The sequence below is a fragment of the Dyadobacter sp. CY347 genome, from assembly GCF_021502655.1.
Lineage (GTDB): Bacteria > Bacteroidota > Bacteroidia > Cytophagales > Spirosomataceae > Dyadobacter.
In genome coordinates, this window is record NZ_JAKFFT010000002.1 from 461,371 (window position 1) to 576,713 (window position 115,343).

General features: G+C 45.0%; 101 protein-coding genes and 1 riboswitch (2 of these 102 only partly in view). Of the genes, 32 read left to right on the forward strand and 69 right to left on the reverse strand.

Annotated elements, in window-relative coordinates:
* Positions 1–33, forward strand: the final stretch of a protein-coding gene (locus tag L0659_RS02725) for a phosphoglycerate kinase (RefSeq protein ID WP_235124065.1). It extends 1,158 nt beyond the left edge of the window; 33 of the gene's 1,191 nt are visible here — the last part of the coding sequence; its start codon lies beyond the left edge, outside the window; the stop codon is at positions 31–33.
* 131 nt (positions 34–164) lie between these two features.
* On the opposite strand, the gene L0659_RS02730 is transcribed toward L0659_RS02725, so the two are convergent.
* On the reverse strand, positions 165–2,621 hold the full coding sequence (locus L0659_RS02730; RefSeq protein ID WP_235124066.1) for a TonB-dependent receptor domain-containing protein: 2,457 nt from the start codon (positions 2,619–2,621) through the stop codon (positions 165–167).
* A gap of 288 nt (positions 2,622–2,909) precedes the next feature.
* Positions 2,910–3,101: a cold-shock protein gene (locus tag L0659_RS02735; protein ID WP_026628253.1), complete on the reverse strand. Its 192-nt coding sequence runs from the start codon at positions 3,099–3,101 to the stop codon at positions 2,910–2,912.
* 179 nt (positions 3,102–3,280) lie between these two features.
* On the opposite strand from L0659_RS02735, the gene guaA reads away from it, so the two are divergent.
* Positions 3,281–4,810 carry a glutamine-hydrolyzing GMP synthase gene (guaA, locus tag L0659_RS02740; protein ID WP_235124068.1) on the forward strand — a complete coding sequence of 510 codons (1,530 nt, stop codon included), beginning with the start codon at positions 3,281–3,283 and terminating at the stop codon, positions 4,808–4,810.
* Between the two features lie 55 nt (positions 4,811–4,865).
* Here guaA and L0659_RS02745 read toward each other — a convergent pair whose 3' ends face one another.
* On the reverse strand, positions 4,866–5,030 hold the full coding sequence (locus L0659_RS02745; RefSeq protein WP_026628251.1) for a DUF1328 family protein: 165 nt from the start codon (positions 5,028–5,030) through the stop codon (positions 4,866–4,868).
* Positions 5,031–5,300: 270 nt separating this feature from the next.
* Here L0659_RS02745 and L0659_RS02750 point away from each other — a divergent pair, with 270 nt between their 5' ends.
* Positions 5,301–7,160, forward strand: coding sequence for a M1 family metallopeptidase (locus L0659_RS02750; RefSeq protein WP_235124070.1), 1,860 nt, complete (start codon positions 5,301–5,303; stop codon positions 7,158–7,160).
* A gap of 3 nt (positions 7,161–7,163) precedes the next feature.
* Here L0659_RS02750 and L0659_RS02755 read toward each other — a convergent pair whose 3' ends face one another.
* The 3 genes from L0659_RS02755 to L0659_RS02765 all read right to left on the reverse strand — a co-directional run bounded on the left by L0659_RS02755 (position 7,164) and on the right by L0659_RS02765 (position 11,237).
* Positions 7,164–9,728 carry a DUF5686 and carboxypeptidase regulatory-like domain-containing protein gene (locus L0659_RS02755; RefSeq protein WP_235124072.1) on the reverse strand — a complete coding sequence of 855 codons (2,565 nt, stop codon included), beginning with the start codon at positions 9,726–9,728 and terminating at the stop codon, positions 7,164–7,166.
* A gap of 103 nt (positions 9,729–9,831) precedes the next feature.
* On the reverse strand, positions 9,832–10,539 hold the full coding sequence (locus L0659_RS02760) for a DsbA family protein (protein WP_235124074.1): 708 nt from the start codon (positions 10,537–10,539) through the stop codon (positions 9,832–9,834).
* Positions 10,540–10,604: 65 nt separating this feature from the next.
* Positions 10,605–11,237 (reverse strand): NAD(P)H-dependent oxidoreductase, encoded by a 633-nt coding sequence (locus L0659_RS02765; protein ID WP_235124075.1) that lies wholly within the window; start codon positions 11,235–11,237, stop codon positions 10,605–10,607.
* Between the two features lie 94 nt (positions 11,238–11,331).
* Here L0659_RS02765 and L0659_RS02770 point away from each other — a divergent pair, with 94 nt between their 5' ends.
* Positions 11,332–11,709: a helix-turn-helix domain-containing protein gene (locus L0659_RS02770; RefSeq protein WP_235124077.1), complete on the forward strand. Its 378-nt coding sequence runs from the start codon at positions 11,332–11,334 to the stop codon at positions 11,707–11,709.
* A 38-nt stretch (positions 11,710–11,747) separates the two neighbouring features.
* Here the strand turns inward: L0659_RS02770 and L0659_RS02775 are convergent, their stop codons facing one another.
* The 3 genes from L0659_RS02775 to fbaA form a co-directional block, all read right to left on the reverse strand.
* Positions 11,748–12,185, reverse strand: coding sequence for a hypothetical protein (locus tag L0659_RS02775; protein ID WP_235124079.1), 438 nt, complete (start codon positions 12,183–12,185; stop codon positions 11,748–11,750).
* Positions 12,186–12,191: 6 nt separating this feature from the next.
* Positions 12,192–12,974 carry a DUF6973 domain-containing protein gene (locus L0659_RS02780; RefSeq protein WP_235124081.1) on the reverse strand — a complete coding sequence of 261 codons (783 nt, stop codon included), beginning with the start codon at positions 12,972–12,974 and terminating at the stop codon, positions 12,192–12,194.
* 552 nt (positions 12,975–13,526) lie between these two features.
* Positions 13,527–14,606, reverse strand: coding sequence for a class II fructose-bisphosphate aldolase (fbaA, locus tag L0659_RS02785; protein WP_235124083.1), 1,080 nt, complete (start codon positions 14,604–14,606; stop codon positions 13,527–13,529).
* Positions 14,607–14,844: 238 nt separating this feature from the next.
* Here fbaA and L0659_RS02790 point away from each other — a divergent pair, with 238 nt between their 5' ends.
* From L0659_RS02790 to L0659_RS02820, 7 genes are all read left to right on the forward strand, one after another.
* Complete coding sequence (locus L0659_RS02790) at positions 14,845–15,084, forward strand: hypothetical protein (RefSeq protein ID WP_235124085.1); 240 nt, start codon at positions 14,845–14,847, stop codon at positions 15,082–15,084.
* Positions 15,081–16,286, forward strand: coding sequence for a hemolysin family protein (locus L0659_RS02795; protein WP_235124087.1), 1,206 nt, complete (start codon positions 15,081–15,083; stop codon positions 16,284–16,286). Before L0659_RS02790 ends, L0659_RS02795 begins: the two co-directional genes overlap by 4 nt.
* 29 nt (positions 16,287–16,315) lie before the next feature.
* A complete protein-coding gene (bla, locus tag L0659_RS02800; RefSeq protein ID WP_235124089.1) occupies positions 16,316–17,215 on the forward strand; it encodes a class A beta-lactamase, subclass A2 in 900 nt (299 codons plus the stop codon).
* Between the two features lie 42 nt (positions 17,216–17,257).
* The gene (locus L0659_RS02805; RefSeq protein WP_235124090.1) at positions 17,258–17,878 is read left to right on the forward strand and encodes an ATP-binding cassette domain-containing protein; all 621 of its coding nucleotides are present in this window, start codon (positions 17,258–17,260) and stop codon (positions 17,876–17,878) included.
* A gap of 19 nt (positions 17,879–17,897) precedes the next feature.
* The gene (locus L0659_RS02810) at positions 17,898–21,350 is read left to right on the forward strand and encodes a gliding motility-associated C-terminal domain-containing protein (RefSeq protein ID WP_235124091.1); all 3,453 of its coding nucleotides are present in this window, start codon (positions 17,898–17,900) and stop codon (positions 21,348–21,350) included.
* 28 nt (positions 21,351–21,378) lie between these two features.
* On the forward strand, positions 21,379–21,828 hold the full coding sequence (locus tag L0659_RS02815) for a DUF4920 domain-containing protein (protein ID WP_235124092.1): 450 nt from the start codon (positions 21,379–21,381) through the stop codon (positions 21,826–21,828).
* A gap of 73 nt (positions 21,829–21,901) precedes the next feature.
* Positions 21,902–23,683 (forward strand): SGNH/GDSL hydrolase family protein, encoded by a 1,782-nt coding sequence (locus L0659_RS02820; RefSeq protein ID WP_235124093.1) that lies wholly within the window; start codon positions 21,902–21,904, stop codon positions 23,681–23,683.
* Between the two features lie 6 nt (positions 23,684–23,689).
* Here the strand turns inward: L0659_RS02820 and L0659_RS02825 are convergent, their stop codons facing one another.
* The 4 genes from L0659_RS02825 to argS form a co-directional block, all read right to left on the reverse strand.
* Positions 23,690–24,583, reverse strand: a complete 894-nt coding sequence (locus L0659_RS02825; RefSeq protein WP_235124094.1) for a 1,4-dihydroxy-2-naphthoate polyprenyltransferase — start codon at positions 24,581–24,583, stop codon at positions 23,690–23,692.
* Positions 24,584–24,607: 24 nt separating this feature from the next.
* A complete protein-coding gene (locus L0659_RS02830; RefSeq protein WP_235124095.1) occupies positions 24,608–24,985 on the reverse strand; it encodes a DUF5618 family protein in 378 nt (125 codons plus the stop codon).
* 72 nt (positions 24,986–25,057) lie between these two features.
* Positions 25,058–25,642, reverse strand: a complete 585-nt coding sequence (locus L0659_RS02835; protein WP_235124096.1) for a glutathione peroxidase — start codon at positions 25,640–25,642, stop codon at positions 25,058–25,060.
* Between the two features lie 108 nt (positions 25,643–25,750).
* The gene (gene argS / locus L0659_RS02840; RefSeq protein ID WP_235124098.1) at positions 25,751–27,529 is read right to left on the reverse strand and encodes an arginine--tRNA ligase; all 1,779 of its coding nucleotides are present in this window, start codon (positions 27,527–27,529) and stop codon (positions 25,751–25,753) included.
* 161 nt (positions 27,530–27,690) lie between these two features.
* On the opposite strand from argS, the gene L0659_RS02845 reads away from it, so the two are divergent.
* Positions 27,691–29,241 (forward strand): hypothetical protein, encoded by a 1,551-nt coding sequence (locus tag L0659_RS02845; RefSeq protein ID WP_235124099.1) that lies wholly within the window; start codon positions 27,691–27,693, stop codon positions 29,239–29,241.
* 9 nt (positions 29,242–29,250) lie between these two features.
* Here L0659_RS02845 and pyrR read toward each other — a convergent pair whose 3' ends face one another.
* Positions 29,251–29,790 (reverse strand): bifunctional pyr operon transcriptional regulator/uracil phosphoribosyltransferase PyrR, encoded by a 540-nt coding sequence (gene pyrR / locus L0659_RS02850; protein ID WP_235124100.1) that lies wholly within the window; start codon positions 29,788–29,790, stop codon positions 29,251–29,253.
* A 66-nt stretch (positions 29,791–29,856) separates the two neighbouring features.
* On the opposite strand from pyrR, the gene pth reads away from it, so the two are divergent.
* Entirely contained in the window at positions 29,857–30,417 is a 561-nt protein-coding gene (gene pth, locus L0659_RS02855) for an aminoacyl-tRNA hydrolase (RefSeq protein WP_235124101.1), read from the forward strand.
* Positions 30,418–31,021: 604 nt separating this feature from the next.
* Here pth and L0659_RS02860 read toward each other — a convergent pair.
* Positions 31,022–32,416: an OmpA family protein gene (locus L0659_RS02860; protein WP_235124102.1), complete on the reverse strand. Its 1,395-nt coding sequence runs from the start codon at positions 32,414–32,416 to the stop codon at positions 31,022–31,024.
* A gap of 73 nt (positions 32,417–32,489) precedes the next feature.
* Here L0659_RS02860 and L0659_RS02865 point away from each other — a divergent pair, with 73 nt between their 5' ends.
* Positions 32,490–33,362 (forward strand): DMT family transporter, encoded by an 873-nt coding sequence (locus L0659_RS02865; RefSeq protein ID WP_235124103.1) that lies wholly within the window; start codon positions 32,490–32,492, stop codon positions 33,360–33,362.
* Here L0659_RS02865 and L0659_RS02870 read toward each other — a convergent pair.
* The 3 genes from L0659_RS02870 to L0659_RS02880 form a co-directional block, all read right to left on the reverse strand.
* A complete protein-coding gene (locus L0659_RS02870; protein ID WP_235124104.1) occupies positions 33,359–34,150 on the reverse strand; it encodes a PhzF family phenazine biosynthesis protein in 792 nt (263 codons plus the stop codon). The genes L0659_RS02865 and L0659_RS02870 overlap by 4 nt on opposite strands.
* A 127-nt stretch (positions 34,151–34,277) precedes the next feature.
* Positions 34,278–35,825 (reverse strand): alpha,alpha-trehalase TreA, encoded by a 1,548-nt coding sequence (gene treA / locus L0659_RS02875; protein WP_235124105.1) that lies wholly within the window; start codon positions 35,823–35,825, stop codon positions 34,278–34,280.
* An 11-nt stretch (positions 35,826–35,836) separates the two neighbouring features.
* Complete coding sequence (locus tag L0659_RS02880) at positions 35,837–36,766, reverse strand: M20/M25/M40 family metallo-hydrolase (protein ID WP_235124106.1); 930 nt, start codon at positions 36,764–36,766, stop codon at positions 35,837–35,839.
* Positions 36,767–36,905: 139 nt separating this feature from the next.
* Positions 36,906–37,013, forward strand: a riboswitch (SAM riboswitch).
* A gap of 124 nt (positions 37,014–37,137) precedes the next feature.
* Between L0659_RS02880 and metX the strand changes: the two genes are divergently transcribed.
* A complete protein-coding gene (metX, locus tag L0659_RS02885) occupies positions 37,138–38,187 on the forward strand; it encodes a homoserine O-acetyltransferase (protein ID WP_235124107.1) in 1,050 nt (349 codons plus the stop codon).
* Between the two features lie 120 nt (positions 38,188–38,307).
* On the opposite strand, the gene L0659_RS02890 is transcribed toward metX, so the two are convergent.
* The 5 genes from L0659_RS02890 to L0659_RS02910 all read right to left on the reverse strand — a co-directional run bounded on the left by L0659_RS02890 (position 38,308) and on the right by L0659_RS02910 (position 43,308).
* Complete coding sequence (locus L0659_RS02890; RefSeq protein ID WP_235124108.1) at positions 38,308–39,078, reverse strand: glycerophosphodiester phosphodiesterase family protein; 771 nt, start codon at positions 39,076–39,078, stop codon at positions 38,308–38,310.
* A gap of 67 nt (positions 39,079–39,145) precedes the next feature.
* Positions 39,146–41,476, reverse strand: coding sequence for an FdhF/YdeP family oxidoreductase (locus L0659_RS02895; RefSeq protein ID WP_235124109.1), 2,331 nt, complete (start codon positions 41,474–41,476; stop codon positions 39,146–39,148).
* Between the two features lie 2 nt (positions 41,477–41,478).
* On the reverse strand, positions 41,479–41,847 hold the full coding sequence (locus tag L0659_RS02900; protein ID WP_235124110.1) for a DUF7009 family protein: 369 nt from the start codon (positions 41,845–41,847) through the stop codon (positions 41,479–41,481).
* A complete protein-coding gene (gene fdhD, locus L0659_RS02905) occupies positions 41,844–42,677 on the reverse strand; it encodes a formate dehydrogenase accessory sulfurtransferase FdhD (protein ID WP_235124111.1) in 834 nt (277 codons plus the stop codon). The genes L0659_RS02900 and fdhD overlap by 4 nt, the downstream gene beginning before the upstream one ends.
* A gap of 4 nt (positions 42,678–42,681) precedes the next feature.
* Complete coding sequence (locus L0659_RS02910) at positions 42,682–43,308, reverse strand: molybdenum cofactor guanylyltransferase (protein WP_235124112.1); 627 nt, start codon at positions 43,306–43,308, stop codon at positions 42,682–42,684.
* Between the two features lie 93 nt (positions 43,309–43,401).
* Here L0659_RS02910 and fdhA point away from each other — a divergent pair, with 93 nt between their 5' ends.
* From fdhA to L0659_RS02940, 6 genes are all read left to right on the forward strand, one after another.
* Entirely contained in the window at positions 43,402–44,592 is a 1,191-nt protein-coding gene (gene fdhA / locus L0659_RS02915; RefSeq protein ID WP_235124113.1) for a formaldehyde dehydrogenase, glutathione-independent, read from the forward strand.
* 78 nt (positions 44,593–44,670) lie between these two features.
* The gene (locus L0659_RS02920) at positions 44,671–45,714 is read left to right on the forward strand and encodes a hypothetical protein (protein WP_235124114.1); all 1,044 of its coding nucleotides are present in this window, start codon (positions 44,671–44,673) and stop codon (positions 45,712–45,714) included.
* Between the two features lie 147 nt (positions 45,715–45,861).
* Entirely contained in the window at positions 45,862–48,579 is a 2,718-nt protein-coding gene (locus L0659_RS02925; protein WP_235124115.1) for a T9SS type A sorting domain-containing protein, read from the forward strand.
* Positions 48,580–48,636: 57 nt separating this feature from the next.
* Entirely contained in the window at positions 48,637–50,235 is a 1,599-nt protein-coding gene (locus L0659_RS02930) for a T9SS type A sorting domain-containing protein (RefSeq protein ID WP_235124116.1), read from the forward strand.
* A gap of 104 nt (positions 50,236–50,339) precedes the next feature.
* Positions 50,340–51,443: a tRNA 2-thiouridine(34) synthase MnmA gene (gene mnmA, locus L0659_RS02935; protein ID WP_235124117.1), complete on the forward strand. Its 1,104-nt coding sequence runs from the start codon at positions 50,340–50,342 to the stop codon at positions 51,441–51,443.
* Positions 51,444–51,557: 114 nt separating this feature from the next.
* Positions 51,558–51,944, forward strand: a complete 387-nt coding sequence (locus L0659_RS02940; RefSeq protein ID WP_235124118.1) for a hypothetical protein — start codon at positions 51,558–51,560, stop codon at positions 51,942–51,944.
* A 94-nt stretch (positions 51,945–52,038) separates the two neighbouring features.
* On the opposite strand, the gene rlmB is transcribed toward L0659_RS02940, so the two are convergent.
* The 4 genes from rlmB to L0659_RS02960 all read right to left on the reverse strand — a co-directional run bounded on the left by rlmB (position 52,039) and on the right by L0659_RS02960 (position 56,076).
* Positions 52,039–52,812, reverse strand: coding sequence for a 23S rRNA (guanosine(2251)-2'-O)-methyltransferase RlmB (gene rlmB / locus L0659_RS02945; RefSeq protein WP_234615647.1), 774 nt, complete (start codon positions 52,810–52,812; stop codon positions 52,039–52,041).
* Entirely contained in the window at positions 52,788–53,993 is a 1,206-nt protein-coding gene (locus tag L0659_RS02950; RefSeq protein ID WP_310590683.1) for a GWxTD domain-containing protein, read from the reverse strand. Before L0659_RS02950 ends, rlmB begins: the two co-directional genes overlap by 25 nt.
* Before the next feature lie 150 nt (positions 53,994–54,143).
* Complete coding sequence (locus L0659_RS02955) at positions 54,144–55,034, reverse strand: SDR family oxidoreductase (protein ID WP_235124121.1); 891 nt, start codon at positions 55,032–55,034, stop codon at positions 54,144–54,146.
* 121 nt (positions 55,035–55,155) lie between these two features.
* A complete protein-coding gene (locus tag L0659_RS02960) occupies positions 55,156–56,076 on the reverse strand; it encodes an aspartate carbamoyltransferase catalytic subunit (protein ID WP_235124122.1) in 921 nt (306 codons plus the stop codon).
* 161 nt (positions 56,077–56,237) lie between these two features.
* Here L0659_RS02960 and L0659_RS02965 point away from each other — a divergent pair, with 161 nt between their 5' ends.
* Complete coding sequence (locus L0659_RS02965) at positions 56,238–56,684, forward strand: transcription elongation factor (RefSeq protein WP_235124123.1); 447 nt, start codon at positions 56,238–56,240, stop codon at positions 56,682–56,684.
* Between the two features lie 3 nt (positions 56,685–56,687).
* Here the strand turns inward: L0659_RS02965 and L0659_RS02970 are convergent, their stop codons facing one another.
* A complete protein-coding gene (locus L0659_RS02970; protein ID WP_235124124.1) occupies positions 56,688–57,404 on the reverse strand; it encodes a YebC/PmpR family DNA-binding transcriptional regulator in 717 nt (238 codons plus the stop codon).
* Between the two features lie 100 nt (positions 57,405–57,504).
* Here L0659_RS02970 and L0659_RS02975 point away from each other — a divergent pair, with 100 nt between their 5' ends.
* A complete protein-coding gene (locus L0659_RS02975) occupies positions 57,505–57,960 on the forward strand; it encodes a GNAT family N-acetyltransferase (RefSeq protein WP_235124125.1) in 456 nt (151 codons plus the stop codon).
* 353 nt (positions 57,961–58,313) lie between these two features.
* On the opposite strand, the gene L0659_RS02980 is transcribed toward L0659_RS02975, so the two are convergent.
* Positions 58,314–58,634, reverse strand: coding sequence for a heavy metal-binding domain-containing protein (locus L0659_RS02980; protein ID WP_235124126.1), 321 nt, complete (start codon positions 58,632–58,634; stop codon positions 58,314–58,316).
* Positions 58,635–58,804: 170 nt separating this feature from the next.
* Between L0659_RS02980 and L0659_RS02985 the strand changes: the two genes are divergently transcribed.
* Positions 58,805–59,377 (forward strand): nitroreductase, encoded by a 573-nt coding sequence (locus L0659_RS02985; RefSeq protein ID WP_235124127.1) that lies wholly within the window; start codon positions 58,805–58,807, stop codon positions 59,375–59,377.
* On the forward strand, positions 59,377–60,357 hold the full coding sequence (locus L0659_RS02990; protein ID WP_235124128.1) for an ABC transporter ATP-binding protein: 981 nt from the start codon (positions 59,377–59,379) through the stop codon (positions 60,355–60,357). The genes L0659_RS02985 and L0659_RS02990 overlap by 1 nt, the downstream gene beginning before the upstream one ends.
* 6 nt (positions 60,358–60,363) lie before the next feature.
* Here L0659_RS02990 and L0659_RS02995 read toward each other — a convergent pair whose 3' ends face one another.
* The 7 genes from L0659_RS02995 to L0659_RS03025 form a co-directional block, all read right to left on the reverse strand.
* Entirely contained in the window at positions 60,364–62,934 is a 2,571-nt protein-coding gene (locus L0659_RS02995) for a DUF5686 and carboxypeptidase-like regulatory domain-containing protein (protein ID WP_235124130.1), read from the reverse strand.
* Positions 62,931–63,524 (reverse strand): ElyC/SanA/YdcF family protein, encoded by a 594-nt coding sequence (locus tag L0659_RS03000; RefSeq protein WP_310590677.1) that lies wholly within the window; start codon positions 63,522–63,524, stop codon positions 62,931–62,933. The genes L0659_RS02995 and L0659_RS03000 overlap by 4 nt, the downstream gene beginning before the upstream one ends.
* A 187-nt stretch (positions 63,525–63,711) precedes the next feature.
* A complete protein-coding gene (locus L0659_RS03005; RefSeq protein WP_235124132.1) occupies positions 63,712–66,480 on the reverse strand; it encodes a DNA gyrase/topoisomerase IV subunit A in 2,769 nt (922 codons plus the stop codon).
* 169 nt (positions 66,481–66,649) lie between these two features.
* On the reverse strand, positions 66,650–67,303 hold the full coding sequence (locus L0659_RS03010; protein WP_235124133.1) for a CoA pyrophosphatase: 654 nt from the start codon (positions 67,301–67,303) through the stop codon (positions 66,650–66,652).
* Positions 67,304–67,331: 28 nt separating this feature from the next.
* On the reverse strand, positions 67,332–67,571 hold the full coding sequence (locus L0659_RS03015) for a DUF2442 domain-containing protein (protein ID WP_235124134.1): 240 nt from the start codon (positions 67,569–67,571) through the stop codon (positions 67,332–67,334).
* 29 nt (positions 67,572–67,600) lie between these two features.
* A complete protein-coding gene (locus tag L0659_RS03020; protein ID WP_026628202.1) occupies positions 67,601–67,834 on the reverse strand; it encodes a DUF4160 domain-containing protein in 234 nt (77 codons plus the stop codon).
* Between the two features lie 76 nt (positions 67,835–67,910).
* Positions 67,911–69,497, reverse strand: coding sequence for an NAD(P)/FAD-dependent oxidoreductase (locus L0659_RS03025; RefSeq protein WP_235124135.1), 1,587 nt, complete (start codon positions 69,495–69,497; stop codon positions 67,911–67,913).
* Positions 69,498–69,605: 108 nt separating this feature from the next.
* On the opposite strand from L0659_RS03025, the gene L0659_RS03030 reads away from it, so the two are divergent.
* The gene (locus tag L0659_RS03030) at positions 69,606–70,529 is read left to right on the forward strand and encodes a sugar phosphate isomerase/epimerase (RefSeq protein WP_235124136.1); all 924 of its coding nucleotides are present in this window, start codon (positions 69,606–69,608) and stop codon (positions 70,527–70,529) included.
* A 5-nt stretch (positions 70,530–70,534) separates the two neighbouring features.
* On the opposite strand, the gene L0659_RS03035 is transcribed toward L0659_RS03030, so the two are convergent.
* Positions 70,535–70,954, reverse strand: a complete 420-nt coding sequence (locus L0659_RS03035) for a hypothetical protein (RefSeq protein ID WP_235124137.1) — start codon at positions 70,952–70,954, stop codon at positions 70,535–70,537.
* A 149-nt stretch (positions 70,955–71,103) separates the two neighbouring features.
* On the opposite strand from L0659_RS03035, the gene L0659_RS03040 reads away from it, so the two are divergent.
* From L0659_RS03040 to L0659_RS03050, 3 genes are read left to right on the forward strand one after another with little or no spacing between them, the layout of a single operon-like run.
* Entirely contained in the window at positions 71,104–71,361 is a 258-nt protein-coding gene (locus L0659_RS03040) for a type II toxin-antitoxin system HicA family toxin (RefSeq protein WP_235124138.1), read from the forward strand.
* Positions 71,354–71,566: a type II toxin-antitoxin system HicB family antitoxin gene (locus L0659_RS03045; RefSeq protein ID WP_235124139.1), complete on the forward strand. Its 213-nt coding sequence runs from the start codon at positions 71,354–71,356 to the stop codon at positions 71,564–71,566. Before L0659_RS03040 ends, L0659_RS03045 begins: the two co-directional genes overlap by 8 nt.
* A 14-nt stretch (positions 71,567–71,580) precedes the next feature.
* On the forward strand, positions 71,581–72,744 hold the full coding sequence (locus L0659_RS03050) for an acyl-CoA dehydrogenase family protein (protein WP_235124140.1): 1,164 nt from the start codon (positions 71,581–71,583) through the stop codon (positions 72,742–72,744).
* Between the two features lie 4 nt (positions 72,745–72,748).
* Here the strand turns inward: L0659_RS03050 and L0659_RS03055 are convergent, their stop codons facing one another.
* The 3 genes from L0659_RS03055 to L0659_RS03065 all read right to left on the reverse strand — a co-directional run bounded on the left by L0659_RS03055 (position 72,749) and on the right by L0659_RS03065 (position 76,181).
* Positions 72,749–73,699: a sterol desaturase family protein gene (locus L0659_RS03055; RefSeq protein ID WP_235124141.1), complete on the reverse strand. Its 951-nt coding sequence runs from the start codon at positions 73,697–73,699 to the stop codon at positions 72,749–72,751.
* 160 nt (positions 73,700–73,859) lie between these two features.
* Positions 73,860–75,350, reverse strand: coding sequence for a helix-turn-helix domain-containing protein (locus L0659_RS03060; RefSeq protein WP_235124142.1), 1,491 nt, complete (start codon positions 75,348–75,350; stop codon positions 73,860–73,862).
* Positions 75,351–75,512: 162 nt separating this feature from the next.
* Positions 75,513–76,181 carry a porin family protein gene (locus tag L0659_RS03065; protein ID WP_235124143.1) on the reverse strand — a complete coding sequence of 223 codons (669 nt, stop codon included), beginning with the start codon at positions 76,179–76,181 and terminating at the stop codon, positions 75,513–75,515.
* A gap of 251 nt (positions 76,182–76,432) precedes the next feature.
* On the opposite strand from L0659_RS03065, the gene leuS reads away from it, so the two are divergent.
* Positions 76,433–79,240, forward strand: a complete 2,808-nt coding sequence (gene leuS, locus L0659_RS03070) for a leucine--tRNA ligase (protein WP_235124144.1) — start codon at positions 76,433–76,435, stop codon at positions 79,238–79,240.
* Between the two features lie 86 nt (positions 79,241–79,326).
* Here leuS and L0659_RS03075 read toward each other — a convergent pair whose 3' ends face one another.
* From L0659_RS03075 to L0659_RS03085, 3 genes are all read right to left on the reverse strand, one after another.
* Positions 79,327–79,707 carry a hypothetical protein gene (locus tag L0659_RS03075; protein ID WP_235124146.1) on the reverse strand — a complete coding sequence of 127 codons (381 nt, stop codon included), beginning with the start codon at positions 79,705–79,707 and terminating at the stop codon, positions 79,327–79,329.
* A gap of 155 nt (positions 79,708–79,862) precedes the next feature.
* Positions 79,863–80,129, reverse strand: coding sequence for a type II toxin-antitoxin system RelE/ParE family toxin (locus L0659_RS03080; RefSeq protein ID WP_235124147.1), 267 nt, complete (start codon positions 80,127–80,129; stop codon positions 79,863–79,865).
* The gene (locus tag L0659_RS03085; protein ID WP_235124149.1) at positions 80,126–80,326 is read right to left on the reverse strand and encodes a hypothetical protein; all 201 of its coding nucleotides are present in this window, start codon (positions 80,324–80,326) and stop codon (positions 80,126–80,128) included. The genes L0659_RS03080 and L0659_RS03085 overlap by 4 nt, the downstream gene beginning before the upstream one ends.
* A 131-nt stretch (positions 80,327–80,457) precedes the next feature.
* On the opposite strand from L0659_RS03085, the gene L0659_RS03090 reads away from it, so the two are divergent.
* Positions 80,458–81,267 (forward strand): glycoside hydrolase family 25 protein, encoded by an 810-nt coding sequence (locus L0659_RS03090; RefSeq protein WP_235124151.1) that lies wholly within the window; start codon positions 80,458–80,460, stop codon positions 81,265–81,267.
* Between the two features lie 133 nt (positions 81,268–81,400).
* Here the strand turns inward: L0659_RS03090 and L0659_RS03095 are convergent, their stop codons facing one another.
* The 11 genes from L0659_RS03095 to L0659_RS03145 form a co-directional block, all read right to left on the reverse strand.
* Entirely contained in the window at positions 81,401–82,459 is a 1,059-nt protein-coding gene (locus L0659_RS03095) for an agmatine/peptidylarginine deiminase (protein WP_235124152.1), read from the reverse strand.
* Between the two features lie 133 nt (positions 82,460–82,592).
* Positions 82,593–83,180, reverse strand: a complete 588-nt coding sequence (locus L0659_RS03100; RefSeq protein WP_235124153.1) for a hypothetical protein — start codon at positions 83,178–83,180, stop codon at positions 82,593–82,595.
* A gap of 22 nt (positions 83,181–83,202) precedes the next feature.
* Positions 83,203–84,297, reverse strand: coding sequence for a hypothetical protein (locus L0659_RS03105; RefSeq protein WP_235124154.1), 1,095 nt, complete (start codon positions 84,295–84,297; stop codon positions 83,203–83,205).
* Positions 84,298–84,479: 182 nt separating this feature from the next.
* Positions 84,480–85,670 carry a histidinol-phosphate transaminase gene (locus L0659_RS03110; RefSeq protein WP_235124155.1) on the reverse strand — a complete coding sequence of 397 codons (1,191 nt, stop codon included), beginning with the start codon at positions 85,668–85,670 and terminating at the stop codon, positions 84,480–84,482.
* Positions 85,671–85,776: 106 nt separating this feature from the next.
* On the reverse strand, positions 85,777–86,259 hold the full coding sequence (locus tag L0659_RS03115) for a hypothetical protein (RefSeq protein WP_235124156.1): 483 nt from the start codon (positions 86,257–86,259) through the stop codon (positions 85,777–85,779).
* Positions 86,260–86,299: 40 nt separating this feature from the next.
* Complete coding sequence (locus L0659_RS03120) at positions 86,300–87,781, reverse strand: SusD/RagB family nutrient-binding outer membrane lipoprotein (protein WP_235124157.1); 1,482 nt, start codon at positions 87,779–87,781, stop codon at positions 86,300–86,302.
* 30 nt (positions 87,782–87,811) lie between these two features.
* Complete coding sequence (locus L0659_RS03125) at positions 87,812–90,970, reverse strand: SusC/RagA family TonB-linked outer membrane protein (protein ID WP_235124159.1); 3,159 nt, start codon at positions 90,968–90,970, stop codon at positions 87,812–87,814.
* A 780-nt stretch (positions 90,971–91,750) separates the two neighbouring features.
* Positions 91,751–92,659, reverse strand: a complete 909-nt coding sequence (locus L0659_RS03130; RefSeq protein ID WP_255726920.1) for a carbon-nitrogen hydrolase — start codon at positions 92,657–92,659, stop codon at positions 91,751–91,753.
* Between the two features lie 45 nt (positions 92,660–92,704).
* Positions 92,705–93,688 (reverse strand): glycosyltransferase family 9 protein, encoded by a 984-nt coding sequence (locus L0659_RS03135; RefSeq protein WP_235124160.1) that lies wholly within the window; start codon positions 93,686–93,688, stop codon positions 92,705–92,707.
* Positions 93,685–93,906 (reverse strand): hypothetical protein, encoded by a 222-nt coding sequence (locus tag L0659_RS03140; protein ID WP_235124162.1) that lies wholly within the window; start codon positions 93,904–93,906, stop codon positions 93,685–93,687. The genes L0659_RS03135 and L0659_RS03140 overlap by 4 nt, the downstream gene beginning before the upstream one ends.
* Positions 93,907–93,941: 35 nt before the next feature.
* Positions 93,942–94,841, reverse strand: a complete 900-nt coding sequence (locus L0659_RS03145; RefSeq protein WP_235124163.1) for a lysophospholipid acyltransferase family protein — start codon at positions 94,839–94,841, stop codon at positions 93,942–93,944.
* Positions 94,842–94,946: 105 nt separating this feature from the next.
* Here L0659_RS03145 and L0659_RS03150 point away from each other — a divergent pair, with 105 nt between their 5' ends.
* Positions 94,947–95,288 carry a hypothetical protein gene (locus tag L0659_RS03150; protein WP_235125236.1) on the forward strand — a complete coding sequence of 114 codons (342 nt, stop codon included), beginning with the start codon at positions 94,947–94,949 and terminating at the stop codon, positions 95,286–95,288.
* Here L0659_RS03150 and cobA read toward each other — a convergent pair.
* From cobA to L0659_RS03225, 15 genes are all read right to left on the reverse strand, one after another.
* On the reverse strand, positions 95,285–96,058 hold the full coding sequence (gene cobA / locus L0659_RS03155) for a uroporphyrinogen-III C-methyltransferase (RefSeq protein ID WP_235124164.1): 774 nt from the start codon (positions 96,056–96,058) through the stop codon (positions 95,285–95,287). The genes L0659_RS03150 and cobA overlap by 4 nt on opposite strands.
* Positions 96,059–96,138: 80 nt before the next feature.
* The gene (locus tag L0659_RS03160; protein ID WP_235124165.1) at positions 96,139–98,367 is read right to left on the reverse strand and encodes a HEPN domain-containing protein; all 2,229 of its coding nucleotides are present in this window, start codon (positions 98,365–98,367) and stop codon (positions 96,139–96,141) included.
* Positions 98,368–98,381: 14 nt separating this feature from the next.
* Entirely contained in the window at positions 98,382–99,626 is a 1,245-nt protein-coding gene (locus tag L0659_RS03165) for a sulfate adenylyltransferase subunit 1 (RefSeq protein ID WP_235124166.1), read from the reverse strand.
* 104 nt (positions 99,627–99,730) lie between these two features.
* On the reverse strand, positions 99,731–100,684 hold the full coding sequence (cysD, locus tag L0659_RS03170) for a sulfate adenylyltransferase subunit CysD (RefSeq protein ID WP_235124167.1): 954 nt from the start codon (positions 100,682–100,684) through the stop codon (positions 99,731–99,733).
* 114 nt (positions 100,685–100,798) lie between these two features.
* On the reverse strand, positions 100,799–101,503 hold the full coding sequence (locus tag L0659_RS03175; protein WP_235124168.1) for a phosphoadenylyl-sulfate reductase: 705 nt from the start codon (positions 101,501–101,503) through the stop codon (positions 100,799–100,801).
* Between the two features lie 8 nt (positions 101,504–101,511).
* Positions 101,512–101,958 carry a type II toxin-antitoxin system VapC family toxin gene (locus tag L0659_RS03180; RefSeq protein ID WP_235124169.1) on the reverse strand — a complete coding sequence of 149 codons (447 nt, stop codon included), beginning with the start codon at positions 101,956–101,958 and terminating at the stop codon, positions 101,512–101,514.
* Positions 101,955–102,299 carry a hypothetical protein gene (locus L0659_RS03185; protein WP_235124170.1) on the reverse strand — a complete coding sequence of 115 codons (345 nt, stop codon included), beginning with the start codon at positions 102,297–102,299 and terminating at the stop codon, positions 101,955–101,957. The genes L0659_RS03180 and L0659_RS03185 overlap by 4 nt, the downstream gene beginning before the upstream one ends.
* Before the next feature lie 24 nt (positions 102,300–102,323).
* Entirely contained in the window at positions 102,324–103,511 is a 1,188-nt protein-coding gene (locus L0659_RS03190; protein ID WP_235124171.1) for a PLP-dependent aspartate aminotransferase family protein, read from the reverse strand.
* Positions 103,512–103,590: 79 nt separating this feature from the next.
* Positions 103,591–104,760: a TSUP family transporter gene (locus L0659_RS03195; protein ID WP_235124172.1), complete on the reverse strand. Its 1,170-nt coding sequence runs from the start codon at positions 104,758–104,760 to the stop codon at positions 103,591–103,593.
* A 129-nt stretch (positions 104,761–104,889) separates the two neighbouring features.
* On the reverse strand, positions 104,890–107,166 hold the full coding sequence (locus L0659_RS03200) for an FAD-dependent oxidoreductase (protein WP_235124173.1): 2,277 nt from the start codon (positions 107,164–107,166) through the stop codon (positions 104,890–104,892).
* A 57-nt stretch (positions 107,167–107,223) separates the two neighbouring features.
* On the reverse strand, positions 107,224–109,251 hold the full coding sequence (locus L0659_RS03205) for a glycoside hydrolase family 2 protein (RefSeq protein ID WP_235124174.1): 2,028 nt from the start codon (positions 109,249–109,251) through the stop codon (positions 107,224–107,226).
* A gap of 38 nt (positions 109,252–109,289) precedes the next feature.
* Positions 109,290–110,975: a sodium:solute symporter family protein gene (locus L0659_RS03210; protein WP_235124175.1), complete on the reverse strand. Its 1,686-nt coding sequence runs from the start codon at positions 110,973–110,975 to the stop codon at positions 109,290–109,292.
* Between the two features lie 49 nt (positions 110,976–111,024).
* Positions 111,025–113,595, reverse strand: coding sequence for a glycerophosphoryl diester phosphodiesterase (locus L0659_RS03215; protein ID WP_235124176.1), 2,571 nt, complete (start codon positions 113,593–113,595; stop codon positions 111,025–111,027).
* A complete protein-coding gene (locus tag L0659_RS03220; protein WP_235124178.1) occupies positions 113,592–114,620 on the reverse strand; it encodes an FAD:protein FMN transferase in 1,029 nt (342 codons plus the stop codon). Before L0659_RS03220 ends, L0659_RS03215 begins: the two co-directional genes overlap by 4 nt.
* Positions 114,620–115,343, reverse strand: the 3' end of a protein-coding gene (locus tag L0659_RS03225; protein ID WP_235125237.1) for an FAD-dependent oxidoreductase. 1,067 nt of this gene lie beyond the right edge of the window; the window shows 724 of its 1,791 coding nt (coding positions 1,068–1,791); the start codon falls outside the window, past its right edge; the stop codon is at positions 114,620–114,622. The genes L0659_RS03220 and L0659_RS03225 overlap by 1 nt, the downstream gene beginning before the upstream one ends.

Here is a 115,343-nt window from a genome sequence, read left to right on the forward strand (position 1 = left end):
GTGCTTCCTGGCGTTGCTGCATTGGAAGCCTAGTCTTTCAATGATTCTTTAAGAAGCAGTTTGGTTAAAAAATAAGAAAACCATCTCGCATAGCGCGGGATGGTTTTTCTGCATAACAAACCTAACTAATTATGAACACTGGCCACAAGGGCCGGAATTCCTGATTAACCTCCGCCGTTTGCACGTTTCTGAAGATCATCAGAACCCGTGTTGCGCTGGCGTGCGCCTTTTACATTTTGATTACCAAAATTGTAAGTAAATGTGAGCCTGAACTGGCGGCTTGGCCATTCGGACTTCACCTTGAAATCGATGTCTTTGTAAATCGCAGTTCCGTTGAACCGGTTGGTCCAGAAAATGTCGTTTACATTCAGACGGATCGTTCCCTTTTTATTCAGGATGTTCTTTTGCAAACCTGCATTGAGCATGCCCATCGGGTTTGCGGCATATAATCCGTAGAACGCCCGACTATTATACCATCCGGAGACCTCAGCGGACCATCCTTTGCCCAAAGTAAAATTGTTGCTGGCATACATATTCCATGACGCCTGCTTGATTTCGAGCTTTTGATCGAGATAAATGGAGTTGTAAGCGTTGTAAACTCCTGTGAAATTCGCTTGCAGGTTCCACCATTTTGCGATCGGGACCGGAAATGAAACGGTTAAGCTTGCATTGTCCTGATTATCAAGGTTATCCGATGTTACAAATGTTTTGTTTTCGGAAGCGATCTGTTGTGGAAGCTCATCAGCGATCATATCCTTGATGCGGCTGTAAGCAAGCGTTGTATTCAGGAAGTTTTTGTAAACGTGTACGAGTTGAAATGAATTCGTGTATTGCGGTTTCAGGTTCGGATTTCCTTTTTGGAATGTATAAGGATCCAGGTAAAACTCAAATGGGTTAAGCGATTGATAATTAGGACGGTCAATGCGGCGGCTGTAAGAAATGTTCAGCACGTTGTTCGTATCCAGTTGCTGCGAAAGGAAAACACTAGGGAACAGATTTACATAATTCCGGTCGCGTTTCTCATTCAGTGTCACAGAGTTACCAATTGAATGTGTGTGTTCACCGCGGAGGCCTAACTGGTAACTGAGTTTCTTAGTGATTTTCCCATTATAGTTCACATAAGCTGCATTCACATTTTCAGTGTATTTGAAGCGGTTGGAACGCTTTGGGTCGAGCACCCATTCATCGACTTTTGTTTCAAAAACCATATCATTGTCAGAAGCCACGAAGCTTGTTTTTAACCCGGTTTCGAACTTTCCTTTGCCCAATGGCTGCGCGTAATCCAGCTTGGCAACGCCAATGTTAATGTCCGAAGGCATGTTATTACGAACTGTTTCGCGGCTGCTGTTTTGCTCCTGTCCCTGCGGATTGAAATAACGCGTATCCAGGTTGCTTTCCTTAGAACCACTATAATTCACATAGTCGACATCAAATGTCAGTTCCTTGCCTTTGTCGTTGAATTGATGTTTCAAATTGGCATTGGCACTTACATTATTCAATTTACCACCATTGTAAACATCGGTTCTGAACGTGCGCTGCAAACTCAGATCTTCATTTAAAATTCTGGTGTTTGTTTGGCCGAACGGGTTACTGAAATTGTTGTAAAATCCTGAAACCAAAACGCCGACCGTTGTCTTTTCCGTAGCAAAGTAATCCACGCCGGCACGGACATTATAATATTGGGATTTGTTTGTGCGCTCCGTTTTTTGGTCAAAAATAGTAACCTTGTCTTCAAATGGGATTCTTCTGTAAATGTCGTTGTTATTGAAGCCTTTGTTAAAGAATGCTCCTCCGCTGATGAATGTGCTGATTTTTCCAGCGCGGTGATTAATGGTTGCCGTGGCATTGGATCTGCCATATTTTGCATAGGCAGCGCCGAGGTTAATGTTTCCGTTCGTGCCGTAATTCTTGTTGCGCTTCATCTTAATGTTGATGATCCCGGAATTTCCGGCTGCGTCGTATTTGGCAGAAGGATTGGTGATCAGTTCAATTTTTTCAATGTTGTCGCTGGGCGTGTTGCGCAAGAGCGTGATAAGTTCTTGTTGGGATAAAAAAGTCTGTTTTCCATCAATCTGAACGATTACGCCTTCTTTTCCGCGTAATTTAAGTTGTTCATTTTGCTGGTCAACCGTAACGCCCGGTGCGCGTTCCAGAACTTCCAGCGCTGTTGCGCCAGCGGAAACAATGCTGTTTTCCACATTCACAACCGTGCGGTCGATCTGTTGTTCGATGAAAGGTTTTTTTGCAACAACCGTCACCTCATTTAGTGCCTGGGTGTCGGTTTTCAGAGAGATTGTGGGAAGTGCAACATCATTGTCATTCACTGTAAATGATGCGCTGTAACTTTTTTGGTAACCAACCATGGAGACCAGCGTAAGAAATTTGCCCGCCGGGATTTGGTCGAATACAAATTTGCCACCGTCATCAGCAGCAAGTCCTTTTACCAGCGTGGAATCGCTTGCTTTTAATAGCAGAACATTGACAAACGGAAAGGGTTGAGACTTTTCGTCCAGGATTGCTCCGTAGACTTTTCCTTTGCCGATGGGGCTGGAAGCAGTTTGTGCCTGCACAAAACTTCCAGCCAGTAGCAGCGCTACAGTTAGGTTCATTAAAAATTTCATGGCTAATAGATTATGTTCAATGTCCGGCTTCGGTGTGTTGATTTCCTTTCCGGTACAGTGTAAAAGTAGGTACTTTGTATAACATAGAACCTCCGATTACATGAAAGGTTTTTACGTTATATGAGCGGGTGTGTGTGCCTGACTTGCGTTTGATAGATACAAAGGGAATAAAGAAAGTTGCACGGGGCCTCAAAAAAAGTTTAAATGGTAAAATGCCGGGGTGAATGACCAGGGCACAAAAAAAACCGCTTCGAGAAGCGGTTTTTTGCATTTTATATTAAGTCCCTATCAGGCAAGCTTAACATTGATCGCGTTAAGCCCTTTACGTCCTTCCTGAAGATCAAAAGTAACGTCGTCATTTTCGCGAACTTCGTCCACAAGACCGGAGATGTGTACAAAATAGTCCTGTCCTGTTTCTGTGTCTTTAATAAACCCGTAACCTTTTGAGTCATTAAAGAATTTTACTGTTCCTTGATTCATATTAATTATATATTGAAAATTTACGTAAAGGTAGACAGAACGCAGCGTTTGTACAAATTTACATTGAAAAAATTAAAATTCTGCCGGTTATACGCCCTTCATTCACTCGCAGAATGATTGAATCCGGTTTTTTGATTTGGGTCAATCTCCCTACATTTGCGTTTTAGATAGCATTTTATATGACTGAACAAATTCTGATTTTAGATTTTGGTTCGCAATACACGCAGTTAATAGCACGTCGCGTTCGTGAGCTTAATGTTTATTGTGAAATCCATCCTTACAATAATTTCCCCGATCTCACTCCCAACATTAAAGGTGTAATTCTCTCCGGAAGCCCATGCTCCGTTCGGGACACGGACGCCCCGAGAATAGATTTGGATCAGTTTCGCAAAGTAGTGCCTGTGCTGGGCGTTTGCTATGGTGCACAATTGATGGCACAGGAACTGGGAGGCGATGTGAAACCTTCGCAGCACCGTGAATACGGCCGCGCCCGTCTGGTTATTGATGATACGGATTCATCATTACTTGCCGGATTATCGGAATCTTCTCAGGTTTGGATGTCACACGGCGACACAATCGTCCGCGCCCCGAACAGCTTTCATGTAATCGCTTCAACGGAATCGGTGAAAGTGGCTGCATTTAAAATTGAAAATGAACTTACATACGGCATTCAGTTTCACCCGGAAGTGACGCATACAACCGAGGGTAAGAAGCTGATGTACAATTTTGTAGCGAAAATTTGTGGTTGCAAACAGGATTGGACGGCTGAGTCTTTTGTAGAACAAACCATTGCCAACCTGCGCAAAAAGCTGGGTAACGATAAAGTGGTTATGGCGCTTTCGGGCGGTGTGGACTCGACGGTTGCTGCAACGCTTGTTCACCAGGCAATTGGCTCAAATTTGTATTGCATATTTGTCGACAATGGCTTGTTGCGTAAGGATGAATTTGCAGAAGTGCTTCACTCTTACCAGGATATGGGCCTGAATATCAAAGGTGTTGATTCAAAATCACACTTTTACCAGTCCCTGAACGGATTGTCGGAACCGGAAGCGAAACGCAAAGCGATCGGAAAATCGTTTATTGATATTTTCGATCAGGAAGCGCATTTAATTGAAGAAGTGAAATGGTTGGGTCAGGGAACAATTTATCCTGACGTGATCGAGTCGGTTTCTATCAATGGGCCCTCTGCAACGATCAAATCGCATCATAATGTGGGTGGTTTGCCTGATTTTATGAAGCTGAAAATCGTTGAGCCGCTAAATACATTATTTAAAGATGAAGTGAGGGCAGTGGGCCGGACATTGGGTATCGACGAAAAAATACTGGGACGGCATCCTTTCCCGGGCCCAGGACTTGCGATCCGTATTTTGGGAGAAATCACGCCCGAAAAAGTGGCAATCTTACAGGAAGTTGACGCGATTTTTATCGGCGGACTGCGTAAATGGGATTTATATAAAGACGTTTGGCAGGCGGGAGCCATGTTGCTGCCGGTTCAAAGCGTAGGTGTAATGGGGGATGAGCGGACGTATGAAAGTGTTGTCGCCCTACGTGCTGTAACTTCGGTGGATGGAATGACCGCCGACTGGGCACATTTGCCTTATGACTTTATGGCAGAGGTTTCCAATGACATTATAAACCGTGTCAAAGGTGTGAACCGCGTTGTTTATGACATTTCGTCTAAACCACCCGCAACCATTGAATGGGAATAGCATAAAACGAAAAAAGCGGACATTTGTCCGCTTTTTTCGTTTTAGTCCGTTAACGTCAGGATCGCCCGACTCCACGGCTGATTAGGCTTAACACAAATAGTACAAGGAATACGAAGAAAAGAATTTTAGCGATTCCAGCTGCTCCGGCAGCGATTCCACCAAAGCCCAGTACACCGGCGATAATGGCAACTATCAGAAAAATTACGGTCCATCTTAACATAATTGACAAATGGTTTTAGTTCTTAATGAAATATGAAAACTGTTTTACCAATTATGTGCCAAATGCCGCTTCTGCTTTAAAACCCTAGTTTGTCAGTATATCTTCACTAAAATCGAAGAATAATTATCGTTTTTATGGGGAGAATGATGCCCATTTTTACGCTTTTTTCATAGTCGCAACAGAATATTGTAGTTCCTCCGGCATTTTTGATCCTGATAAACCCGAACAAAACACTTATTTTGCATCATAACAAACCAAAAAAGAGTACGAATGAAGTTGAATTTTATCGTGTTGGTAATGACTGCGATCAGTTTGCAGGTTTCCGCACAAAGTGATCGTTGGCAGCAGCGCGTGAAGTATCAGATGGAAGTTGATTTCGACGCCACGAAGCATCAATATAAAGGAAAGCAAAAGCTGATTTACAGCAACAATTCCCCCGATACGCTCCACAAGGTTTTTTACCACTTGTATTTGAACGCATTTCAGCCGGGCAGCCAGATGGACGTTCGCTCCCGGACGATCAGCGACCCGGACCCGCGCGTGAAAGATCGCATTTCAAAATTAACCCCCTCGGAAATTGGCTACGAAAAAGTACTTTCATTGAAGCATAATGGTAAGGCCGTTAAATATGAAGTGGTAGGGACGATTCTCGAAGTGACATTAAACGAAAAGCTTCTTCCCAAAACGCAGCATACTTTCGAAATGGAATTTGAAGCGCAAGTTCCGCTCCAGATCCGCCGCACAGGACGCGATAATGCGGAGGGCATCGACTATTCAATGGCGCAATGGTATCCCAAAATGAGCGAGTATGACTATGAAGGCTGGCATGCGAATCCTTATATAGCGCGGGAGTTTTACGGCGTCTGGGGTGATTTCGATGTGAAACTAACCATTGACGCTTCTTATGTTGTGGCTGCGAGCGGTTACCTGCAAAATCCGGATAAAATCGGCCACGGTTACACGCAAAAAGAAGTGAAGCACAAGCCCGGTGATAAACTTACCTGGCATTTCATCGCCCCTGAGGTCCACGATTTTATGTGGGCAGCTGATCGCGATTACAAGCATGATGTATTGAAAGTGGACGACAATCTGGACATGCACTTTTTCTATCAGACAGACACATTAGCGAATGTTTGGAAGGAAATGGAGCCGCTCGCTGTGCGTTGTTTCCAAATCATGAATGAGAAATTCGGGCGCTATCCTTATAAGCAATATTCAGTGATCCAGGGCGGTGACGGTGGCATGGAATACGCGATGGCAACATTAATTACGGGCCGTCAGAACCTGGGAGGATTAGTGAGTGTGACAGTTCACGAATCCATTCACAGTTGGTTCCAGCAGATTTTAGGAACGAATGAATCCAAATATGCCTGGATGGATGAGGGTTTTACAACCTACGCCCAGAACATTGTTATGGCTGAATTATTCCCATCACGGCTCGATGCCCAGCGGGGAAGCACAACCAGTTACCGCAATCTGGTAAAATCCGGTCTGGAAGAACCCTTAACAACCCATGCCGATCATTATAATACCAACCGCGCTTACAGCATTGCAAGCTATTCCAAAGGAGCAGTTTTCCTTAATCAGCTTGGCTACATTATGGGCAGGCAAAAGTTGGAAACTGGCATGAAGCGCTATTTTAACGAATGGAAATTCAAACACCCAAATCCTAATGACCTGAAACGGATCATGGAAAAGGAATCGGGATTGGAATTGGATTGGTATTTCGAAGATTTTGCCGGAACGACCAAAACCATCGATTATGGCATCAGGGAAGTTGTGGCAGACGCGGCAAAAACGACTGTTGTTTTGGAAAAAATAGGCCAGATGCCCATGCCGTTGGACGTTGTGATTAGCTATAAAGACGGCAGTCAGGAAAATTTTTATATTCCCCTGGAAATGATGCGCGGTGAAAAAGCTGAAACATTGTACTCCAAAACAACACTTTTAGCCGACTGGGGCTGGACTTATCCGGAATATTCGTTCAGCATAGACCGCAGTCTGGCTGATATCGAACGCATTGTGATTGATCCGAGCCAGCGGATGGCCGATATTAATCCTGATAATAATACATACCCGTCGATTTCTAAGGAGTTGCCCAGGTTTAAGGCCGATAAGGTTGTAAAGTAAAACTTACCTGCCAAACTTAATAGATGTTCCCACGCGCCAGCCCATGCCTTTGAAGTGGCTGCCGTGAAATTGGGCGACGGCTTCCAGGCGGATGATGCGCAGAATGTCGTCGATGCCATAGACTGCTTCAGTATAATTGCGGATTGTTGGTACTCTCAGATAATGCAGTTGAAGCGTTTCTGAGATGCCGGTAATCCGCAATGCTTCTATGCGGGTAAGCGCAAATCGTTGTGAAGTCCAGGTGGCATGTGCCTGGAAAAACCAAGATGACGTGCTGTAACGATAATATTGCAGCATCCGGAACTGGTCCGGCGGATAGGCATATTGGAAAAAGAATTCATTGCCCATGAAATGGCGGTAATCCGGGAAATACATTTGTTTTGTACTCAGGAAGCCGCCACCATTCACAAAGTATTCCAAATTGCTTCTCGGCCCCAAACTGAGATTCTGCCTGATATTTCCTTGCAACATAGAATAATCAACGTCCCCGGCGAAGCCCAAACCGCTTTTGTAATTTACGCTAAACGAAGGCCCTTTACTTCTCAAATATCGCTTCTCGCCATTTCGAATTAGATATCGACGCCAAGGGCGCAAGGTGGCGGTAAGATCTAAAATTGTTGCATTATGTATGGGGAACCCGGTGTTCTGCAATTCACGGTTGACCGGCCGGTTTGGCGTGTAATAGTATTGGCTCCAAAAGAAAATAGGCCGTGCACTTTCCTGATTGAAAAGCTCCTTTCTATGCTCGAATTCGAGACCTGCATTGAAGCTGAGGACGTCGGCAATGTTGCGCAGTGAAAACTCAGCCCGGCCAAACTGCTTTTGATAAAGCTTCATGAAGTTCCGGTCAAAAAATCGGGCTGCGATACTATTTGGTAATGGAGGGATTGGAATGTTGTTGTTGATCTGGCTGGCCATTTCGCCACCGGATAACATCAGATTCCATTTATCCTTGCCAATATTACTGGTAAGGCTTCCGTAAACCCTTTTGCGCCCAAATGAATAGCGGACAAGCGGACTAATGCTGAACCGATATGATTTGCCCCATTTTTTTTCCCATTCGGTAAGAATATTGATTGCATTTCCCTCAACGGTGTTGTAGCTGATAGATAAGAGCGGACTTTTGAAATAAAACGTCTTCCTGTCGCCCAATGCATAAGTATTGCCCGTAACCAAATGCAACGGCCTGAATGCCAGCGAATCGGGCTTTCGCTTCTCCCGGATTGAATCTTTTACGACTTTAATGCTGTCTTGCAGCACATAACTCGTCACTTCGGATTTGGTGAGCGGAATAGGGCGTAACGCTTGCCAGTAAGCAGTGTCCCGTTTATTGGCCATGGAATCGATGATGATGGAATCCTGTCGCACCAGCCGATCACTGCTGCCTTCCATTTTTCGTTCTTTTTTCTGCTCCTTTTCGTATTCTTTAGTAAGCTTCCGGAAATCTTTTGTAGAAAATTGCTTTTGCTCCTGGATCAGTTTTTCGAGATTTCCTTTCCGGCTTCCATCTTTTACGTTTTCCTTTTTATGGTCGGCAATCACAATGTCCTCTTTCAAGCCGGGATCGATGTCCAGTTTTTGGTAAGTCAGAGAAACGAGATATTTAAATTCTCCGGCAAATCCGAGATAGCTTCCATTGATACGAAACTGCTGATTAACAGGGATCCATACATTCTGAACAGGACTGAAAATTTGCTTTGCCGAAATGTTCAGACCACTTGTCGTTGTTTGCAAATCGTAGCTGTGAATGGCCCAGCGATCTTCCAATATGAAAAGACTTCCTTTAAAAACACCTTCGCCATAAGCGCGCGGAATGACCTTTATTTTGTTGACCAATTGACCCTGATCTTCAAAATAACCCTCATATTCAAAACGATAATAGGCAAATGCCCTGGGTGAAAGCGGTGAAATGGTGCCGGCGATCTCGGGACTGTAAAGACTCGCCAGAATGTATTCATTAGGAGAAGGAATGCTGTTATCCAGGCTGTTACGTGTAGAAAGGATCTTTTGCGTGTAACTAGCAGGCCGGCGGTATTTAATTTCTGCAACACTTTCATTCAGAATGGCTTTACCTTCCTGAACACCTTCTTTTTTTAATCTTTTTTCAACCAGATAGGGAATTTTCGTCGGTAATGCGGTGCTTCTTGAATAGACTTTTGCCGTATATCCGCGGAGTTGAAGCTGGTGAAAACGCGCCTTGGCGATGGCCCGCCGCATAATGCTATATGCAGGGTCTTCTTTACCCTTGCCAATAGTCGCTTCGCGGAGGTTAAGCGCCTGTTCTTCGAGGACCACATTCAGCTCAGTGAAATCACTGCCGACCGTTACGTTTTTCGAAATGCTTTTAAATCCCAGGAATTGGAAAATAATTTCGTAAGACCCTGGTGCTAAGGCGAATTCGTATTGACCCTCTTCATTTGCCATCGTCCCGTTACTCGTCCCTTTAACAGCAATGCCAGCATAAGAAAGCGCTTCGCCTTTCGCCGTAGTGATCCGGCCTTTTATCCCGCCCGCGAATAACTGTGACTGTAAGCCAATAAAGATGATAAGAAGCAACGCGACGCGCATAGAGGTAGATTGTCATTTTTTGCAATTAGCACAAATTAGATGAAATTTCTGATTTGCGCTCTTGCTGACTCTCCTCTATAACCGTACCAAGGGCTTGAAAAGCTCAATTACACTCGCCGTCAACCGTACAATTCGCGCCGTCGGCCAGTGAAACCAATGGTTCCGGATTTGCTTTCTCCCATTCAGAAAACGATTTTTCCAACGCGCCCAGGAAAGTTTCTGGTTGCTGGGCACCGGAAACGGCATATTTTCTATCTAATACAAAGAAAGGAACTCCGCGTGCGCCAACCTGCTGCGCTTCATAAATGTCTTTTCGAACCTCATCACTGAATTTTGATCCATCCAGAACAGATTTTAATTCTTGTGTATCTAGCCCAATCTGAGTTCCCAAATCAAGCAATGTTGCATGATCTGCAGTGTTTTTCCCATCAGTGAAATAGGCCTTAAATAACTGTTCTTCGGCATCATCACCTTTGCCTTTTGTCTTTGCATATTGAACAAAACGATGCGCATCAAATGAATTTGCAACAACAGCCTTGTCCATATTATACTCCAATCCGACCTCAGCTGCAATCGAGCTCACGTGGTCATTCATTTGCGCAGCGTAGTCCGGTGACCAGCCTTTCACTTCCGCCAGGTAATCATTAATGCTTTTTCCAGGCTCCGTTTTCATGGCCGGGTTAAGTTGAAAGCTTTTCCATTCCACTTGAATCTTGTCCTTTTCAGGAAATTGTTCCAGTGCTTTTTCAAATTTCCTTTTGCCGATGTAGCAGAAAGGGCACATAACGTCGCTCCATATTTCAACTTTCATTGTTCAGTCAATTAGTTTGATTATCAATCCGTTCACGCGAGGTGTTGCGTTAAACCCATCTCAAATTAAAGCGAAATAAAAAGCTCTTCGCTCGGTCTTCTTACCTTTTTTGCTTTGGCTAAACCATCATTTTCAGCATCACGGTAACCCAACGTCATGATAACAACGCTCTTCAATCCTTTTTCGGCCAGACCCAAAACCTCATCCAGCTTAGCATTGTTGAAACCTTCCATGGGTGTTGCGTCCACATGCTCTGTCGCGGCTGCCACCAGCGCATGTCCCAACGCAATGTATGCTTGTCGTGCTGCCCAGTTAAAGTTCCCTTCGTCTGAACGGGCCTCGATGCTGTTCGTAACATTCTCCTGAAATTTCGACAATGATTCCACTTCAATATTGCGCGTTGTAGCAATCAGGTTCATATATTCAGTCACTTGCGCGGCAGTGATTTTATCCCATGCTGCGAAAACGAGTAAATGTGATGCATCCGGGATCTGGGGCTGCTGGGCAGCTTCCTTGAAGATCTTATCTTTCGTTTCCTGATCACTGATCACAATGATATTATATGGTTGCAAGCCGGCAGAAGAGGGCGATAACTTGATGGCTTCCAGTATCGTATTCAATTTTTCCTGTGGAACTGTTTGGCCATTCATTCTCTTGGTAGCGTATCTCCAGTTCAGATCTTCTATTAGGTTACTCATGTTAAATATTTTAGTAATTTCGATATGCAAACTTAAATAAATAAGCTATACATTTGTAAGTACTATACCAAAAGATAGTTAAAAAAGTTCAGTCATGGAAACATTAGAATTGGAAGTTGCAGTAAAAAAAATCACTCACACATACGGAGAATGCACAAAAAGCATTCTTCCGGTCCGCGACGCACTGGAAGTTTTGAGCGGAAAGTGGAAGTTGCCAATCATCATCTCCCTGATCTTCGGAAACAAACGCTTCTCCCAAATCGCCAAAGAAATCCCCGGCATCACCGATAAAATGTTGTCCAAAGAACTAAGGGACCTGGAAGCCAATTGCCTTGTTAAGAGAACGGTATACGACTCGATCCCAGTGGTTGTAGAATACACGCTAACAGAATACGGACACACATTAAAGCCGGTGATTGAGGTGTTGCGGAATTGGGGAATGGCGCACCGGGAGCGGATTATGAGTTTGTAGATAATTTTGGCCCGAGCAATTCAGTCGGGCCAAATGACTCAAGGATTGCCATTTGTTTTTACTTCAATAAATGGCTTATTGATCACCAATATGCTATCATAGTTGTTTTCTGTGAGTCCAACCAAGTCATCAAAAGTAACATTGTAGCTGATCAGTTTTTTGATCAAGCTTATGTCTGCCTTATATTGATTCGACCAACCACTGCCAGGATCCGCACATAATGTTAATAGCTGGCCTTGGGGATAAAAATTCAGGAAAAATCGATCTTCTTTCCTTGCAATTACTTCATAACATTCTTTGTCCTTTTTGCTGTTGTTATAGTGCGCATACAATTTGGAAAGAGCGTCCTTCCTCCAAGATTTCCAATCTTCACCTTTCAAATATAAAGAATCAACTGCCGGATCTACTTTGTTCAGGCATGAGATGGGGAGAAAAAGGAAAAGGAAAATGATTGGTAGTAATGCTACTTTATTCATCAGCAATTAATTTTTTACGTAAACAAGGTGTTGATGCGCGCCATAAAGATTGTTATATAAATTATTCCAGGTATTCGCGTTGTCGCCACCGTGGGCATTCAGGATTGTTGTTTGATTTGAATGAAATAATCCCGAATTGGCACGACTATGCATTGTTTCAATAATTTTTGATTCGTCAGGCATTTTTCTAAATGGCCCGATGCCCCATTTCACTTCTTTCTCCATCCAGACTCTTGCGGACATATTATTGTGCAGATCCATCGCTGATAACTTGTCCTTGTTCTGCCCTCCCTGATTGTTTTTTTCGTGCGCTGATGTTCCATCCTGAGTAAAATCAATTGCCTGATTTTCGCTAGCAGGAGATCCTTTCAGTATATATCGAATTGCCAAGGCATTCCATACTGCATGCTTAAATGCGTTCTCTCTTTTTTCTCCATCATCGGATCCAAAAATGTTTTTAACGAGCACTTTTGCCGAATTTGCAGCATTTATATAATGCTGGGCGTAGCCAGGATTGCTTAATAATACGTTTTTCTCGGGATCTGTTAAATTATCAGGAGATATGTCCAAAGTTCTTCCAGACTTACGACTTAATTCAAATTCAATAATATCATTTATTACATCATTCTTGCACAAGGTGTTATAATAATCATAAATGACTTCAATTTTTACTTCCACTTGTTTTCTCGTTCTGATCTCAGGGAAATCTTGATAGATCCTTTGGAGTTCCTGATCTGGAATTTCTATCCCGTAATTAACTTGCGGGTATTTTCTGATATTCCGTAACAAAATTTCCAAAAGGTCGTCATATCCTACTTGACAGCCATCTCCGGCTACTTTTAATGCCGCAATGTATTTGGTATCGTAATAAACTTCGAAATCTTCTAGTGACTGGTTGAAAAGCGCTATCGGGAAGTTTTTGGGAATGCATACAACCTCGCCTCTAAATTTGATCGTTTCTCGGGTTGGATTCGGGTTTCTGTCTGGTGCGTTACTTTTACATCCTGACAACGCAAGAATAAGCGTGTATAAAGTGAAAACAGATTTTAGAGCTTGTGTCACAGATTGAAAACGTGCTTGAATGATAATTGAAAACCATATTTGTACAGTCTCGTCTCAATGCGGGACGGAATACATTCGCAATCTATACGAATTAAATTTTACGCCTTGTAGAAGCCCGCGCCGCAATGAGCCGCCGGTTATTTTGGTTGATTTTTCGGTTCAATTGTTAGTTTTTCCGGCAAAAAATAAGTTGAGGCGAAGTGGACGGGAAACAGTAGCCCACAAAAAAAGCAACCCCTACAGGTTGCTTTTCCATCTCATCAAAACTCAGCTAAAAAATTATCCCAGCTGGTTAATACAATTCAAATCCTCAAACGCCAGTTTCAGACGTTGGATCATGCTTTCTTCGCCTTTGCGTAGCCATACGCGTGGGTCGTAATATTTTTTGTTTGGCGAATCCGGGCCATTTGGATTGCCCAATTGCGTTTGCAGGAAGCCTTCGTTTTCTTTGTAATATTTAAGAAGTCCTTCCCAGGTTGACCATTGCATATCGGTGTCGATGTTCATTTTGATCGCGCCGTATTCGATGGCTTCGCGGATTTCTTCGCGGGAAGAGCCTGATCCTCCGTGGAACACGAAGTTAACGGGCAATTCAGCCGTTCCGAATTTCTCCTGGATGAATTGCTGTGAATTGCGAAGGATTTTCGGCTCCAATTTCACGTTTCCTGGCTTGTAAACGCCGTGAACATTGCCGAATGCTGCTGCAATGGTGAAGTTTGGAGAGATTTTAGAAAGCTCTTCATATGCATAAGCGACTTCCTCCGGCTGTGTGTACAATTTGGAGCTGTCTACGTCGCTGTTGTCAACGCCATCTTCTTCGCCACCTGTTACACCCAGTTCGATTTCAAGTGTCATGCCGATTTTGGCCATGCGCTCGAAATATTTCGCCGAGATTTCAATGTTTTCCTCGATCGGCTCTTCCGAAAGGTCCAGCATGTGTGAGCTGTACAATGGAATACCGTGCTGATCGAAATGACGCTCGCCTGCATCCAGAAGACCGTCGATCCATGGAAGCAATTTTTTTGCGCAATGGTCTGTATGCAAAATCACTGGAATGCCGTAAAGCCCAGCCATTTGGTGCACGTGCATAGCACCTGAAATGCCGCCCGCAATGGCAGCCTGCTGATTGGTGTTGGAAAGACTTTTTCCAGCATAAAATATCGCTCCGCCATTTGAAAACTGAATGATAACGGGGCTGTTAACCGCTTTGGCAGTTTCAAGAACTGCATTTACCGAGTTGGTTCCTACCACGTTAACCGCCGGTAGGGCATAGTTATTTTCGTTGGCGTGGCGGAAAATTTCGCTAACTCCGTCACCGGTTACAACACCGGGCGCAAAGCGTTTTGTGGTTTCGCTCATAGTAATTAAGGATATTTTTTCAAGAATTAATTTTACAATTCAGATATATAAAATGAACTGCGCGGGAATCCCTGCAAGTTAGGTATTTTACAGAAAATGGAGGAAATATCAAGGGTATATTATGCTTTACGACGAAGATTAATCTAGCTGTAATCGTTTTGGCGCAATCTGCGTATCTTTGAAAATGATTGAATTTGCAGGCATCGCCCTGTAAGATTGTATTACGAACGAATTATTAATGAATTCCAAACTGACCAGGACGATCCTGATTGCCCTCTCACTGGGCTTTTTTGTAATGTGGGTCCTCGAATTCCGGCGGACAACCATGTTTGAAAGTTACTGGCTGCTTTTGCTTGCCATCATGTGCTTGTTAATGTTCCAGTTCAGCAGGTTAAAAGCTTCATTACTAGCCAAAAAAGAGGCTGAAATGAAGATTGATATAAAAAAGAACAAGCCGGTTAAAACATCGAAAAAATGAGCATGCTATTTCTGGGTTTGACGATCATTTTTTTCATCCTCGCGGGTTATTATGGGGCTGTGCGCTCTGTTTTACTCGATGTTTCCATCGATCGATATTCGCTGCGCCACGAAAAATCCGAGGAAGTTTATCAAACATTATACTGGCGGCGGATCCTGCGCATGATCCGGTTGCTAACGGTTGCATTAGGCTGTTTTTGGGCAATTGCAGCATTTTATCCGGTCCTTTTGATCGATCTCGGCATTCATGAAGGGGCATTAGTAGCGGGAATGTTTGCCGTTTTGATCGTGGTTTGGATGGCGAGCTATTCCAGTTGGGTCAAAATAGGGCGTGCTTTTCCGAAGACATTGGATCTTTCTGCATTCCCCGTTCGCTTTGCCGAATGGGTGATTACGCCGCTGTATTGGGTTGTAGAGCCATTCGTAAAGGAAAATATATTGTCTCCGTCACTGCGTGACGATGCGGCTTCTGCCGACGATCCGGATTTTGATGACCATAGCATTGAGGAAAGAATGTTTATTAATGCATTGGATTTTAAGGATTTGCGGATCCGGGATTGTATGATCCCAAGGACTGAAATTTCTGCGGTGAATGTAAATGCAAGCATTGAAGACTTGCGGACGGCATTCCTGACCAGCGGCCATTCAAAGATCATTGTACACCGCGAATCCGTGGATGAGGTTTTAGGTTATTGCCACGCATTATCCCTTTTCAAAAAACCCAAAGAGATCAGCAACATTATCACGCCGATCCTGATTGTGCCGGAAGCGATGCCTGCGAGTGACTTAATGTTACGGTTTTTAGAGGAAAGAAGAAGTTTGGCTTTGGTTGTGGATGAGTTTGGTGGAACTTCGGGATTGGTGAGCGTGGAAGATGTGGTGGAGCAGATCTTCGGTGAAATCCAGGACGAATACGACTCCACGGAAGACTGGACAGAGCGCAAGCTGGACGACAACAGCTACATTCTAAGCGCCCGCCACGAGCTCGACTATTTAAATGAAAAATACGGCTGGGAACTTCCTGAGGGTGATTACGATACATTAGCCGGAATGCTCATCGATACTTTCGGTGACTTGCCAGAAGTGAACGAAACCGTAAGTATTCCGCCTTACGCATTTCAGGTCGTTTCCATGCAGGACACGCGCATTGAACTCGTGAGATTGACCATTGAAGAAAGAGAAAAGAAAAGCGAAAAAAGTTAACAGGACCATAAGAAAAATTAGTCATTCCAATGAAAGCCAGGGTATTACGCAGCATTCTGTTAACAACAATATTCTTTTTACCCAATTTATTATTAGCTCCAAAGTCAGATCTTAAAAGCCAGTTAGAGAACATTACCAAACAAATTGATGGCATTACAGGCGTTGCGATCAAGGATCTTCAAGGCAAGGAAACAATTATCCTGAACGCAGATCACAAGTTTCCGATGCTCAGTTCTTTCAAATTTCCGATTGCGATGGCGGTTTTGGATCAGGTTGATAAAGAAAAACTTTCGCTGGATCAGAAATATCACCTCACCAAAGAAGACGTTCAGCTAAAAACTTACAGCCCGCTGCGTGATAAATATCCGGATGGAAATGTAGACTTAACCATTGCAGACCTGTTGGCAAGCATGGTTTCATTGAGTGATAACATTGCCTGCGACATTCTTTTTAAACTTGCCGGCGGAACAAAGCCGGTTCAGGATTATGTGCATGGTTTGGGCGTAAAAGACATTGCTATCGTTGCGAATGAAGCGCAAATGGGGCAGGATTGGAATGTTCAGTATACCAATTGGTGCAAGCCGGCGGCTATGCTGCAACTGCTTGAAATTTTTTTTAAAGGGAAAAGTCTCTCCAAAACGAGCCAGGATTTTTTATCTAAAATCATGATAGATGGCCCGACCGGTCTGAACCGGATTAAAGGTCAGTTACCCAAAGATGCCGTAGTTGCTCATAAAACGGGCACTTCCGGCACTAACGATAAAGGCGTCATGGCTGCTGTGAACGACGTCGGCATAGTGAAGTTGCCTGAGGGCAAAAGTTTCGCCATTGTGTTATTTATGTCCAATTCAACGGCTGATCTGAAAGCGATCGAATCGGTTATGGCGCAGGTTTCCAAAGCAGCATATGACCACTATGCAGCGAAATAGAAGGCTTTGCGACCGCCTTCATCATTCTAAGTTTTTTAAAAAGTGCAGATATCAGTTGAAAAAATAGGGAAAAAATTTGTCAAGGAATGGATTGTCCGCAATGCCACATTTGAGCTCGCGGCCGGACAGCAATACACATTCGTAGGGCCGAACGGAAGCGGGAAATCGACATTATTACAGTTGCTGACCGGCATTATGCCTGTTTCTGAGGGCACAATCAAATACATTGATAAGGCAGGAAAGGAAATTGAAGTGGATCATTGGTACAAACATCTGGTCATAGCGGCGCCTTATCTTGAACTGATTGAAGAATTTACTTTGCGCGAGCTCATCCAGTTTCATAGCAACTTCAAGCCATTCAAAAACGGCATTAGTTTCAAAGATTTCGAGGATTTTATTCAATTGTCACACGCGAGCGGAAAAACGCTCCGGCACTTTTCCTCAGGCATGAAACAGCGTGTAAAGCTGGGCCTTGCTTTTATGTCTGATGTTCCGGTGATTTTTCTTGATGAACCTACAACCAATCTGGACGTTCCAGGAATCAATTGGTATCTCGATCACGTGGTGCATCACACACAAAATCAGCTTGTTTTGCTCGGTTCGAATGTGAAACAGGAATATGAATTTTGTAAAAATATCATTACAGTTTCTGCGTTCAAATAGAAACACAGCGGAGCCTTATATGCGGAGAAATCTACGTCCAATCGTTTTACTTTTTCTGTTTTTAATCTGCTTCATCGGCAACTGCTTTGCTGGCGGAATGCATTTTATCGAAAACCGCGGCCAATGGGAATCAGACATTCTGTTCCGCACTGAAATCCCAGGCGGTTTTCTCTTTTTAAAAAAACAATCCCTCGTTTACGTATTATATGACGCCGCGCAGATTTCCGCAAATCATGGGAAAAAACCTGCGGCTCTGCCTGGTGCCCGCGAAAATGATAAGTCCGTTGCGGCACATGGCGTTGAAGTGCAATTCCTAAATGCTTCGGCAAATGTTAAATATGCTGCTAATGCGCCCATAGAAACAGGCTTCAACTATTTTTTAGGAGAAAAAGAGCAGAACTGGGCGGGCGGCGTAAAGGGTTTTGAAGAGGTTATTTATAAAAACATTTACGAGGGAATTGATATGCGCGTTTATCTGCATCAATTCAAACTTAAATATGAATTTATCGTCCATCCGCAAGCCGATCCATCGCAGATCAAGATGAAATACAATGGGGCTGAAAAGGTTTCTGTGAACGAAACAGGCCAAATTGTCGTGAAAACGAGCATTGGTCAGTTCAAGGAAGCGGAGCCATATTCCTTTCAGCAGGTCAATGCCCGGACTACGGAAATCGCTTCGAAATTTCAGTTGTCAGCTGATAATGTCGTCACATTCAGCATTCCAAAGCCTTATAACAAATCAGAAAAGCTTACCATTGATCCCGAACTGATATTTTCCACTTATTCCGGTTCCGTTGCGGACAACTGGGGGCATACGGCAACGTATGATGACGAAGGGAATCTCTATTCCGGCGGGACTGTTTTCGGAGCAAATTTCCCTGCAACCGTTGGTGCTTTTCAAATCAAATTTGAAGGCCAGGTGGATGTTTCGATCATGAAATTCACGCCGGACGGGAGCAAGCTCGTTTACGCAACATTCCTCGGAGGTCGCAACGCCGATATCCCCAGCAGCCTGATCGTCAATAGTAAAAAGGAATTATTGATTCTCGGCACAACTTCTTCCAAGAACTTCCCCATCCGGACCGGCGCCTTTCAAACTGCATTCGGAGGCGGGATAAGGGCGATCCCCATTTCGGGGCTGGACCTTGAAAACGGCAGCGATATTTTTGTCTCAAAAATCAGCGCGGACGGCAAGCAGCTGGCTGCCTCAACCTTTGTAGGAGGCAGCGGAAATGATGGTGTGAGCATGAGTGAGCTCGCAACAATTCGCAATTATGGCGACAGTTTCAGAGGTGAAATCGGCATTGATAAGGATGAGAATGTGCTCATCGTTTCCTCGACGAACTCAGCCAATTTTCCTTTGAAAAATGCGGTGCAGGATAAGTTTGCCGGCGTTCAGGATGGCGTGATTTTAAAATTCAACTCGGGCCTGACGAGCTTGCTATGGAGCACATTTGTGGGTGGAAACGAGTGGGACGCAGCTTATTCGCTGAAAGTTTCGGCCGCAGGCGACATTTACGTAGCCGGAATCACGCAAAGCAAAAATTTACCGACCAATGCTTCGTCATATCAGAAAGCTTTGAATGGGACAGAAGACGGATTTGTGGCACATTATGCGAATGATAAGTTGTTGGGTGCAACTTATCTGGGCACGCCAAATCAGGATGGCGCTTATTTGCTGGACCTGGATGCGGGCGGTAATGTATATGTGTATGGCCTCACCAATGGTCCTTATCCGGTGAGTCAGAGTGTATATCAAAATGCAAAAAGCGGTCAGTTCGTGCATGCTCTGGACGCAGTATTGTCAAAAACGATTTTTTCTACGGTAATCGGATCGGGCAGGGGCGTTCCTGACATTTCTCCCACAGCCTTTCTAGTAAGTGAATGCGGGAACATTTACCTGGCCGGCTGGGGTGGCAACGTAAATTCATCTACGGATAATAATCCAAATAGCTCGACGACAAATCTGGTTGTTACGGACGATGCGATCCAGTCTTTAACAAATGGCAATAATTTTTACATTGCGATCTTGGAGCAAGGGGCAAAATCGCTGCTATATGCGACTTATTTCGGAAGCCGCGACCGCTCAGGACAGGTCCAGGGTGATCATGTGGATGGCGGAACGAGCCGGTTTGACAAGAACGGCACCATTTACCACGCAACTTGTGCATGCGGAGGCAGCGGCTTCCCGGCCACGCCGCAAGCCTGGTCAACATCCAATAACAGCGACAATTGCAATAACGCAGCATTCAAAATAGACATTGACCGCCTGAAAGCAGATTTTGATGTGTATTCAGGAAGCACGAAAGATGTTCTGCGCGGCTGCGCGCCTTTGTCATTATCATTCGTAAACACAAGCGAAGGCGGCGTAGATTACATTTGGGACGTGGGCGGAGCCACTTTTTCGCGTGAAGATGACCAATCGGAATATACTTTTACCAAGCCGGGCGAATACACCGTTACATTGAAAGCTTACAACCGACTAAGCTGCAAACGTGTGGATGTTGCGCAAAAGAAAATCATCGTAGAAACGCTGAACAGCAAGATTAAGGCCGATACGACAGTGTGTGAAAATACGAGATTGCAGCTCTGGGCTTCGGGAGGGACGCAATATAAATGGTCGCCTGCGACGGGCATGGACAATGCTGCCATTGCGATGCCATCTGTAACGGTTCGGGAAGACGCTGAATTTTCTGTCGAGATCAGCAATGCGAGCGGTTGTAAAGTGACGGAAAAAATGAAGGTTTCGGTTGATAAAAAGACAGATTTTATTGATATGCCGGACGTGGAAGTTTGCGCAGGCGCCACCGTTGTGCTTTCCGTTTCCGGCGATGGAACGAAATATCGCTGGCTGGCTGCCGACGGATTGGAAGAAACAATAGGAAAATCAGTCATAGTAAAACCTACCAAAACGACCACTTACACTATTGAAGGAACCTACGCGGACGGCTGCCGGCCGGTGCGCGAGATCACGGTAAAAGTGGATAGGACGCACGAGCCGATTTTTGATATAAATCAATCGGGCGGCGCTTGCAATGCCCCATTCAGCTATTCCATGTCCAACCAAACCAAAAATGCACAGCGCTATGAATGGAATCTGGGAACGGGCAGCCCTATCACAGATCCGGAGATTAATGAATATATTTACGAAACGCCCGGCGAGTACACCATTACTTTAACTGCATACAACACTGCAGGATGTGCTTTGACGGCGTCAAAAAAAGTAACCGCGTCTCCGCCATTCACTTTGGCCAATGTGATTACACCAAATGGCGATGGCAAGAATGATCTGTTTATCGTTCCGGTTCTGCCCGCTTCACTCGAAGTGTTTAACCGATGGGGGAAATCGGTTTTCAAAACGGCGGATTATAAGAACAACTGGGGCAAGGGAATTGGAAACGGGACTTATTTTTATGTTGTGGACACGCCTCAGGGAAACCATTGCAAAGGCTGGGTAGAAGTTTTGGAATAATGAATTTACACTTAAACACATATAGGAAATGAAAAAAGTAATGATGCTGATGATGCTTGTGATGAGCGCATTGGCCGTACAAGCGCAAACTCCCAACCATTTCGGCAAGGAGATCAATGAAAATAAAGTGATCGAAGCCAGCGCGCTGCCTGAAAAAATGGGCGACAAAACAGAAATGGCTGCCAAGGTAAGCGGTCAGGTAGAATCGGTTTGTCAGGTAAAAGGGTGCTGGATGGCGGTGAAGCTGGATAATGGTGAAACAATGCGGGTCATGTTCAAAGACTACGCGTTTTTTGTTCCCAAAGATATCAGCGGAAAAACGGTGATTTTCGAAGGACAAGCGCAAAAGAAAACGATCCCGGTTGAGCATTTGCAGCATTATGCCAAAGATGCGGGTCAAAGCAAAGAAGAAATTGAAAAAATCACAGAACCTAAGGAAGAGCTGACATTTATCGCAGATGGCGTGATCGTCAAATAATTCTGATATTCAAGGTAAGAAATTAGCGAATGGGCACTTTTGAACATATTCAGAAGTGTCCATTTGTTTTTATATGAAGTTTAAAACCGCCTTTGCCTGTCTTGGGTTAATCCTTTCTTTTCAATTTACATTTGGCCAAACGACTAAACTCAATTGGTGGAACCCGCAAACTGCTACATTTCCGGTTTTGGAAGGGCAGGGCTGGCCCAAGGAAGTAAAAAATCCCTATGACAGGTTGCCGGCGCGTGCTGAAAAGCAGGTTAGGGAGCAAGTGTGGGGCTTATCGAATCAATCTGCCGGGTTAATGTTGCGGTTCCGGGCTAATGCTGCGGAAATCAGCATTCGATATGTTGTGAATGGGAAGCACGCATTGCCGCATATGCCTGCCACGGGCGTGAGCGGCGTGGACCTTTATGCCATTTCCAGCGATGGGGACTTGCGCTGGTGTGCAGGAAAATATGCCTTTGGCGATACCATAACCTACACTTTCAGGGGTTTAGAACCCAACGACTCTTATCACAAAAGAGGCCGGGAATACAGGCTTTACCTGCCATTGTATAACAGCGTAAAGTGGCTGGAAATAGGCACACCTGACGGAACAGAATTTACACCGCTAGCTGCCAGACCAGATAAACCCATCGTCATTTATGGCACTTCCATTGCGCATGGTGCTTGCGCTTCACGTCCGGGAATGGCATGGACAGCAATTTTGGGACGGAAGCTTGACCATCCGCTCATTAACCTCGGATTTTCAGGAAATGGTCGGCTCGAAGAGGAAGTGGTGAGCATTGTTTCGGAAATTGATGCAAAAATATTTGTGCTGGATTGTCTTCCTAATCTCACAATCAGGCCGGATTCAAAGCTTGGAATAACCATTGAGGATGTTAAAAACCGGATTCTAGCCACAACCCGGACCCTCCGTAAAAAGCATCCAAAAACGCCCATCGTGCTCGCATCGCACGCCGGTTACACGGATGAAGATATGAATCCACAGAGCAAGCATTTTTACAGCGAGGTGAATGAAACATTGAAGCAGGCATTTGCGCAGCTGAAATCGGAAGGCATTGCCCAATTATATATTATTCCAAAAGCCGATTTCGGGCAGGATATCGAAACAATGGTGGATGGGACGCATCCTAATGACCTCGGCATGATGCGTTACGCAGAAGGTTACGAGAAACATCTGCGCCAGATCCTGCATGAATATAAAGGCATTGCTTCTACGACGCAGCCTGTTATTCAAATGCGTGAACCCAACAACTATGACTGGGAAGGCAGGCATAGCGAAATTTTAGACCTTAACAAGAAAAATCCACCCGCAACAATCGTGATAGGAAATTCCATCACACATTTTTGGGGTGGACTACCAAAAGGGCCACGTGCAACCGGAGCCGATTCGTGGGACAATACGTTTGGCAAAAATGCAAGGAATATGGGTTACGGCTGGGACCGCATTGAGAATGTGCTTTGGCGCATCAACCACGGCGAACTGAACGGCTATGATGCAAAGCAGGTTTTCATAAACATTGGCACCAATAACCTGCATTTAAATTCCGATGCGGAAATTGCCGAAGGTTGGCGAATGCTGATCGATGCTATCAAATTCCACCAGCCCAATGCGCAGATCACCATGCTAGGCATCTATCCAAGACGCCAGCAGGAAAGCAGAGTGCTGATTATCAATGAAAAGCTCGCGCAGTTAACCGGAGAAACCAATGTAAACTTCCTCGATCCAGGGAAAGTATTTTTACAAAAGGATGGGAAAATAGACGAATCGCTATTCACGGACGGCCTGCATCCCAATGCAAAAGGTTACAAGCTCTTAGGAGATTCGATTAAGCCATTTGTGAGATAATCCGGCTTATAAGACGACGCCTATGCCAAACAAAATCACGAAAAGCAATGTGCTCAGCGCCATTTGTTTCAAATAGGGATCCAGTTCGTTGGCTTTTTTTAATCTCGAAATAGCGAGGCCGTTTTTAATAAAGAGGGGGAAGCTGAGCAAAAATATTAAGCTCGTATAACCGGAGAAGTGCTCGGCTGTGTAAACGGAAACGCAAAGCATGCCGATGATCAAAATTGTCCAGTGATAAGCAATGGCTTTTTCGCGTCCGAGCCGCACCGGAATTGAGTTTTTTCCTGTTGCTTTGTCGGATTCAATGTCACGAATATTATTAATGTTCAAAACACCAACCGCGAACAGTCCGCAGCTGGACGCCGGCAGGAGCAGTCCCCAATCCCAAACATGCGTGTGCAGATAACTGCTTCCCAGCACGCCCACCCATCCAAAAAAGATTAAAACCGATAAATCACCCAGACCGACATAACCGTAAGGCCGCTTTCCGGCCGTGTAAGTGATCGCGGCAATAATGCAAGCAACGCCTATGCCAAGAAAAACCCAGAAAACATTCGCAGGAGCGCCTTTCAGCGCAATGATCAGCAGCGTAATCCCGGAAATTAATGCCAGGATTGAAAATGCGATAATGGCTTTCAACATAGTGGAAGCCTGAATGTGCCCGGAATGGACGGCGCGGCGCGGGCCTTCACGTAATTCAGTGTCTTTTCCATTCACAGCATCGCCATAATCATTGGCGAAGTTGGAAAGAACTTGCAGCAAAATGGTCGTCAATACGCTTAATCCTGCAACCGGCCAGCTGAATGTCCCGCTTGATGCCGCCAAAAAACAGCCCATTAATATGCATGAAAGTGCCAGGGGCAATGTGCGTGGGCGGGCTGCTTCAATCCAGGGATTCATTGATTTCGATAGAGTAGGGTAATGTCAGGCCTGCGTTTTCTGCTCAGCCCAAGTAATTATTTTTTCTGCAATTTCTAAACCTTCTTTGGAAATCGCTGCATTCAATACGCCGTCGTAGCTCATCGAGAGGTGAAGAATGTCATAAGCAGCCGAAAAGTGAGAGAGGATTTTCTTGTCTACCAAAGACAACTCTTTCTGATACCATTCTACACTCTTTCTAGTCTTTTTGCTTTTGTTGCCCAGAACACTGTCGAGGGCAACTAAAACACCAGCATAAGCAGTGTGGCCAGCCATTTTTACGTATTTACGGTCTTTGTAATAACCGTCTTCCTTAATTGCCTTTTCTCTTAAAATTTCCTTGGCATTGGAGATGTAGCGCTTTGCTTCGGTAATGTCTTTCATGTTAGTGATGTGTATATGATGGAAAATATTTCAGGCTGCAACATTTGCAGCCTGAAAGTTAAAAAGCTTTTTTTAAATGCCAACCGCAGTCAAAAACTCCTGGTCAGTCGGTAATATTTTTGAAGCGAAGAAATTGGTCAGCTCACCTTTTTCATTCACCACATATTTGCAAAAATTCCATGTTGGAACTTTATCGTTCCAGCCATTCAAGTCTTTGGTAGTAAGCCATTTGTAGATAGGCGCCTGATCATCACCCAAAACGGAAACTTTCTCGAACATGGGGAAAGTTACGCCGTAGGTTGCAGAGCAGAATGTTGCGATTTCTTCGCTGGTGCCTGGCTCTTGTCCACCGAAATTATTTGCCGGAAAACCTAGCACAACCACCTTATCTCCATGCTCCTTATTGAACTTTTCCCAATCTGCATACTGCTTGGTATAACCGCATTTGGAAGCAACATTCAGGATCACCACTTTTTTGCCTTTGTATTTGCTCAAATCGATCGTTTTGTTGCCTACCAGCGATTTAACCTTGAAGTCATAAAGCGTTTGCTTCGCAACAACATCGTGCGCTGGTCTTGTGGCAATTTCAGACTTATCGGCAAAAAGGCCGGTTATCAAACTCGTGATCATAATAAATAATGTTTTTAATAAGCTCATAATTGTAGTCTGGTTATTGGTTGGATTATGTAATTAAAAAGTGAGATACAGGACATTCGATACATTTTAGTGGCTTTTCAAAACAACTTCCCAAACCACCCGGCCTCGCTACATTCGCTCCGGAACTTCTATCCCTAATAACCCCAAAGCCTTCTGAATTGTTTCAGAAACTGCACCTGATAATGCAACCCGGAATTTAACCGAATCCGGGTTAGGGTCAGAGAAAATAGAGACCTCGGCATAGAATTGATTATAGACCTTCGCCAACTCAAATGCATACAACGAAATCACCGAAGGCGCAAATTCATTCGCCGCAGCCTGCACACGAACCGGATACTGCGATAAAGCAAAAATCAACTCCTTTTCAGCAGGATGTAATACATAGCTTACGGGCGGAATCACCGGTTGGATGCCTGACTGCTCCGCTTTTCTGATAATAGAACGGATCCGGGCATATGTATATTGAATAAATGGCCCCGTATGTCCTTGAAAGTCAATGGATTCTTCCGGATTAAAGAGCATTCTTTTTTTAGGGTCAACCTTCAAAAGAAAATACTTTAATGCACCCAGAGCAAGCTGATTATAAAGCTGTTTGGCTTCTGCGCTGTCAAAATCATCGATCTTTCCCAATTCCTGCGTCCTGCTCGCAGCGGTCTGGATCATTTGTTCCACCAGATCATCCGCATCCACCACAGTTCCTTCCCGCGATTTCATTTTTCCGGATGGCAGATCCACCATTCCGTAACTGATGTGATAACAGCCATCCGCATAAGGGCGTCCTAGTTTTTTAAGAATGGCAAAAAGCACTTTAAAATGATAATCCTGCTCATTTCCGACAACCCATAAATAACGATTGTTATGAAAGTCGCTGAATTTCAATTCGGTTGTGCCCAGGTCCTGGGTAATATAAACGGAAGTGCCGTCGCCGCGCAAAACCAGCTTTTCGTCCAGCCCTTCTGCGGTCAGGTCGATCCAGACGGAGTTATCCGGCTTTTTGTAGAATACATTATTGCTTAAACCTTCTTCTATAATGTCCTTACCAAGCAGATAAGTGTTTGATTCATAATAAGTTTTATCGAATCCAACACCAATTTTATCGTAAGTCTGGCGGAAACCTTCGTAAACCCAGCCGTTCATTTTATGCCATAATGCGACAGTTTCGGGATCATTATTTTCCCAAAGCAAAAGCAATTTTTGCGCTTCCAGGATCCAGGGCGCTTTTTTAGTGGCTTCTTCCTCAGGCATTCCCTGCTCTACAAGCTCCTTAATTTGCGTTTTATATTCTTTATCAAACAACACATAATATTTCCCGGCCAGATGGTCTCCCTTCATGCCGCTTGATTCCGGCGTTTCACCATTTCCGAGCTCGCGGTAAGCAAGCATGGATTTGCAAATGTGGATCCCGCGGTCATTTACCAAACAAGTTTTTACCACATCATAACCACTGGCTTTGAGGATTTTAGACAAAGAATCACCAAGGAAATTATTCCTCAAATGTCCCAGGTGCAGCGGTTTATTGGTGTTGGGAGAAGAGAATTCCACCATCACGGATTGGCCGTTTGAAGGAAATGTTCCGAAATCCTGATCGTTAAAAACATCCGAAAACAATTCCAGCCATGTCGTGTCTTTGAGGCTGATGTTCAAAAAGCCCTGGACCACATTAAATTTCTCCGCAACAGAAGAGTGCTCTGCAAGCTCAGTTCCGATTATCTGACCTATTTCAGCGGGCGATTTGCGGATAGATTTGGTAAGCGGGAAAGTAACAAAAGTGTAAAATCCTTCAAATTCCTTCTTGGTTGGTTGTAAAATGATGTCTTCAACAGTTACATCAAAATGCTTCTGGATTGCTTTTTGAATATCGTCTTTCAGAATTGCTTCAATCGTCATGAATGATGGGGTAAATGGAAGTGCTTCTTCAAAATCAGAATGACATTTCCCTAAGTTTTTATTTGATTAAAATAATTTATAATATTAATAGCAATGTTGTCCTTTTTGATGCAAAATTAGGGTAAATATTGAAGAGAGTTACACCCCTGAAGGAAGAAGTTATGAATAACCATTCTTTGCAATGGCACCGGATTTACTGCATGCTCTTTTTATGCATTATTCCCGTTGTCGGTGCCTTCGCACAATTGCAGCAGTCCGATCGTCTGGAAATACCCGCAAGCCCCACTTCAACGGAGCAGTTCGAGGTTTTTAGCCTGGGCGAGCAAGGTTTATTATCTGTGATCAGGGGCAATGAATGGTCCAATTCCCGCAAAGAGCAATGGCAGTTTGTAAAATACGACTCAACATTAAAAGCCGTTTGGCGGACAACTTATAAGCTCGATTTTCGCTACATCCCGGTAATGGCTTATAAGGGCGAAGAAAGTGGTTACTGGCTCTTTGCCGAGCCGGATACAGACCGTTTTCTTTTTATGCAGATCAATTACAACGACGGTTCAATCGACACTTATAAAGGAAATTTATTGTCGGGTGTGGATGTGCAGCAGTTCAAAGTGATCGGGAGCAAAGCATTGGTTTCGGGCTATTACAGGTCGCGGCCGGTCGTGATCGTGCATTCGTTTTTTGATCATACGACGCGTGTCTTACCCGGGCTTTTTGAGAAAAATACGGAATTGAACAATGTGGACATTAATGAAATTGACGGCTACATCAATGTAATCACCTACGCTTACAGGAAGAAAAACTGCGTTTTTGAAATCAAAACGTACAATTACGATGGTAAACTTTTGAAGAAAACAACATTAAGCGACCCGAGATACAGCTTCATTTCAGGCCAGATCGTGCCGCTCAATGCAGATGACTCCTATCTGATCGGAAATTATTCGGTCGGTTGCACGCAGTATTCGCAGGGGTTATATGTGACGCATGTGGAGCACGATGAGCCGGGGCAGCCGCAGTTTATTGAATTTTCTGAATTGCAGAATTTCTTCAATTATATGAAGCCCAAACGCCGCGCTAAAATGATGGAGCGCATCGGCAAAAGGAAAAGTTTGGGGAAAGAAAACAAGTTTCGCTATCGGTTGCTGGTCCACGAGCTGATCCAGACGGAGAACGAAATCGTACTGGTGGCGGAAGTTTATTATCCCAATCAAAGATCAACCAGCCCGATCATTACCGGCGGCATTTCCCGGCCTTACATTTCGCGCTCACTCGAAGGTTATCGTTATACGCACGCCATTGTATGCGGGTTTGACCGTAACGGGAAGTTTATGTGGGACAACACCATTACAATCAAGGATTTAACTAGCTACGATTTGCAGGAAATGGTCCAGGTTACGCCGGTGGATGACTATTTTGTGCTGGCTTATCCGCAGGAAGGTGAGATTCATACCGAAGTAATAAGCCGAAACCAAGTCGTGGTGGAAAGTGAGAAATTTAAGATTACTGCCAAATCGGAAAAGGAAAAAGTGCTTAATAATGAGGATAGTTACCTTTCGCCCTGGTATGGACAGTATTTTCTGGCTTACGGCATGCAGCGCCTCGGCTCATCATCACTGGGGCAGGGACGCGAGGTTTTTTACATTAATAAGCTGACTTACAAAACAGAGGATATCGGCAAAGCAACGAAAGAAGAGGCGTCACGACCGCGCTGAGTTTCGAAACTAATCGACCATCCAGATATGGTCGGCTTCAAAGCCCTGTTCTTTCCACTCCACCTGTACGCGTTGACTTTCAACGGTGCTGACCTGCATTCCAACATAATCCGGGTCAATAGGGATCTCGCGGTTGTAGCGGCGGTCGATGAGCACCATAAGTTCAACGGTTTTGGGCCGCCCGAAGGCTGTCATGGCGTCAAGTGCCGCTCTTACCATGCGACCGGTAGAAAGCACGTCGTCGATCAAAATCACCCTTTTGCCTTCGATCAGGAAAGGGACATTGGTTTTGTTGGGGAGGAGTGGAGATTCCCGTCTTCGGAAGTCGTCGCGATAGAAAGTTGCGTCGAGATGGCCCATTGGAATATCTTTTCCGGTGCGTTCTCTCAGTTCGGCAATGATGCGTTCGGCAAAATATATTCCCCGCGGTTGCAGTCCCATCACCACGGAGTTGGAAAAATCCTGGTGATTCTCAATCAGTTCCTGGCATAACCGGCTGGTCATGATCTCTAGCAACGGGCTGCTAAGTATTAATCGTTTTTGGGGCATAATGTAAATTCCCTGAATTTTAGCCTAAATTAAGTGCTCGAAGATGAAATCAAAAACTTTTAACAAATGAAATATCTGATTGCCGGATTGGGAAATATAGGTCCGGAGTACGCATTCACCAGGCATAATGTCGGATTTATGGTGCTGGACAGGCTGGCGGCGCAGCATGATTTTAAATTTTCTTTCGAGAAGCTGGCCTTTGTTGCGGAATGGAAGCATAAGGGCAGGCAAATTTATTTTATAAAACCCACAACATTCATGAACCTCAGCGGCAAAGCGATCCGCTACTACATGGACCAGTTCAAAGTGCAGGAGGAAAACCTGCTTGTGATCGTTGATGAATTGCAACTTCCGTATGGCACGCTCCGCATTAAGCCAAAAGGAAGTCACGGCGGGCATAATGGATTGAAAAATATTGAGGAACTGCTGGCATCGACAAATTATCCCCGTTTGCGGTTTGGAATAGGAAATAATTTTCCAAGGGGAAGACAAGTAGATTATGTGCTAAAACCTTTTTCCAATGAAGAAATGACGGAGCTGCCTATATTTTTGGATAACGCAGGTGATATGGTTCTTTCGTTTTGTACTTTGGGAATACAATCGACAATGAATAATTATAACCAATGATTGTACTATTTAAAGATAATATAAATATTTCAAGAAATGTATTTATTTTGTAAAATGGAGATAACGCAAAATATTGTTTACTATAAATTTAAATAAATGATATTTTGTAATAAAATAGAGGCTGAAAACCAGCATTCGTTCCAAATATAATTTTGTTATTCCAATTTAGTAATGCTTGTAATATCAAAATTAATGCAGACATTTGTAACACGGTTCGCCGAAATAAAAATAGAATAAATCAAAGGAAATAATATTAATGTTTTTACCTTTGTGAAAGTTTTGAAAGTTTCGTTAGTCGCTCAGTCACAAGTTAATAGGGCAAAAGCTGCGAGAAGCGTGAGAAGAGGTAATTAAGCAATGTTTGATGGCAAATCTGAAATTCAATTTGCTTCGTATATAGACCAAAAGTTTCCGTAATTACTTAGTAAGGAAATTGGAGTATTATTCAAAACATTGTTACTTTATATAAAAAGAGATTCAGATACGCTTGCATTGATAGAGTTTATTCGGCTCATGCGCCGGAATCAATGTAAAAGATATAAAAGATAAGAAAAGGTTAAGGGTTTAGGAATAGTCAGTATAAAGCCGTCTCAGTGAGATGGCTTTATCTTTTTATAGGCTCTGCCCAAATTTCAACCCTGCGGTTAGACCGCTTCAATGCTTCTGTCTGGTTCACGCGATTAGGCTGTGCAGATCCATAACCTGATCCTGCAATGCGGTTTTCAGGGATTCCTTTTCCTAACAAATATGATTTCACGGTCTCGACACGCTTATTGGACAATTCCAGATTTTTTGCGAAATCTCCCGTGTTGTCGGTATGGCCTTTTAAGATTATTCTCAGGTTATCTCGTTTTTGAAAATAAGAAACCAGTGAATCGAGCCCGCTTAATGCATTGTCTTCCAGCACATCGGTGCTTTGCGTAAAATACAATGTTGATAAAGGCGCATCATAAGTCGATTCGGAAAGGCTGATCAGCGACTTCACCTCTTCAAACCGGTTCGAGACTTTCACCGACACACTTTTAGGCTGAAACCCATCTGCCTGAGCTGATATGCGATATGTTTCATGCGGGCGAAGCTCGAAATTATAAATGCCGTTCACTGTTTTTGTTGAAGCGACCAGCGAATCTGTGCTGGATTTCCGAACCGTCACATCGGCATCATTCACCGGTTTCAGGTTTTTACCATCATACACACGTCCCGTCACGACGGCCAGATTGGTGTTTCTTTTTGCAGGTTCATTGATGGCAGGTTTTTCTTCCGGTTGCTTTTCTTCTTCTTTTTCCGCGACCGGCGTTTTGGGTGCCCTGCTGATGGTCTGGTAACTTCTTCGTACAAACACAGGCGTCATTACACGGTCATAAACGCGGATCAGCACAATGGAGCCGGCGCTGGATTCATGGTTCGCAATCAAATCATCCTGAAATAAATTGAGGACCTGATCATTGTCCAGCATGCCCTCCGTTCCCGGATCCTTGAATTCCAGTTTGGACTGACCATTGATGTACATCTTAATGATCTTGGTCTCATAATCACGCGAGTACACGTAATGTACATACTGCTTGGCACGCACAGGTGCTTTTTCTCCGATTGCAAAATCATAAAAATTGAGCTTACCGTCGTAGATATAACTGCCGTAATCGCTTTTTCTGTTTTTAAAATCGAGGACGCGCTTCCAGCTGTCGAGCTCATCCATTTTAAAATAGACCTCAACGGTAAAAGATTTGCTCAAAAAACCTTTGGCTTCTGCATTATTGAACTGTAAACCACTGTTTTTCTCAAATTGATAAATGGTCCTGCTCAGATCATCCGAGCCCGGGATTTTCTCTTTGACATATTTTCCGGGCGTACCAAGCACTTTTAAGGACGGCCCCGCATTTTCAATAGGAGTAAGGCCATTGTTGAAGTCGTAAGTCCATTGGCTTTGTGAAAAGGAAGGAAAATATAGTCCGGTAAGAAGAATCGCCAGAATACACTTCGCATTAATTTTATCAATCATGCCCAAAAATATAAAAAGTGCAGGGTGAACCCGAAATGCATCGCGTATTTTTGGATCATAATTCTTTGTAAGCGTGAAAAACATTGGTATTGGCATTCTCTTTTCCATTCTGTGGTCGTCCGCATCCGTCGCCACCAAGTTTGGGGTCCGGTCCGCTGCTCCGTTAATATTGGCAAATGTTCGCTTCTTTATAGCTGGTATTTTATTGTTGACTTTTTCCTACCTGCTCAGCAAAGATCCGTCTTACCGGTTGCCGAACAGAAAAGAATGGAAGCAGCTTGCGCTGTTCGGATTCCTTAATACAACGCTTTATCTCGGGCTCTACGTGTATGCGATGAAATTTACTGCTGCGGGAATCGGGAGTCTGGCCGTTTCGATCAATCCGCTCATCATTGTTTTGTTATCCTCGTGGTGGCTCAAAAGGCACCCGCGCCCGGAAGAATGGTTGGGGGTTATTTTGGGAATGGCAGGCGTGGCTGTGGCGACATATCCATTACTGGCTGATAGTTTCACTACAATCGGGGGAATCACATTGCTGCTGATCAGCATGATAGCAGTTTCGGCAGCCAGCGTTTACTATGCTACGGTTCAATGGGAGTTGCCCAATTTACTGATCAACGGCTGGCAGGTTTTCCTTGGGGGCGTCTTTTTGCTTCCGGTAACATTGCTTTTCAGCGATTTCTCTACAACCGTTTGGGACGGCACATTCTGGTTCCCGGTGCTCTGGCTAAGCCTGGCTGTTTCGATAATCGGATTGATCTGCTGGTTTTATTTGCTAAGAATAGACACAGTAAAAGCATCATTATGGCTTTTCCTGTGCCCGCTTTTCGGCTTTTTCTTCGCCTGGTGGCTCATGGACGAGCCGGTAACCATTTATACAGTTATAGGAACAGTGCTGGTAATTGGTGGATTATATGCGGGGCAGAGGAAGAAATTAATGAGTTAATCATCAATCAAAATCTCCCCCTTCAAATATAGCCTCGCCTGCCCACCGATGTGTACGCGTTCGCCGTCCAGTTCGCATTTGAGGTATCCGCCGCGTTTTGAGAGTTGTTTGGCGGTTAATGTTGTTTTGCCGAGTTTTTCTGCCCAATAAGGGATCAATGTTGTATGAGCAGAGCCGGTTACGGGATCTTCGTCGATGCCCGATTGCGGGGCGAAGAAGCGTGAAACGAAGTCAACATCCTCGCCGGCAGCCGTAATAATGATGCCCCGGGCCGGAATGGTTGATAATACAATAATGTCGAAATCCAGGTTCTTAATGACCTCTTCGGATTCCAGAACCACCATATAATCGGTTTTACCCTTATAAACTTCCACCATTGTTGTGTCCAGAAGACCTTCTACCAGGGCAGGAGGCGGTACCGCAATGTGATATTGGTCCACAGGGAAATTTAATGTAAGCCAGTCTTCTTTACAATCCACCTGCAGCTCACCGCTGCGTGACTCAAAACGGATCGATTTTCCTTCGTAACCTTGAATATTAAAAATCACATAAGCAGCAGCCAGTGTTGCGTGGCCGCAAAGATCAACCTCAACTGAAGGCGTAAACCAGCGGATATGAAAGCCATTTTCATTGGGAACGTAGAATGCAGTTTCTGCCAGGTTATTCTCAGCAGCAATGTTGAGCATAGTTTCGTCTGCAAGCCACTCATTCAGAGGAACAATCGCAGCAGGGTTTCCACAAAAGAGTTTATCAGTAAACGCATCGATCTGATATATGGATAGTTTCATGTTCAAAAAATGGGGTTAACAATACCAAGGTATTAAAAATATTCTCGATTAGAAGAAGTTGTCTCTGGAAATTTTCAATATTATTATTCGAATCAGATAATAATTTCAACAGCGGTTTGTGTGCAAACTAGCACTTTTTGTTTTTCATGCGGAGATAAACGCCATTGGTCCAGCCGAATCCTTCCTGAACTTCATACTCGCCTCCTCCGGCGATCAGATTGGTGTCTGAAACATTATATTTTTCCAGCAGTTTACCCGAATGCTTAAATTCTTTATCGACCAGCGCGATCCATTCTGCGGAGAGCTCATCCGCCGTCCGGTGAAAATTGTAGTTGCGCAAGCCCTTGTAAGTGATCCATTGCAGCGGCGCCCAGCCATTAGGCGCATCCCACTGCTGTCCCGACCTGATCGTGGTTGTCAGAAGCCCACCTGAACGCATGAAATTGAGCCGGATATACCCGCTCATATAATGCGATTGCGACTTGGTTGCCAGCTTGAAATACAATGGAAATGTGCCGGCTAATGTTACGGATTTTGTAAAATCTCTATTTTTGAAATCATAATCCATGAAAAAATTCCGCGAACCGTCCCAAAAGTAAGTGTGGATAGCAGCTGCCCTCAAACGGGCCTTTTCTTCATACTGCAAGTGCATTTTGGTATTATCATGCAAAAGATAAGCTTCTGCCAGCGCCTTTTCTAAATGATGCATCAGGCAGTTCAGGTCAACAGGGACGATATCTGTGGTGTGAATGCTCGCAAAATCATTTTCATCCGCAAACCATCTGCTGCTGAAATCCCAGCCCGATTCCGCCGCAGCGCGAATGTGCCTGAAAGTGGCTTCCGGAGCAGTTCCGTGTTTGTCCTTTGCCTCGGCACCCAGTTCCACATCTTCGCGGTAGGATTCCGGTCTTGGAGTGGCCTTATCGTCCCAGTAGCGGTTTAATAATGTGCCATTGGGTAATTTTACCAGTCTTCTGTGCGCTGTAAAGGACTCGTGTGTTCCGTCGTTTCGCATCCAGTAATCATATTCTTTCTGCAATTGGGGTAAATAGCGTTTCAGGATTTCATTTCCGGCCATATCGCTGTATAGCCGCACCATGAGGGAAAAGAATGGCGGTTGCGACCTGGTCAGATAGTAGGTCCTGTTGGCTGTGGGAATGTATCCGAAACTATCGATCAGATATGCGAAATTATTGACCATACTCTCGATCAGATCCGTTCGACCGGCTTCTTTCAGGCCGAGCATAGTAAAATAACTGTCCCAATAATAAATTTCCCGGAAACGTCCGCCGGGAACGACATAGGGAAATGGAAGCGGGATCAGCGAACCGCCACGCTCCTGGTTTTCAGGCTGGCGCGTGAGCACACTCCATAATCTGTCAATATTTTCCGAGGTGGATGAGCTTTTATCTGCTTGAAAGGTAGACACGATATGCGCCGGCATCCGAAAGTTCTGATCGATAAATGCTTGCAGGTCAAAACCTGGCTTGTCGTTTTCCTGATGGTATCTTTCAATGATCAGAACCGGATCTTCCAGCGGAATGGCGTCGGCGAAAGTTTTTGAATCTTCAAAAATATGACTGTGCTGGATATCACGAAAGAGCGTCCCGTACAGGTCTTCCGGTGAAACATGTGGTGAACCATACGTGAAGGCAGGAGCAATGAATCCGTACAAACTTTTGGTGGTTATATTACTGTTGTAAATTTCAGCTTCGGCAGTTTCATCGCATTCTCAATGAGTTGGATCTGAATGCCAAGAATGCCCGCAGCTGCATTATAATCTATTTTTTCCGGGTCGTCTGTGGGCTTATGGTAGTCGTCGTGGCCGCCTGTATGAAAGAAAAGCACGGGAATTTTTTTGGCATAAAATGACCCGTGATCGGAGCCGCCGCTTCCGGCTTTATCTGTAAAGAACTTGGTCCCGCTTTTTACATCCTTAAATATATCAGGCCATTCTTCACTGGTCCCAAAACCGCCAATCCCAACGCCCCGGCTTGCATCATAACGACCAATCATGTCCATATTGGTCATAAAATTGATTTTTTCCAATGGTATCGTAGGATTATTAACAAAATGCCGCGATCCCAGCAGTCCCAGCTCTTCCGCACCAAATGCAATAAAGAGAAAATTACACGGCTCCCGAACATTGTTTTTGGAAAAATACCGGGCAAGTTCCAGCAAACCCGCCACGCCCGAAGCATTATCATCGGCTCCGTTATGGATCTGGCCCTCAGGCTTCTCTGCTTTCGAACTTCCTTGTCTGCCCAAGCCCAGGTGATCAAAATGAGCGCCGATCACAATGGTGTTTGCACCGCCATTATCCAGAAAACCGATCACATTATTGGTTTCGCGCAAACTGTCGGGAACGACAACGCGGCGAACTTTGGCAGTAAATGGTTGGTAAAACCCGTTTGTTCCCCTGGGTTGAAGCTTGTATTTTTTGAACTGTTTGGCTACATATTCAGCCGCTTTTTTATTCTCCTTACTCCCGGTCCCGCGGCCCTGCATTTTGTCGGAAGAAAGCTTGTAAACGTGTTTGGAAAGATTGTCGGGAGAGGGCAGCTGGGCAAAGGCATTTTGGCAAATAAAACAAATCAGAAACAGAAAATTTTTCATCGAACGCAGTATCATGAATGGGCAAAGATAAACCTCCCCGGATGCCCTGCAAAATAGAATTTGTGCTTTTGTTTGCATTTTCAGGCATCTGCGCTTAATATTGCAGGATCAAGTCAATTGCTTCACCTTGTGTGCGATTGATTTATAAAGAAGAGGCGAGAGAATGGGCTCAATGAACCTCTGGCAACCTGCTACCACAATGGAGAAAGGTGCTAATTCCCACCTAAGTTATTAGGAGATATAAACTCAATTCGCGTGAACTTACAGTTAGAAATTTCCGTAAGCCGGATGGCTTTATTCTCGCATCTGTTCTGTGCATTCCACGGATCAGTCTGTTAAATTTTTGAATTAAAACCTGTGCTCTGGCACTTATGCAAGCGGAACAAAAAACATTTAAATATCCTTACGCCTATGCGCTGGAAATGGGCGGTGAATTGCCGGGCTTCGAGCTGTCATACACCACTTATGGAACGCAAAATGCTGAGAACAACAACATTGTCTGGATCTGTCATGCATTAACCGGCAGCTCCAACGCCGCCGAATGGTGGGATGGCCTGGTAGGGGACGATAAGTTTTTTGATCCTGCCAAATATTTCATTGTCTGTGTGAATGTATTAGGCTCCGCGTATGGCTCAACCGGCCCGCTGAGCATCAACCCCCGGACGCATAAACCTTTTTACAGAGCGTTCCCGACCATCACCGTCCGCGATGTGGTGGGTGCCATGGATCTGCTGCGGCAGGAAATGGAAATCAAAAAGATTAAGCTTTGTATAGGAGGCTCGCTGGGTGGCCAGCAGGCGCTGGAATGGGCTGTAGAAGTGCCCGATCTGTTCGAAGAACTGATCCTGATCGCTTCCAATGCGCTGCATTCGCCCTGGGGCATCGCTTTCAACGAATCGCAGCGGATGGCGATCGAGGCGGATCCGACATTTAATGATGGCACGGACGAAGCGGGCAGCATGGGCATGCGCGCTGCGAGGTCTATTGCATTGCTTTCATACAGAAATTACGACACTTATAACTTTACACAAGCACGCGATAATCCCGATCAGATCGATGATTTCCGGGCGTCATCTTACCAGCAATATCAGGGCGATAAGTTCGTGAAACGGTTTAATGCATATTCCTACTGGGTGCTTTCCAAGATCATGGATTCGCATAATGTGGGACGTAACCGCGGCGGAATTGTGCATGCATTGGGTTTGGTGAAAGCCAAAACATTGGTCTTAGGCATTAAATCCGACCTGCTATTCCCTTTATCGGAGCAGCAATTCCTGGCCCGGCACATTCCGGATGCTGTTTTTCAGGAAATCGACTCCTTATATGGTCACGACGGCTTTTTGATAGAATATAAGCAGCTTACACAAGTGATAAGAGCCTGGCAGGAAACAAATGGCAAGTTACAAACCGCAAGGATTTAAGCATTAAGACATAGAATGGGTCAGGACATTAAATGTGTTTAAGAAATTAAAAGCATTCAGAGATAATAAAAGCGCCGCTTGGAGATTTTTCCAAGCGGCGCTTTTTGTGTTATAGTAATGTTACTTCGTGATCTTCAAAAGCAATTCAGGCTCGTTGGTTGTAATGTAATCAACCCCTTTTTCCAGGAACCACTTCATTGATTCTTCGTCATTCACCGTCCAGACATTGGTAGTGAGCTTTTTGTCACGGATGGCGGCGATGTATTCAGGCTTTTTCTTTAACACATTCTGGTTATAATCAATGCCATCAAGTCCGGCAGCTTGAATTTCGTCCGGCGTTTTGTCTCCGTTCAGATATTCGACGTGTGCTTTTGGGGCGAGTTCTTTTACTTTTTTACAAACATCAAAATCAAATGCAATGTAATCCGTGATGTCTTCGACCTTCAACATTTTTACCATTTCAACACATTTCGTAGCCAGAGCCAATGAGCGTTCCTTGCCTATGGAAGAGGTTTTGATTTCAAGGATCAGGCGTGTTTTCTTCTGGTTTGCACCTGCTTTTAAATACGCTTCCAATGTTGGCAATGCAGTTCCATCTTCCAGTTTGATCTGGGAAAGCTCCTGGGAATTTGTCTTTTCAATGTGCGTTCCCTTAATGGAATGGTCATGATGCACATAAATAACCGAATCTGCGGACATATGCACGTCAAATTCACTTCCATAGCAGCCCAACTTGACCGCATGCTCCAATGCGCCGATGGAATTTTCTGTAACGCCTGTATTTTTCCACGCGCCACGATGTGCTATGACTTTATTTTTGTTTTGTGACATGCTTTCAAAAGTGGTCAGACTAAGCAAACCAACTGCAATGATGGACAAGAATTTTTTCATTTTTTCATTTTTTAAAGAACAGACCCGAAAATTAACGGTTGCTTCGGTCCGGGTTGTTAGCTCAATGTTAATTTTTTAAATGACCCAATGCATTCATATTTTTACGCAGGGTCAGAATCACCAGTTTGGACGTCGGCGTGTTGCTCTTATCAGCCACGCTGTTGATGGGGACGAGGACATTGGTTTCAGGGAAATAAGTCGCTGTGCAGCCTTCGGGAATGGGGTAGGGGACCACGACAAACTTATACGCAACGCGCTCAATGCCATCATAATGATTGTATAAATCCACCAGATCGCCGCTTTTCAGGTTTCGTTTTTCAATGTCATTTTCATTCATCAAAATCACGCGCCGCTCGTTGTGAATGCCCCGGTAACGATCATTCAAACCATAGATTGTGGTGTTAAATTGGTCATGGCTCCGGATTGTCATCATCATCAGCTCGTCGTCTTTTAGTTCAGGATTAAAGAGATTGCCGATATTGAAATGCGCCTTTTGGGATAATGTGTCAAAATTCCCGTCGCGGTTGCAATTGGGCAGATAAAATCCCCCGGGCATGCGAACGCGTTCGTTGTAATTGTCAAAACCTGGAATGGTCCTTTCAATGTCAGCACGGATCACGTCATAATCTTCGGCGTAAATGTCCCAGTTAATCCGGCTTTTTCTACCCAAAACCGCCTTGGCAAGTCTGCAAACTATCACCGGCTCGCTCAATAACTGATCTGAAACGGGAGGCAGAACGCCCCTGGAAAGCTGGATCACGCCCATCGAATTTTCACAAGAAATAGAGCGGTTTTCATCCTGATGCATGTCCATATCGCTCCTGCCGAGGCAAGGAAGGATCAATGCTTGCTCGCCGGTTACCAAGTGGCTCCGGTTCAGTTTGGTTGAAACGTGCACGGTCAGCCGGCATTTGCTGAGCGCTTCGGCGGTAAATCTTGTGTCAGGCGTAGCACTCAAAAAGTTACCACCCATCGCAAAAAACACTTTCGCCGAACCCTCATGCATGGCCTTAATGGACTCCACAACGTCAAAACCATGCTTTCGGGGAGGCGAAAAACGGAAGTTGCGCTCGATGGAATCCAGGAATTTTTCGGATGGTTTTTCAAATATCCCCATCGTCCGGTCCCCTTGCACATTGCTGTGGCCGCGCACGGGGCATGTGCCTGCACCCGGTTTGCCAATGCTGCCCTTCAGTAATAGCAGATTAACAATTTCTTTGATTGTGTCAACAGCATTTTTGTGCTGCGTCAAACCCATCGCCCAGCAGGCAATGATCTTGCTTTTTCCGGCTAGTACGCGCGCAACCTGTTGAACCTGAGCCAAAGAAATGCCGCTTATTTGTGCGAGTTCCTCGGCATTCTGTTCTTTCAAATGCGCGATGAACTCGTTGTAGCCTTCTGTATTATTTGCTATAAAATTCCGGTCGAAGACCATTCCCGGATTGCTTTCTTCCTCTTGAAGCATCAGTATTTCAATGGCTTTCAGCAGTGCCAGGTCACCATTGATTTTTACTTGCAGAAAAATGTCGGTCAGCGCAGGATTAGCGCCTAAGATTCCCTGAACGGTCTGCGGATTATTAAAGCCCATCAAACCCGTTTCAGGCAACGGATTAATCGAAATGATAGTAGCACCATTCGCTTTTGCCTTTTGCAATGCCGTAAGCATACGCGGATGATTAGTGCCCGGATTTTGACCTAGAATCATGATCACCTCGGCTTCGTAAAAGTCGTCGAGCTTCACCGAGCCTTTGCCGATGCCCAGCGATTCTCCCAGCGCAACGCCGCTGCTTTCATGACACATATTGCTGCAATCGGGCAGGTTATTGGTCCCGAATTCCCGCACAAAAAGTTGATACAGGAAGGCTGCCTCATTGCTTGTCCGGCCCGAAGTGTAAAAAATCGCTTCGTCCGGTGAGGCTAGCCTGTTCAGTTCCAATGCAATTTTTTCAAAAGCAGCTTTCCACGAAATGGGCTGATAGAATTTTCCACCGGGCGGCAAAAACATCGGTGCAGCAATCCGGCCTTTCCCGCCAATCTCGTAATCAGACAGCTTTCCCAATGCTTCAACCGAATTTTGGGCAAAAAAACCCGCGTCCAGTTTCTTTAATGTTGCTTCCTCCGCAACCGCCCTGGCGCCATTCTCACAATATTCCGCAATGCCGGAGCGCTCATCGTCCGGATCTGGCCAGGCACAGCTTGGACAATCAAAACCGCCTTTTTTGTTCAGGTTAAAAAGCGCTTTCATGCCGCGCTGCACGCCTGCTTCGCTAATGGTTTTCTGGAAACTGGAAATGACTGCCGGAATTCCGGCGGCCACCTTCATTATTTCTGTCTTGCGCAGGCCGGTTAATTTATCAGGATTTTCGGCTCCGGGGATATTACTTTGGTCATTGGACATGATTAGCAGGTTTTTGCAGGGTTTTCGTAGTTATCCGATTGGTCCTCAGTAACATTATCCAGGCATTTGAAATCTTTTTCTATCAATAATTTCAAACTCCCTTCTTTACCAAACAACATTTCACCGTCATAACCCACAACATGGTTATCCGCCCAACCGTCAGTTAGTGGCCCGGGAATGCTTAGCAGGATTTTGCCATTTTGGAACTCGGCGGAGAGCTTGGATACATCAGCAGATTTTTTCACAGCATAAATAAAAAGGGAATCACCAAAAGGCGTGACTTCTTCCAGGTAACCTTCTGCACTCAGTTTCTGAATGTCTGTCCTGCTCAGTCTATAACGCACAGAATTGCGTTGAATGCGTATTTTCATAATTCTGAAATTCTTTCGAAACCTGAGTAAATATTGAATTTGTCATTTTTTAAAAAACCGATCAGCGTCATATTGCTTTCTTCGGCCAGCTTCACGGCCAGGCTAGATGGTGCCCCAATGGCCGCTACAATCTTTATTCCAGCCATTCCCGCTTTTTGAATGAGCTCAAAACTTGCCCTTCCGCTCAAAAGCAGGATTTTGTCTGCAAGCGGAAGCAAGCCATTGAGCAGCGCATTTCCAACCAGTTTGTCCAGAGCATTATGCCTGCCCACATCTTCCCGCAGCGCAATAAAATGGCCATTAACATCAAAAAGCGCCGAGGCATGCAGTCCGCCTGTGCTTTCAAAAATGCTTTGCTGCACATTCAGCTTATCCTTCAACGAAAAGATCACTTTCCTGCTCACCAGCAATGTGTTATCATTATTTTGATATGCCGAAATGGTCTTGATTGCATCAATGCTGGTCTTTCCGCAAACGCCGCAACTGGATGTTGTATAGAAATTTCTTTCCAGTGAATTGATCATTGGCACAAAGTCATCGGCCAGGTCAACAACTACTTTATTTTCATCAAAAATATCATTTGCAGCCACCTTAACCTGGCTTTTTTCTGCAATAATGCCTTCTGTAAACAAAAAACCAACCGCCAGCTCGTCATCATTGCCAGGTGTCCGCATGGTTACAGAAATGCTTTTCTTAATCTTCTTTCCAGACTCAATGTAGGAAAGCTGAATTTCCAGCGGTTCTTCCACCGCCAGATCGTCTTCCGCATCCTGGCTGTCGCTGCTTGTTATTATTCTTATGCGCTGTTGCGCTATCGCTTGGATCTCCATTTTATTATTTTTCAATATGAACATTGAGAGCCGCTTTAACCTGATCGTAAACCTCAGGCGTATCGACGCTGATCATTACTTTCTCTGATTTGGGAATGTATTTTTCAGCATGAATCTCCCGCAAAAAATGCTGTAAGCTGTGATGCCCGCGCTCGAAACGTTCAAACAGAAGGGGCGCCGCCTCCTTTGCATACCATGCGAGTAATGGCTCATATTTTCCATCTGCATTGTAGAACGCCGCAGCAATGGAGCCTGTTTGAATGGATGATAAAAATTCCGTCAGAGCATCTGGGGTAAGAAAAGGATAATCGCAGCCTGCTACCAGAAAGTCAGCATTGGGGTAGGTTTTGAATGCGGACAGCAATGCTGCCATGGGGCCAATGTCCTCATATTCAGGTAGGTCGGTAATTATTTTGTTATTTTCAAAAATTGCAGCCTGCGTGGGGTTACAGGATAAAAATACTTCTGTACAAATTGGCGATAGAAGAATAACAACGCGGTCGGCCTGCGGAATATCGAAATATTGCAGCTGGCTCTTATCTGTGCCCATCCGCAAACTTTTGCCCCCACAAACCGCCAAACCGTATAATGCCATAGTCCTCACAATAAATGTCACGTCTAATTTAATCATTTGTCTCGTAAACGGGGAATTTTGTTAAATTTGAAATTATCCTATAAAAAATATTGCAAAACCGATTATTTCTAAACTTAACCCATCATTACTATGTGTCAAAATCATGGAGTCGCCTACATCAAACCGGGCGAGGTTGAAATTCAGGAAATTGAGTATCCCAAACTGGCTTTGGGCGACAGGAAATGCGAACACGGTGTGATTTTGAAAATCGTGTCTACCAACATTTGCGGAAGCGACCAGCATATGGTCCGTGGGCGGACGACTGCTCCGGCCGGGTTGGTTTTGGGTCATGAGATTACTGGAATCGTGATTGAAGCAGGTAGGGATGTGGAGTTTATCAAAATGGGCGACCTGGTTTCGGTCCCTTTCAACATTGCTTGCGGAAGATGCCGGAATTGCAAGGTTGGACAGACTGGAATTTGCTTAAACGTAAACCCGGCACGACCGGGTGCTGCATACGGATATGTGGATATGGGTGGCTGGGTAGGTGGCCAGGCAGAATATGTAATGGTTCCTTATGCCGACTTCAACCTGCTCAAATTTCCCGATAAGGATCAGGGAATGGCTTATATTAAGGATCTTACATTGCTTTCGGATATTTTTCCAACCGGGTTTCATGGTGCCGTCATGGCAGGCGTCGGGCCCGGTTCTATCGTTTATGTTGCCGGGGCCGGACCGGTTGGATTGGCCTGTGCCGCTTCCTGTCATTTGCTGGGTGCTGCGGTGGTCATTGTGGGTGATATGATCCAGGAAAGGCTGGATCAGGCCAAAAGTTTCGGCTGCGAAGTAATTGATTTAACCAAAGACACACCGTTAGAACAAGCGATTGCGGCCATTGTAGGCGTTCCGGAAGTGGATTGTTTTGTGGATTGTGTGGGTTTTGAAGCCCGCGGACATGGCAGTAATGCCGGAACCGAGATGCCAGCAACAGTTTTGAACACGGCTATGGCTGTTACAAGAGCGGGTGGTGCGATCGGAATTCCCGGTTTGTATGTGACTGGCGACCCGGGTGCGAAAGATAAAGCGGCGCAGGAAGGCAGTTTGAGCATTCGTATCGGGTTAGGCTGGGCTAAATCGCATTCTTTTTATACAGGCCAATGTCCGGTGATGAAATACCATCGCTCGTTAATGAATGCGATTTTATATGACAAAATTAAGATCGCAAAAGCCGTAAATGTGGAAGTGATCACCTTGCAGGATGCGCCGAGGGGCTACAAGGATTTTGACAAAGGCGCAGCTAAAAAGTTTGTGATCGATCCGCATAATATGATCATGAATTAAGGGGTTTTTTACAGAGGGAAAAGGAGAGGTGCAGACTTGTGCTTCTCCTTTTTTCATTATTAAATGTTAACTTCCTGTATGGAACAAGGTGATGTTAAGATATTAAAGAAGAAACCAATTTATCCTGTCAGCGCTGAGCTGCGGAAATATCTGCGTTTTTACCAGCGCGACGCCAAGCTGCCGGTAGGCTATGTAGACCTGCTTAATTTTTACGAATCCTTTCCTGTGATGGACAAATTTGGAAAGGACACGCTTTGGGAAAGCCCGCTTTATCCGCCGCATGAGATCGACAGGCTGCATAGCGGCTTGAAAAAGGCGTATGCCATGTTAAAAGCATCCGGTAACCTCCGCATTGTTGAACACAAATACATTGACCGCATTGATTATTGCAAATTCGGCAACTCTAATCCGTTCAGGATCAAGATCGTAAACCGGCTGAATGACATTTACGATTATTTTTATGTCAAAAAAGCAGATGCGTCCAGGATCTATGGATTGGAGCTGGAAGAGATTTTTTCTCCAAACCAGGTCAATTATCTCGTCGATGGCGACAGCCTGATAGAAGAGCACATTGCCGGAATTCCGGGTGATGAATTTGCCAAAACACGCCTGCGCGAGCCGGACTACAATCCCATCCGTATCGCCAAAGAATTCGTAAAATTCAACGAACGTTGCATGATCACATTGCTTGGCGACATGCGTTCCTACAATTTCGTCATGCAGATCACCCCCGATTTCGACGATTTCCAGTTCCGCCTGCGCGCCATCGACTTTGACCAGCAGTTTTACGAAGGCAACATTAAAGTTTATATGCCCCAATTTTTCAAAGAAAACCGGCCCTATGTAGAGCTTGCCATGGAATATCTGACCGACAAAACGGTCCTTCAATATCAGCAGGAAGAACAGTCGTCCATCATGTATCAGGCCAGGAGCGAAAGATACCGCCTCAAAGAACTTCGCGATGTCTCCATCAAGGACAACATTTCAACGGTTGACAACATTCACCAGCTGCGCGAGGGGCTCTTCAAACATTATTCAGACAACCAATATCACCAATGCGAGAGCATGACGGATATTATTGAGCTAAATATCAAGAACGTGATCCGGCAGGTGAATGCGTAGGAACCAGCAACCGGTGGATAAATCTTATTAACCGGTTAAAAATTAGTAACTTATAGCTAACGTATATTGTAACCAAATGGTTATTATTGTATAAGTTTATTCAGAATTTTATACTTTTTAATCGTTACATTATATACAATTCAGGCTATGAAAAAAATCTTTACGCTCTGCATTTGTTTCGTAGTTGTGTTGAGTGTGGCGCAGGCGAAGACTTGTGGCGTTGGTGGTATCACATTTGGTACCCAAGCCAGTATTGATAATTTTAACGCAAACAATCCTGGATGCACACAAGTGCTCGGGCCTGTAACGATTTCGGGTCCTGACATTGTCAATCTAAACGGATTGGCGGCTATTGTCACGATTGCAGGTGATCTTACAATACAGAATAATCCGCTCCTGACAAGCCTCAATGGATTAGGATCGCTAACTGATATTCTTCCGGGTGATTACATCGGTCAACTCATCATACAAAATAATCCAGGTTTGACGAATCTTACAGGTCTGGGTGCTTTACAGAATATTAATCACAATTTCAGTGTACGACAATGTGATGCGTTAACAAGCTTGAGTGGTTTGACAGCATTGGAAACCATTGGAGAAGGCGTGTCCATTGACGGGTGCCCTTTGTTAAAGAACTTAAATGGTCTGGAAGCAATCACATCTTTAAAGTCAATGTCGATTGGCTCGAACGCAGGTTTGACAAGCCTGGGTGGTCTAGAATCGCTCAATTTTTTAGGGTTTTTCCAGGATTTCAAAGGGATTTCAAATTACAATGCGCTGAGCTCAATTACAGCTTTGCCTTACGGGTTCGAGGTCGTTTACAGCAATGGATTTACCGGGCTTGAAAACGTCACTTCAATAGGAGGGCCTTGTACTTTTTCATTTTGCAATAGTCTCAACGGTCTCCCAGCATTGAAAACGATTTCTGGAACACTCTATATTGTAGATTGTCAGATATCAAACCTCAATGCCTTTTATGCGCTTGAAAGTATAGGCGGATTGGATCTCGAGAACAATGAAAATCTTTCCCAATGCAATATTCAAAGTATATGTAAGCTGCTTGCGGATAGCCCGGGAGATGCCATTATTGGCAATAATGCTTCCGGATGTACAGCCCCTGAAATTTCGTCTTCTATGACTTGTGAGGGTATTGTAGCCGAAACTGATATTGTCAATTTTGAGGGTGTTAAGGTTTTGACAACAATTGAGCTTACCTGGCAGACTAGCTCTGAAACTGATGTGCTAGGTTTTGCAGTGGAAAGAAGTACCACTCCCAATGCTTTTGTTCAAATTGGTTATGTATTTACCGAGGGAGATTCGCCTAACCCGCAATCCTATAGTTTTAATGATTACATGTCAAACCTGCAGAATTACTATCGTTTAAAAGAGGAGAAGGTGAACGGCGACTTTTCTTATTCGGACATTATTTATGTGGAAGGGAATGTTCCTACTTGCCCTGTTGGAGGGGTAGTTTTTTCGACGCAGGCGAGTATAGATCAATTCAGTACGAATTATCCGGCCTGCACATCGATTGTTGGCGACGTATACATAGGAGGGAGTACTATTACAAATTTAAATGGTTTAGCATCTGTAACGAGCATTGCTGGTACGCTGCGGATTGCTAATTCGCCGGCGTTATCGAATTTTTCTGGTCTTGATGCTTTAACTTCTGTAACTTTTAGTGGGGATCCTCAGGATCCATTTAATGTCTCCGGAAATATTGTTCTCAACCAACTCCCGCTCATTACAAGTTTGGATGGACTTGGTGCACTGACAACGATTGCCGGGAGGCTTGACATAAGTTACCTTCAAAATTTAACTTCATTAGCGGGTGTTGAAAATTTGACGACAATCGGCATAGGATTAAGCGTTACTGCAACTAAATTAGTCGACTTAACCGGAATGAAGAACCTGCAAACTTTTCAATTTCTAGGTTTTTCAGAAAATTCTCTTTTAACAAGTTTCAATGGTTTGCCACCAGTAACTAATTTTAGTTTGTCGTTGTCAGCAAATCCGAATTTAATCGATTTTACCGGATTAGAATTTGTCACTAACCTGACACGGCTAGAGATAGCTGGTGTCGGGCCCAGCAGCTTTACCGGTTTGAGTTCGATCGAATCAATAGAGCAGATTCGTTTGACTAATACCAATTTTACGAGTCTAGTAGGAATCGAAAATATCGATCCTGCTGAAATTACCAGTCTCTACCTTAGAAATTCAGCCCTCTTATCAGCTTGCAACGTAAAAAGTCTTTGCATTTACTTAGCTGATCCGAATAATGCAGCCACTATTTCAAATAATGGAGTAGAATGCTCCACCAGACAAGAAATCATCTCCTCCGAAACCTGCATTGCTATTTTGCCAGTTCATTTGATAAGTTTTGAGGGGAAATCGGATGCGAAGGGCAATGTACTAACCTGGAAAACAGCCTCCGAGACAAAAAATAAAGGTTTTGAAATTGAACGCAGTACAAACCCAACTTCTTTCCAAAAAATAGGTTTTGTGGAAGGAAATGGGGATGCGAATGAGGAGAATAACTATTCATTTACTGATCCTAACCCCGGAACAATCACTTATTACCGCCTCAAACAAATTGATTTTGACGGCACATTTGAGCATTCTAAAATCATTGCGCTCCGGAATGGTCAGGGTACTGCGAAAGTATATCCAAATCCTTCACGCGGAACGCTCCACATTGAAAGTAAAGACAAAAACCAACCTTACTCCATCAGAAACGTACAAGGCTTCTCGGTTATAGAATCTTCTGTTCTGCCTTCAAAACCGCTGGATATGAGTTCGCTGCAAAATGGTTTGTATCTGATCACGGTGGGGAAAGAGGTGTTTAAAGTGGCTGTGCAAAATTAAATTTCCCTGAACGTATGCCACATTTTCACAAGTTTTTGAAACGCTGACTTTTAAATTATGAAAAAATATTTCGGGCTAACATCTTTATTCATCTTTTATTTCTTCGTTGCGAAAGCTCAATACTGTGGTTCAAACGGGATTGCCTTGACCAGTCAGGCTGATGTTGATAATTTTTCAACTGCTTATCCAGGATGTCAAATAATCACCAGCTATCTCTTTGTCAGCGGAAATGATATTGTCAATTTAAACGGGTTGGGTCAGATCAACCAAATTACCGGAAATCTTCAAATTTGGAATAATCCAAACTTGACAACGCTGTCAGGCCTAAGTGCACTCGAGAACATTGTTTCTGATTTCGAAATTAGGGGTAATGCAGCATTGGAATCGCTATCAGGCCTGCCAAAGCTAAATCACATTTCCGGAGCCTTTCAAATTAGATTTAATGATGTGTTATTGGATTTGAAAGGTCTGCCTGCCCTCAGTGGTGCTTCTATCGGAGAATTATATGTCACCGATAACCCGGCTTTGGTAAGTTTAGATGGGCTCCAAAAACTTACATATTTAAAAAGGTTAGAAATTTTGTCAAATCCATCATTAACCAGTATTTCAGCATTATCGGCAGTTACACATGTTGCGGGCAGCGTATTCGTAAGTTATAATGATGCTTTAACATCTTTAAGCGGTTTAAGCGCAATAAAGAAAATAGATGGTTCTTTATACATTTCCGGCTTCAAGGGCAACTCTATTGGGCTAAATGCATTAACATCTGTTGGAGGAGATCTAAACTTTTTTGGGAATTCAGTTAAAAGTATAAATGGGTTCGAAAAACTTGGGCAAATAAAAGGGAACTTTCATTTAATGAGCAATCCCGATTTGGAGAATTTGACAGCATTGAAGACGCTTACTTCATTAGGCGGCAACCTCAATATTCAAGGTAATCCAAGCCTTACCAGTTTAGAGGGACTGGATAATTTAAACCCTTCTGAAATTTCTGAGATTATAATAGCAAACTCAACTTCACTCTCAAATTGCGGGATTCAAAGTATATGCAAATTTTTATCGAACCCTGCCCACCAGGCGTACATCACAACCAATGCTTCAGGTTGTAATTCCAGGCAGGAAATTAGTGAATCGGGCGTATGCATCGCCTTCCCAGTTGAATTAATAGAGTTTAAAGTCGTTAGTGTTGGTGAAGGCAACAAACTTGTCTGGAAAACAGCCTCCGAGACAAAAAACAAAGGCTTTGAAATAGAGCGCAGTACAAACCCAACTGCATTCCAAAAAATAGGTTTTGTGGAAGGAAACGGAGACGCAAATGAGGAGAACACCTATTCATTTACTGATCCTAACCCCGGAACAATCACTTACTACCGACTAAAACAACTGGATTTCGACGGTACATTTGAGCATTCTAAAATCATCGCGGTCAGGAACGGTCAGGGTGCTGCGAAAGTATATCCAAATCCTTCGCGCGGGACGCTCCACATTGAAAGTAAGGACAAAAACCAACCTTACTCCATCAGAAACGTGCAAGGCTTCTCGGTTATGGAATCTTCTGTTCTGCCTTCAAAACCGCTGGATATGAGTTCGCTGCAAAATGGTTTGTATCTGATCACGGTGGGAAAAGATGTGTTTAAAGTGGCTGTGCAAAATTAATAAGCTTTATCCGTACTTTTGTGAAACCTGTAGCAGCGCTTGACTGTTACAAATTTTCAACTTAAACAAAATCGGAAGGCATTCAACCTTCGCAGATTCCCGGAATGAGCAAACACGGACGTATTTTAGTCGCCATGAGTGGCGGCATCGACAGCTCTCTCGCAGCTGTTATGTTACACGAACAAGGTTATGAGGTCATTGGTATGACCATGAAAACCTGGGATTATGCCAGCAGCGGTGGTACAAAAAAAGAAACCGGTTGCTGCTCCCTCGATTCCATCAACGACGCCCGGACTATTGCGGTCGAGTTGGGGTTTCCGCATTACATTCTGGATATCCGCGCCGAATTTGGTGATTATGTGATCGATCACTTTACAGGAGAATACCTGGAAGGCCGCACGCCTAATCCATGCGTTTTATGCAACACCCACATTAAATGGGATGCGCTTTTAAAACGCGCCGACCGCCTGGATTGCGAGCACATTGCGACGGGGCATTACGCCAATATGCAATTCCATGATGGCCGTCATTATGTTTCCAAAGGCATTGACAGCTGGAAAGACCAAAGCTATGTGCTTTGGGGCGTTTCCCAGGAAAGCCTTGCGCGCACGAAGCTGCCATTGGGTTATCTGCATAAATCGGAAATCCGCGAAATGGCGCGAGAAAGAGGTTTTATTGATCTTGTTAATAAATCAGAAAGCTATGAGATATGCTTCGTGCCGGATAATGATTACAGGGGATTTTTGAAAAGAAGGATTCCTGGATTAGAGGCTGAGGTTGCCGGTGGAAATTTCGTCTTTGAAGACGGTACAATCGTGGGAAAACATGAAGGTTACCCATTTTACACAGTTGGCCAACGCAAAGGACTGGGCATTGCATTAGGCAAACCTGCTTTTGTCACCGAGATCAGAAAAGATACAAATGAAGTCGTTCTAGGCGATCTGCCAGATCTGTTCAGGGACGGAATGTATGTGAGCAAGCTGAATCTGCAAAAATACGCTTCTCTCGAAAAGCCGCTCGAAACAGTGACCAAAGTGCGCTACAAGCACGACGGAACGCCTGCAACAATCGAGCAAATCGAGCCGGATAAAATTGTCGCCAGATTTCATGATGGTGTCAATGGCATCGCCCCTGGACAAGCTGCTGTATTTTATGAAGGAGACGACGTTGTTGGTGGTGGGTGGATTATGAAGAGTTTCCGGCAGTAGTAAACTTCCCAAGTCTTCAAGATTTGGGAAGTTCAGGCCGTAATTTGGGCCGTCATATTATTATTTTACTCAATAGTTCCTCTGTATTGTTTCATCAACAGCTGAAATTTACAGATGGATTTAAATTTCTTGCGCCGGATGGCGAGGGATCGAGTAAAAAGGGATTTGGTAGCAGAAAATGTTGGAATTTACCGAGCTGAACTCAACGCCGAGATTAAGTTCAACATGGTTGGGATCAAAGAGTGTATTAATCAGCCATTTACTCCTTACCAAGGAAAAATTCATTTACTGATCAATGGATTAGAGGATTCTTTAAGAGAGGCTACTTATGTTGGGTTTACCTCGAACCAAAACCATCAAAAGCAACATGTAATCGGATATCACTTTTTTGAAACGCAAATAGGCGGAAAAAATGCTTATTTCAATATCCAGATGACCGTTCAAAATCAATTCTTTCTGTATTCAATAACAGAATCGATACGCTGGGAGACTTTGGAATAAAAAAACACCTGACGTGCTTAGAGGAGATGCAATCCAATGCCGGTTCAGGTGTTATGCAAATATAAATAAATTTCCTTTAATAAAAATTCTGCTATCAGATTTTTATCCGCTGTCTCACCGCCTCATACAACACAATCGAACTGGCAACCGAAACATTCAGCGATTCCACTTGGCCACTTAGTGGAATTCTTGCGCCGGAATCGGCCAGCTGGATGAATTCTTTTGAAATCCCGTCTTCCTCAGATCCCATAATGATGACTGTTGGGATGGAGAAATCGATTTCGTAGAGTGATTTTTCTGTTTTTTCTGTACAGGCAATGATTTGCAAACCGCTGTTGCGGAGATATTGTAATGTTTCGTACAGGTTTGGTTCGCGACAGACCGGCAGGAAGTTCAATGCTCCGGAAGAAGTTTTCATTGCATCTGCATTAATCTGTGCTCCTCCTTTTGTTGGAACGATTAGCGCTTGAACACCAGCGCATTCTGCGGTTCTGGCGATGGCGCCGAAATTTCTTACGTCGGTGATTCTGTCTAAAAGAAGCAGTAGTGGTGTTTTGCCTTCTTCATAAACCTGCGTGAGCACATTATGAAGCGGCATATACTGGATCGGGGAGACGAAAGCGATAACGCCCTGGTGATTCTTCCGTGTTACGCGGTTGAGTTTTTCGACCGGAACGCGCTGAAAAGGGACGCCTAATTCCTTTGCAAGTTTCTCGATTTCAGCAAGTCCGAACTCTCTCTGAATGAATAATCTTTCTATTTCCTTGCCTGAGCGAAGGGTTTCCAATACCGATTGCGTACCAAAAACCATATCGGCCTGGGACTGTCTTGGGGCGGGTTTTCTTACCGTATACTGCCGTTTCTCCATGCTTCTACAACTGGATACCAAATAGGCTGGTATTCGGCGTACCGAACCAGTTCATAATGATCATCCACGAATTGATTGTTTTTTCTATTAAATGTAAAATTGACATTCTGCGCATTGCCGCGTTGATCGTAAGTCCATACTTCCCGATTCTTGCTGCGCTGAACTTTATCTGGTGGCCCTAGCACAATGTAGATCATGCCTTTATCCGTTTTCCACCCTTCTTTATACGTTGTAAAAAGCTGGTTTGCTTCTTCCACCCGACCATAAAATGAACGAATGGATTGCTGCGCCAAAGGTGCATTTCCGTTCATCAAGGTCAGCCAGTATTTATCAAGCGCTTTTTTGTAATCTTCTGCTTTTTTGATTTCGTTAATCTCGTTGTTTGTGCTCATGTAAAGCAACGGCCCGAGCAGGTGTCCCGGACGTGTCATCTTTGGAAAACGCTCATTTACAACGAGTATGCCTAAGCCTTCTGACTGCGTTGTATCGGCAAAAATGTTATAAAGACCTTCCTTGGTAAATGTAATCTGCTGGTCAGAATTGATCGTAAACGAGCTATCTACTTCAAGTGATTTGGGAACATTTTTAGCAGCAATATTCATCGGCGACCCAGCTGCCTCGAAATCGTGATTGTAGTAAACAACCTGCAATTGTTCGCTTCCACCGGAAGCCTTTTTTAACGTAAATGGTTCGTTGGAATTGATATAATGCCGCTGTAATGGCTGGTTGCTATTGGCTGTATAAACGCCGTATGTTTCATTAACACCCTGCTTTTTAAACCTGATCGTGAGGTCATTAAGCACCTTTTTTAATGTTCCTGTCTGGCTTATTTCGCTCAGCAAAACGCCATACTCCTTGTCAGGGCTTTTTAGATCATAGGCAATGACGATCTTCTGTCCGATCTGTGAAACGTTAGAAGAGTCCAGTTTTACATTGCCATAACCTAGCCGATCACGCGTTCCGTAATCTGAATAAATGACGTAATTAAGGTTGTAAAGGCGAATGAAGTCAGCTGGGGAAATCGGGTTTTTGCCCTTAAAAGCATCTACGTAAAGGAAGACTTTCGTTTGCGTGGAGTCTTTTATCAAATATTTACTTTGAATGGCAATCAGGGTAAGTTCTTCATTAACCGGAGCAGATTGCTGAGAGGGGCGGACCTGCGCTTCGGGCAATTGCTTCATAGACTTGTTGGACGACGCGCATCCAGCTAGCAACGAGGCTGTTAAAACACAAATATAAAAGCTTAAAGTAGTTCTCATGTACATGTTTTCATCATTTGTCAAATAACGAACGAACAGGTAAAATTACCCAATAAAACGGTAAGAAAATTTTTATTCTGATTTCTTACTCGCTCGGTTGGCATTCTTGATCTGATCTTCAAGTATATCCCATTGATCGTCAGTGACTTCTTTCAGGAAGTTGAACTGTCCGGCAGCCAAAACTTCACCGCCATCCAGGGTAATCACCTCGCCGGTCATATAAGCCGAAAAATCGGACATTAAATACGCTGCCAGATTAGCCAGTTCCTGATGGTCGCCCACGCGTTCCAGCGGAATGCGACTTTCGAAAGAAAATTTCTTGGCTAATTCTTCGGGAAAAAGCCGCTCCCAGGCTCCTTTGGTTGGGAATGGTCCCGGCGCAATGGCATTTAGCCTGATTCCATGATCGGCCCATTCAAAAGCCAGTGATTTGGTCATGGCGAGCACGCCTGCTTTCGCCATCGCGGAAGGCACGACCCAGCCCGAACCGGTCCATGCATACGTCGTTGAAATGTTCAGAACGGTTCCTTTAATGTTGTTTTCAATCCAGTATTTACCCAATGCGAGCGTGAAATAATAAGTCCCGCGCAATACAATATCGACAACCACATCCACTGCCTTATAGGATAATCTTTCAGTCGGACTAATAAAATTGCCCGCAGAATTATTGACCAAACCGTTCACAGAACCGAATTTCTCAATGGCTTTTGCAATCACGTTTTCGATCTGCTCGTTTTTGCGGACGTCGCATTCAATGGCCAGAATGTTGCCGCCAATGCTTTCTTCCAATTCTTTCGCGGTTTTTTCAAGCACTTCGAGCCGTCTGCTGCAAATCACAATGTTGGCGCCGAGCTTCAAAAAGTAAGTGGCCATGGATTTGCCAAGGCCTGTCCCGCCGCCGGTAACAATAATAGTTTTGCCTTTCAATGCATCGTCGCGCAGCATTCCTTCCGTGTGAATCATCAGAATCGGTTTTTGTGGATGCTGGTAAAGGTAAAATTTTATCTAAAAATAGTCCCTTACACGCCGGAATATATTCGCGTGCACATTATGCGGCAGGAAAATGGAGGAACCGGGAAGTTGACTATTGCTGGGCAAGCAGATAAAGCACCGCCATCCGCACCGCAACGCCGTTCTCAACCTGATTTAGAATAATGGAATGGCTTGAATCCGCAGCATCGGAAGAAAGCTCAACGCCGCGATTGATCGGGCCAGGGTGCATGAGGACGATTTCTTTGTTCAAACTATCCAGCATGGCCTTATTTATGCCATAATAGAGTGAATATTCCCTCAATGATGGAAAATATTTGATCTGCTGACGTTCCAGTTGAATGCGCAGCACATTCGCTACATCGCACCATTCCAGCGCTTCGCGAACATTGTGGCCGATCTTAACGCCTAGTTCATCTAAATGCTTGGGAATCAAAGTGGAAGGCCCGCAAACCATCACTTCTGCTCCCAATTTTTGCAAACAAAAAATATTGGAAAGCGCAACGCGTGAGTGGGTAATGTCTCCAATGATCGCGATTTTCTTTCCGGTGAGATCTCCCAATTTTTCCCGCATCGAAAAGGCATCGAGCAATGCCTGAGTAGGGTGCTCGTGGGTGCCGTCGCCTGCGTTGACTACATTAGCAGGAATGCGTGTCGAAAGATAATGTGGCGCTCCCGGGCTGCTATGCCGCATTACGATCATATCCACTTTCATAGCCAGGATATTATTGACCGTATCCAAGAGCGTCTCTCCTTTTTTTACTGAACTTCCTGAGGCTGAAAAATTAACGACATCCGCAGAAAGACGCTTCTCGGCAAGCTCGAAAGAGAGCCTCGTCCGGGTCGAATTTTCGAAAAAAACGTTTGCTATGGTAATGTCCCGGAGCGATGGGACTTTCTTGATGGGCCGGTTAATGACTTCCTTGAACTGAGTCGCTGTATCTAAAATGGTGTGAATGTCATTCTCGTTCAGGTTTTTAATTCCAAGTAAGTGCCGGACCGAAAGTTTTGTCATTGTTGGTATTCAAGAAAGTTTGACAAAGATAATAAGGAACCCGGCAACGCGAAAACGCATTTGGAAATTTCCCCTTCCTATTTCTTCCTCGCAGCTGACTATCTTTGGAACATTACCGGACATTTTCCCGGCGTTAAGGACGAATAAAAAATTAGAATAGAATGAATAAGGCAGTATTAATAACCTATATAAAATCACTTCTGGAAGAGCGGATGATGGTGGCGTGGAATGCGATGGAAGCCGCGCAATCATCGGCAAATGATCAGGGCAAGAGCTCAATGGGCGATAAATACGAAACCTCCCGCTCCATGGGCCAGCTGGACCGGAATATGCACGCCCGCCAATATGAGCAGGTGCGGCTGGAAAGATTGGTTTTAGAAAAAATTCATGATAATGAAGTGGCTGTGCGCGCCGCAGTAGGATCATTGCTGGAAACGAGTGCCGGCTGGTTTCTGATCGCCGTAAGCCTGGGAGCCGTAAAAATAGAAGAAGAGACCGTAATAGCAGTCTCTTCTTCATCGCCTGTTGGCGCGTCGCTGCTGGGAAAAGGGCCCGGCGACAAGTTTGATTTTATGAAACGACAACACGAGATTATCGCTTTGCATTAAGCATTAACCCATATTGTGGTAAACGCGCTGCACATCATCGTCGTCCTCGATCTTCTCGATCAGTTTTTCAACTTCCGCAACTTCTTCGTCGCTTAGGGATTTGGTGTCATTCGGAATGCGTTCAAAATCTGCTTCGACGATCTCGTAACCGTTTTCTTCCAGATAATGCTGTAATGCGCCGAATGCTGTAAATTCTCCGTAAATGTTGATCAGATTGGTTTCTTCATCCAAAAAAACCTCTTCACCACCAACGTCGATCAGTTCAAATTCGAACTCTTCCAGGTCCTTGTTCCCTGGATTTTTGATCTTGAAAATACATTTGCGGTCAAAAATGAAATCGAGCATGCCCATTGTGCCCAGACTTCCGCCCAGCTTATTAAAATAGCTGCGCACGTTGGCAACCGTCCTTGTCGGGTTGTCCGTTGTGCTTTCTACGAGGATCGCGACGCCGTGTGGGCCGTAACCTTCATAAACCATTTCTTTATAATCTTCCTGGTCTTTGGACGTAGCCCGCTTAATTGCCCTTTCTACGGTATCTTTGGGCATGTTGGCCGCCCTGGCATTTTGTAAAAGAACCCTCAGCCTTGCGTTTGTATTAGGATCAGCGGTTCCGCTTTTTACAGCAAGGACAATGTCTTTACCAATCCTCGTAAAGGTTTTGGCCATTTTATCCCAACGCTTGAACATCCGCGCTTTTCTATATTCGTAAGCTCTTCCCATGCTTAGCTTTGTAAAATGTTATGTTGTTAATTCGCTGCAAATTTATGAAAGACGATTTAATTCAGGTAAAAATATATTCTTTCAAGAACAACTGTTACAAATGGATCTTAAATTAAACTGGGACTTCAAGACTTTTGAAGAACTGAGCAAGCAGGAACTTTACGAAATTTTGCGGATTCGCAATGAAGTGTTCGTGGTCGAGCAGCGATGCTGCTACCCTGACCTTGACGGAAAGGATCAAAAGTCACATCATCTATGCGGTTACCGGGACGGCAACCTTACAGCTTACGCACGCATTCTCCCACCGGGCGTTTCTTACGAATTTGCTTCCATCGGCCGCATCGCTGTTTCGAGGCAGGGAAGGGGGTTCGGTTATGGTATCGAATTATTGAATGAGTCGATCAAAAAGGTTGAACTTTTGTACGGCAAAAGCGTCATTCGGATTGGGGCACAGTTGTATCTGAAGAAATTCTATGGCTCGTTCGGCTTCGTCCAATCAAGCGATATTTACTTTGAAGATGACATTGAACACATTGAAATGACACGTCAGATCTAGTGAAAGTTATAAGTGGTAAAAGCATTGGGGAACGAATTCCCGGATTTGACGAATATTTAGACAGTAACCCTTCTGATGATTATTCAGATAGCTATATTTTACTGTATCATTCCGATTTTTTGTAGTAAATAATCTACATTAAGATAAAAAAAGTTTGTCAAATTTTTGTCACTTTGCTTTTGTTTGATAATTTGGCACAGAATTTTAGTTATTAGTATTCAGTCAAGCAAATTGTTGCCTGGGACTGACGCCCTGTCAGATACCCAATAACATTTTTGACGAACACTGATAGAGGAGGGTTTACGTGGAATGGCCTACTGTAATGCGGTAGGCCATTTTTTTGTTTTAACCTGTTATTCGAAGCAAACTGCCGTCCCGTTTGCGCTTACCATCAGCATCGAGCTGTTTCCACCAATGGTTTCCAGGTCAATGTCAACGCCAATGACTGCATTGGCTCCCAATCTTTGCGCTTGGTCCATCATTTCGCGGATCGCAATGCTTTTGGCTTCCCGCAGGCCTTGCTCATAAGAGCCCGAGCGACCGCCTACCACGTCCCGGATCCCGGCCAGAAAATCCTTGAAAAAGTTGGCGCCGATAATCGCTTCACCGTTTACCAAACCAATGTACTTAGTGATTTTTTTGCCTTCAATGTTCGGAGTAGTAGTAACAAGCATACTGTGTCAGGTTGGTTGAAGTGAAATTTATTGAGGCCAATTTAGCGGATTTCAACAAGGAGCCGCCCAAATTAATTGTTTAACGGCAAAGTTGTGCACGATGTTGGTAAATTTTACTTACAGATTGCTAGCTTTGTTTTTTTGACAAATCAGAAGTAAATTTTATTGCAATGGAACAAACAGTTGAGGCAGTTAATCATGTAATCCGTAACAGGCGCAGCATTTTTCCGCCCAGTTATATCGAGAAAGACATTCCTGAGGAAGTTCTGCTAACCATTCTTGAAAATGCCAACTACGCCCCAACCCATAAATTGACAGAGCCCTGGCGTTTTGTAGTTTACAAAGGCGAAAGCCTGAATAAACTTGCCGGGTTTTTCACGGAAAGATACCGCACCGTGACGCCTCCCGAATCATTTTCCCAGGCCAGATATGACGCGGCAGGAGAGAAGGTCCTTAAATCCAATGTGGTCGTGCTGATCTGCGCCGAATTGCATCCGGACAAGCTTCCGGAATGGGAAGAAACGGCTGCGGTGGCTTGCGCGGTTCAAAATATGTGGCTTACGGCAACGGCTTACGGCATAGGCTCATATTGGAGCAGTCCGGGTGTCCTGGATCTTCTGGCCAAATTCGCAGGCATTCCCGAAAATCAGAAATGCCTTGGATTGTATTTCATGGGCTATCACGATGCACCGGAAGCGCCGGCACGTCGCACACCCATGGAAAACAAGATTACCTGGGCATAATGAAAAAAGAAAAAATTACCCTGCGCGCGCAATCCCTTACAAAAAGCTTTGGTGCAAAACCGGTTTTATCCAACATTGATTTGCAGCTAAATGCAGGAGAATGGCTGGGCATTTTGGGTGAAAGCGGGTCGGGTAAAAGCACCTTACTCCGCATTCTGGGACGTTTCCAGGATGCGGAGGAAGGTAAAGTCTTTTTTAAAGAACAGGAATTAAAACCCGTAAGCGGCGAACTCATTCCAGGCCACGAATCCATCAAGCTTATCCATCAGGAATTTGAGCTTTTTCCTAATCAGACTGTCGAGGAGAACATTGCGTATTCGCTGCGGTTTTATAATGCTGATTACAGAAAGGAGAAGGTGGCGGAGCTGCTTTCTATTACAGGTTTGGAATATGTAAAAAATCAAAAAGCCAAACTGCTATCCGGTGGGGAAAAACAGCGGACTGCGATTGCAAAAGCATTGGCAGAGCAGCCGGATGTCTTACTCCTGGACGAACCGTTTGCCCATTTGGACAACCATAACCGCCGCGTGCTGGCGAGCGCGATCGAAACCATGCGCAGGCAGCAAAAGATGTCGTGTGTCTTCGTTACGCACGAAGCCGCTGATGCATTGGCCTGGTCCGACCGGATTGCGGTGCTGCGCGATGGCAGAATCATTCAGATAGGGACGCCACAGGAGGTTTATAACCAGCCTATTGATAGTTATGTGGCAGAGCTGACAGGCGACATTAACTGGCTTGCGGACGCCGAAAATTCAAAGCAATTCTATATCCGCCCGGAGAAAATCAAGTCGACCAAGCATCCTGAAAAAAACAGATGGCAAGGTAAAGTGGAGGCAATCCGGTTTCATGGAAACCACTGGGAAATCCGATGCAGCAATGTCAAAAATGAGAAATTGTCCTTTTACAGAAACAAAATGGATGTAGAAGTGGGGCAGCAGGTGCATTTAACTTACGCACTGAAAGACCTGAAACGCATTTAATCCCGCTTACAAGCTGAACCAGAAAGAAATCTTCACCGCAAACGGCGTAACATTCGGATTTTTAAGGTAAGTAAGCCTGTGCACAAAGTCCACGCGGCCAAATTTCAGAATGTTATCAATCCCGTAACCCAGCTCAATGTAAGGCAAATCTTTCAGCTTATTGAAAACCTGCACTTCATTGCCAGACTCATCCTGTGTTGTCGATAATGCAAGATTTGCATCACTCACGCTTCCGTAAAACAGCTTTCCGGTTGCTAACATCCGCAGTTTAAGCTTTTTGATGGCCGGGATCCTGTTTAATAAAAAGCCTTCAAAATTGTGCTCCATGCGCACAGAAACATATCTGTCGCTCATGAATTCGAAATAACGCATGAGGTTGAATGCATTATCAACATAGAATAGCGATTCATTTCCTAGCGGCGTATAAAGCAATGGGTAGGGCAATGTCGAAGGGATCAACCCGAATGTTACATTGTAATAAGTCCTGCCGATAACGCCAAATCGAAAGCTTTGCTTTACATTGAATGAGAACTTATTATAATTAAAATCGCCGCCGAGGAAATTCCTGATTCCCAATGTGTAACGCAATGTAAAGGCGGGAGAATTTCCGTTGCCCATGCTAATGCGCTCATTGTCATTTTGTAAAAAAGTCTCTTTTCGCGCCAGCCTCGTTTCCAGATTTATTTCTGTGATATCAAATGTACTTTTGACTGGAGACTCAATGCCCGCCTCAGGATTTGTCCGGTAAGTAAACGGAAATAATGGCCTGAAATCGCGGTGTCGGATTTGAATGCTTCCTGTTAAGCCTTTAACCAATTCCCTTTTAAAATAGGCCGAAATGTCTTCCTGCCAATAAGCTCTCCGAAACGTTCCAAATCTGGAAAATGCGCCAAATAATGTATTCGGGCCTATTGTTTCAGCGGAAAGGCCGAGACGTTCGAGATCTTTGGAATAGGAAATGCCGCCAACGGTCCAGGGTTTCCGGTCAAAAATATAGTCCATTCCGGCGCCGTATTTGAATGCCTTATCCTTTGTTCCGTAAGCTCCATAGCCGTTGAAAATCCATTTTCTGCTGAAACCGGGATCGGTTTTAAAGCCTAACCTCACGCGGTGGCCCTCAATGTTGTTGTTGGCGTATAAAAACAGGTAAGGACCAATGTCAATGTTCCATTTGTCAATGCGCTTGTATCCGTTTACCAGGATGTTCAGGATCTCGGTGTAGGTTTTTACTACCGGCAGCATTTTCAGTGAATCTACAAGCTGGAAAGAAAGCAACTCGTTCGCACTCAGCGCTTCCGGACGGCTTTTTTGCCAATAAGTGGAATCATGCTGCATGTAATCCTCTTTCAGCTCAATGGCCGTGTCATAAAATTTAGGATCCCGCGGGTTATTGATCTTGTAATTTGAATTAGCTGAATAGAATTTCAGCAGCATGCCGGCGGTTTGCTTCGTCGGCTCATCCACATCGATCAGCACGCGCGTTTTTGAAGTAACCCATTCATTTTGCTCTTCAAAAAACTCATAGGACTGTTGAATCTTGATCTTTTCAATAAAATTTAAATTCGCGCCCTTGCCTACGCTCACGTCCATTTGCGTGAGTGCGTACGTGTCGCCATCCACCCAAAACGAGCCCGTGAATGCTAAGTCCTGCACATGTTTTGGCTCAAAATCAATCTGGTAATCGTATTTATCGCCGTTTTTTACACTGTCGGAAAGATAATATTCATAGTAAACTTTCCAGCTGTCGGAAATCGGGGAAACGAAGTCTTTGTCTAAGATATTCAGCCAGTTATTATAAAAATTATATTGCTGAAATGACGATCCGATGAGCTGCGAAACAAGGCTTCCGTCTGTCAGGCCCACACCGGACACTTTGGTCTTATTAATGATCTCCTTCTTTTTCTTCGGATTGCGACGATAATAAACGTCTGACACGGACTCAGATATGAAAATCGGAATGATCGTCTCGCCGTTTTCTCCCTTCACCTCATCGTATTTATCAACGATATGCGTCATTTTCTTGACCGATTTCCTTTTCCTGAATTTTTCGGAAAGGTTGTCAATGTCAATCTGGATCTTATTGTAGCTTTCGTATTCGTAGGCGTCCAGCTCGTCCGTGTTGTTTTTGCTTTTTCCCGCTACGATCTTACGCATGATCGCATAAGCCGGATTTTCTCCTGCAAATATCCGGACTTCTCTCAGTTGCAGCGTTCCGGGGGTGAGTTGTATATCAATGGTTTGCTCGGCCAGATCTGGTTTGATCGGTTTGCTTTTGCTATCATAACCAACATATGTCACGATGATCGAATCCGCTGGTTGCGTGAAAGTGATCTGGTAAAAGCCATCAAAATTGGTGGTAGCGCCTGCTAGTGAAGCTTTTATGCCAACGTTAGCAAAAGGGATGGCGTCGCCGGTTGTTGCGTCGGTTATCTTTCCTTTGATGGTATAAGTGGTCTGTGAAAAGGACTTCGTAGTACAAACGAATGTCAGCAGGAGCAGATAAAGTAGTGTTTTTTTCAAGCTGTGTGTACGAACCGGTGCGTGTGCCGAATCATTTCCCTCATTCCAATTTCTCATTTTTTTCTTATCTCATTGTTTGAGGTAACATCCGCCGCAGGACGCAATATATGGACGTCCAGAACAGCCTTCGGTCTTGCCAGATATTCCCGCACCAATGTGCGCAGTGAATAACCGTCCGGCACATCCTGCGCTGCAAATGATATGGCATTAATGCCTTCATTATGAGCGATATAGAGTGCCCTTGCATTATGGAAATTCTGTGAAATGATCGTGAAGTTGTCCTGGTTAAAAACCTCTTTGCAACGAATGATCGAATCGAATGTCCTGAACCCCGCATAATCCAGCGTCATGACATTCTCGGGTATTCCCAGATTCAGTAACGCTCTTTGCATATCAAGCGGTTCATTATAGTATTGTGAATCATTATTTCCACTCAAAATAATGTATTTGATCTTCCCTTCTTTAAACAGCCTGGCAGTTGCCTCCATTCTGTATTTGAAAAAAAGGTTGTCCTTGCCTTTTTCGGATTTCTTACTCGTTCCCAAAACCAATGCCACGTCATTGGAAGGAAGGCTTTCGATTGAAAAATAGTTGTATTGCCTTGTGTAATACACCACCCAAAGGTTACAAAGCAAGATAAAAACCATGCACGCAAATAATAGGAGTAATATGGTTTTAATCAAATTTTTCACCCGTGTACTTGAAGTTGTCTTCTAATGTACCAACTCTTTATAATATTCCGGTTTTTTATACACGATGTTGTATTCATAAACCGTACGCAGCCAGCAGTGTTTTTCGTTGCTGGTTTTTAGTTTTTATTTATTTCAAAAATGTTTAGAAAAGGCCCAATTGGTTTTTCTGATCTTTCCCTTTTTTAGGCTCTTTCTTTGGTTTTACTTCTGGTTTTGCGTCGTCGTCAGCGCTTTCCGGCTCAGTGCCAGCCGGATCGCCAGTCTCAGCATGCGTTCCGGATTGATCGCTTGTGTCCTCGTCCGGGACTTCATCTGTAACTTCTCCATCTGAGCCTTCTTCAACGTCCGCTTCTGCATCCGAACTATCTACATCTGTAACAACTGCTGATGTAACCACTTCTTCCTCTGGTTCGGGCAGTGGTTCAAGCCAGCGTATTTCCTTGAACTTATCATTAGGAAGCTTGTTTCCCATAGCCCGCCAGCCGCGCACATCGACCATTTCTTCAATCAGATATTCCTCCTTCGACTGCTCCTTGGTTGCGGTTTTGAGCGATGTTATTTCCAGTCTTGGGCGCTTATCAGTGCTGGCCAGCAGTAACTTACTATTTTTAGCATCGCTGATAAATAAGAATTTTTTATCTCTTGTTGAAGTCTCAATGTTAAAGCGTTTGATAAAATGGTTTTTCTGGCCTCCGTCAAAATACAGCGCGGTTATGGCCATTTTTGGATCAAACTTTTTTACTAACAACACCTCATTCGAAACGTAATGATTCGTAAGATCGAAATTGGTTAACTCATAAGACCCTTCTTTGTAGACGACCAGAATGCTGTCGGACGGCCCGAAATTTCCTAAATATTCGCCTCTTTCGTCTCGGTTCAGACGGCCTATTATAGGGTCAAACCACATATCAACGCCTCCTAATGTGGATCGGCCGGCTTGTTTTAAGATAATTTTCCTGACAGGGTATTTTGTCAGAATGTTACCCATCGCGCTTCGGTTTTTGATCAGCAGATCAGCGAAATTGAAGTCGAATTGCTTCACTTTTGCCTTGCTTTGGGCCGAGAGGCTTACGGCAATGATCTCAGCTTCACCATTTTCGTTGGCCGTAAAATAGGTGATTTTGGATTTTGGCGTTCCTTGTGTAAGGTCGTACTCACGGTCGCGCGTGACTGCCGTGATCTGGCATCGTTTGATGTAGGAAACGCCCGTTTTTCCATCCAGATAGACGAGGTTATAGACCATGCGTTCGTCGTTTTTGACGAAGACGGCACAGTGAATAATGTCTTTTCCAACAAAAACCTTTTCCTGGATCTTGGTAACCAGACATTTTCCATCGGATTTGAAAACGATAATGTCGTCAATGTCCGAACAATCGGTTACGAATTCATCCTTTTTAAGCCCGTAACCAATGAAACCTTCTGCACGGTTTACATATAGTTTCTGGTTATTGGCCGCAACAATGTTCGCGGAAATTTGGTTGAATGCGCGAATTTCGGTTCTGCGGCCGCGTCCTTTACCATATTTTTTGAGCAGATCTTTGTAATACTCAATGGCAAAGCGCGTGATATGCACCAGGTTATCTTCGGTTTCAGCCAATTCTTCCTGCCACTTTTTCATCAACTCATCCGCCTTGTAACCATCGTATTTTGAAATACGCTTGATCTTGATCTCGGTCAGCTCTACAATGTCATCGTCCGTGATCTCGCGGTAGAATTGCGGCTTATAGGGTTCAAGTCCTTTGTCAATGGTGCGGATTACAGCCTCGAAAGTTTCGCATTCTTCAATGTCACGGTAAATGCGGTTTTCAATAAATATTTTTTCCAAAGAGCCATACAGGATCTTTTCCAGCAATGCTAACCGTTTGATTTCGAGCTCGCGTTGCAGCAAATGAACCGTTTGGCCTGTGTTGTATTTTAAAATTTCGGTTACCCCAACAAAATGCGGCTTGTCGGCGATAATGATACACGCGTTGGGAGAGATAGAAACCTCACATTCGGTAAATGCATAAAGCGCATCCATCGTAATGTCCGGGGAAACGCCCGGCGCCAGATGCACCTGGATTTCAACTTCCGCAGCCGTATTATCGACCACTTTCCGGATCTTGATTTTACCCGTATCATTGGCCTTTATGATCGAATCAATGATGGAAGTCGTCGTAGTCCCGAACGGAATGTCGCGGATAACGAGCATTTTCTTATCCTCTTCCTCAATCCGCGCCCTAACCCTCACTTTTCCGCCCCGGTGACCGTCATTATAGTTGGAAATGTCAATTTGCCCGCCGGTCAGGAAGTCGGGGTAAATGGTGGCCTCTTTGCCTTGCAGAATGCTGATCGAGGCTTCGATCAGCTCGCAGAAATTGTGCGGAAGGATTTTGGTAGACAACCCCACCGCAATCCCTTCAACGCCTAGTGAAAGCAGCAGCGGGAATTTTACGGGTAATGTTACCGGTTCGCGCTTACGTCCGTCGTAGGAAAGCTGCCATTCGGTAGTATCATCATTAAAAACAATTTCTTTGGCAAAGCGCGACAAACGGACTTCTATATAACGCGCTGCCGCAGCACCGTCGCCGGTGCGGATATCACCCCAGTTTCCCTGGGTATCGAAAAGCAATTCTTTCTGACCAATGTTTACAATGGCGTCGTAAATAGACGCGTCACCGTGCGGGTGATATTGCATGGATGAGCCCACCACATTGGCAACTTTGTTGAACCGGCCGTCGTCCATCTCGTTCAAAGCATGCAAAATGCGCCTTTGAACGGGTTTCAGACCATCTTCAACAGCAGGAACCGCACGTTCCAGAATTACATAAGAGGCATAATCAAGAAACCAACTTTCATATAGGCCCGAAATGGGCAGTTTATCGTGCAATCCGCTATCTTCTACGTCAGGCGTAGCTCCGTTTTCGTCCATAAATGAAGGAGGAACCAGGTTTTAAGTACTCAGTAAATTTTTGTAAGGCAATCATTGCCAGCCGGTTTGAGAGGCAGCGCTGATCCATTCCAAAAGAACGGAACAGGGCAGACTATACCGGAAGATCTATTTGAATTACCTGCTAATATAGCAAATAAAGCGTGAATTTCTAGCTTTCAGGGTCGCTGTCCGGCGCATTCAAAACAGTCAAAAACTCGCTGATCATCATTGCTGTTGCGCCCCAGATTTTGTATCCCTGAACCATATAATGCGGCGCATGCACCTGTTCCCCACGGACTTGTATGTCACTGCTACCGATAATTTCAATATCAGAAATTTCTTCTAATTTGATCTCAAAAATATCTTCTACCTCGCGCGGGTCGGGGTAAAAGTCGGGGCGGTAAGGCATTGTTGCGATGACCGGGAGGACGTAAAAGTTGCTCGCCGGGATGAAAAGTTCGGTCAGGACGCCCAGGATTTTCACATCATTTAACCGAAGTCCAATTTCCTCCTGCGCTTCACGCAATGCAGTGCGGATCAGATTTTCGTCTGTATTTTCGAAGCGTCCTCCAGGGAAAGCCACTTGTCCTGAATGCACGCCATCGTAGGCCGGACGCAGGATCAGTGGGAAATAGATTTCGCCTTTATAAGGATAAAATAAAACGAGAACTGCGCTTTTGCGGGTGCGGGCGTTGGGTTTGAATGTCAGTCGCAGCTTAGAAGAAGCCTGCATAATCCGGTGCGCTGACTCCCCGGGCAGCGGATATTTCAGTTTTTGTGTGAGTGCATCAATAAATAAGGAAAAAGATCCCAAAGTGGCCATAGAGGCAGTTTGTTGAGTAAGTTAGGTGTCAGATTTTGGCATAATGCAGCTCGCGCTTGAAATCGAAAAGACTTTCCAGGCTCAGGTCTTCATCAATTTCTTCCCAATGCAAGCTGTTGCCCTCGGGCCCGATCTCAAACTTTTCGCGTTGTTCAGAAGTGGCGTTTTTAAGCCTGGCAAACCATTCAAGCGGATTTCCAATGGTATGTCCGCTGTCTGTAACAACGTAAATATTCGAATCATCGAACCATACATTTTCAATTTTCATCACAATCAGCATTTAGAAAATTAACTTGCTCATTCGCCGTGAAATTGCTGCCACTTTTCGGTGATCAGCTCTTTGTTTTCCTCAACCAGCGCCTCGGCAAGCACGAGATCTTTGGGTTTAATGCCATGACTTTCAACCAATTTAACCGGGTTGATTTCAAATTTGGCAGTTCCATCCGCATTGCGGACATGAATGTGGATGGGTAAATGTTCAAGGCTATAAAAGAAAAACTTCATCCCGAACATTCTGAAAATCTCTGGCATAAAATAGTGTGTGAAAAGGAATTTCTTCCAATTGTGTATTATGCAAATATAATGATAACAATAACGTATCGGGAAGTTATTGGATTTTCTTGTTGGCGTATAATTTTGCGAGTTGCTGGGCGCAGCGTTCGCCGTCCATGGCGGCCGACATGATGCCTCCGGCGTAACCGGCTCCTTCGCCACAGGGGAATAAGCCTTTCAGTTCCGGGTGCTCGCAGGTTTCGGTTTCCCTGGGGATTCGCACGGGGGATGAAGTGCGGCTTTCGACACCGATCAACTGCGCGTCACCGGAAAGGTAACCCCTCATTTTTTGTCCGAAATCCGAAAGCGCTTCGCTGAGCGGGAAAGCGATTTCCGCTGGCAGGATTTCCCGCAGATCAACGGATTGCAATCCTGGCTGATAAGACGTGTCCCGAAGCTGGTAGGAAACCCTTCCTTTTACAAAATCGACTGCAAGCTGTGCCGGAGCGGTTTGCGTGGCGCCGGCAAACTTACAAGCAGCCTGTTCGATTTCCTTTTGATATTGCAATCCAGCCAATGCGCCAAATTCCTTGTAAGGCAAAAGATCCTGATCTTCAATGGAAACCACAATGCCCGAATTAGCATAAGGCGAATCGCGGCGAGACGGCGACATGCCATTCACAACCACTTCCCCGGAAGCCGTCGCGGCAGGCACAATAAACCCGCCCGGACACATGCAAAAGGAGAAAACGCCCCGCTGAACGCCCTTATATCGTGTTTGCATGACCAAACTATAAGAAGCGGCAGGCAAATAAGGCCCGCGGTCCTTTTCACAATGATACTGGATTTTATCAATGGTGTTTTGCGGGTGCTCAATGCGCACGCCCATCGCGAACGATTTGCTCTCGATCAAAATCTTTTTCGCGTCCAGCAGCTCGTAAATATCCCGTGCAGAATGTCCTGTTGCCAGGATCACACCAATGCCCAAATGTTCCTTATCATCATCGGTAACGACGCCTTTCAGCATATTTTGTTCAATGATGAAGTCTGTAACCTTAGTGTCGAAATGAATTTCGCCGCCTGCTTTCAAAATGCTTTCACGCATTTCGGAAACGACAACGGGGAGCTTATTGGTGCCGATGTGCGGGTGCGTATCGATCAGGATTTGCTCGCTGGCGCCGTGGCCTACGAAAATTTCCAAGACCCGCCGAATGTCACCGCGTTTGTTGGAACGCGTGTACAATTTTCCATCTGAATAGGTCCCTGCACCGCCTTCGCCGAAGCAGTAATTGGACTCGGGATTAACAATGTGGTCTTTATTAATGGCAGCCAGATCACGGCGTCTGGCGCGCACGTCTTTTCCCCTTTCAAAAATGACGGGCTTAATGCCGAGCTCAATCAAACGCAATGCTGCGAACATGCCAGCCGGGCCGCAACCGATAATTAATGCCTGCGGTTTCTTACTTACATCCGGATAATCAAGCTGCAAACCAATCAGCGACGGCGGGGTTTCGTTGACATAAACCTCTGCCTGCACATTCACTTTCACCTGCCGGCTGCGGGCGTCGATGGATTGACGGGTTTTGCGGATAATGGGCGTGTCGGTGGCGCGCAGCCGCAATTTTTTAATGATATGCTGACGAAAATTCTCGTCGTCCAGCGCGATTTCAGGCGCCAGGGTAAGTTGAAGCGTTTGGTGCATTGGGAAAGGGATTTATCCTTTAATGCTGCAAAGGTAAGCAAGACGGTAATATTCCCCAGTTTTCACCTTTGATTAAAATTACCTGAACTCGCTAAACAGCTTTTCGTCATGACCATGGATCGGAGAACATTTATGAATTCGCTGGCTGTCTCGGCCGGAGCCGCTTTTTTGCCCGAAACCGAAAGCATAGCAGCCACTTTTCCCATTTCCTGCAACCAATATTCGTGGATTACCTTTTATGAAAGGGATGGCAAAGACTGGGGGGCGAACCTGGATGCGTCGCTCAAAGAATTTGCCTCCACCGGCCTGAAAGCATACGAGCCTGCATTTACACAAGCCAGCGAAGTTGGAAAGTTGTTGCCCGTTTTGAAAAAATATAATCTTGTTATGCCGTCTGTTTATGTAAACAGCTCCCTGCACAAAGCTGACGAGGCAACAAAATCCATTGACTCTGTGCTGGCGATTGCGGATGCATTGAAGCCGGTTGATACGAAGATCATTGTTACGAATCCTAATCCGCTGAAATGGGGCGGCTCTGAAAATAAAAATGATGCCGAACTGGCAGAACAAGCCAAAAACCTCGACAAGCTGGGAGCGGAGTTGAAAAAACGCGGCATGACGCTTGCTTACCACACGCACGACGTGGAACTGCGGGCAGCCGCGCGGGAATTTCACCATATGCTGCTCGCCACAGATCCGGACAATGTATTCCTTTGCCTGGATGTGCATTGGGTTTACCGCGGCTCAGGCAATTCGCAGATTGCGCTGTTTGATATCGTGAAATTATACGGAAAACGGATCGTAGAACTGCATTTGCGACAATCCAAAGGCGGAATTTGGCAGGAATCTTTCAGCGACGGCGACATCGATTACCGCCGCCTCGTAACAACATTAAAAGCCATGAATGTCAACCCGCACCTGGTTTTGGAACAATGCCTGGAAAAAACATCTCCCAAGACAATGGACGCTGTTGCGGCGCATAAAAAGGATCTCGCTTACAGTGCTGAAATTTTTAAGGATTGGTTGAAATAAGGCCCTTATTCAACAGCAACAAACTTCCCCAAACAAGTGCCATCACAGCTAAAACCCAGCGTTACGGAAGTAGGAGTAAGGTCTTTATAGGACCAGTTATGGGCGGGGTAGGCGACACTGTTGGGTGCGCCGCTGAGTTCAATGAGGTCGTTGCCGATTAGTTTGTATTTGGTGTACAAATTGACATAAGAAGAAAGTGATCCTCTTGTCTCTTTAAAATCACCATTCGCCTTGAACTCGACAACGCTGGATTCTCCTTCTGACGCTCTTTGAAATTTGCCGCTGCCATCGCCCGGATCAAATAAATACTCAGTCATCTTCCATTTGCCTACAAGGCCATTATTGCCAGCATCGACATCATCGTCTTTGCAGGAAAACAAGCTGACGAACAGGAGGGTTACAAATATTGAAGCGCGAATATTCATAATCTTTGAACATTAAGGATTTATCTGAAAAGACGCAATTTCTGTAACATTAGTTGTAACTGTTATTATATTGTCCGTTGAAATTTGAAGAACGTTTCTCGCTGGCCTGATATCAAAGCAGCATATTATCACACTATAATCAATTCAGAATGGGAAAATTTGATAAGCTGATTTTCAAGTTGCTTTCAGGGTCTGCTGACAGCAATTTTAGTTTTGATGACCTAAGATTAATTTTAATAAATCTGGGTTTCACCGAAAAGACAACGGGAGGCAGTCACAGAATTTTTTATAAGGAAAATATTGTGGAAATTGTAAATATTCAACCTGATGGTAATAAGGTTAAATCATATCAGGTGAAACAGGTGAGAGGGATCATTTTGAAATATAAACTTGTAAGTCATGAATAGTAAATACGAGTTAATTATATATTGGAGCGAGGAGGATAACACATTTGTTGTGGAAGTTCCGGAACTGCCGGGTTGCATGGCGGATGGCCCGACCCAAAATGAAGCGCTACTGAATGTGCAAATGGTGATCGATCAATGGATTGAGACTGCGAAAGCGCTGGGACGGGAAATTCCAAAACCGAAAGGTAAGCTGATGTATGCTTGATCGACCCTAGCTCCATGCCAACCACAGATTTCTTCAATATCTATGATCTGCTAACTACTGAGCAAAAGCTGGTTATGAGCACGATCCGGGAATTTTCTGACAGGGAAATAAAACCTATTATTGAGGACTACGCCCAAAAGGCGGAGTTCCCGGTGCATTTGATGAAAAAGTTTGGTGAGATTGGCGTGTTTGGTGCGACGATTCCTGTGGAGTATGGCGGTGGCGGTTTGGATTATATTAGTTATGGTTTAATGTGCCAGGAAATTGAGAGGGGCGATTCGGGCATGCGTTCCACGATTTCGGTGCAAAGTTCGCTGGTAATGTGGCCGATTTTTGCATTTGGATCCGAAGAACAAAAGCGTAAATTTCTTCCGGGTCTGGCCAGCGGAGACATGCTCGGGTGCTTTGGATTAACGGAGCCGGATCACGGTTCAAATCCAGCCGGCATGCAAACCAGGATTTCAAAAACTGCAAATGGTTATGTCCTCAACGGTTCTAAAATGTGGATTTCCAATGCGCCGTTTGCCGATATCGCAGTCGTCTGGGCGAGGGATGAGGAAGGTAAGATGCGTGGCTTAATTGCAGAGCGTGGCATGGAAGGTTTTTCCACCCCTGAAATTCATAACAAATGGTCGTTAAGGGCAAGTGCGACAGGAGAATTGGTGTTTAATGATGTTTTCATTCCCGAGGAAAACATTCTGCCCTATGCATTAGGACTTAAAGCGCCGCTGCAATGTTTGGATAAAGCGCGCTATGGCATTTCGTGGGGTGTCATTGGTGCGGCGATGGATTGCTACGAAACGGCCGTGCAATACGCAGCAGAACGCGTTCAGTTTGATAAACCCATTGCAGCTTTCCAATTGACACAGAAAAAGTTAGCCGAAATGTTGACCGAAATCACCAAAGCGCAGCTGCTTGCGTGGCGATTGGGCACGTTAATGAACGATGGCCAAGCAACAACTACGCAAATCTCCATGGCGAAGCGTAACAATGTGGCTATGGCACTGAATGTCGCACGAGAATGTCGGCAAATCCTGGGCGGAATGGGCATTTTGGGCGAATATCCGATCATGAGGCATATGATGAACCTGGAATCGGTGATCACTTACGAGGGGACGCATGACATTCATTTGCTGATCCTGGGTGCTGAAATCACGGGCATTCCTGCTTTCAAATAATTCCTTAAATAAGCGAATCTGCTTCTTTCACTGGCCCAATCCATGTCGTTTTCTCCTGGTTGATCTTTTGCAAATCTTTGGTAGTCATCCTGGAACCGTCAGGCGACCAGCCCGGCGCTTTGATGAGGTAATTTAGCTTAGTCCTCAGATCCGTTTTTTGTTTAAAATCCCTTCCAATTTCCTTCCATTCGTGCAAAACGGTGTGAGCAAGCGTTTTGTTTTCAATGGGTTTGGTCAGGCCGTAAACAGGCGGAACGGTTTCAAGTTCTTCCTGAAATGTGCCGAACATGCGATCCCAGATAATCAGGCACATGCCCATATTTTTGTCCAGATACTGCACGTTGCTTGCGTGGTGAACACGGTGATGAGAAGGGGTTACGAAAATGTATTCGAGCCAGCCCAGCTTGCCCACATATTCTGTGTGCACAATGATGCCGTAAATCTGCGTAAGGGAATACATAATGATGATATCAGCGGGATTAAAGCCGATCAATGCAAGCGGTATGAAATAAATGAAGCGGTAAAGCGGCTGGAAAACGGAAGAGCGGAAACCCGTCGTAAGATTGAAATGCTCGGAAGAATGATGCGTAACGTGCACCGCCCAGAACAACCGGCTGTGGTGATCCACGTAATGCAGGGTGTAAAATGCCAGATCTTCCAGAAGAAAAAGGCTTAACCAGTAAAAGAACGGATCTGTTATGGTTGTTCCAAAACCCATATTATAAAACCAGATCAGCACACCCACATAAGCGGTCCTGAACAGGAGGTCGACGCCGCCATTCAGCAGCATTAACAAAGCGTTGGTAATGGTGTCTTTGAAACTATAAGAAGCGCGTGGACTGCCGTGGTCGTGCGAAGGCCGGTAAGTCAGGAAAATTTCGACGCAGATCAGCAACAGATAAAACGGAGTGGAGACTTTTAAAAGAAAATCCTCAAACTCATATGTGCCAGGCATAGCAGTGGTGTCAAATATTCACAAAGATAATTCGGAACGTAGTGGTAAGGTTTGCGAATATAAATTCTAAGTTATTTCTAATCCAGCATTTAATCGACCTTTAATCACGAACCATTATACAGACATTCAACTATGCCGATGCCCCTATCACACTTGGTTCTTAATTGATCATTCGCTTCAATGCTTTCCTTAATTCTTCGTTTTTATGCCGTTTTTGGAGGATAGTAGGCGCTGCGATCCTTTCGCGGCAGTCAAACAGCGAGCATCGTTCGCAGGTCTGGTTTACTTCTCGGGCAACCAGAAACGGGTCATCCAGAAACTGTAACTTTTCTTTGGTAGGCTCGTCCAGGTAAATGCCCATCGAAACGCTCACATTCAGCCCCGGGGTAGGGGACATGGGCAGGGCGAAACTGATCACCAGATATTCGTCCCGTGTATCCAGATAAGTGGATTTCTGTGCTTTACAGAGAATTCCTGGCTGTTCTTTACGCTTTATTTTATCTCCCAGATCATTCAAAATCGTCAATGCAACCCAGCGCCGGCAGTAATGCTCGTCTTTAACAGTATGCGGATAATGTTTGCGGGAAATGTGCATTTCCTTGGTCATATCAAAAATATTCTGACCGACGAAATTGTTGAAACGGGAGAAAAAGATCTGGTTAATCCCAAAATAGCGCGGCAGAATGTTGCTTAACCTGTAACAAAAAGATTCCGGCGTTGTATTGAACCTGTGAATGAGGTCTATAAGCTGCTGCGGCTGCCACATTTTTTGTTCAAAAACCGCTGCCACTGCGGGCACCAGCAAGCTTCTCTTAATGATAATAGCGCTTGAAAAATAGGATGCTTTAAAGTTGTTGAGCAGTTGTTCAAACGACTCTGCTTCCACCAATGCAGTCGTATGCAGCCTGTTTTTCAGATTTAAATACAAATAACCGATCTCCCGCCCAAAAATAAACGCCCGCTGCACTGAGGAAAGGTGATTGTTCATCAGCAAACGATTGCCGTTGGGGTTGGTAATAGTTAGCGAACGAACGCTGGAAAACTCGGGATTGGCCTTTTCATTAATGTTTTCAATAGAGTAATTAAAGCGGGATCTCAGGATTCCGGCGAGGTCATTTTCATTGAGAATCTGATTTTCAGCAATGTTATTTTCGATCAAAAAACGCTCTGCTTCGAGCTCAATCTCCTCGAAATAATTGTCATGCATTTCCTGATAAGTGCGCAATGCCGAGAAATAGAACTTCTCAATCGACATATTATAATTCCGGGCGATCTCGATCAATGTGCCCACAAATGCGCTTATTTTGGCTGGGGCATCCGAAAGGATTTCGAGCAGGTTAGCAGGATCTATACCAAAAAGTTCGAGCGGGAGTTCTGTGAGCACATTGGAGCTCAGCAGGTCGGAAATGGGTTCGAGGCGTTTGGTAAGTTTGAGGGAAACGAGCGTGTCGTAATCCACGTCCATCGCCGACGCCAGGGCAATGATTTTGTCGGATTTTGGGTATTTTTTGCCCTTCTCAATTTCATTGATATACGAAATCGAAAGCCCTGATTTCTGTGACAGCTCATTGAGTGACAACCCCTTATCCAATCGAAGCTGTTTGAGCTTCAACCCGAAAACCAACCTTACATTATCTGTATTTATTGCCACTGCGCTGATAGAATCGGCCTGTAATGTACGATTTCGTTTACAGGCAATTTAATTAAAGAAATGCAAAAGTAGAAATAGCTGCCACATTCAATGGTAATATGTTAAAACAAAAAACGGGACACGTCGTAGCAACGGTCCCGTTTATATCAAGTGTGATTTGGATCAAAAAATCGCAAAGCCAAGCGTTGCCTGGAACAGATTGCTTTTCTTGCCAAATTGTGATGCTGTGGTAGCATTGTCGAACTCAACTTTCACAATGTCTGTGAAATTTCCTTCGTAACGCACGTCCAGGCTCAATCTCCCAAAGTCAAAACCAACACCTGCCTGATATCCGTAAGCAAGGCGGTTTTTGAATTCAGCAGAATTTTCGCCTGTGATCACATCAAATGAATCGCCGATTTTGCCATTGTTGGACAATCTTAATGAAGCCATCGGGCCAACATTGATACGGAAGAATTTAGCAACTCTTACGCCAAACAGTATGGGCACATCCAGGTTTGAAAAACGAACATCAACTTTTCCATTTGAATCCTGAACGCCGTCTTCATACACATTAAAACGACCTCCTTTTTGCGATAGTAAAATCTCAGGCTGGATATAAAATGTTTTCCCAAAACGGAAAAATACACCTCCCGCAAAACCAAGCGACCGGTTGTCATTGTCTTTGAAATTGAATGGGTTATTGCCCGATGCAAGTGTAAGGTCGTTGCTTCCATTGATGTTGGACAAATTGGCTCCTGCCTTAATCCCAAACCGGAAAGCCGGGTCGTATTGTGCTGATGCTGCATAGCTTACAGTCATCAGGCACAGCGCAATCATAAAATTTTTCATGTCAGTTTTTAATTAGTAGATATAATTGAATTAATAAAAAATCTTAAAAACCCGTGCCCGGCAGTCAGGCTGGTAATTGCTTGTCAGTTGGGAATTAGTTTCTACAAGAGGCGCTCAGGAGCGGATATCATGACCTAATGTGGAGCGGGTAAACCTTATTACGAGCAAAAACGCTATTTTTGCGGTCAGTTTGGAAATTGGGCAAGGCAGAAAGTCAGCCTCTATCGTAATAAGGAAATACAGAGCTAGTTATGAGTGATTACAGTCATCGGGAAATAGAACAAAAGTGGCAGGAATATTGGGAAAGCCACGGCACATTCAATGTTGAAAACCAATCGGAGCTTCCCAAATATTATGTTTTGGATATGTTCCCTTATCCTTCGGGGGCGGGATTGCATGTAGGGCATCCGCTGGGATACATCGCCTCCGATATTTATTCCCGTTACAAAAGGCTGAAAGGCTTCAATGTGCTGCACCCAATGGGTTTCGACAGTTTTGGATTGCCCGCCGAACAATATGCGATCCAAACCGGCCAGCATCCTGCGATTACAACAGAACAGAACATTACCCGCTACATTGAGCAGTTAAAAAATCTTGGTTTCAGCTACGACTGGAAACGCGAGGTGCGGACGTCGGAACCTGACTATTACAAATGGACGCAATGGATCTTCATCGAGCTTTTCAAGAGCTGGTATAATAAGGATTCTGATAAAGCGGAGCCAATCGAATCATTGATTTCTATTTTTGAAAAAAGTGGAAATAAAGGTGTTAATGCGCCTTGTGACGAGGATACGCCCATTTTTACGGCAGAAGAATGGAACAGCTGGTCAGAACAAGATCAGTATAAATTAACATTGAAATACAGGCTTACCTACGTTGCGGATGCAACGGTAAACTGGTGTGCAGGACTGGGTTCAGTGCTTTCCAATGATGAGGTGAAGGACGGCGTTTCCGAACGCGGCGGATTCCCTGTGGTTCAAAAATTAATGCGCCAGTGGATGATGCGCATTACGGCTTACGCGCAGCGTTTGATCGACGGCCTGGACACGATAGACTGGACCGAGTCGCTGAAAGAGCAGCAGCGCAACTGGATCGGACGATCGGTGGGAGCGTTGGTGAAATTCGGCATTGACGGGCACGAGGAGAACATTGAAGTCTTCACAACACGCGTAGACACGATCTACGGCGTGACTTTCATGGTGCTGGCTCCTGAGCATGAGCTTGTTGATATCATTACAACACCTGAGCAACGTGGCGACATTGATGCTTACATTGCTTCAACTAAGAAGAAGTCTGAGCGCGACAGAATGTCGGATGTGAAAACGGTTTCCGGCGCATTTACGGGTGCATATGCCGTGAATCCTTTTAATGATGACAAAATCCCTGTTTATATAGCAGATTATGTATTAGCAGGTTACGGAACAGGCGCTGTGATGGCGGTTCCGTCCGGTGACCAGCGCGACTGGAATTTTGCACAGCATTTCAATCTTCCGATCATTCCGATTTTAGATTCACAAAAAGAAACGGAAACACAGGCAGATTCAACTAAGGAAGGTCATTATATTAATTCAGGCATCATTAACGGCCTTACTTTTCACGAAGCCAACCAGGTTTTGATCAACTGGCTTGAAGCAAAGGGAATTGGAAAAGGTAAAATCAACTATCGTTTGCGCGACGCGGTTTTCAGCCGTCAGCGTTACTGGGGCGAGCCTGTGCCTGTTTTTTATAAAAATGACAGCACCGGACAGCCGCTTCCTTACTTATTGGAAGAAAACGAATTGCCATTAAACTTGCCCGAGGTTGACAAATATCTGCCAACAGAAAGTGGTGAGCCGCCTTTGGGCCGTGCGCAGGATTGGGCACATGGATCCGGCAATGGTTATGAGTTAAGCACCATGCCGGGATGGGCTGGAAGCAGCTGGTATTGGTATCGCTATATGGACCCGAAGAATCAGGAAGAATTCGCATCAAAAGAAGCGATCAATTACTGGCGGGACGTCGATCTGTACATTGGTGGAACCGAACATGCAACCGGGCATTTGTTGTACAGCCGTTTTTGGAACAAATTCCTGAAAGACCGTGGATTCGTACCCGAGGAAGAGCCATTCAAAAAGCTGATCAACCAGGGGATGATCCAGGGGCGGAGCAATTTTGTTTATCGGGTAAAAGGCGATGATTACAGCAGCCCCGTGTTTGTAAGTGCAGGCTTACGTTCACAATATGACGTTTCTGCACTGCATTTGGATGTTAATATAGTGGAAAATGATGTTTTGGATGTTGAGAAATTCAAAGCAACGCGTCGTGATATTGTGGGCGAGAATCCTACATTCATTTTGGAAGACGGCAAATATGTTTGTGGTGTGGAAGTAGAGAAGATGTCCAAATCCAAGTTTAATGTGGTAAATCCTGACGACATTGTGGAGCGTTACGGAGCGGACACATTGCGCTTGTATGAAATGTTCCTGGGGCCGTTGGAACAGGCTAAGCCCTGGAATACCAATGGCATAGACGGAACATATCGTTTTATCCGGAAGCTGTGGAGATTGTTTTATAATGATGCAGGACAATGGATGGTGAAGGACGTTCCGGCTAAACCGGAAGAGCTGAAAATTCTGCATAAGACGATTAAGAAAATTGAAGAAGACATTGAAAACTTCTCATTCAACACGGCCGTAAGTGCATTTATGGTGTGTGTGAATGAGTTAGGAGCAGCAAAATGCCAGAGCAAAGCGGTTTTGCAGGAGCTGGTCGTCTTACTTTCTCCTTACGCGCCGCACATTAGCGAAGAACTTTGGGATTTGCTGGGCAATGAAAAAGGAATGGTTTCCAAAGCGACCTTCCCGAAATGGGAATTGCAGCACGTTACCGATTCTGTTTTTGAATATCCCATCCAGATCAATGGTAAAGTAAGGGCTTCGCTGACATTTGCATTGGATACGCCGGCATCTGATATCGAGCGGGAAGTTTTGGCGGACGAAACTGTTCAACGCTGGATGGAAGGAAAGGCTGCGAAGAAAGTGATCGTGGTTCCAAAGCGGATTGTGAATGTTGTGATCTGAAATTAGGTTTATATCAATGCGAAAGGGCCGCTGTTTCAAAACAGCGGCCCTTTCTTTTATTTTTCTGGCTAATTTATCTTTTTTACTTACCGAAGGCTGATTGAACGTTCTGTGTGTGGCTCGCTCACGGAAATGGTTTTAGTCACCTTTTCTCCGTTGCTGAAAATCTCAATGTTGTAATCACCCGCAGGCAGTTCGTTAAAATCATATACTTTTCTGATTTTATCAACTTTTTTATTCAATTGCTCGCGGTAAATGGTTTTGCCTTTTTTGTCTGTTACTAAGATGATTGCGTTAGCATCATTGTATTTATCGACGCTTACAAACAGTTTGTGGTTTTTGGCAACGAATATGCCTGTTCCGAAACCGGTAACTTTTTTAGTTTCTTTATCTTCGGCGAAAGAATTGAAAGCGAAGGAAGCAGTTAAAGCAATGGCTAATGCGAAGGTTCTGAATGAAGTTTTCATGGCTAATAGATTTTTAAAGTTTGGCTCTTTTTGTTCCGTTTGAACATGACAAACATAATGCGATGGCAGGTACTATGCATAACATAGTACATGAGTGGTTGAATAGGAAAGTGAACGGTAAATTGTACTTAAAATGAAATTTAAAGCAAATTAGGTTACGGGAAGACATTGTAAATGTCCTTACGATGCGCTATTCTGGCTAATTCGACAACGTCATTCTCTACAAAGATCCCTACGCGGTAATCACCGATCCGGATTCTGTAAGCATTTGTGAAACCTTTTAATTTCTTAGTATGGGGGATGTCTTTGAGCGAGTCCGCATCTTCTACGGATTTGATGAGCTTCATGAGAGCAAGCTTGACGGCGGGCTTTTCAAGGTTATCCAGGTCTTTGGAAAACTTTCTCAGGAATTCAACTTTCACTGATTTTCCAGTTTCTGCATGATTTCTTCACGCGAGACTTTCTGGCTCCGGTCAGTATCGCGCATCAGCATTGTGAGGGCAGCATCTTCCAGTTGTTCTTCCGAAAGAACCTTTGAACTGATATTCGACTTTTCAAGAAAGTCAGAAAGGAGCTTCAACTCTTTGCTGTTCCGTGGATTGATAAGAATGGATTCCATGCTTTTTTTTTATTCTAAAATAATAAGAAAGTTGTCATATAGCAAGGTTGTAATTTTCCATAGGACGCTTTGAGAAGACTATCGGTTTTAAAGCTCATTTCAAACAATGATCTTTCGTACTTTTGCGGCTTATGGCGAAAAGGAAAGTTAAGGCTTCGGCGGCCAAAGCGAATTATTTGAAACCGTTGCCTGCGAAGGGCTGGGCGATTATTGCCGGGGTGATTATCCTGATTGGTGCGTTCATTTGGTGGAAAGATAAGAAGGACATCAATCAGTGGGAGTTTGTCGCCAAATTTGGAATTAAGCTGCCGCTCCGCTATGCGATTCACGGCATCGACGTCTCGCACCACAATGCTAAAATCAACTGGGACAAACTGAAAAAGACGCGTTCTGAGAATGTGAGGATTGATTTTGTATACATTAAGGCCACAGAAGGCGCTACGCATTTAGACCGACAATTCAAGCGGAACTGGGCTGAGGCCAAGCGGGTAGGGATGCGCCGGGGCGCTTATCACTTCTATAATCCAAGGGTGATGTCAGACCGGCAGGTCCAGAATTTTATAGGTCAGGTGCGGATGGAGCCGGGCGACTTGCCGCCGGTCCTGGACTTGGAAACGCATGCCAGTAAGCCGGACGAAATCATCATTAAGGGCGTAAAAAACTGGCTGCAACAAATTGAGGCGCATTACGGCGTTAAGCCGATCATTTATGTCAATGAGTATTTTTACAACAAATACATTGCCGGAAATTTCGATGATTATCCGCTCTGGCTAGCCGGTTATTCCCGCACGCACCTGGACGACCTGGCATCCGACGCACAAGTGCTTTTCTGGCAGCACAGCGAGAAGGGCTGGGCTGATGGCATCCGAGGGTTTGTGGATTATAACGTGTTTTTACATGAGCCGGATGATTGGGCGGATATAACAAATGCTTCGCAATGATAGATTCCCCCAGGATGAATCCTGGGGCCGGGAAGATCGGTCGCCGCTGACGCGGCTTGCAAGGAAGATGCCCAGCCGCGTCAGCGGCGACTGATTTCCCGGCCTCAGGCTTCAGCCTGGGGATTATGGGCAATTATATCAATGGCTCCTGCTGGCTCAAACAGTGGAAGCTTCCTTGTCCCCAGATGATCTCAGTGGCTTCCAGCGGAATGATTTTCCGCTCGGGAAATGCTTTTTCAAGAATATCAATGGCGACCTGGTCATTCGGATTATTGAAAATTGGTGTGATAACGCCTGCATTACAGATCAGAAAGTTGGCATAGGAGCCCGGCGTACGGAAATCGTCGATGATCACCGCTTTGGGCATTGGTATTTCGATGATATTCAGCTGCTTACCATTGACCAGGCGCATGTTTCTGAGCATTTGCAGGTTGGTTTGCAGTATTTCGAAATTTTCATCATTCGGATCTTGTTCGACGCAGGCAATAACAGTGTCTTCGTTGATGAAGCGTGTGGTGTCGTCAATATGGCCGTCCGTGTCGTCGCCTACAATGCCGCCTTCCACCCAGAGAATCTGCTGGACTCCGTAGTATTGGCAAAGGATTTCTTCAATCTGGCTTTGCTTTAAATGTGGGTTTCTGTTGAGGTTGAGTAAGCAAGATTCACTGGTTAGCAGGCTTCCTGCTCCGTTAAATTCCACCGCCCCGCCTTCCATGATGATCCCGGGATTAAAAACGGGCAGGTTCAGGTAACTGGCGATGGCTTCCGGCGTGCGGTTATCATCGTCATAGGGCGGATATTTGCCTCCCCAAGCATTATGGCCCCAGTTTACGATGGCTTTCTGTTTTGTTTTTTCATTGATCACAAAAGACGGCCCGTGGTCCCGGCACCAGGCATCATTCGTAGGTTTGACCACAAATTCAATTTTGGAAAGATCAACACCGGTCCGGTCCAGCTCTTTGGAAATGAATGCTTTAAGATTTTCATCATTCGCAATAATTCCAACATTTTCACCCTGACTTATGGCCTTGATGAACGCCAAATATTGCGGACGCATTTTCGCGAGCCTTTCACCCTGCCAGGAAGCCTCGTTATGCGGGAATGTGAGCCAGGTGGCGCGGTGTGGAAACCATTCGGGTGGAAATGTAAAACCCAGTTCCGCCGGCGTTAATGATGTGTTTATATCAGACACAAGAAATAGAAGTCAAATTAGGCTGCAAAGGTCGGAAAGGTTTTGCTGACTGGCAATTGCAAAGCAATAATGTATAAACAAAAAGCGGAAAGCAGTTGCCTGCATCCCGCTTGGAAAGTTGAATAAATGAATGTTATTGAGCGACCATGACATTGTCAACCAGGTAAGTGCCGTCTTCTGTTTCCAGGTTATAGGCCTTTGAAACAATGCGTGCATTTTGCTTTACAGCGCCCACTTTCCAGGAAGAAACGATGCCGGTAGAAGGCTCATAATGATACAAAATGTCATTTTTGCTGAGCTGTTTCAGCCGCTTTTTTCCTCTGCTGGTCTGGACGCGGTGGTTAGGCGTTGCTTCCAGCAGCAAGGCAGGGATCATTTTTGGATCATAGTTCGCCATTCCTTCAGCCGGGCGCAGATAAATGGCTGTTAATGAAAAGTCAGGTTTATTATACACGTCAATTTGTCGCACCTGCGTAGCCATGCTCTTTCCGCCTTTGCAAGTTTTTACATGCTCGCCCACTTTTATATCCGCAATTGATTTTACACTTCCGTCGGCCATTGTAACCGGCGCATTGTCTGAAAAGTATTTATGTTTTTTGCTCTTTTTGGACACCTTAATAGTCACCTCGGACTTCACATTGTCAACGGCTGCCATGTCGGTTTGGGCAATCAGATTCAATGATAAAAGGGCAAGGACAGACGTGATTGCGAACTTGTGCATAAATGTGGGTTTCAGTTGAAAATCAGGCTTTGGACACTTTGACAAAGACTTTACTTAAAGCATTGGGAAGAGCACCCAGAACAATGAATATCATCCCGCTCGTAAGCAGCGTAGATGTATGCGCAAAGAAAGAGCCGGACGAAAGAATAGCGAGGATCAGAATGGTGGAAAATGGCAACGAAAATGCCAGCAGCAACACAGCCAGTTCCAGGTCAAACGTTCTCTTTTCTTTCGGCAGGCCTTTGGCATCTTCCCGCAAATTAAATGCTGAAATATGCGCCAGCGGCCAGAAACTAGCCGCGCTCAAAGGAATAACGATGGCAAGCAGGATCAGGGAAAGGTCTGTAATGTGCAACACGTAGATCATTCCTGCGCTGATGATCATGGTAATGCCTGCGCGGAAAAATAAAATGCTTGCTACAATGCGTTTTTTTCCTTCTTTCAGCTGAACAGCCAGACCAATGAAAAGCAGGACCAATGGCGTCATCATGGCGCTGGTTTTGTCAAAAATTTCAGTTACAACAAATGGTAATGTGCTGTAATTGATGCCTACGCTAAGCAGGATAATGGCCAGGAATATCAGAATGTTGATCGGCTCCTGGAACATGCTGACGAACAGGCTTTTCAATTTGCCGCCCATTTTCGTTTCCTTATCATCGCTGTTTTTCAGAAACATATTCATGGCCAGAATGTACAATGATATCAGCACGAAAAATTTGTTTCCAACGTCGGCAAGGGCCGCAATAGCAAGGCTTTTTTCTCCCAAAAATTCTGCAATAAAAGGAAAGCACGACAGGCCCGGAGCCAGTGATGGGATAAGCATCATCATGGTCCTGCCGGTAGGACTGTTTTTTTCAATACCAAACAATGAGAATGCAAGCGGCGCTGAAAAGAACATTAAGAAGTTGAAAACCAGCGTTACCAGCGGAATGATGATCATGGAAGAGTCGACCTCAATCTTCATCAGGGAAATAAAGATCGTCGAAGGCAATGCAACGGACAAAATGATCTCCTTAATCCCATTTGTCTGGTCTTTGTTCTTGAATTTGGACTTCAAAAGAAGCCCCAAACCGATTAATAATAAGAGTGTTATGGTTTTTTGCAATGCATCACTCATGATCAAAAGAAATTTGAATGGTCAATGGGTTGTTAAGATTCAAGAGGGCTGAATGGGGCATAGGGTGCACTTCGGCTGCGCTCAGTGTGGCAGCAGCTTTAAAGGTCGGTGTTACTAGTTTTCGGCTGACGCTCAGTGTGACAGACAAGCGCCTTGTCACACTGAGCGTAGCCGAAGTGATGTTAGCTCAGCTGGTTCAGCGCGCCTACGAAGGCTTTCATCTCGTCCATTGTTCCGAGACTTACGCGGCACCAGGGTTTGTTTTGAATATCAAAAGAGCGGACTGCGACGCCTTTTGCTGTCATTTTTGTCAAAAGTTCTTTTCCTGAAATCGTGATCGGGAAGAGCACGAAGTTGGTGTAAGAAGGAATGTATTTGTATCCCAATTTGTCCAGGTTTTCGTACAGATAAAGTTTTGCTTCGTGGTTCAGCTTGCGCGTGCTAACCTGGAATTCATTGTCGTCCAGACTTGCAGAAGCGGCGAAGATCGAAGTGTATGAAATCCCCATTCCGCCACGTGTGATCTTGTTGATGGTTTCCAGGTAAGAAGGAAGCGCAACCATGTAACCCACGCGGATCCCAGCCATTCCCATGATTTTAGAGAAAGTACGGGCAACGATCACGTTTTTCTTTTGCGTTAAAAGAGAAACCATGCTCTGCGTATCTGCACCAACGGCCAGCTCGATGTAAGCTTCGTCAACAAATACAGGCACTTTTTCTGAAACCCTTGAACAGAAATCCAACAGATCCTGGCCTTTTGTAATGGCGCCGGTTGGGTTGTTTGGGTTACAAACGTAAACCAGTTTCGTTTCGCTGTCGATGGCGGCTTCCATGGCTTTCAGGTCGTGTGACCAGTCGGCTGTGCAAGGAACAGGTTTCCAGGTTGCACCTACGGATTTTGCAACCTGTATCAAAGACATATAGCAAGGATCAGCAGAAACAATGTTTCCTTTTCCTTTCATGAATGTTACCAGAGCCACTTTTTCCAGAAGATCGGATGAACCTGGTCCCATCATAATGTGGTCCGCAGTAACGCCTTCTTTCTTCGCTATTTTGTCGATCAGGTCGTACATTTCTTTCCATGCATAACGGTTTCCGTTTTTCACAGAATCTGCAACCGCTTTTTGTGCGGACATGGGCGGGCCGTAAGGGTTTTCATTGGAGTTCAGTTTCGCAATGATCTTCGGCGCTTTGAAATCGTTTGGCAGGAAATGTTCCCTTACCATTGGGCTGCGGAAAATACGGTTTTCTGGATCCAGGCTAAGCGGAGCATTTGCAAATGCGCCCATGCTCAAATGCGGAGCCAAAGTCATACCTCCGATTGCCATTAAGCCGGATTTTAACAGATTTCGACGGTCGATTTTTTGATTCATTGTTGTATTGTTTAGAAATATGTGACGATAAATATTTGTGGTAAAGTCCTCGATACAATATACAAAATAAATAAAAATTTTATCTGCACATTGGCCTTATTTTGAGTTAGTTAGCTTGTATTTGAGAGAATCTTGTAAATGCAATTCCCTTGTAAGATCCCGTCCAGGAAATCTTAGTAACCGTGCCCGCTTTGGGGGTCGCAACGCCCAGTTCAGCCCAGGTTTTGTCGATCGTTACGAGGCCTTGCGCATTGGAAGTAACCTCGCCCAGGACGGCCCCTGAACGCAATGTGATTTTGATCGCAACATTAGGAACAGGAATGGAATCAATGCCTTTGGTATGGTCCAGAATGTTGGTCTTATCCAGTTCCAGTAACCTGGCTGAAAGTGTAAGTTTTGGCGCGGTCAACTGATAACCCACCGTCGGCTCGCTCGCAAGAGGCGCGCCGAAAGCTGCTCCTACAATGTCCACCAGCACAGGCGCTACGTCTACGTCCAGAAACGGATCTTCTTCTTTGCAGGAGGTCATGCCCAGTGAAAGCGCAACTGCAAGACAAAATGCGGGAATGTATGTTTTGATATTTTTCATAATCTCGATTCTAAATGAGTTTTTTGGAATGATTACCCGATTACTTTTCCGACCACCAAAGCTTGGTTTTCATGTCGTTAGGGCCGCCGTTCAAGCCTTCTCCTGCTTTTACCGCGTCAGCATTCAGTGAATATTCCGAGTTGGGGTAGGGGAAACGCGTTGGGAGAATGCCGTTGTTTTGCAAAACCGCACGTGGATCGGGTGCCGGGAAAACAGGGAACCCTGTTCTGCGCCATTCTGCCCAGGCTTCAACGCCCTGGCCGAACAATGCGACCCACTTCTGCTCCAATACTTTTTCTCTTGTTACTGCACCAAGCTTCGTTGTGAAGGAAGCCGATGGAACGAGGCCATACTGGGCAAATGAAGCCGTAACGCCAGCATCAAAATAGGTTTTGGCATTACCTGTGATCTCACCGTCCAGCGCTGCTTCCGCAAGGATGAAGTTCAATTCGGCAAAAGTCATGATCACTTCCGGTGCTTCGGCTGCGGTAAATGCATTGCCAATGGTTGAGCTTGTAGCCAGATAGGTTGTTGCAATGGCATCGGGTAAGCCGTTCGGGTGGCCTTCGTATTTGCCGTCTTTATTCGCATTGGCATACTTGGTGATCCTGGCGTCATCGAGCGCACTCATCTTGTCGGCAAGCGTTTTGCTGATGTTCCAGTCGGTCCGTCCGTCTTGCTTCATCACCTGGTTCCACTCGTTGTTACTTGGTAAAACCGTGGTGCAATTGAGCTGTGCATTGTCTGCGTTGCTGGTGAAGATCGGGAATTTGGCTGCGTCTGAAACGATCTCTGTCATGATTGCCTTCGATTCTGCCGGCTTCTTGGCAGCCTGGCGGTTTGCCAGGCGGAGGCGCAACGAGTTGGCAAATTTTTTCCATTTCAAAATATCACCTGCATACATAATATCACCGGCAATGGCCGGGCCGCCCACGACCAGTTTTTCGTTCGCCATTTTCAAATCGTTCAGCATTCCTGCGTAAACAACTTCCATAGCGTCGTATTTTGGTGTATAAACCGGCGACTCTGCTGCTGTTCCCTTGATCGCGTCGTTATAAGGAATCGCTCCGTAAAGGTCTGTGAGTAGGGAGAAAACCCATGTGCGCATCACCAGCGCGACGCCTTCATAATTGGAGTTTGGATTAGCGGATCCTTCGCCGGACAGCGCAATGATACGCTGGAAATTCAGCTGTGAATCATTGTAGAAACCTTTCCAGTTGTTGGCAACCAATGCAGGTGAAACCGTGTAATCATCGCCTTCATTGGAATAAATATTACGGGTCAAATGCTGCACATACAGTTCGGCCGCATCTATGTTGATCCGCTCGAAACGCGTGCGGTGTCCCCAGTAACGGTCAACGGCGGTTTCAATGCCGGTAGGAAGCAGATATTGCGGTCCGATGGCCGTAGGGCTGTTCGGACTTACATTCATTTCGTCAAAATCCTTGGTGCAGCTCGATGCAGTCAAAATCCCTGCAAGCGCCGTCATCCAAATGGTTTTATGATTTAATATATTTCTCATTTTCAGATTCTTTAAGGTCAGTTAACTGGATCAGAATGACAATGACAGGTTCATACCCACGCTGCGTGAGCTAGGAAGCTCGCCGTAACCGAAACCTTGTCCGTTTGCTCCTTTTGCATCGATTTCAGGATCAATATGCGGTGTGTTTTTGAAGATCATCCACACATTACGTCCCACTACTGAAAGCTTTGCCGACTGAATTTTGATTTTTTTCAAGAATGAAGGGCTGATGCTGTAACCCAGAGAAACCTCACGAAGCTTTACATAGCTCGCATCGAAAATCGCTGATTCGTGATAGTTACGTGGGTTGCTATAACCATAAAGCTGATTGGCAGTTACGATGATGTCGTTTGGAATGTAAGATTTAGAACCATCCGCTCCTGTCATTTCCCGAACGCCTTTGCCAATTACACCTTCTTCACGTCCCAAAGCAGTTTCTGCATACTGACCTGTCCAGCGGGCTGTTCCGGTTCCTTCGTCATAAATGTCACCGCCGATGCGCACATCAACCAATGCACTTAAAGAGAAGCCTTTGTAGTTGAATGTGTTCAACATACCGCCGATCCAGTCAGGCTGAACATTGCCCAGCTTTTGGTTTGAAACTGTAACTGGTAAGCCGTTTGCTCCGTAAACTGTTTGTCCGTCCGGTGATTTCTGGAAACCAACACCGTAGAAGGTTCCGTATGATTCTCCTACACGCGCTTCCGAAGACATTCCTCTTTGGGTAGCCAAAGTGTAAGTCGTCAGTCCTTCTGCAAGCTCAACCACTTTGTTGCGGTTGCGGGCGTAGTTCAGAGACACTTCCCAGCTAAAACCATTCGACAGTTTTACAGGTGTTCCGGATATGGTCAGCTCAACGCCTTTGTTCGTGATTTTTCCGGCATTCAGGATTCTTTTGTCATAACCGCTGGCCTTGGAAATTTCAACACCCAGGATCTGGTCTTTTGTTGTTTGCTCGTAGTAAGTCACATCTAAACCTACTTTTCCTTTGAAGAACCGCACGTCAGCACCCAATTCAAGTCCTGTTGTGATTTCCGGTTTCAGCTCAGAGTTTGCGATTTGAATGTTCTCTGCAAATTTTGGTACAGCACCGTTCCATGAACCGCTCGCTGTGAAGGTTTGGGCAAGCTGATAAGGAAGTGCGTCGTTACCAACCTGTGCATAACTCGCACGAACTTTACCAAATGACAAAACATTGCTCTTCACGTCAAACAATTCAGTAACCACTGCACTTAAAGAAGCCGAAGGATAGAAATAGGAACGCGCATTGGAAGGCAATGTGCTTGACCAGTCGTTCCTGGCAGTAAGATCAAGAAACAGGCCGTCTCTCCAAGAGAAGTTAGCTGTTCCAAACAAGCTTTGCGTTTCGGACTTTCTGATCTCACTTTCAATCGTGTTCGCACTTGGCACAGAGTTTCCTGCATTGTAAAGGCCATCCACAACCATTTCACCCACTGCGAAGTAATTTCTTTTGTAATAATTGTTACGCTGGATTCCACCAAACTGAACATTGACACCAAAGTCGCTGGTAATGTTTTTGGTATAAGTCAAAATAAAATCCGTGTTTGTTTCCTGGCTGCGCAAAACTTCTTCATTGAAGCGGCCGGGCGTCCTTGTGCCATTCCGGACACGCAGGAAGTTGGTAACATTAATCCTTGTATCTGTCCAGTAATCTGTTCCCGAGCGAAGCATTAAGGTTAGCGAAGGAAGGATTTTGTAATTCAATGCAATGTTCCCCAGAAGCCTGTCTTTCTCATTGCCGGATGGCGTTTTTAACTGAGAAAAATAAGGGTTTGTAAAGAATGTATGCTGCCAGTTTGGTGGATCTGTGTCACCTGCTTTCTGGTTATGCACATCTGTGTATTGTTCGTAATTCCGAAGCTGATCCCACGAAACGCTTCGGTGCGACCAGATAAATTCCTGACCGGCTGCATAGCTGCGGTTGTCCGAGCCTGATTTGATATACTCGCCGGATAATGTAACACTTAGATTTTTCGTAAGGTTATAACCCGAGTTGATACGGAAGTTATTTCTGTGAAAATCATTGTAATACATAATCCCTTTCTGATCTACGCGACTCAGTCCCAGGCGGAAATATCCTTTGTCGTTGCCTCCTGAAAGTGCCACACTGTTGGTAATTGTGCGACCTGTTTGCCAGTATTCTTCCCAGTTATTAGGCTGAGGAGTCAGTGGCGCAACATCGTCACCAGTCCACCACTGTCTCACCATACGACCATCCATAGGTGCTCCCCAGCTTTCATCCGTTCCCGCTGAACCAGCCAGAGGATATCTTGCATCGTAAACAGCTCTGTATTGGGCTATTTGCGCAGGATCTGTGATGGACGAGCTCCATCCGTCATTATACCAGGTCCGGTAACCGCTTCCGCCGCCGTATGTGTTTTGGAAATCCGGTTTGATCCAGGGACGTTCGAATGTAATGTTTGAATTTACTTCAACACCCAATCCTTTTGTTCCTTGTCCGTTTTTAGTTGTAATCAAGATAACCCCGTTGGCTGCGCGAGAGCCGTATAATGCAGCTGCGTTAGGGCCTTTTAGCACAGACATTTCTTTAATGTTGTCCGGGTTAACTTCTGAAATTCCGCCACCCAGTGTTTTGTTGGCAGTTTGTTCCATAGGCACACCGTCAATAACGATCAATGGCTGGTTGTTTCCGGAAACAGAAGATGATCCACGGATCTGGATCGTGGAGCTGCTGCCCGGTCCGCCGTTGGACTGAACGCGCACACCGGCGATTTTTCCGGATAATGCGTTTGCCACGTTCGTAGACCGTGATTCAGTCAGCGAACTTCCTTTTACTTCCTGGACTGTGTAGCCCAATGCTTTTTTCTCGCGTTCTATACCAAAGGCGGTAACAACCACTTCGGCAAGCTGACGTGTATCGGCGTCAAGTTTAATGTCAAATTGAGTCTGGTTGCCGATAGGAAGTTCTTTAATTAAGAAACCCACATAAGAAACCACAAGAATTCCGTCACCCGGCACAGAAAAACTGAATTTTCCGTCTGCATCTGCATTTGAACCCACATTGGTTCCTTTAAATATGATAGAGGCGCCTGCAAGTCCGAGGCCATCGTCTGCTGCTGTGATTTTTCCGCTGATCTGACGCACCTGAGCGTAAGCGAGCGGAGCAGAAAGACAGGCCCATAATAATAAGAGTAGAACTTTACGCATGGGAGAAGATGAGTTTAATTGTTGTTAGGTATCAGTAATCGGAGGGAAAAAAGTTATGGCTGTGTGGTGTCCACGTTGCCGTGCGCCGCACACACTTTCGCGTGGACAGAACAACACAGCCATAAGCTTGCAAAACTGCTTTTCCGGAAAGCAATACCCTCTTAAATCGAGGACAGGCAGCGTTTAAAAGTGTTGGTAAAGACAATAAAATCCCTACGTCGACATTTTGCCTGTCCACGGTGTTCTTGGTAATCCTGTATTAAAAAAATTATATTGTATCGGCAGAGAACATGCCGGAAATGTCTTTGTGAGACAACCGGCCTTTGTTAATGTTCACCCTGATACAGTCAGATATATTCATGTGCGGCTGGAATATATCTTGTATTCAGAAGTTCAGTCATTCGTATAACGACTTCTCAAATATACTGACAATGTGAAATAATGCAAGAGAATAAATTTAAAAATGAGCGTTTTTTGCAATAAAAATTGGTCATTTAAAATCGTTATAAAATGTTTTGGTAATAATTTTATAATTAGTTTAAATTTCCCTGCTTGCCAGAATGTCTATGCTATTTATAGACTTATAATTTAACATCTTGCAATTAATGTTCTTAAAACGAGACTTTTATAAACGTAGTTTTTAAGATTTAAATAAAATACAGGTTACAAAACTAAAATTCGAAACCTGTTTTTGATAAAATTGCAAAATGCAAAAAGAGGGCATCGTAAACGATGCCCTCTTTCATATTAAACTTAAAATAATTATATTATCTCGCTTTCCTAATCTATGTATCGTTTAAGGATCGGGCGATAAGAATCAATTCTTCTGTCTCTTAGAAACGGCCAGGTCGTTCTGTAAAAATCCAGTTTTTGAAGATCCAGTTCTTCTACGTGAGTCACTTCTTCTTCGTGCGGCGCCAGGTAAAGCAACCGGCCTTGGGGATTGGCAATGAATGAGCCGCCCCAGAATTGCTGGTCGGCTTCGCGGCCTGTCCGGTTCACGGCCACCACGTAAACACCATTCGCGACCGCGTGTCCGCGCTGAATGGTTTGCCACGCGCCATATTGCTCTTCATTAATGATAGGATCCGTTTCATTTGTATCCCAGCCGATGGCAGTAGGATAGAACAGGATCTCTGCGCCCATTAGACTTGTAATCCGTGCCGCTTCGGGATACCATTGATCCCAGCAGATCAGCACACCGATTTTGGCAAATTTCGTATCGAAAACACGATAACCGTCTTTATCACCAGCCTCGCCTACCGATTCCCCGATGGCCGCGTCCCCGGGCGTGAAATAGAATTTTTCGTAATAACCCGGATCATCCGGAATGTGCATTTTACGGTATTTTCCCAGATAGGCGCCGTCTGCATCCAAAACGGCCGTTGTGTTATGGTAAAGCCCATGCGCACGCTTTTCAAATAATGAAGCAATGATCACGACACCCAGTTCCTTCGCCACCGCGCTAAGCGATTCCGTGGAAGGGCCTGGAATGGGTTCCGCTAAAAGGAAATTTTTATGGTCTTCCACATCGCAGAAATACAGCGAGCGGAAGAGTTCTTGAAGACATACAATGTTGGCACCTTTGGCCGCAGCGTCCCGGATTCCCTGCACAGCTTTTTGAAAATTCGCTTCCACGTCTTCCGTGCAGCTCATTTGGACGATGCCAATGTTTACCTTTTTATTCATGAATGGTCGTTTGTGATCTTTTTCTGATGTTCAGCCATGCTAACACTAATTGTTAGCCCGGAGTTCTTTTATAGGGAAGTCAAAGGAAAGCTCGTTCATGCATTTGAAGTGTTTTTGCGGGCATTCTTTATGGCCAATTTTGGAGCATGGCTTGCATTTCAGGTTATTGTTTTCCAACACTTCAAAAACCGTCTTATAGGGATACATGCCGAAACCCGGAATGGTGTTTCCCCATATTGAATACACTTTCTTTTTAAAAGCAGCTGCCACATGCATCAGGCCAGTATCATGGGAAAACACGATCAGCGATTTTTGCACAAGCGAAGCCGATTGATTGAAATTGTATTTCCCACAGGTGTTCACGATCAGATGGTCGCCAACTGCCAGGCGGATGGCCTCACCCGCTTCGTAATCTTCGGGGCCTCCCAGCAGCACAATCGGGAAATTTATTTTCCTGCAAAGCTCGATCATTCTGGCAACAGGCAACTTTTTGGTGTTGTGCTGTCCGCCAATGGCATAGGCGACAAAATTCCGCTGGTGCGTTGCCGGCAGCCAGTTCATTTCAACATTATCTTTATATGGAACAAAATAATCCAGTCCGCGCTCGTCATTTCTAACGTTGAAGGCTTCAAGCGTCTCCATATAACGGTCTACGATGTGAATGTCGGGCAGATAATCGACCTTAAATGTGGTCAGCAGCCATTTTAGCACATTTAATTTATCAAAACTAAATGCCTTGACGCCTAACGCCAGCTTAATTCGCAACGTTCTGATATTGGCATGCAGATCAATAATGTAATCGAATTTTTCTGCTTTAAGCTGCTTAATAATGGGCTTAATGTCTTTATCCAGGAGCCAGACTTTGTCGACATAGGGATTGTCGGCAAGCAGAAATTGAAATTTTGATTTGGTAAAATAATGAACCTCGGCGTTCGCCTGTTGTTTCAAGCACCTTATCACCGGCGTGGTGAGCACAATGTCACCAATAGATGAAAAACGCAGGATAAGGACTTTAATAGGTTTATTCACTTTTTAATTCTTGTCGTATTTGAAATGGCAGCAGGTTTTGCGGCCTTGCATGTTTCCACCGTCATCGCGCGGACCATCGCTTCCTTCATCGGCACCATTTTCGTTCCGAATTTGGTCCTTACTTTTTTGAACCAGTCTTCAAAGATCTCGTTGGCCAGCTCGTGGTAAACGACCACAATTTGGTAGGATAATTTGGCAGAAGCAAATAAGTTGAGCATTTCCCAGTTGCTTTCAGACAGAAATTTAACGTGTATTAAGATAATGTTTGCTCCGGTTTCAGGCATTCGGGTCGCCGGTGTTTCCAGCGTCTGTGGCTCCAAAGCCAGTTGTGAGGCTGTTTTTTAATATCCTCTTCTAAGATGCACAGCTGTCTTTTGAGAATTGCATTATTCTCGACTTCTTTGGGGCAGTCTGTGATCGTAGAAATGGCAACCTGATAGTAGCCGCGCTTATGGGGCACTTTGCTGAAATCGGCGTATAAAACAGTGAGATTATAGCGGCGGGCAATGGTTTCAACACCTCGAAAAACACCTGTGTCCTGGTGCAAAAATTCAGTCCAGAACGCAGTTTTGGGATTGGGAGACTGGTCATTGGCCAGCACGACCACGTAAGGCTTGTCTCTTGGTTTTTGTAATTCTTTGAAAATGTTGTCCATAGGCACCAGCTTGGCGCCAAATCGCGTCCTCATATCCAGGAACCATTGATCGGAAGCCTCGTTTTGCAGCGGACGATAAACGACAATGCATTCATGCTTAAAGCAGAGCGAGGAAAACAGGTTAGCAAGCTCCCAGTTGCCCCTGTGCCCCATCAAAAATATAATGTTGGTGTTATTCTCATAAAACTTATCCATAATGCTGATATCACCCTGCAAGCGCTCCCGCACGCATTCCGGGCTCGCAGTGCGGAATTTGATGGTTTCAACGATGAGATCTGTAAAGTGGAGTTCAAATTCCTTCGCAATGCGGGAAAGTTCTGCTTCCGTTTTATCAGGAAAGCTGTTTCTGAGATTCTGACGGATCACCTGGCGGCGATAACCTCCGACACTGAAAATGGACCAGCGCAAAAAATCGGAAATCCTGAAAGCATTTTTCCAGGATAGCGATGCAATTTGGTTTAGAATTAAAAAAAGAAACTTTGAAACTATTGGCTGCATCCAAACATTTTTTGCAATAATACGTATATATTATATCTATACGAAATTCTGTTTTTTGTAAGTGTAATTTCTTAAATTCACTGTTTCAATCTGCTAAATAACGACATCTTGGAAGGAATATTTGACATCAAGAACGATCGGCGCCTGAGCATGTATTTATACAGAATGGGCTTTGGCATGTGGCTGATGTATCTCGTTCTGGGTGCGCCTGCATTGCATACGTTCAAGCATTACCGCCAGGATTGTGGCTTATTGTCGTTTGTATTGATGATTTTTGGATTTACTGCTTCCATGGTGTACGATTACTTTCATTACCATGATCAATACGAAATGAAGAAGAAGTGGCTCTTTGTCAGCTACGTTGTATTGGCGGGAATTATCTATTTCCTGGAATTTCGGGAAAAAGGTCGGGTAATCGACTTCCACTGGATGCTGAGCCTGCTCTAATTTACTTCACTCGCAACAGATCTTCCCTGTTGGATCAATGTTTCAATTTGCTCGTAATTCAGATCCGGTAACGCGGCAACTTTGCCAATTACGATAATCGCCGGAGAAGCAATTTCGCTCACCTGGGCCAATGCAGCAATGTTACTGATCTTTCCAGTAACCACTTTCTGATTTTCCAATGTTCCGTTCTGAATGATGGAAATGGATTCGTCGAGTTTGTCCAGTGCCGCGTAAATGTCAACAATTTCCTGCAACTTATGCAAGCCCATTAAGATTACAACTGTCGCTGTTGATTGCGCTGCTAAAAGCAGATCATTGGAAAGCGCATGATTCTTTGTCGTGCCTGTAATGACCCAAAAACTCTCACTTAAACCTCTTGAAGTCAAGGGAATGCCAGCTAATGCAGGAGCTGCATGGCTGCTTGATATGCCAGGGATAATCTCCGATTCAATGCCATGTTGTGCAGCATAAAGAATCTCTTCATAACCCCTGCCGAAAATAAAAGAATCGCCGCCTTTCAAGCGAACAACTTCGCCATAAATGCGTGCGTTTTCGACGATTAATGCGTTAATGTCATCTTGCGCGCAGCTGGTTTTACCAAAGCGCTTGCCAACAAGAATTTTGACGCAATTTTCGGGGCAATAATCAAGAAGTGAAGAGTGGGCGAGGGAGTCGTAAAGGACGACTTTTGCGGATTGCAACGCTTTAACTCCTTTCAAGGTGATCAGGTCAGGATCGCCCGGCCCGGCACCGATGAGTGTAAGTTTCATATCTTTTATGACTTCGGCAGTCATTTGTTAGCGATCAAATATGAATTCAAAAGCCAACAAATGACGGCTGAAAAGCCATTTTAACTATCTTTTCCGAATGACAATTCTTGCAAAGCCGGCTCGCCGGTTTCCACCAATTGTGATTCACGTGTATTGCGGACAAAATTCAAAAACTGCTCGGCGGTGTTCAGGAAGTAAGTTGCGAATTCCTGCGTCGGCTCGAAATGATTGATGCTGAACGCCAGTGAACGGAAAGGCGCTTCTGACTTGTCTTCGCGCGTGAATTCAGCAGGTGTTTCATATTTAAACTCCTGACCGAAGTTCGCTTCAAAGTCATTTACGATGCCATACTGCGTGTTCAATGTCACGTCTTTGGTCATTAACAAACCTTTTGCGCCCGTAATCAATACATTATAAGCATGATAAATCGCATCCGCCCAAACACCCGATTCGTAGTTTTCTTTGGCAAGATTCAATTTTTCCTGTCCTTCTGTGATGGTCGTAGCCACAAGGTCAACGAGCACACTCGCACATTCTCCAACCCCGATCTCGGTTTTGAACAACTCGTCGTGGTCCCAATCGCGGTAATCGTCGTCTTGCAAAGTGGTTAAGTCTGCAATCGGTTTCAGCAATTGGAAGAAGTAATTTTTAGTCTGACGCTGATAATATTGGTTAAAATATTCGCCATCATATGCATTGGCTTCAAAATCATTAAAAATTGTGCGTAGAGCCTCAGGACCGCGTTTGGTCGGAACTTTGATCACTTTATCACCAATCAAACCAACACCGTCGCCTGTAAAACCACCGCCTAGTAAAACCTGCAATGCAGGCAAAACCAGCTTGCCGTTTTTGATAGAGCTTCCGTGGAAACCAATGTTGGACGCATTATGCTGGCCGCAGCCATTCATACATCCACTTATTTTGATCTTAATGTCTTGATTGTAAATCATTTCAGGGAATTCATCGCGCATCACATCTTCAAGCACGCGTGTGATTCCATAGCTGCTTGAAATGGCCAAGTTACAAGTGTCTGTTCCCGGGCAAGTTGTAATGTCCATCGTGCTGTCAAAACCAGGGGCTGCAAGGCCCAATTTTGCCAATTCGTGATAAATCGCAACCAAGTCTTCACCTTTCACAAAACGAAGCACGTAACCTTGATTCACAGTTACACGAATATCATCCGCAGCATATTGGCGAACCACATCAGCAAGCTGGCGAGCCGTGTCCGAGTGCATATCTCCTAAAAGAACACGCAACTGAACTGCATACCAGCCTTTTTGTTTTTGTTCAAATGTGTTGGTTCTCAGCCATTTTGTGAAAATATCCAGCTTATCTGCTGCAATGCTTTGTGAAGCAATGTTCAGGATTTCAGCTTCTGTCAAAGCAGGACGAGCTGCGTAGCTGACAGATTCAATTTCCTTCGTTCCAAACAGGTCCTCAGGAATTGTGAAAACTTTGTTTTTAACTGCAACACGTTGTTCTTCCACTCTTGCCATCATTTCTTCAAGACCAATATCGGCCAAAAGAAACTTCATACGCGCCTTATGGCGACGAACGCGCTCTCCGTAACGGTCAAAAACGCGAAGCAATGCTTCAATGAAAGGAATAACTTTATCCTCTTCAAGGAATTCAAATGCAGTTTGAGCCGAAAAAGGCTGCGCGCCCAATCCTCCACCAATCAGCACTTTAAAACCTTTAACCGTTTCACCAGCTTCATTCACGCCCATTTTGGCAATCAGACCCACGTCGTGGATGAATGCCAAAGCCGAATCTTTTTCAGAAGAAGAAACCGCGATTTTAAACTTCCGTCCCATATCCTGATTGATCGGGTTGCGGAGGAAATAGCTGAATATGGAATGCGTAATCGGCGTTACATCAAATGGTTCGTCCGGGTCAATTCCAGCAATGGAAGAAGCCGTTACGTTACGAATGGTGTTACCGCAGGCTTCTTTTAATGTAATGCCTGCATCTTCCAGGTCAGCCCAAAGCTGCGGTGAATCGGAAAGCTTTACAAAGTGCAATTGAATGTCCTGGCGCGTGGTCGCGTGCAGGTTACCCGTTGCGAATTTGTCGGAAGTATCCGCGATCCTGACAAGCTGGTCCGCCGTAATGCGACCGTAAGGCAGCTTGATGCGGATCATTTGAACGCCTGGCTGGCGCTGGCCATAGACTCCGCGGGTAAGCCTGAACTTACGGAATGCTTCCTCGGGTGTTTCGCCCGTGTTAAATGCATTGATTTTTTGGTTCAAATCAATGATATCGCGCTTCGCAACGGCGGATACTTTATCAGAAATCAATATTTCGCTCATGGTGATAATTTCTTTTATTCGATCATGCAAGCTCCTACGGTCACATTTGACGTTTCGTCGATCAGGATCGCTGCGCCATTCGCGCGGTTTTGCTGATAAGGATCGTAGGCGATTGGCTGGGCTGTTCTGAGTACAATTCTGGCAACATCATTCAGTTTCAGGCTTTCCACTTCGTCCAGCTTTTCGTATGAATTAATGTCAATTTGGTATTCAATATCACGGATAGAACATCTTGAACGGGCTGTTCCGTGCTGCAATACATATTTATTTCCTGCTTTCAAAGTTTTCTTATCATCCATCCAACAAACCAGCGCCTCGATATCCTGGCTCACAATTGGTGAATTATTGATAGAAACAATGGTGTCGCCGCGACTAATGTCCACATCGTCTTCAAGCAAAATTGTAACTGATTCTAAAACAGACGCCTCCTCGATTTCGTTTCCGCCAAATTCAATCTTCGCGATTTTAGATTCCGTTCCAGAAGGCAAAACCTTTACCAAATCACCTTTTTTGAATGTCCCGCTCTGCACACGTCCGGCATATCCGCGGTAATCATGCAATTCCTCCGTCTGAGGGCGGATCACATATTGAACCGAAAAACGGCCGTCTTCCTGATTCTGATCTTTCAAAACATTTACAGTTTCCAAAACAGAAAGCAATGTTTCACCCGTATACCAAGGCATATTCACCGATCTGTCCACAATGTTATCGCCATTCAATGCGCTAACCGGAATCAATGTCAAATCTTTGATATTCAATTTAGAAGCCAATTCCTGATATGCTTTCGCAATTTCAAGAAACGCATCTTCCGAATTTCCAACCAGATCCATCTTATTAATCGCCACAATTACATGCGGAATCCCCAGCATGGAAGCGATTAATGAATGCCTGCGGGTTTGTTCGACAACACCATGGCGCGCATCCACGAGAATAATCGCCAAATCCGCATTAGAAGCACCCGTAACCATATTTCTGGTATACTGAATGTGTCCAGGAGCATCAATGCTGATAAACTTGCGGTTAGGCGTTTGGAAATATTTGTAGGCCACATCAATGGTAATGCCCTGCTCACGCTCCGAACGAAGGCCATCCGTAAGCAACGCCAGATCAATTTCCCCCACATTACGGCTTTTGCTAGCACGCTCAATGGCCTCCATCTGATCCGCCAATATATTTTTTGTATCGTAAAGCAAGCGTCCGATCAATGTGCTCTTGCCATCGTCTACGGAACCTGCTGTTATAAATCTTAGTAAATCCACTTTATTTAATTTTGAATGATGAATGAGAGAATGAGTGAATGTCTGACTTGTCACCCTGAGCGGACCGGGCCGCCGGGCGGCCGAAGGGCGTCCACCAAGTCATCTCAGAAGTACCCCCCCTTTTTCCTATCCTCCATCGCCGCTTCCGTCTGTTGGTCATCAATCCGCGTCTCACCTCTCTCACTAATCCTGGAAACAGTAATCTCAGCAATAACCTCGTCCAATGTAGCCGCACTCGATTCCACAGCCGCTGTACAAGTCATATCGCCAACCGTTCTAAAACGAACCTGGCGTTTTACGATCTGATCGTGCTCGTCGGGTTCGATAACCGGAGTGTTGTTCAGCAATTTCCCATCTCTCAAAATCAATTCACGCTCGTGAGCGAAATAAATGGATGGTAATGTGATGTTTTCTCTTTTCAAATAAGCCCAAACGTCTAATTCAGTCCAGTTTGAAATCGGGAACACACGCACGTTTTCGCCTTTATGGATTCTGCCGTTAAACAAGTTCCAAAGTTCAGGACGCTGGCGTTTTGGGTCCCACTGACCGAATTCATCACGGAATGAGAAAATACGCTCTTTCGCACGCGCTTTTTCTTCATCACGACGCGCACCGCCGATGCAGGCGTCAAATTCAAATTCTTCAATTGTATCCAGCAAAGTGAAGGTTTGCAGCCAGTTACGGCTCGCATTCTTTCCTGTTTGTTCTTTCAAACCTTTTGCCTTAATCGTATCTTCCACATAACGAACGACCAGTTTTGCGCCGATTTGTTCAGCCAGTTCGTCGCGGTAATTTATTGCTTCAATAAAATTATGTCCGGTATCAACATGCACAAGCGGAAAAGGAATTTTTCCGGGTGCAAAGGCTTTTTGAGCCAGTCTAACCAATGTGATAGAATCTTTTCCACCTGAAAACAACAATGCAGGGCGCTCGAACTGGCCAGCGACCTCACGCATAATGTAAATCGCCTCGGCCTCTAACTGGTCCAGATAATCGGGAGAACTGCGTCTCGCTTCCTGATCGCTGATATCCGACACTTCTTTAACTGAAATTGACATATTGAATTTAATTTTCTTACGAGATTCATTTGCCTTCCGCTATAAGCATTCGGCCTTCAAATTATTTTTTATCAAATGCCGAAAACCTAAGCTAGCAGCATAAAGACAAACCGCTTACTTCGCATGCAAGCCACATTCCTTCTTCGATTCATCTTCCCACCACCAACGACCGGCGCGGAAATCTTCGCCTTCCTGAATCGCCCGGGTGCAAGGCGCGCAGCCAATGCTTACGAAGCCTTTGTCATGCAATGGGTTATAAGGAAGACCATTGGACTTCACAAAAGTCTTCACGTCCTCAAACGACCAATGCAAAATCGGATGAAACTTCACCAGCTGATGCGCCACGTCCCATTCCAGCTGCGGCATATCATGACGGTTCCCCGACTGCTCTGCCCTAATCCCCGTAACCCAGATCTTAGCACCTTTCAAAGCCCGGTTCAACGGCTCCACTTTACGGATAAAGCAGCATTCCTTCCTGTTTTCCACAGAATCGTAAAAGCTCAAAGGTCCTTTTGTGCTGACTAAAGTTTCCACAGAATCCGTCTGCGGATAGTAAACCTTGATTTTCGTATCGTAACGATTATTGGTCTTTTGCAGCGTCATATAAGTCTCGCTGAAAAGCCGTCCTGTATCCAGGGTAAAAATCGTAACATTCAGATTATTCTTTAAAATAAAGTCTGTAATAACCTGATCCTCATAGCCCAAGCTAGTAGAAAACACCACCTCCCCAGGAAAAAGATCCGCCAGAATCGCCAGCGATTCCGTCTCACTCTTGCCTTCAATGGCAGCGTTTAAAGAAGATATTATTGTTTCGTTCATGGTGAATATTATATCAATTCAAAACGGGCGACTTTCAAAAATTCACTATTCAAATGATCAAAGTCCTTGTCCGTTGTTATTAATGTTGCATTTAAAACACTCGCCGTCGCCGCAATCCACAAGTCATTTTTACCCATGTTTCTGGCGGAGCCTTTTAGCTGTTTTTCCTGCAATCTGCCTTGACTAAATGCGTCTATCTCAGCATAACGCTCGATAATTGGTTCATTTAGTTCTGTTGTGATTAGCACCGAATCTTTAAGGGAATTTAGTGCTGCCATCTTTTGCTTGCCCCAATTATTTCGAATCCCAATGGATCTCAACTCTTCAATACAAACTGCCGAAGTAAACATTTGACTCGGCCCTCCTTCGTCTTCAAAGTATGTTTGTAAAGTGTTTATCAACTGGTGTTTTCTTAAATAGGCAAGCAGTATATTGGTGTCAAGGAAATATCTCATTTAGTAAGTTGAGAAAGTAAAAGCTCCAATGGTTCCTGAATGTCCATTTCATCAGCAAGCTTCCTCATTCTCTCCTTATCAAAACCCTTATAATTTTGTTCTTTTTTTAAATTTTCAATCCATTCCTCGGTTGAAGCATAAGCCTTCTCCGGTTTAATGAGCGCCTTTGTAGGGTCGTTATCGGACAAAGAATGGTATACCAATTCGTTCATCGAAATTTCTGCTAAATCTCCTGCTTGCTTAGCTGTAAGTGCTCCTTTCTGATACAGTTGAACTGCAATAGAAAGCAGAACCGATTTCTTCTCAAACTGCTCCGGAATCTCAATCGTTAATGTGTGCATGATATGAATATGTTTAAGTGTTTATCAATCTAATATATCACTTTTCACCGACACCTCTACGGCATTGGTGAAGTCTTCGATTAAATCTTCGATGTCTTCCAGGCCGACTGAAATGCGGATGAGGCCTTCAGTGATGCCTAATGCTTTTTTCTCTTCTGGTTTCAGTTTGGCATGTGTGGTTGTATTTGGGTTGGTTACGATCGTTCTTGTATCGCCCAGGTTTGATGACAATGAAGCGATTTCGAGTGCATCCATAAATGCTGAAACCCTTTCAAACCCACCTTCCAAATCAATGGTAACAATCGCGCCGCCGGCTGACATTTGCTGTTTGGCCAGTTCGTGCTGCGGATGCGATTCCAGGAATGGATATCTTACTGATTTTACATCCGGATGTTTTTCCAAAGCCTCTGCAAGCGCCAATGCATTCGAACAATGTCTGTCCATTCTTAGCCCAAGCGTTTCAAGACTCTTAGTCAAAACCCAGGCATTAAATGGCGACATGGATGGTCCGGTCTGGCGACAGAAGAATCGTAACTCCTTGATATATTCTTTTTTACCAACAACAACACCGCCCAAAACGCGGCCCTGTCCGTCCATATATTTTGTAGCAGAATGCACGATCAGATCAGCACCGTATTCTGCTGGATTCTGCAATGCGGGTGATGCAAAGCAGTTATCAACATTGAAAATCAAATTGTGTTTTTTGCAAAGTCTTCCGACCATTGCTAGGTCTACAAGATCAAGACCTGGATTTGAAGGTGTTTCCAAATAAACCATTTTTGAATTCGGCTGAACCGCTGCTTCCCAGTCTGCTTCGCTCGCGTCCGCGTCCAGGTAAGTGTAAGTGATGCCCCATTTGCTCAAAATCTGCGTAATCACCTGATGTGCAGAGCCAAACAATGCGCGGCTAGCGATAATGTGATCGCCGGTTTTCAGCAATGCAGCCATACTTGCGAAAACTGCCGCCATACCCGTTGCAGTCGCAACGCCATCTTCACTATCTTCCAAAAGACAAACCTTATCAACGAATTCCTGCACGGTAGGGTTGGAAAAACGGCTGTAAATGTTGCCTTCTTCGGTTTCCTCAAAAAGTGCTTTTCCTTGTTCTGCGCTTTCGAATGTGAAGCTGCTGGTCAGGAATAATGGTGTTGAATGCTCGCGATACTTGGTTTTTGGCGTTTGCGTGCGTATCGCTTTGGTCTGTTTTTTCATGATTCGAATTCATTGGCTGGTTGCTTTCAGCCTTTTTGTTTAATATAAAAACTAAGTGCGCTGACTTAGATAATGTCTCTTATAAATCGCTCACAACCATATAAATGATCCTGATACTCACGATAATGATGACGGTTCCCACCATGATCATCATGGTCTTAATTGGTAATCTTCTGGATAAATTTGCGGCGATCGGAGCGGCGACCATACCACCAAGGATAAGTCCCAAAACGACCTGCCAGTGCGAAAATCCGATGATGCTGATGAAGGTAACTGAACTTGCGAGTGAAACAAAGAACTCTGCCAGGTTGACCGATCCAATGGTGTATTTCGGGTGGCGTCCACGGGCGATCAACGTGGATGTTACGATAGGTCCCCAACCGCCGCCACCGATCGAATCGAGCGTTCCGCCTGCCATAGCCAGCCAGCCAATCTTCGTCATCGGCCTTTTTTCAACTCGTTTCTTTAACGCTTTCTGGATGATAAGAATTCCCAGAATTAACGTATAAACTGCCACCAAAGGCTTAATAATGTAAATGTATTTTTCAAAAGAGGATAGGAGATAAGCACCTGTAATTGCGCCTAAAACACCTGGAAACAGGATTTTTTTGAAAAGCTTACTATTTACATTACCGAATTTCAAGTGCATATAACCTGAAACCCCGCTGGTAAATATTTCGGAAGTATGCACACTCGCGCTTACAGCGGATGGCGGAACGCCTAATGTCAGCAGAAAAGTTGCAGCCGTAACGCCATAAGCCATTCCCAATGCACCATCAATCATTTGCGCCACAAAGCCGCCGAGCACATAATAAAAGAAACCTTCACTTAATTCAAGTTCATTCCAGAGAACCGTAAGCCGAGCGTAAGTGAAGAAAGTGAATAACAAATGACCAACGATCATCAAGGCAATCGCTGAAAATATATTGACTGCCACTTCGGTCCGGGTCCTTTTGCGGATCGTTGCCGCCCAGATCTTTTGCTGGATGGTTTCCCAGGTCAGCGGTGTTTTTGTGTTATTTTTAGTTGGGGCGAAAGATGCATTTGTCTGTTCAGGCAGTGCAGTGGAGTTGTTGAAACGAACATCGGATTCTTCGGGAATATCACGCAGGAAAACCACCTGGCCCTTTGCACGGGCGAGTGCCGCCAGGCGCCGATCCTCCTCAGGATCACCGCTTGCGATGTAGGCAACATCAAGAGATTCCCAGTTTGTGTCCGATGAGGGTGTAAAATCCGCCGCTTCCTTCAAAGTCTATGTAGTATACTATTATGATAGAGTAAACGAGCAATAAAATAGCAAACAAATGTTTGCTATTTCGGGTGCCAAATTTAAGATCAAATTGTTAGTTTTCAAAGAACAAAAATCTCCCGCCGGAGATCAATAGCAGCGGATCTGAAATAAAGATGCGGGCGTATGCGGATTTGGATTGGTCACTTTTATTTTCAAAGACTGCGTCTGAACAGGCTGTTCGAAGGAAATGGTCCTGCGGGAGAGGTGGTTATCGCTGATTTTTCCAATGACTTCGTCTGTGTCATTACAAATTTCAATATTGGTGGCGCAAAATGGCATAACCGTTTCCGGGTGCACATAAATGACGTTTTCCATCGGATGGTCAAAATCTGTGTCAAAGCAGATATCGATCTTGCTCATCTTTACCGGTTCTTTCCAGTGGATGTTTACCACCGGTTCGGCATCATTAAAGTCGGCCACCCAGGCGTTCGGACTGGCGATGGGGCGATTATGATGATTTTTTAAATTCTCAATTCCAAAAAGCGCAATGGGTTCGCTTAAACGAAATGCCAGGTTGCGCCCTTCCGGCCGGCGCTGCGGGCACCAGAATTCAAATGTGTCCACGCCCAGATCTTCCGTTGGCTCTTGTTTTCCATAATTGGAAACGGCTGGATTTGTTGCATTAAAGACGGTTAACAAGCCTGTTACACGCTTATCACTGTATTGAATTTTAATGTTTGAGTTTTTGATAAATGAGACAAATGCATAACCCGCTTCATCAAAAATAGCCGACCAATCCAACTTGATTTCATGCTTTCCTGTTTTTAAATTAAAAGATTTTGTATCCAGCGTAACATCCGGCGTGTGGTTAAATGCTTTGCTGCTTTTCCGAAGTTCAACCACTAATTCCGTATCCGCTAATGCTTCCACCCACACCGTTACCGAGGGCATTTTGCCATGAACCGGCAACATTTGCGCGACTGAATGCTCAATAACTGCCCAATGGTCAGAGCCGGGAAGTCCTTTTAACTTTAAGCTTGAAGAAGCGGTTATTTCGACAGCACTTTCAACAAGATTTTCTCCATCAACAATTTCCGTTTGTGGCAAATACTGGCCTGCGCGCCATAATTCCAATTGTAATTCCGCTAAATGCTGCTCACCAACTTCTCGGGGAGAACAGCTATATTTTTTTGCAATAGCCGCCGCAATAGCCACAGCTTGTCCGCCCATTGCACTTGTGGCCATCACACGAGTGGACGCGAATGCAACGTGCGTAGCACTGATAATGCGGCCTGCGATGAAGAGATTATTAATGTTTTTGCTATAAAAACAACGGTAAGGAATGCTGTAAACGCCCTTGCTATGCCATTGATTGCACCCTGATTGATCGCTGTAAACGCCGTCCGCAGGGTGCAGATCGAGGCTCCAACCGCCGAAACCAACTGTGTCAGGAAATCCAGTTTGCTCCACAATATCCTGCTGTTTTAACACATAATCACCTTCAAAACGCCGGCTTTCCCGCTTGCCCGGAATCGTGCCGACCCATTCCAACGTCATATTTTCAGATTCGGGAAACTCTCCCGAATTTTTGATGTAATTCCACGCGCCGTAAACGACCTTCCACAATTCCCATTTGATTATCTCCGTATCATGTACAGTATCAAGTCTTCCGCCATATTCCAGCCACCATAACCGGCAGCCAAAGTCTTTTGGATTAAATGTTTTATAGCGTGGAATTTCGGTAATGTCCTGCAATGCATAGGAAGGTGGAATAAACTTAACCGGCCTGCCTATGTCTTTGGAATAGAAATACATAGAATGTCCCAGCAACTCGCCATATGCCTTGTCCGGAGCGAATTTTTCACCAAATTCCTCAGAAGACTCAGCGCCCATTCGGAACGCAGCTCCGGATAAGAAGCCTACGATTCCATCGCCGGAAGCATCGCAAAACAGCGGAGCAGTAACCGTGTATTTCGTGCTGTTCTGGCTGCAAAATGCGTGAACTGCAGTGATCGTTTCTAATTCAGAATTTTTGTCCAGATCATAAACAGCGGTGTTCAGCAGCAATGTAATGTTCGCTTCATTAATCACCTTTTCCAGCAACACTGTGTCGAAAATGAGCGGGTTGCCGTCGGGATTTCGGTAAATGTTTTCGAGCATGATCTCGTCAATGACGCCGCCTTCGCGGGCCCAGCGATTGTTGTTGCCCATGTGCGATGTCGCCCCCAGGATCCAGAGCCGCACTTCACTTGAACAATTTCCGCCTAAAACCGGCCTGTCTTGAATCAATGTCACCTTCACGCCGGCCCTTGCCGCTGTAATCGCCGCGCATGTTCCTGTTAATCCTCCTCCTACAATCACCAGGTCCGCCGCCGATGCAATGGTTTTGGGTATTCTTTTCTCAGATGCTTCTTCGCGTATCATTTTGTCAGGTCATTACATTCGCTCTGTATTTCGAAAACCGAAGCGAGTATTTTATAATTATTTCAATTCGATGTCAGCTTCAATAGCCGTAAATCCGGTCGGTTTGGAGATGTTGATGTGCAAGTGCTGATCAAAACCCTGAACAGGAATGTCAATCTCTTTGGATTCGCCCGGATTCAGATCTGGCAATGTGATGGTCGTATGGTTGGTTTTCAAAATGTATTTTTTGACAGACCTCGCGGGGAAATCACCACGTGCGGTAATCTTCAATGTAAGTGTGTGCTGACCCTGTCCACCGGTTTTAAAACCAACTTTCTCGACCGTAACCGGCGAATATTCTTTTTGGTGAATGCCATAAGCCTTCCTGAAAGCACGATCCGGGCCGACGATTCCCCAGGGGCGATAACCATTTGCATTGGTGCCATGATGTCGGCTTTGGTAGTCGTTGTAAGTCCACCAGGAAGTGCCGACGACGTAAGGCCTTTTGCGGAACTCAACCATCAGATCTGTAATGTGTTGTGCCTGAAAAGCCTCATCTTTCGCATCTGCACGGACGCCCCATTCGCTCACGAGAATCGGTTTGTCGGGATACAAAGTATGAATGTGATCGAGGGCTTTTGCGTGGTTTCCGTATGTATTTGTTGAGACAAAATCCACATATTGGCTGGCCTCATCTTCCGGTTTTTTGGGAAGTGTGTTCAAAAGCATGGTTGCAAATGTATAAAGCCGGGTCGGGTCGGTTTGTCGGGCAAATTCGATCATGTCTTTGGTCCACTTTTGCCCTGATGGCGTTGTAGACTGATATTCATTTCCAACACTATATGCAATCACACTCGGGTGGTTCCAGTCCCTTTCCGCCATCTCCGTGAATTGTGATCTGAATTTTTTTCGGATCGAATCATTATCCATCTGGTTCGGCGTAAGCTGCCAGTTTCCAGCCTCGGTAACGATCAGCATGCCATATTTGTCGGCCAGGTCGTAGAAATATTCGGAAGGCGTGTAATGCGTAAGCCTTTGGAATTCCATGCCCGCTTCCTTCATTAATTTAAAGTCTTTTTCAATGAGCCAATCCGGTTCCACGGAGCCCAATCCAGGATAATCAACAACCCGGTTACCACCGCCGACACGAATAGATTTTCCGTTCAAAAACAGCTGCGCATTTTTCACTTCCACCTTCCTGATCCCGAAATTGGAAGCAATTGAATCTTCCCCAACCGCGACTTTAAGCTGATATAATTGCGGATCATCCAAATCCCACAACTTCACTTGTGCCGCATTCAATGTGGCCTCTGCGTTAACCAAGCCGGTTTGCCCGGCCGGAATGCTTTCAGATTTGCCTTTTAGGTTAACCGGGATCGTCTTACCGTTGAAAAGAACATTGTAACTGATTTTCGGAGAAACAGCCGATTTGGAAGCATTGCGAATTCGGATTTTAGTTTTCAAAGTCGCTGTTCCTTTCGCGAGATCGGGTAGGGCACCTAATTTTAGGTTCTCAGCATAAACCTCAGGCTCAATCGTCAGATAAACCGGCCGGACCAGGCCGCCGTAATTCAGCCAGCCCATAAAAGGATCATTAATGTTGCCATTGTCCTTCGCGCCCGGAACCGTGCCCGGTTTCCAGGTGTCATTATTAACCGAAACGGCCAGCAGGTTATCGCCATCTTTCAATAAATCCGTCACATCGAAACTGAAAGGTGTATAGCCGCCCTCATGCTCGCCTACTTTTTCATTATTAAGCCAAACGTGCGTCTTGTAATAAGCGGCATCAAAATGCAGGATAACGCGCTTGCCTGTGATTGGTTTCCAAGCAAAAGTCTTTCTATACCAAGCCGTTCCGGTATAATGTTCAAATCGTGGGTCCGAAGAAAAGCAATGCGGCACCGTCACCTTATCCAGCCTGTTGCTCTGCGCAACTTTGTCCATAAACCATTTGCCTTTCACGCCCATCTCAGCCGGGTCCAAAGCAAAAAGCCACTCACCATGCAGCGGAATCGCATTCGGCTCACGGATTTTAAACTGCGCAAAACCGCAATGCGAAGCCCAGCAAACGATAATCAGAAATAATGTTTGAAATTTATATTTCATAAAAAAGCTTAAAAGGATCAGAGAGAAATAATGTTATTTTAGACAATTGCAACCCGCCTAGAAGCCACAAACGGGATCGCCGACGAAAACAAAACAACCGTCGCCACAACTGCCGTTATCATCGTCCCGGAAGTGGTCATTACACTTAATATAAAGAGCATTACTGCCGTGAAGAGCAATGCGCCGGCGATTACTTGCAGGCCGAAACGGTTCTGGCGTTTGATTTCAATGACTTCTTCTTCATTGATTTCCAATGCGTCGATGCGTTTTTGTTCTTTTGTTTCGAGGTAGGTCAAATATTCTTTTGCAATGATGTCTTTGGAGCTTGCCCATAGTTCGTAGGCCAGTAAAAGAAGTAATGGAAGTCCTACGCCAACGATCGTTTCCATGCCTCTGGACAGTTTGAAATCCAGCAATATGGGAGCAAGGATTTTGAAGAAAAGATTAACAGAAAGCCCGATGCCGGTGACCCATAATGTGACTTTGCTGTTCAGTCTTTTGGAAAATAAAGCCCAAAGCGGCGGTGCCAGTAACGGGCCTCCTGAAATAGCAGAAATGCTCAAAACCACTTCCACAATCCCGCCCGCCGCCGGGACGACCAATGCTATGCCAATCATTCCTAACCCAAAAAACCAGGAAGAGCCACGTGCAACCCGTATCAGCTGCTTGTCAGAAGCTTTTGGATTCACAATTCCTTTGTAAATGTCGTTGGTAAAAACGGCCGAGACGACGTTCAAAGCCGTGTTCGCACTGGCGGAAGTGGAGAAATACATGCCGGTTAGCATCAACCCCAGCAAACCCGGAGGCAAAACCAATTTACAGATCATCAGATAGGCATTTTCCGTATCCAGACCGGTTAATGTTGGATTAATCGCCTTGTAAATCATCGGTGGGAGCATCCAGATAATCGGACTGATCAGATACAATCCCGCAAAGAGAAACGCTACTTTCTTAGCGGATTTTTCGCTATCCACGCTGGTGTAGCGTTGCACCATGGTCCAGTTTCCGCCGATGTAGCAGATGTGATAAATGACAAATGCGGCGACGAATCCAATGGTGTACTCGCCGTTTAAAAGGTTAAAAAAATCATCAGGAACAGCCTTGCTGAAACCTTCCCAGCCACCGACTTTATCAAATGATAATGGAAGCAAAATGAAAACCGCTGCGGACAGCACCACAAATTGCAGAATGTCCGTCACCATCACCGCCCAAAGTCCGCCGACTGCCGTATAAGCAATCATAAATAGGCCCAAACCAATCGTACAAGGCACTAATGGCAAATCCAGCGAAGCACTTACCAGCTTGGCGACCGGATATAAAACGGAGCCTTTTATAAACACGGAGACGAGCGTGAAAATGAAAATATAGGTCTTCTGAACAGGCAATCCCAGCCGCTCGCGAATGAATTCCGCGGCGGTTAATGCGCCCGTTCTTTTCCAGCGCGGTGCCAAATAAAGTGCCGTGATCAACGCGCCGATGCACATGGTCCACTGAATGGTGATGGCCACCCAGCCATGTTTGTAGGCAATGGAACCCCAGGCTACGAATGTTCCTGCAGAGAAGAAACTCATAAATAAGGACAGCCCCCCGATAAACCAGGGAACCGCCTCTCCTCCGGCAAAAAAAGATTTCAAATTCCGTCCGGTCCGCGCAAATAACATCCCGATCCCCATCACAAATGCGGAAAAAACTAGGATGACGACTGTATCAATGGTGCTGTTCATGAATTGGGTTGTTGGCCTTTACCCGGCAGCATAAGCTGACGGTTAATAATTAGCGGAGTTTAATTTCTAAGGATTTTAAGCCGAATGGTTCAATAGTTATTTGGTCAATTTTTGTTGTTTGGTTATTTTCCAGGCTTTCAATGCTGGCGATTTGTTTTGAGTCGCCGATTTTGCTTGAATCTAGGTCAAGCCCGAATTTCGTTTGTGTCGGACTGTTATTCAGAAGCACCACGTAAATGCTGTTTTTCGAAGTCGACTTGGCCGTGATGACATCGATCGCCGGTTTGTTGGCCGTAGCGAAACCTTCCAAGATCACAAGCTTCGCCTTATCGCCATAAACGACACCCGCCTCGAAGCCATAAGTCTGGTGCGGGCCTACTTTTGGGGCGACGAAGCCTCCTGGGAAGGTGATTTTTCCGTTGGATCTTAATGCCACTTCCGAAAGCAGATAATCCGTAATCCAGCCGATTTGCCACCAGGCGTGATGGGGGTAAGGGCCCGCACCTTTGTTCATGGCTTGCCAGTAATAGGATGCGACGCTGGTTTTGCTATCGACAAATGCATCGCGACCGATAGCGGCCGACCTGGCCATATCGGCGAAAATCTGCTCGCCTGTCAATTGATACATGCGAATAAAAAGTCCGGCGTGGCTTGCCAGCTGAATGGGGCCGAGGCGGGTTGCCGAACCGAAAATCCCGCCATGTTCGAAGCTCAGACCTGTCTGACTGATTTCCCAATCTTCCTTGCTGTTGCCATTGACAAGCTTAACCTCACGGTTGGCAATCGGATGCGTGTAAACGGACGCCGTGTAGATTTTCGCGCAAGTCACTGCCGCATCCTGGTATTTTTTGTTTTTGGTAAAATCATAAAGATCCAGAAGCGCCTGTGCCGACTGTCCGGTTGCAAAGTCGGGAGCGTAACGCGCATCGCCGCAAACACCCAGGAATGCGCCGGTTTCAACCGAATTTTTGATAAACCAATCTGCTCCCTTTTGCGCTGCTTTCAGATACTTTTCGTCCTTTAAAAGCCGGTAAGCCACGATCATTCCGTAGAATGTAGGCCTGTTGTCTTTAATGTCTTTGAATAATTCCTGCTCCGTTTTCCTGTCGTAGGCCACGGCCCAGCTGCCATTGGCGTTTTGCCAGCTCAACAATTTGTCGGCTCCCAGGCGCAGTTTTTCTTTTAATTCTGCATTGTCCGGCTCGAACAAAAGCATGTTGCCCATGTCCAGCAGCACATAGTAAGTCACTGCAATAGGCTCCACGACCTCGCCCCATTCTTCGACGAATTTTTTGCTTTTGGCTAAATAATATTGCCCTTCAATGGCACCGTTGAAAAACCCCTTATCTGTTTCTTGCTGTACCAACTTGAAATTCAATGCAGGTGGGAGCACTTTTTCCTTTAAATCGGGATCATTGGTTGCATTGGCGAGCATCCACATGGCACCATAATCCGCATTTTTCATCGCATCCTTGTTTGAACCGACCACGCCCCCGAGGTAAGATTGTGCGCCGATCTGCTTGCCTTCAAATTCTTCAATGTTCCAAAGCGAAGTTTTCGGGTCGGTGAGGTAATGGTGCATTTTTTCAATGCGGTCGGTTAATGCTTGTTTGCTTTGGCGAAGGCTTAATGTTTCGTGGAATTTGTAAATGTCATTGGCTGCGTGCTTGATCGCCTGGAACCAGTCGCCGGCGATGAGGCTGTAACGGAAGGAATAGGTAATCTCCTCACCAGCATTCAGTTCTGACTTTGGTTCACCCAAAACAGGATAGTATAAGGTGGGTGAGAGCTGCGCCTTTCTGTTCATATGCGAAAGGCCGAGTTGCCAGTCTGTTTGCGTGATTTTGTCCTTGGCCCAGGGATCACGCGCGAGTCCTGGCTCAGGGATTACGGACAATGTGATGCCGGTTTTTGTGCTGACCAGCGGGCTTAATGTTGTGGCGCAGCGTTCACGATAAACAACCGGGCGATCCGGAATGCCGTGTCCGTATGCATAGGCAAGCGCAAAGTTTTTTTGGATAAAATTCCCTTGAAAATATCCCGGCACGGATGCCCAGGACATCTGATTTGCTTCAACAGAGGCCAGGGTAGGCGTTGCCAGAGAAAAGTAACCCTTTTTTTTCGGGATCAAACGCATAGTAACCTGAACGTCCGTTGGATAGTTGGGATCTAATGTCCAGGTTGCTTTAACTGTTGCTACTTCGGTTTCTTTTGTGAATTCCAGCTCATTTTTTTTGATCAAAAGATTGGTGGGCAAAAAGCTGAAAACTTGCCCGGCTTTGTTCAAAGGAACATCTGTAATGCTTTCCTTCCATTGGCGCTCCTGATAATGGTAATTGTCCTCCGGGAATTTGCCGCCAGTGATTTTTTCAAATGTTTCCGTCGGCTCGTCGGAAGGTTTCGTCTCTGAATACAGCATGGTGTACTCGCCGGAAGGTGTCAAACCTTCGGTCCATTTACCATCTTTTTTGACTAGAATTTTGCTGACCGACCAGCTTTTGCCGTCGCTTTTAAACTGAATGCTGATGTGATCGTTCGTCAGGCTGTTAGGAGATTTGACCTGGCCTAAAACCTTATTTATTAATCCAAAACACAAAAAAATGGCAAAGTATAATTTCATTGTCGTGCTGTTACTTTGATAAAATCTTTAATTCCTGCGCTCGCAAAAGTTTCTAAGCTGCCGTTTTCATTTGTATAAATCATGAAGACGTCCAGGTCTTTCCTGTTGACTACAAATTCCTTTGTTTCCTCCAATCCCATCACAAAAAAAGCGGTGTCGTAACCGTCTGCGGTGACAGCGTCTTTGGCAAAAACCGTCACGCTCAGCAGCGCGGTTTGTCCCATTTCACCGGTTTTGGGATTGATCAAATGGTTGAAGATCTGGCCATTGCTTGTGAAATGGTTGTGATAATTTCCGGCGGTCGTCAGTGCCTGGTTTTCCAAAATGACGGTTGCAAATAACGAACCGCTGTGTATTGGGTTTTCTATGCCTGCTAACCACGGTTTAGCATTGTCTTTCTGGCCTTTACACAATACTTCACCGCCAATTTCCACCATATAGCGGTCGATTTTATTGCTTTCCAGAAATGCGCCAATCATGTCCACCGAATATCCCTGTGCAATGCCATTGAAATCCAGCCTGACATGAGCCTTGTCCTTCCTGACCGACACGGAATCAAACCGAATATTTTGGAAACCAACCAACTTCAACAGTGAGTCTACATTCACCTCTTGAGGATCTTTAACCTTTGTTTGCCCAAACCCATAGGCTTCTACCAGCGGCATGACAGTAGGGTCAAAAGCGCCGTTTGTGGCTTCATATACTTCCTTTGATTTTTTTAGAACCGGATAGAAATACGGTGAATTGAATGTCAGCGACGGTGATTGGTTGAATTGGTTAATCTCTGAATCCGGCCGGTAAAGCGACAGGCTTTTATCGAAATCGTGGAGAATGGAGTCTATTTGCGTTTTGAAATTTCTGTTTTTTGGGTCGTAGTATTTGATTTGGTAAGTGGTTCCTTGTGCTTCTCCGTTGATTAAAATCAACGGTAAGTTTGGGTTTGGGCCTTTTTCTATGGATACGTGGCCGTTGATTTCAATCAACGGATAAAAAAATAAAATTGTGAGCAAGTTTAAATGTTTCATTAAGGTTGTGGCGCTGGGGTTTCGCCTTTGAGAATGGACATTAGCTCGGGTAAATGGTCCTGGTAAATTCCTCTTGGGGTTGTTTTGTATTTTGTGGTTAAGTAGGCGGCAAAACCCACCACTTCGCCCATCATGCCGCAAGTACGCATGACCCGCGTGCTGCCGAAGGCCACGTGCGTGGTGCTGATGTTCCTGCCGGCAACGAACAGATTTTGAATGTTTTTGGAATAAAGGCAGCGGTAAGGAATTGTGTAGGGCGCTACTTTAATGTGTTTGGTCCCAGCGAAAAATTCCTGGCCCTCGAAATATTTGCTGTTTTTGGCGTCGGGGAAATGCAGGTCAATGGTCCAGGTTGCGGTAACTGAGCCGTCCGGATAAAATTTGCCTTCCTGAATATCCATTTGGTTGAGAATGTGATCGCCGATGATGCGGCGCGACTCGCGTTTGCCTCCGATGTAAGCGACCCAGGCGAGCTCCCGTTTGGCATATTTTGCCGATTTGTTCTTTTTCAGATAAGACCAATTTCCATAGATCGCACGCAGGTTATGGTCGCGGATCTTTTCAGCATCGGTAATGGTGTTGAAGTTTCCAAAACCGGTTTCCCACTGCCAGTCGGCTTTGGGTTCGTCAATGTGATATTCGTCTGAAAACTGGATGGCCCAGGGCGTTTCCGGGAAAGATGAAACGGAGTCACGTTCCAGTGAAGCCCACAAATTAGATGTG

What these genes read in the sequence shown, in the direction of transcription:
- L0659_RS02730 (WP_235124066.1), bottom strand. Translation starts at nt 2,621, where the DNA reads ATGAAATTTTTAATGAACCTAACTGTAGCGCTGCTACTGGCTGGAAGT.
- L0659_RS02735 (WP_026628253.1), bottom strand. Translation starts at nt 3,101, where the DNA reads ATGAATCAAGGAACAGTAAAATTCTTTAATGACTCAAAAGGTTACGGG.
- guaA (WP_235124068.1), top strand. Translation starts at nt 3,281, where the DNA reads ATGACTGAACAAATTCTGATTTTAGATTTTGGTTCGCAATACACGCAG.
- L0659_RS02745 (WP_026628251.1), bottom strand. Translation starts at nt 5,030, where the DNA reads ATGTTAAGATGGACCGTAATTTTTCTGATAGTTGCCATTATCGCCGGT.
- L0659_RS02750 (WP_235124070.1), top strand. Translation starts at nt 5,301, where the DNA reads ATGAAGTTGAATTTTATCGTGTTGGTAATGACTGCGATCAGTTTGCAG.
- L0659_RS02755 (WP_235124072.1), bottom strand. Translation starts at nt 9,728, where the DNA reads ATGCGCGTCGCGTTGCTTCTTATCATCTTTATTGGCTTACAGTCACAG.
- L0659_RS02760 (WP_235124074.1), bottom strand. Translation starts at nt 10,539, where the DNA reads ATGAAAGTTGAAATATGGAGCGACGTTATGTGCCCTTTCTGCTACATC.
- L0659_RS02765 (WP_235124075.1), bottom strand. Translation starts at nt 11,237, where the DNA reads ATGAGTAACCTAATAGAAGATCTGAACTGGAGATACGCTACCAAGAGA.
- L0659_RS02770 (WP_235124077.1), top strand. Translation starts at nt 11,332, where the DNA reads ATGGAAACATTAGAATTGGAAGTTGCAGTAAAAAAAATCACTCACACA.
- L0659_RS02775 (WP_235124079.1), bottom strand. Translation starts at nt 12,185, where the DNA reads ATGAATAAAGTAGCATTACTACCAATCATTTTCCTTTTCCTTTTTCTC.
- fbaA (WP_235124083.1), bottom strand. Translation starts at nt 14,606, where the DNA reads ATGAGCGAAACCACAAAACGCTTTGCGCCCGGTGTTGTAACCGGTGAC.
- L0659_RS02790 (WP_235124085.1), top strand. Translation starts at nt 14,845, where the DNA reads ATGAATTCCAAACTGACCAGGACGATCCTGATTGCCCTCTCACTGGGC.
- L0659_RS02795 (WP_235124087.1), top strand. Translation starts at nt 15,081, where the DNA reads ATGAGCATGCTATTTCTGGGTTTGACGATCATTTTTTTCATCCTCGCG.
- bla (WP_235124089.1), top strand. Translation starts at nt 16,316, where the DNA reads ATGAAAGCCAGGGTATTACGCAGCATTCTGTTAACAACAATATTCTTT.
- L0659_RS02810 (WP_235124091.1), top strand. Translation starts at nt 17,898, where the DNA reads ATGCGGAGAAATCTACGTCCAATCGTTTTACTTTTTCTGTTTTTAATC.
- L0659_RS02815 (WP_235124092.1), top strand. Translation starts at nt 21,379, where the DNA reads ATGAAAAAAGTAATGATGCTGATGATGCTTGTGATGAGCGCATTGGCC.
- L0659_RS02820 (WP_235124093.1), top strand. Translation starts at nt 21,902, where the DNA reads ATGAAGTTTAAAACCGCCTTTGCCTGTCTTGGGTTAATCCTTTCTTTT.
- L0659_RS02825 (WP_235124094.1), bottom strand. Translation starts at nt 24,583, where the DNA reads ATGAATCCCTGGATTGAAGCAGCCCGCCCACGCACATTGCCCCTGGCA.
- L0659_RS02830 (WP_235124095.1), bottom strand. Translation starts at nt 24,985, where the DNA reads ATGAAAGACATTACCGAAGCAAAGCGCTACATCTCCAATGCCAAGGAA.
- L0659_RS02835 (WP_235124096.1), bottom strand. Translation starts at nt 25,642, where the DNA reads ATGAGCTTATTAAAAACATTATTTATTATGATCACGAGTTTGATAACC.
- argS (WP_235124098.1), bottom strand. Translation starts at nt 27,529, where the DNA reads ATGACGATTGAAGCAATTCTGAAAGACGATATTCAAAAAGCAATCCAG.
- L0659_RS02845 (WP_235124099.1), top strand. Translation starts at nt 27,691, where the DNA reads ATGAATAACCATTCTTTGCAATGGCACCGGATTTACTGCATGCTCTTT.
- pyrR (WP_235124100.1), bottom strand. Translation starts at nt 29,790, where the DNA reads ATGCCCCAAAAACGATTAATACTTAGCAGCCCGTTGCTAGAGATCATG.
- pth (WP_235124101.1), top strand. Translation starts at nt 29,857, where the DNA reads ATGAAATATCTGATTGCCGGATTGGGAAATATAGGTCCGGAGTACGCA.
- L0659_RS02860 (WP_235124102.1), bottom strand. Translation starts at nt 32,416, where the DNA reads ATGATTGATAAAATTAATGCGAAGTGTATTCTGGCGATTCTTCTTACC.
- L0659_RS02870 (WP_235124104.1), bottom strand. Translation starts at nt 34,150, where the DNA reads ATGAAACTATCCATATATCAGATCGATGCGTTTACTGATAAACTCTTT.
- L0659_RS02880 (WP_235124106.1), bottom strand. Translation starts at nt 36,766, where the DNA reads ATGAAAAATTTTCTGTTTCTGATTTGTTTTATTTGCCAAAATGCCTTT.
- metX (WP_235124107.1), top strand. Translation starts at nt 37,138, where the DNA reads ATGCAAGCGGAACAAAAAACATTTAAATATCCTTACGCCTATGCGCTG.
- L0659_RS02890 (WP_235124108.1), bottom strand. Translation starts at nt 39,078, where the DNA reads ATGAAAAAATTCTTGTCCATCATTGCAGTTGGTTTGCTTAGTCTGACC.
- L0659_RS02895 (WP_235124109.1), bottom strand. Translation starts at nt 41,476, where the DNA reads ATGTCCAATGACCAAAGTAATATCCCCGGAGCCGAAAATCCTGATAAA.
- L0659_RS02900 (WP_235124110.1), bottom strand. Translation starts at nt 41,847, where the DNA reads ATGAAAATACGCATTCAACGCAATTCTGTGCGTTATAGACTGAGCAGG.
- fdhD (WP_235124111.1), bottom strand. Translation starts at nt 42,677, where the DNA reads ATGGAGATCCAAGCGATAGCGCAACAGCGCATAAGAATAATAACAAGC.
- L0659_RS02910 (WP_235124112.1), bottom strand. Translation starts at nt 43,308, where the DNA reads ATGATTAAATTAGACGTGACATTTATTGTGAGGACTATGGCATTATAC.
- fdhA (WP_235124113.1), top strand. Translation starts at nt 43,402, where the DNA reads ATGTGTCAAAATCATGGAGTCGCCTACATCAAACCGGGCGAGGTTGAA.
- L0659_RS02920 (WP_235124114.1), top strand. Translation starts at nt 44,671, where the DNA reads ATGGAACAAGGTGATGTTAAGATATTAAAGAAGAAACCAATTTATCCT.
- L0659_RS02925 (WP_235124115.1), top strand. Translation starts at nt 45,862, where the DNA reads ATGAAAAAAATCTTTACGCTCTGCATTTGTTTCGTAGTTGTGTTGAGT.
- L0659_RS02930 (WP_235124116.1), top strand. Translation starts at nt 48,637, where the DNA reads ATGAAAAAATATTTCGGGCTAACATCTTTATTCATCTTTTATTTCTTC.
- mnmA (WP_235124117.1), top strand. Translation starts at nt 50,340, where the DNA reads ATGAGCAAACACGGACGTATTTTAGTCGCCATGAGTGGCGGCATCGAC.
- L0659_RS02940 (WP_235124118.1), top strand. Translation starts at nt 51,558, where the DNA reads ATGGATTTAAATTTCTTGCGCCGGATGGCGAGGGATCGAGTAAAAAGG.
- rlmB (WP_234615647.1), bottom strand. Translation starts at nt 52,812, where the DNA reads ATGGAGAAACGGCAGTATACGGTAAGAAAACCCGCCCCAAGACAGTCC.
- L0659_RS02950 (WP_310590683.1), bottom strand. Translation starts at nt 53,993, where the DNA reads ATGAAGCAATTGCCCGAAGCGCAGGTCCGCCCCTCTCAGCAATCTGCT.
- L0659_RS02955 (WP_235124121.1), bottom strand. Translation starts at nt 55,034, where the DNA reads ATGATTCACACGGAAGGAATGCTGCGCGACGATGCATTGAAAGGCAAA.
- L0659_RS02960 (WP_235124122.1), bottom strand. Translation starts at nt 56,076, where the DNA reads ATGACAAAACTTTCGGTCCGGCACTTACTTGGAATTAAAAACCTGAAC.
- L0659_RS02965 (WP_235124123.1), top strand. Translation starts at nt 56,238, where the DNA reads ATGAATAAGGCAGTATTAATAACCTATATAAAATCACTTCTGGAAGAG.
- L0659_RS02970 (WP_235124124.1), bottom strand. Translation starts at nt 57,404, where the DNA reads ATGGGAAGAGCTTACGAATATAGAAAAGCGCGGATGTTCAAGCGTTGG.
- L0659_RS02975 (WP_235124125.1), top strand. Translation starts at nt 57,505, where the DNA reads ATGGATCTTAAATTAAACTGGGACTTCAAGACTTTTGAAGAACTGAGC.
- L0659_RS02980 (WP_235124126.1), bottom strand. Translation starts at nt 58,634, where the DNA reads ATGCTTGTTACTACTACTCCGAACATTGAAGGCAAAAAAATCACTAAG.
- L0659_RS02985 (WP_235124127.1), top strand. Translation starts at nt 58,805, where the DNA reads ATGGAACAAACAGTTGAGGCAGTTAATCATGTAATCCGTAACAGGCGC.
- L0659_RS02990 (WP_235124128.1), top strand. Translation starts at nt 59,377, where the DNA reads ATGAAAAAAGAAAAAATTACCCTGCGCGCGCAATCCCTTACAAAAAGC.
- L0659_RS02995 (WP_235124130.1), bottom strand. Translation starts at nt 62,934, where the DNA reads ATGAGAAATTGGAATGAGGGAAATGATTCGGCACACGCACCGGTTCGT.
- L0659_RS03000 (WP_310590677.1), bottom strand. Translation starts at nt 63,524, where the DNA reads ATGGTTTTTATCTTGCTTTGTAACCTTTGGGTGGTGTATTACACAAGG.
- L0659_RS03005 (WP_235124132.1), bottom strand. Translation starts at nt 66,480, where the DNA reads ATGGACGAAAACGGAGCTACGCCTGACGTAGAAGATAGCGGATTGCAC.
- L0659_RS03010 (WP_235124133.1), bottom strand. Translation starts at nt 67,303, where the DNA reads ATGGCCACTTTGGGATCTTTTTCCTTATTTATTGATGCACTCACACAA.
- L0659_RS03015 (WP_235124134.1), bottom strand. Translation starts at nt 67,571, where the DNA reads ATGAAAATTGAAAATGTATGGTTCGATGATTCGAATATTTACGTTGTT.
- L0659_RS03020 (WP_026628202.1), bottom strand. Translation starts at nt 67,834, where the DNA reads ATGCCAGAGATTTTCAGAATGTTCGGGATGAAGTTTTTCTTTTATAGC.
- L0659_RS03025 (WP_235124135.1), bottom strand. Translation starts at nt 69,497, where the DNA reads ATGCACCAAACGCTTCAACTTACCCTGGCGCCTGAAATCGCGCTGGAC.
- L0659_RS03030 (WP_235124136.1), top strand. Translation starts at nt 69,606, where the DNA reads ATGACCATGGATCGGAGAACATTTATGAATTCGCTGGCTGTCTCGGCC.
- L0659_RS03035 (WP_235124137.1), bottom strand. Translation starts at nt 70,954, where the DNA reads ATGAATATTCGCGCTTCAATATTTGTAACCCTCCTGTTCGTCAGCTTG.
- L0659_RS03040 (WP_235124138.1), top strand. Translation starts at nt 71,104, where the DNA reads ATGGGAAAATTTGATAAGCTGATTTTCAAGTTGCTTTCAGGGTCTGCT.
- L0659_RS03045 (WP_235124139.1), top strand. Translation starts at nt 71,354, where the DNA reads ATGAATAGTAAATACGAGTTAATTATATATTGGAGCGAGGAGGATAAC.
- L0659_RS03050 (WP_235124140.1), top strand. Translation starts at nt 71,581, where the DNA reads ATGCCAACCACAGATTTCTTCAATATCTATGATCTGCTAACTACTGAG.
- L0659_RS03055 (WP_235124141.1), bottom strand. Translation starts at nt 73,699, where the DNA reads ATGCCTGGCACATATGAGTTTGAGGATTTTCTTTTAAAAGTCTCCACT.
- L0659_RS03065 (WP_235124143.1), bottom strand. Translation starts at nt 76,181, where the DNA reads ATGAAAAATTTTATGATTGCGCTGTGCCTGATGACTGTAAGCTATGCA.
- leuS (WP_235124144.1), top strand. Translation starts at nt 76,433, where the DNA reads ATGAGTGATTACAGTCATCGGGAAATAGAACAAAAGTGGCAGGAATAT.
- L0659_RS03075 (WP_235124146.1), bottom strand. Translation starts at nt 79,707, where the DNA reads ATGAAAACTTCATTCAGAACCTTCGCATTAGCCATTGCTTTAACTGCT.
- L0659_RS03085 (WP_235124149.1), bottom strand. Translation starts at nt 80,326, where the DNA reads ATGGAATCCATTCTTATCAATCCACGGAACAGCAAAGAGTTGAAGCTC.
- L0659_RS03090 (WP_235124151.1), top strand. Translation starts at nt 80,458, where the DNA reads ATGGCGAAAAGGAAAGTTAAGGCTTCGGCGGCCAAAGCGAATTATTTG.
- L0659_RS03100 (WP_235124153.1), bottom strand. Translation starts at nt 83,180, where the DNA reads ATGCACAAGTTCGCAATCACGTCTGTCCTTGCCCTTTTATCATTGAAT.
- L0659_RS03105 (WP_235124154.1), bottom strand. Translation starts at nt 84,297, where the DNA reads ATGAGTGATGCATTGCAAAAAACCATAACACTCTTATTATTAATCGGT.
- L0659_RS03110 (WP_235124155.1), bottom strand. Translation starts at nt 85,670, where the DNA reads ATGAATCAAAAAATCGACCGTCGAAATCTGTTAAAATCCGGCTTAATG.
- L0659_RS03115 (WP_235124156.1), bottom strand. Translation starts at nt 86,259, where the DNA reads ATGAAAAATATCAAAACATACATTCCCGCATTTTGTCTTGCAGTTGCG.
- L0659_RS03120 (WP_235124157.1), bottom strand. Translation starts at nt 87,781, where the DNA reads ATGAGAAATATATTAAATCATAAAACCATTTGGATGACGGCGCTTGCA.
- L0659_RS03125 (WP_235124159.1), bottom strand. Translation starts at nt 90,970, where the DNA reads ATGCGTAAAGTTCTACTCTTATTATTATGGGCCTGTCTTTCTGCTCCG.
- L0659_RS03130 (WP_255726920.1), bottom strand. Translation starts at nt 92,659, where the DNA reads ATGAATAAAAAGGTAAACATTGGCATCGTCCAAATGAGCTGCACGGAA.
- L0659_RS03140 (WP_235124162.1), bottom strand. Translation starts at nt 93,906, where the DNA reads ATGCTCAACTTATTTGCTTCTGCCAAATTATCCTACCAAATTGTGGTC.
- L0659_RS03145 (WP_235124163.1), bottom strand. Translation starts at nt 94,841, where the DNA reads ATGCAGCCAATAGTTTCAAAGTTTCTTTTTTTAATTCTAAACCAAATT.
- cobA (WP_235124164.1), bottom strand. Translation starts at nt 96,058, where the DNA reads ATGAAACTTACACTCATCGGTGCCGGGCCGGGCGATCCTGACCTGATC.
- L0659_RS03160 (WP_235124165.1), bottom strand. Translation starts at nt 98,367, where the DNA reads ATGAGCGAAATATTGATTTCTGATAAAGTATCCGCCGTTGCGAAGCGC.
- cysD (WP_235124167.1), bottom strand. Translation starts at nt 100,684, where the DNA reads ATGTCAATTTCAGTTAAAGAAGTGTCGGATATCAGCGATCAGGAAGCG.
- L0659_RS03175 (WP_235124168.1), bottom strand. Translation starts at nt 101,503, where the DNA reads ATGAACGAAACAATAATATCTTCTTTAAACGCTGCCATTGAAGGCAAG.
- L0659_RS03180 (WP_235124169.1), bottom strand. Translation starts at nt 101,958, where the DNA reads ATGAGATATTTCCTTGACACCAATATACTGCTTGCCTATTTAAGAAAA.
- L0659_RS03185 (WP_235124170.1), bottom strand. Translation starts at nt 102,299, where the DNA reads ATGCACACATTAACGATTGAGATTCCGGAGCAGTTTGAGAAGAAATCG.
- L0659_RS03190 (WP_235124171.1), bottom strand. Translation starts at nt 103,511, where the DNA reads ATGAAAAAACAGACCAAAGCGATACGCACGCAAACGCCAAAAACCAAG.
- L0659_RS03200 (WP_235124173.1), bottom strand. Translation starts at nt 107,166, where the DNA reads ATGATACGCGAAGAAGCATCTGAGAAAAGAATACCCAAAACCATTGCA.
- L0659_RS03205 (WP_235124174.1), bottom strand. Translation starts at nt 109,251, where the DNA reads ATGAAATATAAATTTCAAACATTATTTCTGATTATCGTTTGCTGGGCT.
- L0659_RS03210 (WP_235124175.1), bottom strand. Translation starts at nt 110,975, where the DNA reads ATGAACAGCACCATTGATACAGTCGTCATCCTAGTTTTTTCCGCATTT.
- L0659_RS03215 (WP_235124176.1), bottom strand. Translation starts at nt 113,595, where the DNA reads ATGAAATTATACTTTGCCATTTTTTTGTGTTTTGGATTAATAAATAAG.
- L0659_RS03220 (WP_235124178.1), bottom strand. Translation starts at nt 114,620, where the DNA reads ATGAAACATTTAAACTTGCTCACAATTTTATTTTTTTATCCGTTGATT.